The following is an 83,808-nucleotide window of genomic DNA, read 5'->3' as shown; positions in this document are numbered from 1 at the left end:
ATTATAGGGAGTAATCAGAATCTGACAAGCGTTAAATTCAAAAAAGTTTTTGTTCGCTCAATTTCCAGGCGATACGTCTATTTAACGCCCCTTTCGGTTGATAAACGCGCGATATCACCCGCAAAACTGGTGACTTGCTGCCAGTCGGTATACACCACTTCTTTAGACGTATCCGTTTCCCCGCCCGTCATCTTCATAATCAGACGGATCATCATCTTGTCGAGCCAGCCGTAGCGAGGATAACGCAGCGCGCCGGCAAACACCGCGCTGATATCAGGCCGCCAGGGGGACTGCATCAGAAACTTACGCGTGTAGTTATTGGTTTGCGGCGTACGCTTCTCGGCTTTACGCGCCACCAGATTAACGGAGAAGAACGCACTCGGCATCCCGTTCAGCGCCTGGAAGTGCTTTTTCACAAACGCGTTAAGCGACGAGTGAAAATGGCCGTAGCGAATAGATGCGCCAATCACCACCGCCGAATAGCTATCCCAGTGGATTTCCTCGGTGCGATGCAAATTAACCAGGTCGCTTACAATCCCCTGCTCTTTTAACTCTGAGCTAATAAAAGCGGCGATCTCACGAGTCTGCCCATCACGCGAAGAGAACAATATTAAGGTTTTCACGATACGCTCCTGTTATTCGCGCCAGAATGTTGGGGTAAAGAGCACCAGAAGGGTAAAGACCTCAAGACGCCCGAACAACATATTGGCGATCAAAATCCATTTGGCCACGGGGTTCATATTGGCAAAGTTATCTGCCACCACGCCAAGGCCTGGCCCAAGGTTATTCAGCGTAGCCACTACCGAGGCAAAGGCAGAGAAGTCATCCACGCCGGTGGCAATAATCGCCAGCATGCTGACAATAAACACCAGCGCATAGGCTGAGAAGAAACCCCATACGGCTTCAAGGATACGTTCGGGCAGCGCACGGTTGCCGAGCTTGATGCTATATACGGCATTAGGGTGAACCAGCCTCTTCAACTCGCGGTTGCCCTGCTTAAATAAGAGGAGAATACGGATGACCTTCAGCCCGCCGCCCGTCGACCCGGCACAGCCGCCGATAAACGCAGAGCACAGCAGCAGGACCGGCAAAAACAGCGGCCACTTGGCGATACTGTCGGTGGTAAAGCCCGCCGTGGTCGCCATCGACACCACCTGGAAAAACGCCTGGTTAAGCGTCGTCACCGCCGAACTGTAGATATCATGGAACCACAGCACCAGCGTACAAATCACCACCAGAGTAAACTGCACGCCGATAAACATCCGAAATTCCGGGTCGCGCCAGTACACCTTCAGGTTGCGTCCGCTCAGCAAGGAAAAGTGCAGGCCGTAGTTACAGCCAGAGATTAATAAGAAGATGGCGATGATGGTGTTAATGGTCGGGCTGTCGAAATAGCCGATGCTGGCGTCATGGGTAGAAAACCCGCCAATCGCGATAGTCGCAAAGCTATGGCCGATGGCGTCAAACGCCGGTATCCCGGCGAACCACAGCGCCAGCGCGCAGGCCACAGTCAGTAAGACATAAATCAGCCATAGCGTTTTTGCCGTTTCGGCAATACGCGGGCGCATTTTGTTGTCTTTCAGCGGGCCGGGCATTTCCGCGCGATACAACTGCATCCCCCCGACGCCGAGTATGGGCAGAATCGCCACGGCCAGCACGATGATCCCCATACCGCCGAACCATTGCAGCATCTGGCGATAAAACAGGATGGCATGGGGCAGCGAGTCCAGCCCCACCAGCGTGGTGGCCCCGGTGGTAGTCAATCCGGAGAAGGATTCAAAGAAGGCGTCCGTGACAGTCAGATTAGGCTGTTCCGAGAAGATAAACGGCAGTGCCCCGACGCTGCCCAGCACGGTCCAGAACAGCACCACAATCAAAAAACCTTCCCGGGATTTGAGCTCTTTTTTCTCGCGGCGGTTCGGCCACCACAACATGGAGCCAATCACCAGCGCGACAAAGAAGGTTTGAGTAAATGCGCGCCCGGCGCCGTCGCGGTAAATCAACGCCACCAACCCCGGCAGGATCATGGTCCCTGAAAACAGAATCACCAGCAGCCCTACGATTCGGGTAATCGCGCGAAGTTGCATTAGCCACTTCCTTAGAAGTCAAAAAAGAGGTGTGGATTATTATTCAATCGGTAACAAATGCAATGCGCCGCGACTAAAATCCGTCAGCTTTGCTGTAAATTCCGGCAGTTGCAGATGCGGTAACGCAATACGTAACTGTACGCTGGCCTGAAAATCGCTGTGCACAATCAGGCCGTCATACTGCTTAACCAACGCCTCAACCCCTGCCAGCTGCGCATAATCACACTGCAAAGTATATTCAGTCAGCGGCACTTTGCGCAGCGTGGAGAGTTGCGTCAGCGCCTGCTGAACACCGCCGCCATAGGCTTTTACCAGGCCGCCAGTACCAAGCTTTACGCCGCCGTAATAACGAATCACCACGGCGGTAATTTCGCCTACCCCATAGCCCATAAGCTGGGCCAGCATCGGCTTGCCAGCCGTGCCAGCCGGCTCGCCGTCATCCGAAAACCCCAACTGCTGCGAATCATCCGGCGCGCCCGCCACCCAGGCAAAACAGTGGTGACGCGCATCGGGATACTCCGCGCGCATCTGCGCTACAAAGGCTTTTGCCGCCTCCACGCCTGGCGTATGCGCCAGGCGGGTAATAAAGCGGCTTTTTTTAATCTCTTCCGTCAGGGTGACCGGCTGAGCCGGAATAAGCCAACTTTCCATCAGGCGAGTTTCAGGTCCCGCGTCATGTTCTCAATGCTGTTCTCATGGATCACGACGTTATCTTCAATGCGGATCCCGCCAAACGGCTTCAGCGCGTCGATTTTCTGCCAGTTGAAGTGTTTCGCATATTGCCCTTCGCGCCACGGGGCCAGCAGCGACTCAATAAAGTAAATGCCTGGCTCGATGGTCAGCACCATACCCGGCTCAAGCACGCGGGTGCAGCGCAGGTATGGGTATTTTTCCGGCGCAGGAAGATGAGTGCCGCCGTTATCCTGCATAAAGCCCGCCACGTCATGCACCTGCAGGCCCAACGGATGCCCAATCCCGTGCGGCATAAACGGCCCGGTGATGTCGGCTTCCACCATCGCTTCTTCACTAATATCAGTTACGAGCTGATGACGTTTCAGCAATTTGGCGATGCGTTGATGGAACTGGAGATGGTATTCGGTATAACGCACGCCCGCCTTCATGGTGGCGATCAGCGCCAGCTGTTCTTCATTAACGTCTTTAATCAGCTGCGCATAGTCGTTATCGCTATTCGCCGCCCAGGTGCGGGTCAAATCCGCGGCATAGCCGTTGTATTCTGCCCCGGCGTCCAGCAGGAAGCTGCGCATTTCAGAAGGCGCGCGGTGATCGAGTTTGGTGTAGTGCAGCACGGCGGCATGTTCGTTCAGCGCCACGATATTGCTGTAAGGCACATCGGTATCGCGATGACCGGTGGCAGTGAGATACGCCTGGTTGATATCAAATTCGCTCATCCCGGACAGAAACGCTTCGTGCGCCGCCTGATGCCCGTTTACCGCCGTTTTCTGCGCTTCGCGCATGCAGGCCAGTTCATAATCCGTTTTATAAGAGCGGTAGTAATGCAGATAGTCGATGACGCCTTTCGGGTTGATATTGGCGGCGGGGATTTCCAGCTGCAACGCCCGCTCCGGCACCGGCCCGATATACGCCATATTGCCGCGACCTGTTGGCAGTTGGCTGGCAATGCCGTCGGCTTTAGGCAGCGCGATAATGTCGATTTCCTCGGTCCAGAACGAGGTCGGTAGCGGCTCGACGTTATGCCAGTAATCCACCGGCAGATAGAACCACAGCTTCGGCTTATTCACGCCATCCACCAGCAGCCAGCAATTTGGCACCTGGGTGACGGGTACCCACGCCTTGAACTGCGGATTGACTTTGAACGGATACGGATGATCGTCAAGAAAGACGTTAAACAGCTCACCGGAGTGGATCAGCAGCGCATCAAGTTGAAAACGAGAGAGCACATCCCGCGTGCGTTCCTGTAGCGTCGCCAGGTGATTTTTATAAAGTGTTGCCAGCGAATCCATAATCTACCCTTCTTCTTGTTCAACAATAAATTCTCGCATCTTAGCATACCGATTCAGCACCGCAGCGATTTCGACCATCCGTGATCCCCTTTGCAAATTTTTAAAGTCTCATTTGCATTTCATTAACATCAATTCCACACTCCGAGTCATCTGGTACGACCAGATCCCCATGCTGGATTCAGGAGACTGACATGCTCTACAAAGGCGACACTCTGTACGTTAACTGGCTGGAAGATGGCATCGCCGAACTGGTATTCGATGCCCCCGGCTCAGTCAACAAACTCGATACCGCGACGGTTGCAAGCCTTGGCCACGCGCTGGATGTATTAGAAAAACAAAGCGAACTCAAAGGCCTGCTGCTGCGCTCAGAAAAAGCGGCATTTATTGTCGGCGCGGATATTACCGAATTCCTCTCGTTGTTCCTGGTTCCACAGGAGCAGCTTAGCCAGTGGCTGCACTTCGCCAACAGCGTCTTTAATCGTCTGGAAGATTTGCCGGTGCCGACGCTGTCCGCCATCAACGGCTACGCGCTGGGCGGCGGCTGTGAATGCGTATTAGCCACCGACTATCGCATCGCCACGCCGGATCTGCGTATCGGCCTGCCGGAAACTAAACTGGGGATCATGCCGGGGTTTGGCGGCTCGGTGCGTCTGCCGCGTCTGCTGGGTGCGGACAGCGCGCTGGAAATTATTGCCGCCGGTAAAGACGTGAGCGCGCAACAGGCGCTGAGCGTCGGTCTGGTGGACGCCGTTGTTAAACCGGAGAAACTGGTCGACGGCGCGTTAAGCATCTTACGTCAGGCCATTAACGGCGATCTGGACTGGAAAGCGAAGCGCGCGCCGAAACTGGAGCCGCTGCACTTAAGCAAAATCGAAGCCGCCATGAGCTTTACCATCGCGAAAGGCATGGCGATGCAAACCGCAGGCAAACACTATCCGGCCCCCATTACCGCAGTGAAAACCATCGAAGCTGCGGCCACGCTGGGCCGTGAAGAAGCCCTGAAGTTAGAAAACCAGAGCTTTGTTCCGCTGGCGCACACGCCGCAGGCGCGCGCGTTAGTGGGCATCTTCCTGAACGATCAGTATGTCAAAGGCCTGGCAAAGCAGCAGGCCAAATCGGTAGAGACGCCAAAACAGGCTGCGGTGCTGGGCGCGGGGATTATGGGCGGCGGCATCGCTTATCAGTCCGCGTGGAAAGGCGTGCCGGTGATCATGAAGGATATCAACGATAAATCGTTAATCCTGGGGATGACCGAAGCGGGCAAGCTGCTGAATAAGCAACTGGAGCGCGGCAAAATCGACGGTCTGAAACTGGCTGGCGTGATCTCCACCATTCACCCGACCCTGGACTACGCCGGATTCGAGCGCGTGGATGTGGTGGTTGAAGCGGTGGTTGAAAACCCAAAAGTCAAAAAAGCGGTGCTGGCGGAAACCGAAGATAAAATTCGTCCGGATACCGTACTGGCGTCTAACACCTCGACCATTCCGATTACTGAATTAGCCAGCGCGCTGAAGCGTCCGGAAAACTTCTGTGGGATGCACTTCTTTAACCCGGTGCACCGTATGCCGCTGGTAGAAGTGATCCGCGGCGAGAAAACCTCTGACGAGACCCTTGCCAAAGTGGTGGCGTGGGCCAGCAAAATGGGCAAAACCCCGATTGTGGTTAATGACTGCCCGGGTTTCTTCGTCAACCGCGTACTGTTTCCTTACTTTGCCGGTTTCAGCCAGTTGCTGCGTGACGGGGCCGATTTCCGCCAGATCGATAAGGTCATGGAAAAACAGTTCGGCTGGCCGATGGGCCCGGCTTACCTGCTCGACGTGGTCGGCATTGATACTGCGCACCACGCTCAGGCGGTCATGGCGGCGGGCTTCCCGCAGCGGATGGCGAAAGACTACCGCGATGCGATTGATGCCCTGTTCGACGCTGGTCGCTACGGTCAGAAAAACGGTCTTGGCTTCTGGCGTTACAAAGAAGACAGCAAAGGCAAACCGCGTAAAGAGCAGGACGAGGCTGTAGAAGGCCTGCTGGCAGAAGTCAGCCAGCCGAAGCGCGAGTTTAGCGATGAAGAAATTATCGCGCGCATGATGATCCCGATGGTCAACGAAGTGGTGCGTTGTCTGGAAGAAGGCATTATCGCCAGCCCGGCGGAAGCGGATATGGCGCTGGTCTACGGGCTTGGCTTCCCTCCGTTCCACGGCGGCGCGTTCCGCTGGCTGGATACCCTGGGCAGCGCCAAATACCTCGATATGGCTCAGCAATATCAACACCTCGGTCCGTTGTATGCGGTGCCGGACGGTTTGCGCGCCAAAGCGCGTCTTAACGAACCGTATTATCCCCCGGTTGAACCCGCACGCCCGGTTGGCGATTTGAAAACGGCTTAAGGAGCGAAAGATGGAAAAGGTGGTAATTGTTGACGCAATCCGCACCCCGATGGGCCGTTCCAAAGGCGGCGCGTTTCGTCAGGTGCGGGCGGAAGATCTGTCGGCGCATCTGATGCGCAGCCTGCTGTCGCGTAACCCGGCGCTGGAGCCTTCAGCGATTGATGATATCTATTGGGGCTGCGTACAGCAGACCCTGGAGCAGGGCTTCAACATTGCGCGTAACGCCGCGCTGCTGGCGGAAATCCCGCATCGCGTACCGGCGGTGACGGTTAACCGCCTGTGCGGCTCGTCCATGCAGGCGCTGCACGATGCGGCACGCATGATCATGACCGGCGATGCCCAGACCTGCCTGATCGGCGGCGTGGAGCATATGGGCCACGTGCCGATGAACCACGGCGTGGACTTTCACCCGGGCCTGAGCCGCAACGTGGCAAAAGCGGCGGGCATGATGGGCCTGACGGCGGAAATGCTGGCACGTATGCATGGGATCAGCCGTGAAATGCAGGACAGCTTTGCCGCCCGCTCGCACCAGCGCGCATGGGCGGCAACCCAGGCCGGTCATTTCAAAAATGAAATCGTCCCGGTCAACGGCCATGATGCCGACGGCGTGCTGAAGCGCTATGACTATGACGAAGTGATCCGCCCGGAAACCAACGTAGAAAGCCTGGCGACGCTGAAACCGGCATTCGACCCGGCCAACGGCACCGTTACCGCAGGCACCTCTTCCGCGTTGTCCGACGGCGCAGCGGCCATGCTGGTGATGAGCGAAAGCCGCGCCAGAGAACTGGGCCTGACGCCGCGTGCGCGTATCCGCTCGATGGCGGTGGTTGGTTGCGATCCGTCAATCATGGGTTACGGCCCGGTTCCATCCTCGAAGCTGGCGCTGAAAAAAGCGGGCCTGAGCGCAGCGGACATCGATCTGTTCGAGATGAATGAAGCCTTTGCCGCGCAGATCCTGCCGTGCATTAAAGATCTGGGCTTGATGGAGCAGATCGACGAGAAGATAAACCTCAATGGCGGCGCCATCGCGTTAGGCCATCCGCTCGGGTGCTCCGGGGCGCGCATCAGCACCACGCTGATTAATCTGATGGAACGCAAAGACGCGCAGTTCGGGCTTGCCACGATGTGTATTGGCCTGGGCCAGGGCATCGCGACGGTGTTTGAGCGGGTTTAAGTTATCGCATCATTCACGCCACACCGTAGCGGCAGAAAAACGCCGCTACGGTGGCAATGGCGAAGAGAGAAAGATCTCAAAGCCATTGGTGCCGTAGCAAGGCGGCAAGTAAGTGAATCCCGATGAGCTTACCTAAGTAAGTGATTCGGGTGAACGAACGCAGCCAACGCCGCTATGGTGACAATGGCGAAGAGAGAAAGTTTAGTTGCCGTTCTTCCCGCCTGTCAGGGGCGGGTTTTTTATGTTCAGAAGCCATCACATGAGCGATGACTCTTCCACGATCAAATAAACGAAAACGCGTCGCCAAACATCCGGTCTTCACGCGCGCCACGCTCGTTGCAGAACAGATCCCGGGCGATTTTCGCCATCTCAAAGCGTCCGGCAATATAAATGTCGTGCTCGCTCAGGGTCCCGAAATCCTGCATAACCGCCGTCAGCACCGTTCCGCTGCGGCCGCGCCACGCTTCTTCCGGCTGTTCCACTACCGGCACCACGCTGAGATTCGGGTGATTCACCGACAGCGCTTCCAGCTCGGCTAAATCATAGAGATGTTTCTCTTCCCGGCCGCCCCAGTAGATGGCGATTTCACGGGCAGGATTACGCGCCAGCGCGGTAAACAGAATTGAGCGTGCATAAGAAAACCCGGTGCCGCCCGCGATCAGGATCAGCGGACGATCGTCTTCGTCACGCAGCCACGCGTCGCCATGCGGAATATCAATGACGATCTCGCGATCTTTAAGAATGCGGTCCATCACCGCCATGGCGTAGAGATTGAGCTCCGATGCGCCGATATGCAGTTCAATGAACCCCTGTTCGTCCGGCGTTGAAGCCATAGAGAACGGGCGCTTATCGCGCTCGTCCATTACCACCATCAGGTACTGGCCGGCACGAAAGGAAAAAGGTGAGTCCGGTACTAAACGAACGCGGTACACGGTTTCTGTGATCGCGTCCACCGAGGTCACTTTACAGCTTAAGGTTGTCATGCGTTCCCTCTGTCGGGTCAATATTGCAAAACCGCAACGGTCGCGTCAGGCGCTTTTACCGTCATTAAAAATGGCCAGTTGATCCCAGATGGCGTCGATACGTTCGACCACCGCCGGATCCTTTTGAATCGGACGACCCCATTCACGCTGGGTTTCGCCGGGCCATTTGTTGGTGGCGTCCAGTCCCATTTTTGAACCCAAACCGGAAACCGGCGAGGCAAAATCCAGGTAATCGATCGGCGTATTCTCTACCAGAACGGTGTCGCGCGCCGGATCCATACGCGTGGTGATGGCCCAGATTACATCGTTCCAGTCACGCGCATTGACATCGTCATCACAGACAATGACAAACTTGGTATACATAAACTGCCGCAGGAATGACCACACCCCCATCATCACACGCCTGGCGTGCCCGGCGTACTGCTTCTTCATGGTGACGACGGCAAGGCGGTAAGAGCAGCCTTCCGGCGGCAGATAAAAATCGACAATTTCCGGGAATTGCTTCTGCAAAATCGGCACGAAGACTTCGTTCAACGCCACGCCCAGCACCGCAGGCTCATCTGGCGGGCGACCGGTGTAAGTGGAGTGATAAATGGCGTCTTCGCGCTGGGTAATGTGCGTCACCGTGAATACCGGGAAGTTATCCACTTCATTGTAGTAACCCGTATGGTCGCCGTACGGCCCTTCCGGCGCCATTTCACCCTGCTCGATATACCCTTCCAGCACGATTTCCGCGCTGGCAGGCACTTCCAGATCGTTGGACAGGCATTTGACCACTTCGGTTTTGGTGCCGCGCAGCAGTCCGGCAAAGGCGTATTCCGACAGGGTATCCGGCACGGGCGTTACCGCGCCGAGGATGGTGGCCGGATCGGCGCCTAACGCCACGGAGACCGGGAAACGTTCGCCGGGATGCGCCGCGCACCACTCCTGGAAATCTAACGCGCCGCCGCGATGGGATAGCCAGCGCATAATCAGTTTGTTTTTACCCATCAACTGCTGGCGATAGATCCCCAGATTCTGGCGCTCTTTGTGCGGGCCACGGGTCACGGTCAGCCCCCAGGTGATTAACGGTGCGGCATCATCTGGCCAGCACTGCATAATCGGAATACGGGTGAGATCCACCTGTTCGCCCTGCAGCACTTTTTGCTGGCATGGCGCGCCGCGCAGGCGTTTGGTCGGCATATTCAGGACTTGTTTAAACTGCGGCAATTTATCAAACAGATCGCGAAATCCGCGCGGCGGCTCAGGCTCTTTTAAAAAAGCGAGCAGTTTTCCTACTTCGCGCAGCGCCGTTACATCCTCCTGCCCCATCCCCATCGCCACGCGCTTCGGCGTGCCAAACAGGTTGCAGAGCACCGGCATGTCATACCCTTTCGGGTTTTCAAAAAGCAATGCCGGCCCACCGGCACGTAATGTGCGGTCAGCAATTTCGGTCATCTCAAGATGAGGATCAACAGCCAGCGAGATGCGTTTTAACTCGCCCTGCTGCTCAAGCAGCGTCAGGAAATCGCGCAGATCGTGATATTTCATGCAGTTTTTTATGCCTTTTCGTTTAGCGCTTCATTATACGGTGTTCGTCGCAGGCATGCTGTAATTTTGTTAAATTAGCGTGAACTGATACGAGAGCATCTTATCTGTTAGTTATAATGGTTTTAGCTATATAAAAGGAGTTTTGATATCCTTTTGCGCCTGGTTATTGAAGAAGAGTGTTTATGCAATCCTGGTATCTACTGTACTGCAAACGAGGTCAGCTTCAGCGTGCGCAAGAGCATCTGGAACGTCAGGCGGTGACCTGCCTCACGCCGATGATCACGCTGGAAAAAATCGTGCGTGGGAAACGTACAACAGTCAGTGAGCCGCTGTTCCCCAATTACCTGTTTATCGAATTCGACCCGGAAGTCATTCACACCACCACCATCAACGCCACACGCGGCGTCAGCCACTTTGTTCGCTTCGGCACCCAACCCGCCACCGTACCGGTTACCGTTATTGACCAGCTGGTTCAATACCAGTCTGAAGAGATAACCGATCCGGGCACGCCATATCCTGGCGATACCGTTGTGATTACTCACGGCGCGTTTAAAGGGCTGGATGCGATATTTACCGAGCCTGACGGCGAGGCGCGCTCCATGCTGTTGTTAAATCTGCTTAATCAACAGGTTCTGCAAAGCGTGCAGAACACCGAGTTCAAAAAACAGTAATCAGAAGCGAATGCCAAACAGCGAACGGACATTCTCGTCAGTTTGCTGAATCAGCTGTTGCGCATCTTCTCCACGCCACATCGCCGACTGGGTAATGATATGCGGCAAGTAGCCCGGCTCGTTACGGCGCGATGAGGGTTTGACCGGCAGATCGCGCGGCAACAGCCACGGGGCATCGGTTTCAAAAAACAGTTTATTGGCGGGGATCATCGGCAGCAATTCACGCAATTCAAGCCCGCGACGCTCATCGCATACCCAACCGGTAATGCCTAAATACACCCCCAGATCCAGACACGCCCGCGCCTCTTCGCGTGTGCCGGTAAAGCAGTGCAATACCGCGCCCGGCAGCTTATCGAGCCACGGCGTCAGCAGCGCGACAAACCGTTCATGGGCATCCCGGCAATGCATAAACACCGGCATTGATAACTCCGCCGCCAGCGCCAGTTGAGCGCTGAACGCCCGCTCCTGATCTTCCGGCGTGGAATAGTTGCGGTTGAAATCCAGCCCGCATTCACCAATGGCGACCACTTCGGGCGTGTTCGCCAGTTCACGCAGCGCATCGGTGGTCTCAGGCAGCCAGTGGCTGGCGTCATGGGGATGAACGCCGGCGGTGGACCAACAGTTGTCGTAGCGGCGGGCGAGCTGCTGCGCCTGCTGGCTCTCGTGCAAACTGGTGCCGGTTATCAACATGCCCGATACGCCTGCGGCGAAAGCCCGCGCCACCACATCATCCCGATCTTTATCAAACTGCCCGCTGGTGAGGTTAACGCCAATATCAAACATGCGATTTATCCTGTAAAAAACCGCCCGGTGGGCGGTTTCAGTTACTCTTTCGTGGCTTCCGTTTCGTCGTCTTCTTCAGACGGCATACGTCGCTTACCGACGTAGAAGCGCGCGAAGAATACGCCGACTTCAAACAGGAAATACATCGGAATAGCCAGTAAGGTCTGGGAGAAAACATCCGGCGGCGTCAGCAGCATACCCACGACAAACGCGCCCACTAACACATATGGCCGCTTTTTACGTAAGTCTTCCGGCGTGGTCACGCCCATCCAGCACAGCAGCACAATAGCGACCGGGACTTCAAACGACACGCCAAACGCCATAAACAGCGCCATGACGAAGCTCAGGTAGCTGGCGATATCGGTTGAAACTACCACGCCGACCGGCGCGGTATGCGTCAGGAAGCCAAACGCCAGCGGGAACACCACGAAATAAGCAAACGCCATACCGATATAGAACAGCAGCGTACTGGATACCAACAGCGGCACCACTAAACGGCGTTCATGTTTGTACAGCGCCGGGGCGATGAATGCCCACACCTGATAGAGGATCACCGGCGCGGACAGGATCACCGACACCATCATGGTCAGCTTGATTGGCGTGAAAAACGGCGATGCCACATCGGTGGCAATCATGGTTGCACCCTGCGGCATCTGGCTTATCAACGGCGCGGAGACCATTTGATAGATATCGTTGGCGAAATAAACCAGCGCCAGGAAGATTGCCAGGATCGCGACGACGCAGTTCAGCAGACGCTTACGCAGTTCAATCAGGTGACTGATTAGGGGTTGAGTATCTTCTACAGCCATGTTCAGGATTTTTCACTTGAGGACGACGGTGCGGCACCTGTCGGAGAAGACGTCGAAGCCGATGACGCTTTGGTCAGATCGACAGGCTGCTCAGCAGACGGGGCCGGAGCCGGTTTTTGCGCCGACGCGCTCACCTGGTTTTCCGCCGTGGCTGGCGTAACGCCTTCATGCGCCGCTTCGTTGTCTTTCACAATCGGATTATGAATGGTGTGGGCTTCGTCATGCGCCTTTTCCGGATCGTTGGCCGTATAAGTGCGTTTCATTGACTCTGCCGCTTCACGCAATTCATCCATGGAAGCCTTGAGCTCTGGGGTGAGATTACTGAGGCTCGCTTTCTCAACTTTCTTGAGACTGTCCTGGAATTCCTGGAGTTTTAACTCCTGAGTCAGCTCATTCTGCACAGTGGTGGCAAGGGAACGCAGCGCCCTCACCCACCCGGCAATGGTTTTGACCGCAACAGGCAAACGCTGCGGCCCCAACACAATGAGGCCGATGACAAAGACAAGAACCAGTTCACCGAAACCAATATCGAACACGGCTTACACCTGCTCTTTATCGTTGCTCTTCGCTTCGTCTTTCTTCACGTCGCTTTGCTTGTCAGAAAGGGATTTCGCCGTGAAATCAGCATCCTGAGTAGAGGTGTTTTTCGGCTCGTCATCGCCCATGGCTTTCTTGAAACCTTTAATGGAGGCACCCAGATCGGACCCCAAAGAACTGAGCTTTTTGGTACCGAAAAGCAGTACGACGATAACGACAATGATCAATAACTGCCAAATACTAATGCCACCCATATAAATCCTCAGCTACAGATGATGAAATTTGCAAACCGCATTATATACCGCTCATTATCCAGGCTGCATCAGTGTTGGTAAACATATCCACAACGGTCACAGAGTTTTTGTGTAAGTTGTGAAAATGTGGCCCGCTTTTTTACAGCCTGAACGCTGATAATTTCAACGCAGTCATTCCATGATGTTTTAAATCGAGCCAGTACGACGCCAGCCAATCAGCCATACGACGATACCGCCCGCCATAACCCATGCCGGGATTAAGTCCCATTCCGGGCGAGTCACCAGCATTAACGTTCCGCTTAACAACAGCGTGGCGCCAATACCAAACAGATAGCGTGATTGGCCTTGCCGCACGCGCTGTTCGTGTAACTCGCGGGCGATTTTATCAACGCTTTGTTGCAATTGTTTGCCCTGGCGCAAACTGTCGTACACCAGTTCAGGTATTTCTGGCATTTTTTCGATCCAGAACGGTGCTTTCTCTTTAAAAGAGCGCACCAGCGCCGGAAAACCCACCTGATCTTTGATCCAGGATTCCAGGAATGGTTTTGCCGTCTTCCACAAGTCCAGCTGTGGATAAAGTTGGCGGCCAACGCCTTCCACATACAGTAAGGTTTTTTGCAGCAGCACCAGTTGCGGCTGCACTTCCATGTTGAAGCGACGCGCGGTGTTGAACAAATTCAGCAGCACATGGCCAAAAGAGATTTCCGCCAGCGGCTTCTCAAAGATGGGTTCACATACGGTACGGATGGCGAACTCAAACTCTTCAACGTTGGTATCCGGCGGCACCCACCCGGAATCGACGTGCAGCTCGGCAACCTTACGGTAATCGCGGTTAAAGAAGGCGATAAAGTTCTCCGCCAGATAGCGTTTATCTTCTTTATTCAGCGAGCCGACGATGCCGCAGTCAATACCGATATATTTAGGATTCTCAGGATGTTCATAACTGACGAAAATATTGCCCGGATGCATATCGGCATGGAAGAAACTGTCGCGAAACACCTGGGTGAAGAACACCTGAACGCCGCGCTCCGCCAGCAGTTTCATATTGGTGCCGTTGCGCTCAAGGGTTTCCACGTCCGAGACCGGAATACCGTAGATGCGCTCCATCACCAGCATATTTTCACTGCAATAATCTGAGTAAACTTCAGGCACATACAGCATTGGGCTGTTTTCAAAATTGCGCCGCAACTGAATAGCGTTTGCCGCTTCGCGCAGCAGGTTAAGCTCATCAATCAGCGTTTTTTCATATTCCCGTACCACTTCCACCGGGCGTAAACGGCGGCCATCCGGCAATAAACGCGGCACCCAGCGCGCCAGACGGTAGATCAGCTTCATATCGGCGCGGATAATCGGCAGGATATCGGGGCGGATCACCTTGATCACGACTTCTTTGCCGTTCTCTTTCAGCTTCGCCGTATGCACCTGGGCGATAGATGCCGAGGCCAGAGGGTTGATATCGAAATCATCGAACCAGGTTTCTACCGGAATATCGCCCATCGACTTTTCGATTTGGCGTTTCGCCAGCACGCCGTCAAAAGGCGCGACGCGGTCCTGTAACATGGCAAGCTGATCGGCAATCTGGGGAGGAAACAGGTCACGGCGGGTAGACAGCATCTGACCAAACTTGATCCACACCGGGCCGAGTTCCTGAAGCGCCAGCCGCAGACGCTGGCCTAACTCTTTATCGCCGTGGCGGTTGGGCATCCAGAACAACGTACGCCGCCATAAGCGCAGCGGCAACGTGATGCGGATCCTCGGTATGAGCTCATCCAGCCCATAGCTTAAGAAAGTACGAATGATGAAGTACAGGCGCCGAATTTCACCTGGCGTCATTTGGCCTCCAGCGTTTCTAAACGACCAATAAGCGCGTCGAGCGATCGCGCAAGTGCATCAGTTTCTTCAGCAAACCAGGCGACTTCCAGCGGACCGGGGGCCATACGCCACTCTTCCGTTACCGCTTCAGCCAGATAACGCTGATTACGCTCAACGCCTTTTTTGACGATGCGCGCGCCGGTGCGAAAGATTTTGCCCAGCCCTTCGGCGGCGATGTCGCCGATGTACGGCGCAAGCAGTTCCGCAGGATCGAATTCCGCCAGATCCATCAGGGACACCAGGTTTTGCACCACCTGAATGTCGCCTTCGACTTCCAGATCGCCCCGGCGGATCAGCGCGGTCAGCTGCTGGCGATTGCGCAGTTCAGGCAATACCGACAGGCGCGTGGTCACCGAACAGTCGGTCTCGCCTTCCCACTGCCCCAGCACGTCAACCTGCTGTTCACTGAAGACCAACACCAGCGGGGTAGAGAACTCGCGGAGGGCAATACGCAACACCTTTCCCTGCAACCGCTGACGTGCAGATTTAAGCGCCCGATCCTGGTATAAGAAGGCGTTTAATGCCCCTTCAATACCGGCGGTAATTAGCGGTGTTATTGGCATCCGCGGTCTCCCTTAAAACTTATAACCACGATGAAGCGCGACGATACCCGCGGTCATATTGAAATATTCGACGTTATCGAACCCGGCATCCGCCATCATCGCTTTCAGCGTGTCCTGATTGGGATGCATACGGATGGATTCCGCCAGATAACGATAGCTTTCCGCGTCCTGCGCCACCAGCTCGCCGATACGCGGCAGCACGTGGAAGGAGTAGGCGTCATAGGCTTTGCTTAACGGGTCAATAACCGGTTTGGAGAACTCCAGCACCAGCAGACGACCGCCGGGCTTCAGCACGCGATACATCGAACGCAGCGCTTTGTCTTTGTCGGTCACGTTGCGCAGGCCAAACGAGATGGTGATGCAATCAAAGGTGTTGTCAGGGAACGGCAACGCTTCCGCGTTAGCCTGAACGTATTCAACGTTGCCCACTACGCCGATATTGCGCAGCTTCTCACGGCCCATTTTCAGCATTGAATCGTTGATGTCCGCCAGCACGACCGTGCCGGTTTCACCCACCAGACGGGAAAATTTCGCCGTCAAATCGCCGGTGCCCCCCGCCAGATCCAACACTTTTTGTCCACGGCGCACACCGCTGCAATCAATAGTAAAGCGCTTCCATAAACGATGGATCCCGAACGACATCAGGTCATTCATAACGTCATATTTCGCTGCAACAGAATGGAAAACCTGCGCCACCATATCCGCCTTTTGCGCTTTCGCTACGGTCTGAAAGCCAAAGTGCGTTGTGTCCTGTGAATCATCAACCATTTCGGAGCCTGCTATTGATAAAAAATGTTCGTGAAGTGTAACAGATTGGGCGCAATTGCCCTATGTTTCAAGCCGGTTTTAACAATCGCTACCGGTGCGCTGAACAGGCGGAATCGGCCCTGGCGCGTTGTTTTGCGAATAGTTTTCCGGTTCCTCGTCAATGCTGCGCAGACGAAACTCGTCGTCATCCAGACGCGCCTGTTCCACCATTTCCGGATTAATCTCGCGCTTCACTTCTACCCCCAGGGCACGAAACCCATCGGCCTGCGCCAGCAGGTTGCCGCGCCCGGAACTGAGCTTTTTCATCGCCTGGCGGTAGTTTTCCTGCGCTTTATCCAGCCCCTGCCCGACGGCGGACATATCATCAACAAACAGGCGCATTTTGTCGTACAGCTTTGCGGCGCGCTCGGCGATTTGCTGAGCGTTCTGGTTTTGATGCTCATAACGCCACAGGTTAGCAATGGTGCGTAATGCCACCAGCAAGGTGGTGGGGCTGACCAGCATGATATTGCTTTTCAGCGCTTCGCTGATTAGCTCCGGCTGCCGGTCGATAGCCAGTAAGAATGCCGGTTCAACGGGGATAAACATCAACACATAATCCAGCGATCGCAGGCCGGGCAGCTGCTGATAGTCTTTGCGGCTGAGTAAGCGGATATGACTGCGAATAGCCGCGATATGTTCGTTGAGCGCCAGCTCACGCTGGTATTCGTCTTCGGCGTTGAAGTAACGCTCGTAGGCCACCAACGTCATTTTGGCGTCAACCACCACGTCTTTGTCCTGGGGGAGACGGACAATCACATCCGGCTGCATACGGCTGCGATCGTCTAACTGAATGTTGACCTGGGTGTGATACTCATATCCTTCACGTAAACCCGATGCCTCCAGCACCCGCGTCAACACCACTTCACCCCAGTTGCCCTGGGTTTTATTGTCGCCTTTCAGCGCCCGGGTCAGGTTAATCGCCTCCTGGGCCATTTGGGCGTTGAGCTGCTGTAAGTTGCGGATTTCATGGGTCAGCGTATGGCGCTCACGCGCTTCCTGCCCGAAGCTGTCCTGCACCTGGCGACGGAAGCCGTCAAGCTGTTCACGCAACGGGGTTAACAGCCCGTTCAGGCTCTGGCGGTTTTGCTCTTCCACCTGGCGATGGCTGCGGTCAAAAATGCGGTTGGCGAGGTTTTCGAACTGTTCACTGAGGCGCTGCTCGCTGTTCATCATCTGGCGCAGTTTGTCGTCGTTATGCTGGCGCGTGGTTTCAAGCAGCGTGGTGACTTCGCGCAGATCGGCTTCCAGCGAGCTTTTAATCTCTCTCAGGGTGCGCAGTTCGCCGTTAAGCAATTCGCACTCTTCGCGCCAGTGCTCGTAAGCCTGTTTCGCCGCGCTTAACTCGCTGAATACATCGCGCTGTTCCGCCAGCAGATCTGCCTGACGCTGCGATGCCCGCAGGCTTGCGCCCAGCCAGCCGAGCAATATGCCCGCCAGCGCAACCGCCGCCATCAGTAACAGAGAGAATTCCATCATGCCTCCCGCATTAACCCCACCTGAGCAAAATGGAATTGTGCTGGATAAATGTCCAGTTTTAAAGGCATTTACTGCGAGACATCGCGCAAAAGATTAAAAACAGCGCACGTCAGGGAAGGTAAAACCGGGAGAAACGGGCCAGCCCTCCAGGGAAGCAGGGCTGGCGACGGGGTTTAAATCAGGCGACGCGCGGCCTCAACCACGATTTTCACCGCGTGGCTTTCGGTCTGCTTCATGGTTTGCGCGTTCGGGATTTCCTGCTGGGTACGGTTCACGATAACCCCGGCAACCATCCCTGCACGCAGCCCCTGGCTGGAGCACATGGTCAGCAGCGTGGCGGATTCCATTTCATAGTTCATCACGCCCATCTGTTGCCACTCCTCCATCGAGCCTTTGTAGCGGCTGACCACACGGCCAGAGAAGGTATCGTAACGCTCCTGCCCAGGGTAGAAGGTGTCGGAAGAGGCGGTGACGCCGATGTGGGTAGTGGCGCCCACGGCTTTCGCGGCTTCAACCAGCGCGGTGGTACAGGCGAAATCCGCAACCGCCGGGTATTCCATCGGCGCGAAATGCAGGCTTGCGCCATCGAGGCGAACGGATGCGGTCGTCACCAGCACATCGCCAACATTGATATGCGGCTGGATCGCGCCGGTGGTGCCTACGCGCAGAAAGGTGCGGATGCCCAGTTGCGCCAGCTCTTCAACGGCGATGGAAGTTGATGGGCCGCCGATACCGGTAGAGCAGACGATAACCGGCTTGCCGTCCAGCTCTGCGCGCCAGGAGGTGAATTCGCGGTGTGATGCCAGCTTGACCGGCTTATCCATCAGCGCGGCGATCTTTTCCACTCGTTCCGGGTCGCCAGGTACGATGGCAAGCGTTGCGCCCTGCAGGTCGCTTTTGGTAAGGCCGAGGTGAAAAACATCAGACGTAGACATAAATGACTCCTCTTTGGGTCGGTTTGTCAGAAGCTGCAAAAGGGTACTTTACAGAAGCTGCCCGGGTAATTTCGTGACTCAATTCACTTGTATGGAATTCGCTTGCATAACATTTCCATAAAATAGTGACATTAATCACAATAAAGGCCCATCCCGGTGACGATCACAGGAACGGGTTTTCCGTGTACGAATTTTCAGCTCGCAGGCTATAGTTAGGTTTGCGCTAAAAAAATGGTTACGGAGCCTGGCCATGACAAAACAAAACACAACAGACAACCCTTCAGGATTTGCTTCCGCCGCTTCACCTGTCGCTTCAACGGTAGTACATACCGCCGAAGATGGCATCCACTGTGGTGAAACGTCTATTGCGACCCAGGGCGAGAACATGCCGGCCTGGTATGCCCGCCCGGAAAATGCCGACCAGCCATTACCGGTGGTGATGGTGGTGCAGGAAATTTTCGGTGTACATGAGCATATCCGCGATATCTGCCGCCGTCTGGCCCATGAAGGCTATCTGGCCGTCGCGCCGGAACTCTATTTCCGTCAGGGCGATCCGGCGGATTATGACGATATCCCGTCGCTGTTCAGCGGCCTGGTGAGTAAGGTGCCCGACGCCCAGGTACTGGCGGATCTCGATCACGTGGCGAACTGGGCTTCCCGTCAGGGCGGCGATCCGCACCGTCTGATGGTCACCGGCTTCTGCTGGGGCGGGCGCATTACGTGGCTATACGCCGCGCACAATCCGCAGCTCAAAGCCGCCGTGGCGTGGTATGGAAAGCTGCTGGGGGATAAAACGCTTAACTCGCCGAAACATCCGGTAGATGTCGCCGTGGATCTTAACGCGCCGGTGCTGGGCTTGTATGGCGCTCAGGATACGGGCATTTCGCTGGAAAGCGTGGAAACTATGCGTCAGGCGCTGCGGGCCGCGAACGCCAAAGCGGAAATCGTGGTTTACCCCGACGCGGGCCACGCGTTCAACGCCGACTATCGTCCGAGCTATCACGCGGAATCCGCCGCGGACGGCTGGCAGAGAATGCTGGATTGGTTTGGCCGTTACGGCAATAAAAAGTAACGGCCCATCCTGAATCAAAAATATGCCCCCTCCCGTTCAGGAGGGGATTTTTTATTACGCGCTGCGCAGGTTTTGCGCCGCCTTAACCATATTCGCCAGCGCCTGGCGAGTTTCCGGCCAGCCGCGCGTTTTCAGGCCGCAATCCGGGTTCACCCATAAACGCTGCGCCGGAATACGCTGCGCCGCTTTTTGTAGTAAAGCCTCAATCCATTCCACGTCCGGTACGTTCGGCGAGTGGATGTCATACACGCCAGGGCCGATTTCATTCGGGTACTCGAACTCTTCAAAGGATTCCAGCAGCTCCATATCCGAACGCGAGGTTTCGATGGTGATCACATCCGCATCCAGCGCCGCAATGGAGTCCATAATGTCGTTGAACTCGCAGTAGCACATGTGGGTGTGGATCTGGGTATCGTCACGCACCACGGCGGCGTTCAGGCGGAACGCTTCCACGCCCCATTCCAGATAGGCCTGCCAGTCGGCACGACGCAGCGGCAACCCTTCGCGCAGTGCCGGTTCGTCAATCTGGATGATGCCAATCCCGGCGGCTTCCAGGTCAGCCACTTCATCACGCAGCGCCAGCGCAATCTGTTTCGCAATGGTTTCACGGCTGACGTCTTCACGTGGGAACGACCAGCAGAGAATGGTTACCGGGCCGGTCAACATGCCTTTAACCGGCTTGTCGGTCAGGGACTGCGCGTACTTCGCCCACTCCACGGTGATCGGCTCAGGACGGCTGATATCGCCAATCACCACCGGCGGCTTCACGCAGCGTGAACCGTAGCTCTGCACCCAACCGTTCTGGGTAAAGACAAAACCGTCCAGATGCTCGCCGAAATATTCCACCATGTCATTACGTTCCGCTTCGCCATGAACCAGCACATCCAGGCCGAGACGCTCCTGCTCAACAATCGCCTGCTTAATGTGTTCGGCAATGCCGGTGCGATAGTTGCTGGCGTCCAGGTTGCCTTTTTTAAAGTCCAGGCGCAGGCCGCGGATCTCAGTGGTTTGCGGGAACGAACCGATAGTGGTGGTCGGCCATGCCGGCAGGTTGAAGCGCGCACGCTGCGCTTCGGCACGGATCGGATAAGCGCTGGCGCGCTGGCTGTACCGGGTGGTAATCGTCGCCAGACGCTCGCCTACCGCCGGATTGTGTACGCGGGCAGAGTGGCGACGCGCCTGGATCGGCGCGCTCCACTCGGCGATTTTAGTGGTGTCGCCGAATTTTAGCGCGTCGCGCAGCAGCGCCAGCTCTTCACATTTTTGCAGGGCGAAGGCAAACCAGCTTTTTACCTCCGCATCGAGACGGGTTTCCACGCTCAGATCGATCGGGCTGTGCAACAGAGAGCAGGAGGATGCCACCCACACGGCACGTTTGCCGACGATATCCTTAATTTGCCCATATTTTTCTGTCAGATCGGCACGCCAGACATTACGACCATTGATCACCCCCGCAGACAGCAACCACTCGGACGGCAAACGCTGATGCAGCTCTGCTACGTCGTCTTTGCCGTGTACCAGATCAACATGCAGGCCCTGCACCGGCAGTGCGGTAATGGTATCCAGATTCGGCGTGACGCCTTCAAAGTAGGTGGTCAGCAGCAGTTTGCTGTTGCCCTGAAGCGCATCGTAAGCCGGTTTGTAGGCGTCCAGCCACGCCTGCGGAAGTTCCAGCACCAGCGCCGGTTCGTCAATCTGTACCCACTCGATACCGCGCTTCGCCAGCGCTGCCAGTACCTGCTGATAAACCGGCAGAATGTCATTGAGCAGCGACAGGCGATCAAACTGTTCGCCCTTCACTTTGCCCAGCCACAGGTAAGTAATCGGCCCCAGCAGTACCGGTTTGATGTGATGGCCCAGCGCCAGCGCTTCGTCCACTTCATCCAGCAACTGAGTCCAGGTCAGTTTAAACTGCTGGCCTTTAACGAACTCCGGCACCATGTAGTGATAGTTGGTGTTAAACCACTTGGTCATTTCCGCTGCCGCTGCCGGTTCACCGGCAGGCGCGCGGCCACGGCCAATACGGAACAGGGTGTCGATATCCACGGAGCCGTCTTTATTCTGGTGGCGCGCCGGCACGTTGCCCAGCAGCAGGCTGGTGGTGAGAACATGATCGTACCAGGCGAAGTCGCCCACCGGCAGCAGATCCACCCCTGCCGCTTTTTGCTGCTCCCAGTGACGGGCGCGCAGCTCGCGGCCCACCGCCAGTAATTCTTCACGCGTGCTGTTACCTGCCCAGTAACTTTCTTGCGCTTTTTTCAATTCGCGACGCAGGCCAACGCGAGGGAAACCGAGGATGTGATTGTAGATTGTCATTGTTTTGCCTCTTAAATTTGATTTTCAATCCGAAGGATTTCGGATTCAGGTAAGGCGGCGAGTTCGTGGATCCCCGGGAGCTTACTGAAGTCAGTGGCCAGGGTGAGCGAGCGCAGCCAACGTACCATAAATTCGAAATACAAAGGATTTAGCCATCCAGATGTTTACACATCCATAATCAGCAGTTACTGTATATTCCTCAAGCGCAAATTCCTCATGGCAAAGTGAAGGACTTTCATGATCGAAATTAAACACCTTAAGACCCTGCTGGCCCTGCAGAATTGCGGTTCACTCGCCGCCGCCGCGGCCACACTGCATCAGACGCAATCTGCTCTCTCTCATCAGTTCAGCGATCTGGAGCAGCGTCTCGGGTTTAAGCTATTCGTTCGTAAAAGTCAGCCGCTGCGCTTTACCCCGCAGGGGGAGATCCTGCTGCAACTGGCGACTCAGGTGCTGCCGCAAATCAGCCGGGCATTGCAGGAGTGCAATGAACCGCAGCAGTCCCAGCTGCGGATCGCGATTGAGTGCCACAGCTGTATTCAGTGGCTGGCCCCGGCGCTGGAGAATTTCCGCAAGCAGTGGCCGCAGGTAGAGATGGATTTCAAATCAGGCGTTACGTTCGACCCGCAACCCGCGCTTCAGCAGAGCGAACTGGACGTGGTGCTGACGTCCGATATTCTGCCGCGCAGCGGGCTGCACTATTCGCCGATGTTTGATTTTGAAGTACGTCTGGTGCTGGCGACCGATCATCCGCTGGCTCGCAAACCCCGCATCACGCCGGAAGACTTTTCCGGAGAAACGCTGCTGATTTACCCGGTGCAGCGCCAGCGCCTGGACGTGTGGCGTCATTTTCTGGAGCCGGCAGGCGTCAGCCCGTCATTGAAAAGCGTTGATAACACACTGCTGTTGATTCAGATGGTGTCAGCGCGAATGGGCATCGCCGCATTGCCGCACTGGGTAGTGGAGAGTTTTGAACGCCAGGGTCTGGTGGTAACCAAAACCCTGGGCGAGGGATTGTGGAGCCGACTGTACGCGGCGGTGCGCGATGGCGAGCAGCGCCAGCCGGTTATCGATGCGTTTATTCGCTCTGCGCGGAACCACGCATGCGATCATCTGCCGTTTGTGAAGAGCGCGGCGCGACCCAGCGTCGATGCACCCACAACGAAGCCATTATCACCGACCCACCGATAATAAAACTCGGCCAGTGGGGTTGCTCTTGCCAGATGGCGAGGTTAACCAGCAGCCCCGCCGGGACATGTACGTTGTTCATGATGCCCAGTGTGCCGGCATCGACCTGCGTTGCCCCATAGTTCCACATAAAATAGCCCAGCCCGGACGCCACAACGCCCAGCCAGACCAGTACGCTCCATTGCAGCGTGGTGCCAGGCAGTTTGTCGGGATTGCCTAACGCCAGCCAGGCGATGCCTGCGACCGCAAACGCCCCGAGATAAAACCACGAGAACGCGTTGTGTTGCGGCATCGGATGTACTTCCATCAGCCGCTTATAGCCGACCATGCCGATCGCGAAGCTGATATTCGCCAGTTGCACCAGTAACAGCCCGAACCAGAAGTGCTCGCTGAGCTGATCGTAACGAATAATCGCCGCGCCAAGCACTGCCAGCAGCGCGCTGAACGCATAGCCCCAGCGCAGCGGGCGGCGGCTCAGCAGATCGTAAATCAGCGTGATATACAGCGGCGTCAGGACGGTAAACAGCAAAAACTCGGAAACCGTCAGATAAAGATAAGCACGGAAGCTGAACAGGTACATCACGCCCAACTGGAGCGCGCCCACCAGCATATACAGCGCGATAACTTTCGGTTTCAGGCCCTTAAAACGCAGGAACGGCAAAAACACCAGCGCCGCCAGCCCAACGCGCATCAGCACGGAAAAGTAGCTGTCGACATGCCCGGCAAGGTATTCGCCAATCAGACTAAAGGAAAAGGCCCACAGAATAGTGGTGATAATGAGTAGCGGCACAATGTTTTCCCCGGGAAGTCCCGTTTCCAGCATAAAACCGCATTGTAGCGACAGTGAACGACGTGAGCTTGGGTATTTAGTTGACGAGTGGTTAAACATGAACCACTCGTCATCCGTATCGCTTACGCTTCGTGAAGGAATAAACGGCGCAGATAGTGCGGGACCGCATTTTCACTATTGGTGCCAATCACTTCCAGCGTCGGCAGCAGATCTTTCAGCCGCTGGTGCGCGTTGGCCATAATGCAGCCCTTACCCGCCATCGACAGCATTTCGGCGTCGTTCATCCCGTCACCAAAGGCGATGCACTCTTTCAGGGAGTAGCCCATGGCTTTGGATACCGCCTCCAGCGCATGACCTTTAGAAACGCCGCCCGCCATCACCTCCAGGCAGGTTAACGTTGAGAAGCTAACGTTAACCCGATCGCCCCAGCGCGCATTAATCGCCTGCTCCAGCGGCAGCAGTTTTTTATGGTCGTCACAGGTGAAGAACACTTTGCTGATGCCTTCCGGCTCCAGCACGCCTGGCTCAAACAGGGTGTATTTAAACACGGCCTCGCGAAAGTACTTCATCTCGTCCGGGCGATGGCGGTTCATAAACCAGTCATCGTTACGATACACGTTGGTCACGATGTCCGGGTTGGTGTGCACCACGCCAAACAGATCGGCGGCGATATCGCGATCCAGGTTGTGGCTGAACACCAGATTGCCATCGGTATCATGCACCCGCGCGCCGTTGGAGGTGATCATGTAGGCCTTGATTTCAAGGTTATCGCGGATTTGGGCCACGTCGACATGGTGACGCCCGGTCGCAAACACAAAGTTAATGCCGCGAGCCGTCAGCAGTTTCAGCGTCTCTTTCGCGAAAGGCGACAGGGTGTGGTCAGGAGATAAGAGTGTACCGTCTAAATCAGACGCAACGACCTGATACATAAAAATAATAACCTCTGGTTGGTAACAGGCGGCCTGACCGCCAGTAATTAATCATGCGCATCGAAAAAGTCGACGATGGCATTCAGCGCCTCGGCGCGCATAGCGTCCTTTTCAAACAGGATCTCATGGTACGCACCGTTGATGACGAAAGGTTTATCCCCCCAACAGGGATGGCCCGCCGCGGCCCGAATGTCACAGAAGCGATCGTGCATGCGGTTATCCACCACACGTTCTTCTTCTGCCTGGAGAAGCAATGTCGGCGTGGTCATCGCAGTGGCCCCTGCTAAAACCTGCTCTCCGGCAAGGATACCTTCCCTTACCCAATGGTATGTCGGCCCGCCTACGCGCAACGTGGGTTCATCGGCGTAGAAACGGAGATTGCGGCGATAGCGCTGCCGACTGTGGGTCAACACGTTAATCGCAAACGGCAACGCGCGCCAGCGGCCAGTGCCAATAGCATAACCTTCCCGGATACGCTGGTGACCTTCCGCCCAGTCAAGGATTTGGCGCACCATCCAGTCGGGCAGACGCAGCACAATACCAAACATCGGCGCGCAGAAGGCGATGGCGTCAAACGCGTCCGGCCGACGCTCTAAAAACAGCGCGGATATCGCGCCGCCCATGGAGTGCGCCAGCACGTAGCGCTTGCGCCACGGGCCGTCCCTGATTTCCTGTTCCCAGAACAGTTCCAGATCGTCCACATAGTCGCTAAAGCGCACCACGTGCCCGCGATGGGTATCGGACAACATCCGCCCGGAGCGCCCCTGACCGCGGTGATCGATAATTAATACATCATAGCCGCAATGGAACAGATCCCACGCCAGCTCGGCATATTTGACGTAGCTTTCGATACGGCCAGGACAAATCACCACTACCCGATCGTGGTTGGCCGCGCGAAACCGCACAAAGCGCACCGCCACGCCATCCACACCGGTAAATTCATCTTCTTCGCGCTGCTGCCAGAAAGCCGTGAGCGGGCCCATGGTAAAAGCGGCAAACGCTTTTTCCCGGGAATACCATCCATTTTTGTGCTCAATCATGGGATGCCCTGCCCTGACTTTACGGAGTGAATACCTGTGAAAAATGCGGCTTCTTGCTTTGTTTGCGCGGCCAGCGAGTCGGCTACTTGAAAGATAGAAGGTATAGCGTATTGTGACATAAAAGCGCTTATTCAGGGAGTTTCCCATGTCGTTCGAATGGTGGTGTACCTATCTGCTCACCACAATCATCCTCAGTCTTTCCCCCGGTTCCGGGGCCATCAACACCATGAGTACGGCGATGAGCCACGGCTACCGCGGCGCGGTTGCGTCCATCACTGGCCTACAGCTCGGCCTGGCGATCCACATTGTACTGGTGGGAGTGGGCCTCGGCGCGCTGTTTTCCCGCTCCCTGATGGCTTTTGAGATTTTAAAGTGGGCGGGCGCGGCCTATCTGATCTGGCTGGGCATTCAGCAGTGGCGGGCCGCTGGCGCAATTGATTTACACACTCTGGCGCAAAGCCAGCCGCGCCGCAAACTGTTCCGGCGCGCGGTGTTCGTGAATTTAACCAACCCGAAAAGCATCGTGTTTCTTGCCGCGCTGTTTCCGCAATTTATCGTGCCGCATCAGCCGCAGACCGTGCAGTACGCGATCCTCGGCGTAACCACTATTGTTGTCGATGTCATTGTGATGATTGGTTATGCCACCCTCGCCACCCGCATCGCGCTGTGGATCAAGGGACCGAGGCAGATGAAGGCGCTGAACCGGGTGTTTGGATCGCTGTTTATGCTGGTGGGCGCGCTACTGGCCAGCGCGCGCCCGGGTTAATTATCGAGAAATAATCAAATGCAGCCCGAAGCCGGCGAACAGCGCGCCGGCTACGCCGTCGATCCACTTCGCCATTCGCTGGTAGCCGCGACGCATCGCAGGTAAGGCGAACAGGCTGGCGACCAGGGTAAACCAGGCGAAGGTTTCCAGGGCGATCAGCAGGAAAATGCCCCAGCGTTCACCGCTACCGACATTATCGCCAACAAACAGTGAGAACACGCTACCGAAGTAGATAATCGCTTTCGGGTTTGCCAGATTCGTCAGCAGACCTTTCAGGAAGCTGCGTCCGCCGCGCGCCAGTTCAACTTTGGGTTCGTGGGCAGGGGCGTCACTTTTCTTCATCGCGCCGCGCAGCATCTGATAGCCCATCCAGCACAGATACAAACCACCGCCCACCATAATGATGTTATGCAGCCAGGCCATTTTTTCGAGAATGATGTGCAAACCCAGCAGCGCCACGCCGGACCAGACCATTACGCCTGCGGTAATGCCCAGTACGCCGAGCATGGCTTCTTTTCGCGAGCGGCTTACCGCCGTTTGAGAGACAAAGAAGAAATCCGGGCCGGGACTCATGAGCGCCACCAGATGAACCAGCGCCACCGTAAAGAAAAGCGTTAACATGATTGACTCGCAGACAAACAATAAAGAGAGAAACTATCCTGACATGTTTGTCTGGCCTTGACTACTCTTCATCGTCGCCATCCGCATGGCTGCGAATCAGCGCCATAAACTCTTTTCCGAAGCGCTCCAGTTTACGCATCCCCACGCCGTTGACGCTGAGCATCTCGCTGGGGCTGAGCGGCATTTGCTCGGCCATTTCAATCAGCGTGGCGTCGTTAAACACGACATAGGGCGGAATGTTTTCTTCATCGGCAATGGCTTTACGCAGCTTACGCAGTTTAGCGAACAGCTTGCGATCGTAATTACCGCCATAGGATTTTTGCGCCACGCGCGGTTTCAGGGCGATAACGCGCGGTACGGCCAGCTTCAGTTCAACTTCACCGCGCAACACAGGGCGTGCCGCTTCAGTAAGCTGTAACGCTGAATGCTGAGCGATGTTTTGGGTAGCGAATCCCATATGAATGAGCTGGCGAATAATGCTCACCCAGTGTTCATGGCTCTGATCTTTGCCGATGCCATAAACGGGCAATTTGTCATGACCCAAATCGCGGATCCGCTGGTTATTGGCGCCGCGCAGCACTTCAACCACATAGCCCATCCCGAAACGCTGGTTGACGCGTCCAATCGTCGAAAGCGCCTTACGCGCATCCAGCAAACCATCGTACTGCTTCGGCGGATCGAGGCAGATATCGCAGTTGCCGCACGGCTCCTGGCGTCCTTCACCAAAGTAATTCAGCAGCACCAGGCGGCGGCAGGTTTGCGCTTCGGCAAACGCGCCCATGGCGTTGAGTTTATGGCGCTCGATATCCTGAAGTTGCCCTGCGGGTTTTTCTTCAAGGCAGCGGCGCAGCCAGGCCATATCCGCCGGATCGTAGAACAGCATCGCTTCGGCGGGCAGCCCGTCACGCCCGGCGCGGCCTGTTTCCTGATAATAGGATTCGATATTGCGGGGGATGTCGAAGTGCACCACGAAGCGCACGTTCGGTTTGTTGATACCCATCCCGAACGCCACGGTCGCCACCACGATTTGTAAATCATCGCGCTGGAATTTCTCCTGCACCTCGGCACGTACGTTGTTTTCCAGCCCGGCGTGATAGGCCGCCGCGCTGATGCCCCGGCTTTGCAGACGCGCGGCGGTATCTTCGACCTTCGCCCGGCTGTTGCAGTAGATGATGCCCGATTTGCCGCGCTGGTCCTGCACATAGCGCATCAGTTGATCGAGCGGTTTGAACTTCTCCATCAGCATGTAGCGGATATTAGGTCGGTCAAAACTGCTGATTTGGATCAGGGGATCGTGCAGGCCAAGCAGATGCACGATATCGCGGCGCGTCGTCTCATCCGCCGTGGCGGTGAGCGCCATAAACGGCACATTGGGAAAGCGATCGCGCAACTGGCCTAATAAGGCGTACTCGCGACGGAAATCGTGCCCCCACTGCGAGATACAGTGCGCCTCGTCCACCGCCAACATCACCGGATTCCAGAAAGTAAGCTGGTCGAGGAAATTGTCGAGCATCAGGCGCTCAGGGGCGATATACAGCAAACGGATTTGCCCGGTACGGCAACCTGCCATCACGGCCTGCTGCTCTTCACGAGTTTGTGTGGAATTGAGACAGGCCGCCGCCACACCATTGGCCAGCAGTTGGTCAACCTGATCTTTCATCAGTGAAATCAGCGGCGAGACCACCACCGTCAAACCGTTTTTCACCAGCGCCGGGATCTGGTAACACAGCGATTTCCCGCCGCCGGTCGGCATCACCACCAGGCAATCGCGCCCGTCCAGCACGGTATTAATGATGGTTTCCTGGCCAGGGCGGAACTGCTGGTAGCCGAAGGTTTCCTGCAAAACCTGTTTCGCCAGCGACTCCTGATTCATTACTTCTGCCTGCGCCACGCTCACTCCATCACTTAAAATAAAACAGGCGCTATTTTCAGCGCCTGCGGGGGAAACTGCAATGCCCTTAGAACAGATCGTTAAGCATTACGCCCACGCCGAAGCGGGTTTGGTTAAAGTTGTAGTCGATAAGCGACTCGCCATAACCGCTGTACAGCTGAGTATAAAGGCGCACGTGCTTCGTTACCGGATAACTGAAGCCGAGCTCTGCGCCGCCGTAACCGGTATTCCAGTTGTACTGCCCTTTCGCACTCAGGATCGCCTCGCCCAGTTGATAACCGATTTTTAGCTGGTAATAACCCATATATTTGGTGATATCCGGGTTGTCATCGGTGTTACCCATCACGTACCAGGGCTTCACTTCCACCAGCCAGTTGTTGTTCTGCGCCATCAGGCGGGTATAGATTCGGTTCCAGCTACGTGAAGTCGGGTCTGAACGACCGTTGGACTGGTGATTGTAACCAAACTCAACGTCACGCAGCGTCCAGCCGGCAAAATGATAATCGGTGGCGAAGCCTAAGAATGCCTGCGGCTCATAGTTAGTTTCACGGAACGGCGAAGACTCGCCGCTGTTGGAAAGCTGCCACCATGAGCGCTGGGTATAAGAGCCGCCCAACACCGAGTTAGGCCCGAGGATACCGCGCCATAGTGGAAACGCCAGACTTAACTGAAACTTTACTTCATCTTTGCGAGCATTATCGGACCAATTGTAGGTTTCGATTGCTTCTTTATTCAGATCGTCCGTGACCGTGTAGATCAGGTAATTTGACTCATAGGGGTAAAGCGTAAACGGATTATCGTGCTCCTGAAGCATATTCGCGATAATGCTGCCGCGAACCGCGGGCGTATCGTGCACTTCCTGAACAACGGCTTCCTGCGCTAACGCCGCCCCCGGCAATAAACATACGCCCCCAACCCAACCCAGAAATTTGCCCATGTGGCCTGTTCTCCTGAACAAATCAAAAAACCGCTGAATTATTATCCGGATTACATTCTACCTTTTTATTTATCGACTGCTTAGTCCTGGTTTCTGAATCTGGAAAACAACAAAAAATAAGCATAAAATCAACAACAATTTAACAATAAATCCCAATGAGGAAGGAACCGATGTCCCCTACAATTTTGACTAACGAAGCTGCGCTCCAGTTGGTCGGCGAAATTTTTGTTTATCACATGCCGTTCAACCGCACGCTGGGCCTGGAGCTGATGCGCTACGAAAAAGACTATGCGGAGCTTTGCTTTAATAACCAGCCGATGATGGTCGGAAACTGGGCGCAAAGCATTCTGCACGGCGGGGTGATCGCGTCGGCGCTGGATGTCGCGGCCGGTCTGGTATGCGTGGGCAGCACCCTGGCCCGTCATGAAACCATTACCGAAGAAGAGCTGCGCCAGCGTTTATCGCGCATGGGAACCATTGATTTACGCGTCGATTATTTACGCCCAGGCCGCGGCACCCGCTTTACCGCCACCAGCAGCCTGCTGCGCGCCGGTAACAAAGTCGCCGTGGCACGAGTGGAACTGCATAACGAAGAGCAGGTGTATATCGCCAGCGCGACAGCAACCTATATGGTTGGTTAAATAGTATTAGCTGTTAAAATGCATTCACTTTTTGATAACGGGCGTGACTAATGGATGCAAAACAGACGCGGCAAGGGGTTCTTTTCGCCCTTGCCGCTTATTTTATTTGGGGAATAGCCCCGGCGTATTTCAAGCTGATCGACTTCGTTCCCGCCGATGAAATCCTGACTCACCGCGTCATCTGGTCGTTCTTCTTTATGGTGGCGCTGATTTCTGTTAGCCGCCAGTGGAGCGGCCTGAAGCGCCTGTTCGAGACGCCGAAGAAAGTGTTCGCACTGGCGTTAAGCGCCGTGCTGATCGGCGGTAACTGGCTGCTCTTTATCTGGGCAGTGAATAACCATCATCTGCTGGAAGCCAGCCTGGGTTACTTTATCAACCCGCTGGTGAATATCCTGCTGGGGATGATTTTCCTCGGCGAACGTTTTCGCCGTATGCAGTGGGTTGCCGTCGGCCTGGCCGCCTGCGGCGTGCTGGTGCAGCTCTGGACCTTTGGTTCCCTGCCGATCATCGCGCTGGCGCTGGCGTTCAGCTTCGCGCTTTACGGGCTGCTGCGTAAAAAGATTAGGGTGGATGCGCAAACCGGAATGCTGGTCGAAACGCTGTGGCTGTTGCCTGTCGCCGCGATTTACCTGTTTGGCATTGCCGACAGCCCAACCAGCCATATGGGCGCGAATTCCCTGACGCTGAATCTCGAGCTGATGGCGGCAGGTATTGTCACGACGATTCCCCTGCTGTGCTTTACCGCTGCCGCCACGCGTTTACGCCTCTCCACGCTGGGCTTTTTCCAGTACATCGGTCCGACGCTGATGTTTGTGCTGGCGGTGGTGTTTTACGACGAAGTGCCGGGCAAAGACAAAATGGTTACCTTTGCGTTTATCTGGGTCGCGCTGGCGATTTTCGTGATGGATGCGGTGTATACGCAGCGCAGAACGCGCATCGGCAATTAAGCTCCCCTGCCGCCAGGAGAGCCTGAGCGTCAAAGCCAGTTGCGGCGTTTGAAGTAAAGATACGGCGCCAGCCCTGCGAGCATCATGGCGATGATGGCCGCAGGGTAGCCGAAGCTCCAGTGCAGTTCCGGCATAAATTCAAAGTTCATCCCGTAGCTTGAAGCCACCAGGGTCGGCGGCAGGAACACCACGGATACCACCGAGAAGATTTTGATGATCCGGTTCTGCTCGATGTTGATAAAACCCATCGCCGCCTGCATTAAAAAGTTCACCTTCTGAAACAGCGATTCGTTATGCGGCAGCAGCGATTCGATATCGCGCAGGATCTCGCGTGCCTGTTCGAGCTGGCCCCCCGGCAAGCGGGTTTTACGCACCAGAAAATTCAGCGCGCGCTGGGTATCCATCAGGCACAGACGCACTTTCCAGCCCACGTCCTCGAGTTCTGCCAGCGTTGACAGCGCTTCATCATATTCATCGCCCTGATGCCCTTCCATAATGACGCGGCTGAGCTTTTCCAGGTCGCTGTAGATGTTCTCGATCTCATCCGCCAGTTGCTCGATTTTGGTTTCGAACAGGTCGAGCAACAGCTCGTAAGCGTTACCGTCGGTCATGGACTGCGCGCGGGCGCGCATACGGTAAAGCCGGAACGCGGGCAGTTCGCGCTCACGCAGGGTAAACAGGCGGCCATCGCGGATGGTGAACGCCACGGTGGAGTTACCGGCGTGATCGTCGGCATCTTCAAAGAAGAAAAAGGAGTGAATGTGCAGGCCATCTTCGTCTTCAAAAAAACGCGCGGATGCTTCGATGTCTTCCAGTTCAGGACGTGTCGCCAGGCTTTGCCCCAGCTCAGATTGCACCCGGAGACGCTCATCGTCATCCGGTTCGACCAAATCCACCCACACTGAGTTTGTTAAGGTTTGCGCCTCGTCGAGTTCCAGACGAGACAGACGATTGTTTTCCAGTTGAAATGCGCTCAGCATGACCGGGACTCCCAATACAAAAAATCCTGGACAGTTCGGTTGGCACACAGAAACAAAGGGGGTTTCAGACCATTAAACAGCCTGACTCAGCGCGACGGGAGAAATGCAGTCGCTGACAACCGCTAAGGCTATCAGCATACGAGGATAGCCTTAGGAGTTGTTCCTGTTGAACAGGACGGTGAGCCAGCATCTACTGGGTGTGTCCAAGGCGAATGTCCTCTTAGCATAATCGTGGGCGCATGTTACGCCAGCAAAAATTTAGCGTCAACACGCAACGGCGCGCCCACGGATAATAAACGCCCGTTATGCTTTAAGGTTAGTAAAGAATCAAAAATCGGGCGATTTATCTAAAAGTTACACGGTTTCCAGCTTCGCATACGCGGCCACCAGCCACTTGATGCCCTGCCCCTGAAACGCAATCTGCAAGCGGCTGTGCTCGCCGCTGCCTTCGAGGTTGACGATGGTGCCTTCGCCGAATTTGGCATGGCGCACCCGCTGGCCCAGCTTAAACCCGGAATCATTTTCCGCCATCGGCGTACCCATGCGCTGATGGCTCACCGGGCGGCTGATACTGGCGCGCAAACGCACCTCTTCAATACAGGCTTCCGGCAGTTCGCCGATAAACCGCGACGGACGATGATAGGTCTCTTTACCGTACAGACGACGCGACTCAGCATAGGTGATGGTCAGTTTCTGCATCGCGCGGGTTACGCCAACGTAGGCAAGACGGCGCTCTTCTTCCAGACGCCCGCCTTCATCCAGCGACATCTGGCTCGGGAACATGCCCTCTTCCATGCCGACAATAAACACCTGCGGGAACTCCAGCCCTTTGGCGGAGTGCAGGGTCATCAGCTGGACCGCGTCCTGCCAGGTATCCGCCTGCCCTTCGCCTGCTTCCAGCGCCGCATGGGACAAAAACGCCTGCAGCGGCATGAGATCTTCGTCTTCTTCGTTGTAGCTGAACTGACGCGTCGCCGTCACCAGTTCCTCTAAGTTTTCGATACGGGTCTGGCCTTTCTCGCCTTTCTCCTGCTCGTACATCATCCACAGGCCGGAATCTTTAATCACCCGGTCAGTTTGCACGTGGAGCGGCATGTCGGCGGTTTCATGCGCCAGCGCGTCGATCAGTTCATGGAAGCGCTGCAACGCACTGGCGGCGCGACCGGCCAGCGCTTTTTCCTGCAACAACTGGCGGCTGGCCTGCCACAGCGTAAGCTGATGATCGCGCGAAGTCTGGCGCACCACATCGAGAGTACGATCGCCGATGCCGCGCGTTGGCGTATTCACCACGCGTTCAAACGCCGCATCATCGTTGCGGTTAGCGATCAGCCGTAAATAAGAGAGCGCGTCTTTAATTTCCTGGCGTTCGAAGAATCGCATCCCTCCGTAAATACGGTACGGCATGCTGGCCTGCAACAGCGCCTCTTCCAGCACGCGCGACTGGGCGTTGCTGCGATAGAGGATGGCGCATTTTTCCAGCGCGCCGCCGCTTTCCTGCCAGGTTTTAATGCGGTTTACCACAAAACGCGCTTCATCCAGCTCGTTAAAGGCGCAGTAAAGAGAAATCGGCTCGCCGTCGCTGCCGTCGGTCCAGAGATTTTTGCCGAGACGCCCGGCATTATTGGAAATCAAGGCGTTGGCGGCGTTAAGGATATTGTTGGTAGAACGATAGTTCTGCTCCAGGCGGATGGTTTCCGCGCCGGGGAAGTCATTCAGGAAGCGCTGGATATTCTCGACCTGTGCCCCACGCCAGCCATAGATCGACTGGTCATCATCGCCCACGATCATCACTTTGCCGGTGTCGCCCGCCAGAATGCGGATCCACGCGTACTGAATGCTGTTGGTATCCTGGAACTCGTCCACCAGAATATTGGTAAAGCGTTCGCGATAGTGGTTAAGGATATGCGGCTTGTTGAGCCACAGCTCGTGAGCGCGCAGCAACAGTTCCGCGAAGTCCACCAGGCCGGCGCGATCGCACGCTTCCTGATAGGCCTGATACACTTTCTGCCAGGTCTGCTCGACCGGGTTGCCGTAGCTCTGGATATGGTGCGGGCGCAGCCCTTCGTCTTTTTTGCCGTTGATAAACCACATTGCCTGACGCGGCGGCCACTGCTTCTCGTCCAGATTCATCGCCTTGATCAGGCGCTTCAGCAGGCGCAACTGGTCCTCGCTGTCGAGGATCTGGAAATCCTGCGGCAAGCCGGCATCCATATGGTGCGCACGCAACAGACGGTGCGCCAGACCGTGGAACGTCCCTACCCACATGCCGCCCTGGCTGGAGCCCATAATCTGGCCGATACGGTGACGCATTTCCGCCGCCGCTTTGTTGGTAAAGGTCACCGCCATAATTGAATACGGCGACGCGTTTTCCACCATCATCAGCCAGGCGATACGGTGAACCAGCACACGCGTCTTACCGCTGCCCGCGCCCGCCAGCACCAGCATATTGGTGCGCGGCGCTGCGACGGCGTCGCGCTGTTTATCATTGAGGCCATCAAGCAGGTAAGAAACGTCCATGGGTACCGCCGGGAAAGAGGGGTGCAAACACCCCTGTGAATTTATACAGAGTGGATGAAATTATAACAGTGCCGTCAGGGATGCCAACCGTGAAATTTCTACATGGGGTAATAAGCGGCTGTCGGTGGCGCGCATCAGACTGGCATCGCGCAGATTTATCCAGCATGCCTGCACCCCGCTGCGGATAGCGCCCGCCACGTCGGTGGTGAGGTCATCGCCCACGTGCAGGATCTCGCCGGGGCGGATATTCAGCTTTTCCGCCGCCAGGTGATACATGTCGCTAAACGGTTTCGAGCGGCCATGCGGGCCGGCGCGCAGCACAAACTGGAAATAGCCACCCAAACCAAACAGCTGCGGATCGGCGTTGCCGTTGGTGATCGCCACCAGCGGCCATTTTTTGGCCAGCGCTTTCAGGGTGTCGTGCGTTTCCTGCGGCACGTCGATACGGCTGCGCCAGGAGGCGAAATTCTCCATCGCGGCATCCGCGCCCTTGCGCGCCTCTTGCTCGCTTAGCCCCGCGTCGAGCATGGCGCGCTCTACCGCACGGCGACGCCATTCTGTGACGTCATGATAAATCTCCGGCTCGGCATGGCGCAGCGCCTGGCGAACGCGGTGAAATTCATCGGCCTCCAGCGCGTTCAGCGATGGATGGAAATTACGCACAAATTCAAACGCTTTCTGTTCAGTGCGCGTGATGACCGGCACGTTGTCATACAGCGTGTCGTCCAGATCAAAGGTGAGCGCGGAAATCGTGCCCAGCGGGCGATAAAAATGCATTACGTCTTCCCTCGTTTGGCGCGTGGGTGCGCGGCATCATAGACCGAAGCCAGATGCTGGAAATCAAGGTGGGTATAGATTTGCGTGGTGGAGAGGTTAGCATGCCCTAACAACTCCTGTACGCCGCGCAGATCGCCGCTCGATTCCAGCATATGGGTAGCAAACGAGTGGCGCAGTTTATGCGGGTGGACATGGCTGTTCAGCCCCTGTTTGATACCCCACTCGGCGAAGCGTTTCTGAACGTTGCGCGCCGAGATACGCTTGCCGGTTTTCGCCAGGAAAAGCGCGTCATCTTCGGGGCCAAACAGTCCGCGCAAATCAAGCCAGTGTTCCGTCCACGCCAGCGCGCTTTTACCTGTCGGCAGGCGTCGTTCTTTGCTGCCTTTGCCCAATACCCAGACTTCGCCGGTGGATAAATCCAGGTGGCGGCAGTCCAGGTTAACCAGCTCCGACAAACGCAGGCCCGCGCCGTACATCACTTCAAGCATGGCGCGATCGCGCACTGCAAGCGGATCGTTAAGATCGATATCCAGCAGTTGGTTAACGTCATCGACGTCGATATTTTTGGGCAGATGGCGCGGCGGTTTCGGCGCGGAAATGCCTTTGGCCGGATTCGCGTTCAGTTCGCCCTGCCCTACCAGCCAGTTAAAGAAACTGCGTAACGCGGAGAGGCGCAACGCCAGGCTGGTGGCCTGCAAGCCGTCGCGACGGCTGCGCACCACGAGGCTGCGAACGATCGCGGCATCGCATTGCCGCCACTGGGTGAGTTTCATGGCGTCCAGCAGCGTAATAATCGCAGCCAGCTGGCGACCATAGTTCAAAATGGTCAGCGGGCTAAGCTGCCGCTCCACTTTCAGGTAGCGCAGAAAACGATCGACAGGGTCCTGTAACGGTGACGGCGTCATACGCGTTCAACCCAACGCTCCAGCAGTTCCGGCAACATCAGAGACAGCTCATGGAGCAGTTGAGTGCCCTGGCCAGGTTGATAGTGTTGCGGATCGCGGCTGGTGAACAGCACCACGCCCAGGGCTTCATCACCGCCCATTAACGACATCGCCACCGAACCAATCGCTTTAGCTTCCGGCAACACCACCAGCAGTTCCGGCCCGTTCAACGGGCCGAGATAGTGGCTTTCGTGGCCCAGGCGCTGAATGCGCAGCGGCTCAAACGCCTGCCGCGACAGCGCCAGATGGGTGAAGTCCGACGGCGCGCCGATGCGCCAGCTGTCGGCGAACAGGCGTACAGACGCGCCCGCCAGCCCCATTTCTCTGGCCCAGCGGTGCAGGCGATTGAGCATCTCCTGCAAACTGGGCGCAGACGCCAGCCGTCCCTGTAACTTTAACAGCCGGTAAAACAGCCCTTCATTGGCGCTGGCCTGCTCCATCAGCAGCGACATATTTTCTTCAAGCTGATTGATATGGTTTCTGGCGCGCGCCATATGCCATTCCACCAGCGATACCGTTCCACGTACCGGATGCGGCACCCGCATTTGCTCGGCAAGCGCGGCGTTACGGATAAAGAAGTCAGGGTTGCGCAGCAGATATTCGCAGACTGCGCTGTCGTCCATCTCGGCAAGGAGCGCTTGCGGTTCCCCGATATTATTCATAAATGTATAAATCCATCGTAAACATGAGCGGCCGGGCCCGTCATATACAGCGGATGCCCTGGCCCTTTCCAGGCGATATCCAGCAGGCCGCCAGGCAACTCGACACGCACCTGCTCGGCCAGTACCCCCTGGGTGATCCCCACCGCCACCGCGGCACACGCGCCGCTGCCGCAAGCCTGGGTTTCACCCGCGCCGCGTTCGAAAACGCGTAGCCGGATATGATTCGTCGTCACCACCTGCATAAAGCCAATATTCGCCCGCTCAGGAAAACGCTCATGATTTTCCAGAACCGGGCCGAGCGTTTCGACGGCGGCGGTATCAACGCTGTCGACCTGCAAAACGCAGTGCGGATTCCCCATGGAAACCACGCCGCACATTATGGTTTGCTCGGCGGCGCGCATGATATAGGTCTTTTCCGCCTTGTTGGCGCGAAACGGCACCTGGGACGGCTCAAAATTCGGCTCGCCCATGTTCACTCGCACTAAATCATCTTCGTTGACCGTCAGCACCATGCGCCCGTTAGCGGTGCTGACACGGATATCGCGCTTGTTAGTCAGCCCTTTCAGGCGCACAAACCGCGCGAAGCAGCGCGCGCCGTTTCCGCACTGGGAAACCTCGCTGCCGTCGGCATTAAAGATACGGTAATGAAAATCGAGATCGGGATCGTACGGCGGCTCCACCACCAGCAGTTGATCAAAACCCACCCCAAGATGGCGATCCGCCAGGCGACGGATGAGTTCAGGCGAAAAGAAAACGTTCTGTGTGACCGCGTCGACGACCATAAAGTCATTACCCAGGCCATGCATTTTGGAAAACTGCATTTTTCACTCCGTAAGCGCGGTGACAAATCGTTAGCGATCAGTAAATCACCTGAGTCGGCTGATTGTTCTGGCCGCGATCGTTACGGTCAGGGTTGGTGGATTGGGTATTATCCTGCACCGGACGCGTCGGCGGCGGAGCTTTTTTATCCGCTGGCGGAAAGTAAAGAGGCCCTTTCAGGCCGCATCCCGTAAGGCTTGCAAACGCCAGCACCACGGCCAGTGAGCAAAGAATTTTCTTCATTATGAATGCCTGTAGTTAATGCTTTGCTTTCTATCATCGCAGGAGAAGCCGCAAAAGCAAGAGTTTGCGGGAGTTCTTTGTCGTTTCCGAAACATGGGATGTTTGATGAAAACCCCAACGTTTTGCTACCGGTTTTGCACAATAATAACCGTCAGTAAACCCCTCATAAATTCCACAGGGTTAGCGCGTGATGCACAGAAGATATGCTTATCTGGTAAGTATGCTGATAATGTTCAGCACACTGGCATGGGGATGCCGTCCGACAGAAACAACGTTTAGCTTCCAGCAATATAAGCACGGTACTGTTTATCTCCAGCATGAAGATAATAAAGAAACATTTATCCGGGCACGTTTGCCTGAAGTATCCTTTAACCGTCTGCAACGCGTTACAGACACCTCCCCCAGGAATGATGAAAACCTCAATACCGACCACATCATTTCTACAGGCTTTCACACTATAAAACAGTTTTCTTATTATACAGACGGCCATTTTGTTATATGGGCAGGGCAGATTATTCGAAATCCCAAAGGTACGCCTGGTGTAGACATTGCTAGCTTTCGCGCTTTCGGTCACTTTGCTGCTGATAAATACAGTCTTTATTTTGAAGGAAAACGTACCGATGACAGCCCTGGCGTTAAGCGTCCCAACTTCAATCAACTCACTCAAACGCCTGTTGAGGGTATCGTAAAAGATTTGCGTAACCTTTATTTCCAGGGCAAGTGGCTGGGCAGTACGGAAGGTTTCGCTATCGTGGCGCAAAAATCATGGGATCAACGTGGTCCCCTTTATCTTCGAAACACGTGTGAAACCCTTTACGCCTACCCAACAGATACTATCGTTCGAACAATCCGTCAGGTTATCGTTAATGGGCACATAATCGGTGCTGATCCTGACTCTTTTGAAATCGTACGGTGGATACCCGGCGAATTACTGGTTTATAAAGATGTTAATGGCGTAAGTCGTTATACGCTGGATGGTTATAAATCCCACCTGTGTGACCTTGCATTTACTGCAATGGAAAAGAAAGTCATGTGGCGCAAACACATCAGTGAATGTCAGGTAGAAGAGATCGCTGATATCGATGATCCTGAAAGTTTTCACCAAATAAATAACGTGACAGCACAATATCGGGATCGCTTGTTTATTATTAAAAACGACGGTAACGATGCGCGACGACTGGAAACGCTCATTTTAGATGCGCCCGATTTACAGATTGATAAACGTATCAACGCTGGCAAAAGCCATGCTTACTTCATTGCCATTAATGGTGTTCAGGTGATGGAGACAGCAGGCCCGCTTGTGTTAATCGATAAACCAGACAAGCACGGTTATAACTTTTTCGCACACGACAACAAATATATTTATATTTTTGATTATAAAGATATTGTTCATCGATTCGTCACTGTCCAGCCGGATTTGGCACACCTTAAATATGAATACGCCTGGGAATCGCGGCCATTACTCATCACCCCAGAGGGTGGATACGACGTTAATGCCAAATTTACCCCTGCAAAATAACGCGCCTACATTCTGAAGCGGTGTCTCTCGCCTCTCAGATGATCTTATGGCGAGATTTACTGACGAAATATCTCTTATAATCATATGCAGCAAAATGCGATTGTTTAATGAGCAATATACAATCGTTTACCTGCATGTAGGGTACATGAGCATTTCAAAAACAGGAAAAACAATGAACGACAGTGAATTTCATCGCCTCGCCGATGGTCTGTGGCAGACCATTGAAGAACGTATCGACGATTATGACGGTGAAACCGATATCGACTGTGAAATCAACGGTGGCGTGCTGACCTTAAGCTTTGAAAACGGCAGCAAAATCATCATCAACCGTCAGGAGCCGCTGCATCAGGTATGGCTGGCGACCAAACAGGGCGGCTACCATTTTGATTTACGTGATGATGAGTGGGTGTGCGATCGTACCGGCGAAACATTCTGGACGCTGCTGGAAAATGCCTGCACTCACCAGGCGGGCGAAGCCGTCAGCTTTCGCTGATTACGACTGATACTGCTGCAACAACGGCGTGGCGTCGTCCTGACGGGGCGGCGCAACGTGAGTTATCGCCTGGCTGCGGTACGGGATCACCTGATTGCGGCCATCGATATTCACAATCTGGTAGAACTGCGGCAGGTTGAAGTTGATAAAGCTGGAGCCGTAGGTGAAGCGGTCGTGAGATGACGAGTAGAAGCGGCTGACGTCGCGCACCAGCTCTTCAATACTGCCTTCGCAGTGGTGGTAAACCTCAGCGCGGTTGCTCTCGTCGAGAATGTAGATGTTAAAGCCGCTGTCGTCTTTGGTGTTCTCAAAGAAGAACTGAATAATCCCTTCGCTGGCGTAGCCATCCACCACGGAAGGTAATTTCACCTGGTTGGTCTCAACCTGTACCGACAGGCCGTGCAGCTTGTTATGGGAAATCGCACCGTAGAATTCGATAGCGTTTTCCAGCTTCTGCACCGACACGTTTACGCGTTCAAAGAACAGACCCCAGGTCTGCCCGGCTACGCGCAAGGCTTTAAAGCGGCCCGGTTCGAGACGGGTGCTGGATAAGCGGAACTCAATACATTCAGACACTAATTGCTGTACGCGGGTGCGGATCAGGCCGCGCAGATGCTGGCTGTAGCAGAACACTTCAACGCTGTCCGGCGGTGCGGCATCCTGATGCATTTTGCCGAGAATGGTTTTCAGCGCCTCGATCATCGCCTGCTCGCCGTTGAAATGCAGCGTACGCACTTCGTTCCAGGAGTTACGGTACAGCAGGTCGATACTGCCGATCAGGCATTTTTGCTCTTCGCCGAAACTCAGCACATCCAGCTTTCTGAAATCGAAATGCACCACCTGATTGCGGAAGGCGGCAGTCGGGTCGTATTCGAGGTTGACGATAATCGCCAGGTGGCGGATTTCGCACGGGCTGTAGAGCGCTTTCGGCGTTGGCGCCGGCAAACGCAGTGGGAAATGGCTGGAAACATCCGCCACCATCTCCTGCAGTTTTGCCAGGTCACAAATACCGTTGCCCTTAATAAACAGGCGGGTGCGCGAGGTCAGCAGGCCGTTAAACCAGGCCCAGGCCACCAGCTTATTAAGATAACGGTTATATTCCAGCGGTTGATGGCTGATGATCGATTCCATGTTCGGCGCGCGGTTGTAGAGATACCAGCCGCTGCGGTTGGCGCGGCCCTGCGGAACATGAATAAAGGTCAGCGTCGGCTCGGAGAGATCCGGCGAAATCTGCGGGTTCACCAGCGTGACTTTACCCGGCAGCGCTTCAAAAGCCGCATACAGTTTGCGGGTCAGAACGCCAATATCCTGCGGGCTTGCCGAAACGCTCAGGTTGTTGCGGCGCGCAAAGCGGATCAGATTGCGGTAGCTCTGCATCATGGCGTCAAGCAATTCGTTATGCGCTTCGCGCACCTGGTCGATTTTCCAGTTAGCGCGGTTATCCAGCATGGTTAAACGCGCGTCGTCCCAGCCCCAGCTTTTCACCATCTGGCTGATAACTTCACGACGCCAGCCCACGCAGGCGCGCTCGCGCGAGAGTTTCTCGCACACTTTGAGATAGAAGCAGCGGCGCACCAGGTCCAGACGGGCGGTGTCTTCAATCTGCTCCAGATATTCCGTCACGCGCTCCAGCATCATGCAGTACGAGTCGAGACCGAACGAGACGATTTCACCGTCGTGCAGGCGCTGTTTGATGTCCTTCGCCAGCAGGCGCGGATTCGGGTATTCCCAGGAGTACGCTTCCAGCAACAGGGTTTTCAATACCGCTTTGTAGGGGGAGTCGATGCTTTTATACAGCTGCCACAGGCTGGCGCCGAAATACTCTTCCGCCGACAGCGAACTCAGGCCGCCGAGGTCAAGCCATTCGTTAGGCGTCAGTACGCCCTGGGCGTAAAGCGTCATCACATAATCGTCGTAATGCTCTTCTTCTTCGCACGGGACCATATTCCACAGGATGCGTTTCCCGGCCAGACGGACAGCGGTGCGATAGAACTCATCCAGTAACAGAATGTGCTGAGTCGAGCCGCAGTCTTCGCCGCCCAGGCTGCCGCTTTCGTTGTGGCGGAAACGGTTTTCGTCGATCAGGAAGAAACTCACCTCGACGCCCAGCGACGCGGCCCAGCTTTCCAGCAGGCTGCATTTACGTTGCAGCAGTTGACGCTCATCGTTATCGAGCCAGGACTGGTGGCAAACCCAAATATCGAGGTCGGATGAACAGCTCTGCCCGACGGATGATGTACTGCCCATGGTGTAGACGCCGGTGATCGGCAATTCGCCCTGAGGCATTTCACGTGGGATCAGGCCGCGCTTGAGCTCAAGCTCGTTCAGGTAGTGGCGTTGGGTTTCATCAGGCGTGTAAAGGCAGATGCCACGGGGAACGTTACCATCAAGGTAACCCGGCATCAGCGGGTGGTGATAGTGTAGCAATGTCGGCAGCAGACTGTAGACCTGTTGGAAAGCAGGCCCCATGGCAGCAAGAGCGCGATCCACGCGCAATTGATTGATGGCATCCAGTCTCTGTTTTAGGGTCTCAATATAGAGGTACAAGACATATCGCCTGATGATTGCACTATTTCGAAAAACTGCCGCGTTTGTCGCCTTTATCGTTTTACCCATACAGGCTGACATTCGGCTTAAAACGTGATCAATTTAACACCTTGCGGGTTGACCGTAAAGGAAGTTGCGCTACATATCTATTGTAGCATTGAAAGCCCGCTTCGGAGTCTTAGAACAAGACGCATATCCCTCTTTCCTGCTAAAACCCGTTAAAACTGACACTGTTCTGGTTACAATGTTAGGATGGTAAATGGACGAATTAACGGTAACAAGCATGTTAGACAATGTACTAAGAATTGCCACCCGCCAAAGCCCGCTCGCACTCTGGCAAGCACATTATGTCAAAAACCGTCTGGAGGCTTTTCATCCAGGATTGACGGTGGAACTGGTGCCGATGGTGACCAAAGGCGACATCATTCTTGATACCCCGCTGGCGAAAGTGGGCGGCAAGGGGCTGTTCGTTAAAGAGCTTGAGCTGGCGCTGCTTGAAGGCCGTGCTGATATCGCCGTGCATTCCATGAAAGACGTGCCGGTGGCGTTCCCGGAAGGACTGGGGCTGGTGACCATTTGCGAGCGCGAAGATCCGCGCGATGCGTTTGTCTCTAACCGTTTCGCCAGCCTCGACGATATGCCGGCAGGCAGCGTCGTCGGCACCTCCAGCCTGCGCCGTCAGTGTCAAATTGCCGAGCGCCGTCCTGATTTAGAAATCCGCTCGCTGCGCGGTAACGTCGGCACTCGTCTGAGCAAACTCGATAATGGCGATTACGACGCCATCATTCTCGCCGTTGCCGGGCTGAAGCGCCTGGATCTTGACGCGCGCATCGGTTACGCGATTCCTGCCGATATCTCCCTCCCTGCCGTCGGCCAGGGTGCGGTCGGTATTGAATGCCGTCTTGATGATGAGCGCACCCGCACGTTACTGGCACCGTTGAACCATACGGAAACCGCGATCCGCGTCAGCGCCGAACGCGCCATGAATACCCGTCTCGAAGGCGGCTGTCAGGTGCCTATCGGCAGCTATGCGGAGATCAACAATGGGGAAATCTGGCTGCGGGCGCTGGTCGGCGCGCCGGATGGATCCCAGGTGATCCGCGGCGAACGCCGTGGCCCGGCGCAGGACGCAGAAAAAATGGGCGTTTCGCTGGCGGAAGAGCTGCTGGAAAACGGCGCACGCGCCATTCTGGCGGAAGTCTATAACGGAGACGCACCGGCATGAATATCCTGGTGACCCGTCCCTCCCCTGCGGGAGAAGAGCTGGTAAGCCGCTTGCGCGCGCAGGGAAAGGTCGCCTGGAGTTTACCGCTGATCGAATTTTCTCCCGGACGCGAGCTGTCGGCTCTGCCGGATCTGCTGGCGTCCCTGTCGCCTGACGATCTCCTGTTCGCCCTTTCACAACACGCCGTATCGCATGCGGCGGCCACGCTGCGACAGCACTCTCTCGCCTGGCCGCAGGTTCAGGCTTTTGCCATTGGACGAACCACGGCGCTTGCGCTGCATACCGCCAGCGGCCTCACGGTTAATTATCCCCGTGACCGGGAAATCAGCGAAGTGTTGCTACAATTACCAGAATTACAAAACGTTGCGGGCAAGCGCGCTGTACTGTTGCGCGGCAACGGCGGGCGCGAGCTGATCGGCGAAACGCTGGCAAAACGCGGCGTCAGCGTGACGTTTTGTGAATGTTATCAACGTAATGACAAATACTATGATGGGACGGAAGAAGCACACCGCTGGCAACAGCGCGGCGTGGATACGCTGGTGGTAACCAGCGGAGAAATGCTCAGGCGCCTGTTTACGCTGATCCCGCCCTGGTATCAAACACACTGGTTACTTCGTTGCCGACTGATTGTCGTCAGCGAACGTTTGGCGACCCTCGCCCGGGAACTGGGCTGGCTGGACATTACCGTCGCCGATAATGCTGACAACGATGCGCTGCTGCGCGTGTTGCAATAACTCTCATAATGGGAAGCCATAATGACGGAACAACAAAACGCCTCAACTGTGCCTGAAGAAAACAGGGATACGGTGGAAATCACCTCCCCACCTCAACAACCCGAGAAAAAAGACCGCAAAATCAATACTGCGCTGGCGTTAAGCGCGGTGGCAATCGCCATTGCGCTGGCCGCTGGCGTGGGGCTGTATAGCTGGGGCAAACATCAGTCCGCCAATCAGGCGGCCACGCTTGACGCGCTGGAAGGCCAGCTGACGGCGCTGCAACAGCAGCAGCAAGCCCAGAAATCCGATCTGGAAAACACCATTAAACAGCAGGCGGGCGCGCTGGAAACGGCGAAGCGCGAGCAGGAAAACCTGACCCGCCAGTTGGATGAAGTACAGCAGAAAGTCGCCACCATCTCCGGGACCGACGCCAAAACCTGGCTGCTGGCACAGTCGGACTTTCTGGTGAAGCTGGCTGGCCGCAAGCTGTGGAGCGACCAGGATGTTACCACCGCCGCCGCGCTGCTGAAAAGCGCCGACGCCAGCCTCGCGGATATGAACGATCCGAGCCTGATTACCGCCCGTCGCGCCATTACTGATGATATCGCCACCCTGTCTGCGGTGTCTCAGGTGGATTATGACGGCATTATCCTGAAGCTGAATCAGCTGGCCAATCAGGTTGATAATCTGCGCCTGGCGGATAACGACAATGATTCCGCGCCGATGGATAGCGACGGCACTGAGCTTTCCAGCACCGTGACCGAATGGCGTCAAAACCTGGTGAAGAGCTGGCATAACTTTATGGACAGCTTCATCACTATCCGCCGCCGCGACGACACCGCCGTTCCGCTGCTGGCACCCAATCAGGATATCTACCTGCGTGAGAACATCCGTTCGCGGCTGTTAGTGGCTGCACAGGCGGTGCCGCGCCATCAGAATGAAACCTACAAGCAATCGCTGGATAACGTATCGACCTGGGTACGCGCCTATTACGACACCGACGACGCCACCACTAAAGGCTTCCTTGAGACGCTGGATGCGTTGAGCCAGCAAAACATCACCATGGATGTGCCGGAAACGCTGCAAAGCCAGCCGATTCTGGAAAAACTGATGCAGACCCGGGTACGCAACCTGCTGGCGCAGCCTGCCGCCGCCCCTGCGGAGGCCGCGCAGGCGCCTGCCGAAGCGCCTGCGACATCTGAACCGGCGCAGGGAGAACAGTAATGGTTAAAGTACTGTTGCTTTTCCTGCTGCTAATGGCAGGGATCGTTGTGGGGCCGATGATCGCCGGTCACCAGGGCTACGTATTGATCCAGACCGACAACTGGAACATCGAAACCAGCGTCACCGGGTTAGCGATCATCGTGATCCTGGCGCTGGTGGTGCTGTTTGCGATTGAGTGGATACTGCGTCGTCTGTTCCGCACCGGCGCGCGCACCCGCGGCTGGTTCCTGGGCCGCAAACGCAATCGCGCCCGCAAGCAAACCAGCCAGGCCTTGTTGAAACTGGCGGAAGGCGATTATCAGCAGGTTGAGAAGCTGATGTCGAAAAACGCCGATCATGCCGAACAGCCGGTGGTGAACTACTTGCTGGCGGCAGAAGCGGCCCAGCAGCGCGGCGACGAAATTCGCGCCAATCAGCATCTGGAGCGCGCGGCGGAACTGGCCGACGGCGATCAAATCCCGGTGGAGATCACCCGTGTGCGGTTGCAACTGGCGCGTAATGAAAACCACGCGGCGCGTCACGGCGTTGATAAGCTGCTGGAAGTGACTCCGCGTCATCCGGAAGTGCTGCGCCTGGCAGAGCAAGCTTACGTGCGCACCGGCGCGTGGAGCTCGCTGCTGGATATTCTGCCGTCAATGCAGAAAGCGCAGGTGGCGGACGATGCCCATCGCGACGCGCTACAGCAACAGGCATGGATCGGGCTAATGGATCAGGCGCGCGCCGAGCAGGGTAGCGACGGTCTGAAGGCCTGGTGGCAAAACCAAAGCCGCAAGACGCGCCAGCAACCTGCGCTTCAGGTGGCGATGGCGGAGCACCTTATCGAATGCGACGATCACGATACCGCCCAGACCATTATTCTGGATGGACTGAAACGCCAGTACGATGAGCGCCTGGTGATGCTGATGCCGCGTCTGAAAACCGGTAACCCGGAGCAGCTTGAAAAAGCGTTGCGCCAGCAGATTAAAACCCAGGGCGATCGCCCGTTATTGTGGAGTACGCTGGGCCAGTTGCTGATGAAGCATGGCGAATGGCAGGAAGCGAGCATCGCGTTTCGCGCGGCGTTAAAACAGCGCCCCGACGCCTTTGATTACGCCTGGCTCGCTGATGTGCTGGACAGGTTGCATCAGCCCGAAGAGGCCGCACAAATGCGCCGCGAAGGTCTGTTGCTGACGTTGCAAAACAATCCTCCGCAGTAACCCTCCTCTGTCGCCTTTTCAAACGGGAAGGCGATGTCTGTGCAGCATCGCTTTTATACACAGATAAAAAAACACCTGCCAGTTGGCAGGTGTTAAAGAGGTCTGTGACAACAAAGAGGTGCTTCACTCAACGTTATGTCCATGGTGTTTGATGAGGCGTTAGCGACATCTCTCGGTGGACGATAAGCACCGTTAAACGGCTCTGCATCATTCCTGGGTTTATGAAGCCTGCGGCGAACATAAGAGATGGAATGAGCATCTACATGGATATTATTGCACAAACTGTGCCAGGTAGGCACAAGAGAATGGTCCTAAAAGAGCTTTGATTATTCAGCGAGTTAGCGTTTTGAACCGGTTAAACCAACAGGAAGAATGTGATCAAAAGGAGGTTTATCTGTCGCCAACAAGAGACAACCCTGAGGGTATATCATCTTCTTTTTTAAATTCAGTGAATTAGATGTCTTATTTTAGCGACAACCCTGACACGCATCGTTGCTTTTCGGCGACAGTCCGGGAAACGTGTAATAAAGCGAGGAAAAAAACGCGTGAAGGAAGGCAGAAAAGAAAAAACCCCGCCGAAGCGGGGTTCTAAATTGGTCGGCGAGAGAGGATTCGAACCTCCGACCCACTGGTCCCAAACCAGTTGCGCTACCAAGCTGCGCTACTCGCCGAATTACTGCTTTTTTGAATTTTTAGTTCAATTCAGTTGTGGTGCGAAGAGAGGGACTTGAACCCTCACGTCCGTTAAGACACTAACACCTGAAGCTAGCGCGTCTACCAATTCCGCCACCTTCGCATCGCCACTAAATAATGGGGTGGCTAATGGGACTCGAACCCACGACAACTGGAATCACAATCCAGGGCTCTACCAACTGAGCTATAGCCACCACTGCAAATCTTTACGCGCTTTGTTCTACTTCACCGCTCAAGCGCCTCATTTAAATGGCGCGCCCGACAGGATTCGAACCTGAGACCTCTGCCTCCGGAGGGCAGCGCTCTATCCAGCTGAGCTACGGGCGCGTAGCGCCGTTGCGGAGGGGGATACTACGGGCTTCGCGCCCTGCTGTCTAGTGCTTTTTTTAAGAAAATGCGCGTTTGGTTATGCTTTGCGCACTTTGTCGCTTATCTCTCCACTTTAGGCAGTGAATTGTGTCGATTGAAGCCAAATAGCGTGTATGCCGCCGATACCAGCGCCAGGAATAGCGCCCCGACAATCAGGGACATGCGGGTATCTTCGTTGAATCCCATGCCGATAAGTACGCAAATCAGGAACGCCATCGTCAAATAGTTCGCCCATGGGAAAAGCATTGAGCGAAACGGATGGCTGACCAACGCCTGCCGGTGCACCTGGCGAAAGCGCAACTGGCTAATCAGGATCACAAACCACGGCACCATGCCCGGCAATACGCTGGCGCTATAGACGTAAACAAACACGCGTTGCGGATTGGGAATGATGTAGTTCAGGCAGGAGCCAATCAGCAGGATAACGATAGAAATCGCCACGCCAGCCACCGGAACGCCGTTTTTCGAGACTTTGCCTACCGCCGCCGGTAGCTGGCGGTTATTGGCCAGGGCATATAGCATACGTCCGCAGCTGTACATGCCGCTGTTGCAGCCCGAAAGTGCCGCCGTTAGCACCACAAAATTGATAATGCCCGCTGCGGCGGTAATACCGATTTTAGCGAAGGTCAGGACAAAGGGGCTGCCGTTGCTGCCAATCTGGTCCCACGGAAACAGCGTGACGATAACGAAAATCGCGCCCACGTAGAAAATCAAAATACGCCACAGCACTTTGCTGACGGCGCTGCGCAGAGTGACCTGGGGATTTTTTGCTTCACCCGCGGTAATGCCGATCAGCTCCACGCCCTGATATGACGCCACCACAATACACAGCGCGGTTAAAAAGCCCTTCCAGCCGCCGGCAAAGAAACCGCCGTGTTCCGTCAGGTTTGAGAAACCGACCGCCTGGCCGCCGTTGCCAAAGCCAAAGAAAATCACCCCCAGGCCAATCACGATCATCACGATAATGGTGGTGACTTTTATCATGGCAAACCAGAATTCGATTTCACCGTACAGCCGCACTGCCGCCATATTCGCCAGCGCCACCAGGCCCACTGCGATTAACGCCGGTATCCACTGGGCCATTTCCGGGAACCAAAACTGGACGTAAACCCCGATAGCGGTAATTTCCGATATCCCCACCGCCATCCACATAAACCAGTACGACCAGGCCGTCAGATAGCCAAAGAACGGGCTCATATAGCGGTGCGCGTAAACGGCGAATGAACCGGTCACTGGCTCCAGAAACAGCATTTCGCCCATAGAGCGCATGATAAAAAAGACAAACAGGCCAGCGATAATGTACGCCAGCAGGACCGAAGGGCCAGCCCATTTCAGGGTACTCGCCGCGCCCATAAACAGCCCAACGCCAATCGTGCCCCCAAGGGCGATGAGTTCGATATGTCGAGACTCCAGCCCACGCTGAAGCTCAGGTTTATTTTCTGCCATAAATCCTCTGTGTTGTGATGTTGTTGCTCCGGCTGCGCCGGTTATTGTTATGGGTTATGTCATAGGGGTAATCGTCGCCAAACATCACTGACGCGAATATCAGGCGCTAAAACCCGCGCATGGTTTCCTAAATTTTCCAAAATGGCAAACGGCAGATTAAAAAAATGTTGAGAAATAGAAAAAAATGCGGGGGTAACGATGCGGCGGAAGCGCGTTCCGCCGTGAGGAGATCAGAGCCTGCCGGTATAATGCCAGGCGAGATAGCGCAGTAAACGGAGCTGGCGGGTGATACGGCTGGGCTGAGAGAGCAGACGGTACAGCCACTCCAGCCCCAGACGCTGCCACGCTTTGGGCGCACGCTTAACATGGCCGGTGAAGACGTCATAGGTGCCGCCGACCCCCATATACAGGGCTTCCGGATAGATCTTACGGCAGTCGCGCATAAAAATTTCCTGGCGTGGCGAACCCATCGCGACCGTCACGATCTGCGCACCGCTATCACGGATCCGTTCAAACAACGCCTGGCGCGCTTCCGGAGGGAAATAGCCATCCTGCTCGCCCACCACGTTGACCTGCCAACGCTGTCGCAGTTGGCTAACCGTTTCGCTCAGCACCTGCGCTTTTCCGCCGATCAGAAACACCGGCGTACCCACCTGCCCGGCGCGCGCCATTAAGGCTTCCCAGAGATCTGCACCCGCAACGCGGGAGATTTGCGCCTGCGGATATTTCTTGCGTATTGAACGCACAACGCTGATGCCATCCGCGTATTTGTATTCCGCCGCGTCGATCAGCGCTCTGACCTCCGCATCGTCGTTGAGCGTGAGCATTTTTTCGGCATTGATGGCAACCAGTGTGCCTTGCTTCAACCGACCATCCGCAAAGAGATAGTTGAGGGCATGTCGCTTATCACGCCAGCCGAGCAAATTAAGCCCACGCAGGTTATAACGCGGCGCGCTATTGTCGTCAGTCATCTGTTTCCTTATCCGAGATTGTGACCGGGCGGAAAACGCCCTGATAGTGAACGGACCCTGCCACGAATCAACCCGGCACTTTCCAACATCCAGTACATCAATTTGGCGATCAGCAAACAGGCACCGAAAATCACCATAAAAAACACCACGCGTGAAACAAACGAATCGAGGCCCTCACGAGCCAGCACGATCATATTAAAGATGGCCCCAAAGCAGAAACTCTGCAAAATCGCAGACTTGTAGCGATTGGTTCCGTCAATACCGTGCTGGTAAAGCCAGTCAAACCACTTAATAATCAGCCCGACCACCACCGCCCCCAGCGGAATAAACCACACGCCGCCCATCACGACCAGCGAGCCGATCAGCGTTGGCGAAATCGCCAGCCCTGAATGGTTATTCAATACTTCCCAGGTAAAATAGTTCGCCGAGTTAAGTACGATGCCAGGCCGGTCTGGCCACAGCCATGTCGGAATAAACACGTAAAAATCACGCGCGACAGGCGCCAGCCCCTGAAATTCGATGTTTCCGTAATTCTGTAGCAACAGCGCCAGATTCTCCCACGGCGAGAAAGTATCGCGGGTCAGATAGAGGAACGTGTAAAAAGCTTCATCGCCGCGCACATCCAGTCCATAGCGTTTCAGGGCCAGCCAGAACATCCCGACGATGCCCATCGCTCCGGCCGCGGCCAGCATCCACAGAGAAATCCAGCCGCGAATAATGCCGATAAACAAAAAAATCGCGAAGGCGATAATGATATTGGCGCGTGTCCCGCCGACAATGGCATAGGTCAGCAAGCCGAACCCCACGGTCACCACCAGGAAAAACAGCCACGCCTGGACGCTCTGGCGCAGAAAATAGATCACCAGCATCGCCGGAATAAAGAAGTAGAAAAAGCGCTTCAGGGCAACGCCGGATACTTCGCTGGAAAATATCTGGCTATAGGAGTGCAGGCGAAACAGCAAAAAGCCGTTATGCATAAAGAAGATGCCCACGCTGACCAGTGCCACCGCCATTAGCAATATCCACGTCAGTTGTGCCTCAACGCGGTTTACCGAGAAAAGCTGTCGCGTATGCTCGCGGCCGCGCGGCCGCAACCGCGTTTTATACGTCACATAATAGATGCCATAGAAACAGGCGGCGGCGAGCTGCGCCTGCAGCAGCACTTCAGCAGGCACCACGGCGACGTCAAAGCGAAACACCAGTAGGGCGGTAAACGGAAAGCCGAAGAAAAAGGTCAGCAGGAACAGCAGCGAGAAGAATAGGTTGAAATTGAACCGCACCCGGCGGAATTCAAACCAGGTGGTGGTGGTGATAAACAATGTCGCCAGCAGCCAGACAATAAACAGCCCGCTAAATTGCAACAAGCTCATGATGCCTCTCCCGCCGCCACGCGTAACGCCTGATGCCAGCCGGTGATATAACCAGGCCGGAAAAAATCGATAGTTGATTTGTCTACCATGCCAAGCTGGCGCTGCGCTTCGCGAATGACCGTTTCATTAAGTATATCGTCGGTAAACAGCACCGGCAGATGCTGTTCCGTCATATCCTGCCAGAACGGGTTTTTTCGGCTCAGCACACAGGGAATACCCGCCTGAATCAACAGGCACAGCGTGCCGATACCCTGCTGGCGGGCAAAGATAAAATAGCCCAGATCGCAACGTCTCAGCATGGCGAGGTAATCATCAAACGCTATTTGATCGCGCAAAATATGAAGGTTATCAACGCTGAATAGCGCGCGCCCCGCCTGCTCGACTTCTGCAATATAAGCCTGGTTATTGGCCGGATAGCCCATTGGCACAATCACATCGACGCTATCGCCAAACTGTCGGTGAATCGCCTTAAGCGCTGCAATATGTTCATTACTCTTGTCACCGGAGTTTCCCACCAGGATGGTCAATTTGCCCGTCGCGGGCGCTTTTTCCAGAGTGTTCAACGCCGGGTCCATGCGGGTTGGGAAATAGAGCAGCGAGCCCGGCACCCCGGGGTTACGCTGATGAAAATAATTCAGATCGCCGCGCGTGGCAAACACGTGCCCAACGCGCTTCTGCGCCAACCGGCGCAGAAAATAAAACAGGCGAAACTTGAGGCTGCGCGACGCTTCATACAGATCGGCCCCCCAGATATGCCAGCTCACCTGGCAAGATTTTAGCCCGCCGGTCAGCAACGCTATCCACAGCGGCGCATTAAACTGCCCGTGGAAGAAAAAACGCTGCGCGCGGTCGCCGCGAGCCAGCGCAATAACCGCAGCGCTGAGCGCTTTTTTTGTGGGATAATGTTCAATGTTCAACGCAGGATACTGGCTTTGCAACGATGCATCCTGTGAGACCACCATAAAGCGTCGGGCTATTGCCCCCAGCGATGCGAGTTCGTCATTAAAATAACCCAGTACGGTGTGGTTATGGTGGGGAATATCCGACCCCAGAATATGTATTAACGGGTTCATGCTTTTCTGCGCCAGAGTAAAAATACGCCGCAACATAGGGTGAAATAGACGATATAAGTGGCCATGTAGGCCTGCGCCGCGCCCAGCGCGCCATGGTCGGGAATCAGCCAGTGGGAGAATCCGATCAACAGCGCAAACTGGCTAAGTTCCGCCAGGACATAAAAGCGCAGTGACGCTTTGGCAATCACCAGATAACCAAACACGTAAGCGCCGACTTTCAGCACATCGCCGACCAGTTGCCACGCAAACAGATCGCGCATCGCGGTAAATTTCGCCGAGAACAGCAGCCAGATAGCGACGTCGCGTAACAGCCAGACCGTTAAGCTCGCTGCGGCAACCGCCGGAAGCACAAACCTCAGCGAACGCAACACCTCACGGGTGATGTCCTGTTTGGCGGTTAAGCGCGACAGCGTAGGCAGCAGCCAGACGCTGAACGTGGCGGTAATAAATTGCAGGTAGGCATCGGAGATGGTACTCACCCCTTGCCAGATGCCGACTTCATCCCAGGAGTACCGGGCAGCCATCAGGTTTCGCATCATCACATACGCCACGGGCAGCGTAACCGACGTGATTAACGCCATCAGGGTAAACGTTGACAGTTGCCTGGCGAGGGGGCTGTTCCAGCGCGGCTTCAGGTAACCCAGGGGCACATGCTCACGCCGTTTAAGCAGCCACAACGCCGGGAAAACCACCAGCGCAGGCACCAGCGCCAGCCCTAACAATGCGCCTTCGTAGCCGCCGAGTCGATAACACAGATACCAGGCGGCGACGCCAATGATGCTGCCGATAATCAGCGAGAGCGCATTACCGCGCGCATCGCGAAAGCCTTTCAGAATCGCCAGCGTCAGGTTAGCCCAGGCAATACCCATCTGGATAAAAGCCACCAGCCGCACCACGTTCTGGTAGCGGTCGTGCCCAAACAGGCCAATGCTGACAGGCTGTGCAGCCAGCAAAAAAATGACCGCCAGCAGCGTGGAAAACCCTAATACCATCGCCGACGATGTGCCGGTAACCTGTCTTAGTTGTTCTGGATCGTCATGATGCTGGGCGACCAGCTTAGTCACGCCGTTAAAAATCCCGGCACCCGCCAGAACGCCTAATACGGTGATGAGCTGACGAAAGTTTCCTGCCTGCCCGACCCCTTCAGGGCCGAACGCCACCGCCAGCAGTTTGATCACCAGTAAACCGGCGGCAATCTTGATAAGTGTGGACGCTGCCGTCCACACTGAGGCTTTTGCAAGAGACATATCAGGCGAAGTAACTTAGCAGCGAATTAATAACCGTACGCTGGTTGAAAGGCGCCAGATTGTAGAACAGCGGCAACCGCAGCAGGCGTTCGCTTTCGCGGGTGGTGTAGCGGTCCTCGCCAAAGAATTCGCCAAATTTCTCGCCTGCCGGGCAGCTGTGTAGTGGGATGTAATGGAATACCGCCAGGATTTCCGCCTCTTTAAGCCAGGCGATCAGATTACTGCGATCGTCAATATCCCGCAGTTTGATATAAAACATATGCGCGTTATGGCTACAGAAATCCGGGATGGAGGGCAACTCAATACGTCCTGTGCGCGCCAGCGGCTCAAGGGCGTCATAATAGGTTTGCCACAGCGCCAGGCGCTGCTGGTTGATGCGATCCGCCGCCTCCAGTTGCGCCCACAAATAGGCAGCCTGGAGATCTGACATCAAATAGCTCGAGCCGATATCCCGCCAGGTATATTTATCAACCTGGCCCCGGAAGAACTGGCTGCGGTTGGTGCCTTTCTCGCGAATGATTTCCGCACGCTCAATCAGCTGCGGATCGTTAATCAGCGTCGCGCCGCCTTCGCCGCCCGCCGTGTAGTTCTTGGTTTCATGGAAACTAAAGCAGCCGATATGACCAATGGTCCCTAATGCCCGGCCTTTATAGGTGGACATCACGCCCTGCGCCGCGTCTTCCACCACGAACAGGTTATGCTTTTTCGCGATGGCCATAATGACGTCCATTTCACAGGCGACGCCCGCGTAATGCACCGGCACGATCGCGCGGGTTTTATCGGTTATCGCCGCTTCAATCAGCGTTTCGTCGATGTTCATGGTATCGGGCCGCACATCGACAAAGACGATATTCGCGCCACGCAGCACAAAGGCATTGGCGGTAGAAACGAAGGTATAGCTCGGCATGATCACTTCATCGCCGGGCTGAATATCCAACAGCAGTGCCGCCATTTCCAGCGATGCAGTGCAGGACGGCGTAAGCAATACTCTGACGCTGCCGAAGCGTTGCTCAAGCCACTGCTGGCAACGGCGGGTAAAGCCGCCATCACCACACAATTTTCCGCTGCCCATTGCAGACTGCATATAGTCAATTTCCGTTCCAACCACGGGCGGAGCATTAAATGGGATCATCTGTTCACCTGTATAGCCAGTACGCGGCGCTGTCCAGGGTAGCACCGCTTTGAATATAACGACGAATGGCGGCGCGATTACCCATTTGGGTCGCCACACGCAACACGTTTGATTGACGAATTTCACACCAGTGGCGCGCGGCATCCATCAGGATGCGCCCTGCGCCATAACCGCCCAGCAAGCCGATACGCGTCTCGCTGGCGTTGAGCTGGCGCAGCGTGACAAACCCACGGATAGCGCCGTCATCCTCGCGCAGTATCAGGCAAGTGTGATCGAAACTGCTATTGACGGCATTCTCTACCCACTGAGCGTAAAAACGCTCGCTGGCGTCAGGCTCGTACCAGGGGGCGCGAAAACGGCTCCTGGCAAACAGCGTGGCCGCCATCGTGCGCAGAGCGGGAATATCTTCTCCCCTCGCAGGCTGAAGACCGGGGTCGGTATGACCGACGCCAACATCCAGTACAAAATCGGCTTCGCCTTCTACAACCTGAAACTGCAACTGCTGCAGCGCATCCAACCAGTCTGTACGCTGCGCGGGCACTTTCGCCTGCAAGCGGGACCAGCCAGTTAACTGCGTCGCATCCAGCACCGGTGCGTCATCGCTCAGCCGGAGGAGTGCAGTATTGATGCCAAAGAATCGGCTTTCCCATTCCAGGGGATTAATACTGGCGCGGACGGGCACGAAGCAGCTCCAGTAAATAACGGCCATAGCCCGTTTTTGTCAGACGTTCTGCGGCGCGCTTCACGCCATCATCATCCAGCCAGCCGTTGCGCCAGGCGATCTCTTCCAGGCAGGCAATCTTAAACCCCTGACGCTTCTCGACAGTTTGCACGAAGGTACTGGCCTCGATCAGGCTGTCATGAGTTCCCGTATCCAGCCAGGCAAACCCACGGCCTAACAGCTCGACAGAGAGCGTGCCTTGCTCAAGATACATCTGATTAATAGAGGTTATTTCCAGTTCGCCACGCTCAGAAGGTTTGACCTTTTTTGCGTACTCGACCACTTTTTCATCATAAAAATAGAGGCCGGTTACTGCCCAGTTAGATTTAGGGTTTTTTGGCTTTTCCTCAATGGAGAGCGCACGGAAGTTGTCATCAAACTCGACTACGCCGAAGCGCTCAGGATCCATCACCTGATAACCAAACACCGTTGCCCCGCCAGTACGGGCCGAGACCTGACGTAATTTAGGGCTGAACCCTTGCCCGAAAAAGATATTGTCGCCTAATACCAGGCAGGAAGGCTGTCCGTCGAGAAATTTCTCACCAATAATAAACGCCTGAGCGAGCCCGTCGGGGCTTGGCTGCTCAGCATAGTGAAGGCTGACGCCAAAATCAGAACCGTCCCCCAGCAGTCGCTGGTAGCTGCTTAAATCCTCCGGCGTCGTGATCAATAAAATCTCACGAATCCCCGCCAGCATCAGCACGGAGAGCGGGTAGTAAATCATTGGCTTGTCATAGATGGGCAGAAGCTGCTTCGACACGCCGCGCGTGATGGGATGCAGGCGCGTCCCTGAACCACCCGCCAGAATGATCCCCTTCATATCGTCTCTCCTGATAATTAGCTCTGAAGACCCAGACGCTCGCCCTGATAACTTCCGTCCAGCACTTGTTGCCACCAGGATCGATTTTGCAAATACCAGAGCACCGTTTTACGAATACCGCTTTCAAACGATTCCTGCGGACGCCAGCCCAGTTCACGCTCGATTTTACTGGCGTCAATGGCATAACGCAGATCGTGGCCAGGGCGGTCTGCCACCCAGGTAATAAGATCCCGATATTGCACGACGCCTTGCGGTTTTTGAGGAGCCAGCTCTTCAAGCAGATCGCAAATCGTGGTGACGACATCGATGTTTTTACGTTCGTTATGACCGCCGATATTCCATGTTTCGCCAATCGCCCCCTGGGTAGCTGCCAGATAGAGCGCGCGAGCATGGTCTTCTACATAGAGCCAATCACGGATTTGCTGCCCGTCGCCATAAACCGGCAACGGCTTACCTGCCAATCCATTGAGTATCATCAGCGGGATCAGTTTTTCCGGGAAATGATAGGGGCCATAGTTATTTGAGCAATTTGTCACCAGAGTGGGCAAGCCGTAAGTGCGATGCCAGGCGCGGACCAGATGATCGCTACCGGCTTTCGACGCTGAATAAGGGCTACTGGGCGCATAGGCCGTCGTCTCGGTAAAAAAGTCTTCGCTGCTGTGAAGATCGCCGTACACCTCATCTGTCGAAATATGATGGAAACGAAAGCGCGCTTTGCCTGACGCATCCAGTGAACTCCACCAGGCGCGAGCGGCCTCAAGCAGCGTATACGTTCCCATAATATTCGTTTCGATAAAGGCCGCTGGCCCGTCAATAGAGCGATCGACATGGCTTTCCGCCGCCAGGTGCATAACGATATCTGGCCGCCAGGTCGTGAATACCCGATCAAGTTCAGCTCTGTCGACGATATCGACTTTTTCAAACGCGAAACGCGGGTTATCGGCAACCGGCGCAAGCGAAGCAAGGTTGCCGGCATAGGTCAGTTTATCCACGACAACCACGCTATCGGCGGTTTCGTTAATGATATGCCTGACGACGGCGGAGCCAATAAATCCCGCGCCGCCGGTAACCAGAATGCGTTTCATCGCCATACCCCTTTGGTATCGACGATCCACGTTTGCTGAACGTTACTGGCTTCGATCGCTTTAAACGGCGCATGATCGACCAGCATCACCAAAACGTCGGCCTGCGCCAGCGCCTCGTCAAGGTCGATCAGCTTACAGTGCGGCGCAAGGCTTGCCGGCAACTGGTGAATATTGGGTTCGACCACCAGCGTTTCGCCACTGTTCCACTGGGCGATTTGCTGGGCAATCTCCATGGCCGGGCTTTCGCGCAAATCATCAATATTGGGTTTAAACGCCAGCCCGAAGCAGGCGATTTTAAGCTCGCTGGCGCGCTTGCCGCTGGCTGTCAGGCAATCGGCCACGGTCGCTTTAACACGCTCAAGCACCCAATGGGGTTTGTAATCATTGACTTCACGGGCAGTGCGGATAAGGCGTGCCTGCTGCGGATTCTGCGCCACAATAAACCATGGATCGACCGCAATACAGTGCCCGCCAACGCCAGGGCCGGGCTGCAAAATATTGACGCGCGGGTGGCGGTTCGCCAGGCGAATCAGCTCCCACACGTTAATCTCCTGATCGGCGCAAATCAGCGACAGCTCATTGGCGAAAGCGATGTTCACATCGCGGAAGCTGTTTTCGGTCAGTTTGCACATTTCAGCGGTGCGGGCGTTCGTCACCACACACTCCCCTTCCAGGAAGATGTAATACAGTTCACTGGCGCGCGCGGAGCAGACTGCCGTCATCCCGCCGACGACGCGGTCGTTCTTAATCAATTCCACCATCACCTGGCCGGGCAGGACGCGTTCCGGACAATAAGCGATGTTGATATCCGCATCATCGCCAGCCTGTTGAGGAAAGGTGAGATCAGGGCGTAACGCCGCCAGCCACTGCGCCATTTGCTCGGTAGCGCCAACGGGCGAGGTAGACTCCAGGATCACCAGGTTGCCTTTACGCAGCACGGGGGCGATAGATTCCGCCGCAGCCTGCACGTATTTCATGTCTGGCTCATGCTCGCCTTTAAACGGCGTTGGCACGGCAATCAGAAAGGCGTCCGCTTCCTCGGGCTGGGTGGTCGCGCGTAAAAAGCCGCCCTCAACCGCCGCTTTTACTACGCTGCCTAATTCCGGTTCAACAATATGAATTTCACCCCGGTTGATGGTGTCAACCGCACGGGAGTTAATGTCGACCCCCACAACGTGCTTCTGACGCGATGCAAAGGCAGCGGCGGTTGGCAAACCAATGTATCCCAGCCCAATTACTGAAATAGTTGAAAAACTCATAGTGTTATCCGATTATTTTTTAATGCATGCAAAATGCGAGCACAGGCTTTTCCATCGCCATAGGGGTTATGGGCCTTGCTCATAATTTGGTATTCCCTCTCGTCATGCAGAAGGCGAGACACTTCCGCAACAATACGCGTGCTGTCCGTACCCACCAGACGTACCGTGCCTGCTTTAATGGCTTCCGGGCGTTCAGTGGTTTCTCGCATAACTAAGACGGGTTTACCCAGCGAGGGAGCTTCTTCCTGAATACCGCCTGAATCCGTCAGGATTAGCCAGGCACGATCCATTAACCAGACAAACGGCAAATAATCCTGCGGTTCGATCAACGTCACGTTGTCTACCTGTCCAAGAATACGGTTCACCGGCTCGCTAACATTGGGATTCAGATGCACCGGATAGACAATCTGTACATCCTGATTCTGACGGGCGATCTCCACTAACGCCTCGCAGATGTGCTCAAATCCCTGACCGAAACTTTCACGGCGGTGGCCCGTCACCAGGATCAATTTCTTATCGTCACGCAAAAAGGGATAGCGGGACGCCAGTTCGCGCTGGCGAGACGCATCCGCAAGGATAGAGTCTCGCACCGAAATCAGGGCATCGATCACCGTGTTGCCGGTGACGAAAATACGTTTATCCGCCACGTTTTCGCGCAGCAGATTGGCACGCGAGTTTTCGGTTGGCGCGAAGTGATACGACGCCAGATGGCCTGTTAACGTGCGGTTCGCCTCTTCAGGCCAGGGTGACCAGAGATCCCCGGTACGTAATCCCGCTTCAACGTGCCCAACCGGAATACGTTGATAAAACGCCGCCAGGCTGGTCGCCACGGTGGTGGTGGTATCCCCATGGACCAGCACCACATCGGGTTCAAAATCTTCGAGAACCGGTTTTAATCCCTCCAGTATCCGACAGGTTATTTCCGTTAATCCCTGCCCCGGTTTCATAATGTTGAGATCGTAATCCGGTACGATTGAAAACAAATGCAGTACCTGATCCAGCATCTCCCGGTGCTGTGCGGTTACACAGACCCTGGCATCGAAATACGGGTCTTTTGCCAGCGCATGTACCAGAGGCGCCATCTTGATGGCTTCCGGACGCGTGCCAAAAACGGTTAATACTTTCACAACGCTTCTCTTCCATTAAATCCGCGCGCAGCACTCTGCGCGCATTACAAAATGCTTATGCCGGACGACGACGGGCCAGGGCAACGCCTGCGCCAATGAGTGCACCCACTGCGCCCCACATAATCATCAGGAATGCTCTGCGCGGACTGTCGCGCTTCACCGGTTCTTCAGGCGTTCTCAGATACCGATAGGTTTGAAAACGGGGATCGAGCGAGGGGCCAACATTAAGCGTTGTAAGCATCGCCCTGTTTTGATCGTAGCTGATATCAAAGGAAGGCCCGACCGCCTGAAGATTTTCAAGGCGCGCCTGCAGTTTTGGGCGGCCCAGCATAAATAACTCAGAATCCGGTAGTTCCTCTGCAGGCACCTGGGTTTCGCTGGTAGAAATATTATGCTGCTGAGCGATTTTTAACGCTTCCTGCACGCTTTGCACTTTGCGGGTATAGATAGCTTTGGCTACGGCTTCCTGACGCTTAACTTGTGCCTTCATCTGGATAGTACGCGCAGCCCAGGCGCCTTTCAGTTCGTCATTTAAATGGCTGGCAGCACGTTCGCTGGCAAACGCCACGTACTGGCGCAGCAGGTTATTGGCATCCGGCGCGGTTTCAGCGATCAGCTTAACGCTGTCATTCAGATTGCGGGTGAAATCGCCCGGCGTGAACTGAATATTGCCGATCAGTTCATCCAACAACGCCGCATCAACTTTGCTGTTTCCGGCTTTACGCTGCTGGTAATAATCAGTCTGCAGCCAGAAATCACGGCGGGTATCCCAGGCAGCAAGCTGCATGATGAATTCTTTATATGCATCATCCATAACCGAAGGCTGCTCGACCCCGTTAGGATTCACTTTCGCATCCAGGTTACGCAGAAACTGTTGCTGCGAGTAGTAGCTACCCAACATATTTACGGTGGGCCGATCGGTGATTGCCGTCGCGCTCCACTCCTGGCGCGCGAAAATGGTGTACACCAGCGCGCCGATGATAAACAGCGCGGCAAACCCAACGATCCAGATTTTTCCCGCCCAGAACGTGCGGAACAGACCGCGCACGTCCAGTTCATTTTCAACCATCCCCTGTTGCGTGCCTGGCAATTGCTCTTTCATCACTTCCCCAGCTTCATTTGGTTAATGTCGGGTTATTGTCATTATTTCTACGCATGCGGCGCTTGATGCGTTTAATCAGACGTGCGACTTTCCACGCCCGTTTAATGCAGTACCCGTAGAGGAAAAATGCCAGCAAAAACAATGCCAACATTACCCACTCAGGAATAAAATGCGCGTATTCAGACGCGACACCAATGCCCGCCAGCAATGCAGCAGCAAGCGTAATCAGCACAAAAGCCTGTCGGGAAGTAAAACCAGCGCGCATGATCAAATGATGAATATGCTGGCGGTCAGGCGAGAAAGGGCTCATGCCGCGGCGTAAACGGCGATACATGATCGCGACCATATCCATTAACGGGATGGCGATAATCCATAGTGCCGTAACCGGGCTAATCGGATGGGTCACACCCTGAGTGGTTTCCAGCAGGATCCAGATGACGGTAAAGCCAATGAGCGTACTGCCCGCATCGCCCATGAAAACTTTATAACGGCGACCCAGTACGCCCAGATTCAACAAAATATAAGGAAGAATGGCGGCGATCATGGCGAAACACCACATCGCGAGGCTCAGTTGCCCGTCGAACCACAAAATCAGCCCCATAGCGGCAAACGACACGCAAGAAAGCCCGCCGAGCAGGCCGTCGATGCCATCAACCATATTGAAGGCGTTTATGGCAGCCCAGACCGCAAAGAGCGTAAGGAAATAACCGAACGGACCGAGCACCATTTCCCAGGAGCCGAAAATATAGCCCAGGCTGCTCATATACAGCCCGCCGAACCACATCATGACGACAGCGATAATGGCCTGAATCAGCGCACGAATTTTTACACTGATATCAAAACGATCGTCCAGCGCGCCCACCAGCACCAGAACGCCAGCGCACGACAGATACAGCGCGGCGTGGGGGATATAGTAGTCAGCGATTGCAAAAGTAAAGCAGATGCCTGCAAAGACAGAGATCCCGCCCACTAAGGGGATGAGTCCCTGGTGACGCTTGCGGAAATTGGGCTTATCCACCAATCCAATTTTTTTAGCCGCCTTGCGGGCGAAAAAAAGAAAAATGGTTGTGAATAAAAAGATACCGATTAACTCGGCACCCGAGGTAATTAAATTCACAGTGTGCGCTCTCTGCAAAAGATAAGTCCGTTGGAAGTATAACCGCGAAGTCATTGCTTCAGAAGGGCGGTTATGCGTCATCCTTGAAAGGGACTATTTATTATTCAGCAAGATAAAGATAGCCAACTCACAGAAGTCACGCGACCTTGGCAGGTAAAAAACCCTGCATCAAGAGGAAAATTCCGTATCCCAGAAACTATAATGAAAAACGCCACGACAAAGCGTGGCGTTCCCCGAGTTTTTACAACTTATGAGCGCTTCATCATGTCGAAGAAATCATCGTTTGTTTTCGTCATGGCCAGCTTGTTAATGAGGAATTCCATTGCGTCGATTTCGCCCATCGGGTGAATGATCTTACGCAGGATCCACATTTTCTGGAGCTCTTCCTGAGTGGTAAGCAGTTCTTCTTTACGGGTACCGGAGCGGTTGTAATCAATCGCCGGGAACACGCGTTTTTCAGCAATCTTACGCGACAGGTGCAGTTCCATGTTGCCTGTACCTTTAAATTCTTCGTAGATAACTTCGTCCATTTTGGAACCGGTATCGATCAGCGCAGTCGCGATGATCGTCAGGCTACCGCCCTCTTCCACGTTACGCGCAGCACCGAAGAAACGCTTCGGACGATGCAGGGCGTTGGCGTCCACACCACCGGTCAACACTTTACCGGAAGCCGGCACCACGGTGTTGTAGGCGCGCGCCAGACGGGTAATGGAGTCGAGCAGAATGATCACGTCTTTCTTGTGTTCAACCAGGCGCTTGGCCTTCTCGATAACCATCTCCGCAACCTGAACGTGGCGAGATGCCGGTTCGTCGAAGGTCGACGCAACCACTTCACCTTTCACCAGACGCTGCATTTCGGTCACTTCTTCCGGACGTTCGTCGATCAGCAAGACCATCAGCACACAGTCTGGATGGTTGTAAGCGATGCTCTGCGCGATATTCTGCAGCAGCATGGTTTTACCGGCTTTCGGCGGTGCCACGATCAGACCACGCTGGCCACGGCCAATCGGCGATGCAAGGTCCAGTACGCGCGCGGTTAAATCCTCGGTAGAACCATTGCCGCGTTCCATACGCAAACGGGAGTTCGCGTGCAACGGGGTAAGGTTTTCAAACAGGATTTTATTACGGGCGTTTTCAGGTTTGTCGTAGTTGACTTCGTTAACTTTCAGCAGCGCAAAGTAACGCTCGCCTTCTTTCGGCGGACGAATCTTACCGGAGATAGTATCCCCTGTGCGGAGGTTGAAACGGCGGATTTGGCTGGGAGAAACGTAGATGTCATCGGGACCGGCAAGGTAGGAGCTGTCTGCGGAACGGAGGAAACCAAATCCGTCCTGCAATATCTCCAGCACACCGTCGCCAAAGATATCTTCGCCACTCTTTGCGTGTTGCTTCAGGATGGCAAAAATAATGTCCTGTTTGCGCATACGGGCCAGGTTTTCCAGCCCCATATTTTCGCCGAGAGTAATCAGCTCAGAAACCGGCGTATTCTTTAATTCGGTAAGATTCATAATGGTGGGTTCTTAAACTCGGGGTAAATCTCGAACTTAATGTTGTGAATGGTATGGCAGGAACATCCATGCCTGTTAACGGCCTTCATCTCATGTCTGTTCGTGGCCTGGTTGCAGGAAAGAACGCAGAACTGAAACGACAAGACGGAATGAATGATGAGCCCGGATAATAATCACTTCACGCGGGCTTAAAGGCGGTCTGTCTTTTAGCACCGGGAAGTATTGGGTATTACAAGATTTAAACTATAAGGCAAGTTCAAACAGCAGTTGATAAACAACTTAGCACGACTATCGCCGGGCGTCCAGCGGTCCGAAATTTTTCGGACCCTGCACGCGCCGGCTAAGAGGCGATTACGCCAGGTTAGCGTCCAGAAACTCTTTCAGCTGACCTTTAGACAACGCACCCACTTTGGTCGCTGCCACTTCGCCGTTTTTGAACAGCAGCAGCGTAGGGATACCGCGGATACCGTATTTCGGCGCCGTGCCCGGGTTTTGGTCAATGTTCAGCTTGGCAATGGTCAATTTGCCCTGATATTCATCAGCGATTTCATCCAGAATCGGCGCAATCATTTTACAAGGGCCGCACCACTCTGCCCAGAAATCAACAAGAATCAACCCGTCCGCTTTTAGTACATCCGTGTCAAAACTGTCATCGGTCAGGTGAATAATTTTATCGCTCATGTTTTACTCCACAAGATTAAGTCTGGCATGTTGGTGTAGCATTAACCAACTTAGGTTGACTTTATTTCACCCGGTTTATTTGAACGGATGTGCTTTCGTAAAGCAATAGTAAACTGATATTCTACCACACTATGAGCAAAACACATTTGACAGAACAGAAGTTTGCCGACTTCGCCCTGCACCCCGCGGTGATTGAAGCCCTTGAAAAGAAAGGGTTTCATAATTGCACCCCGATTCAGGCACTTGCACTTCCCCTGACGCTGGCGGGACGTGATGTTGCAGGACAGGCGCAAACAGGTACCGGCAAAACGATGGCGTTTTTAACGTCAACGTTTCATTACCTCCTTTCTAACCCGGCGATCGAAAACCGCCAGGTGAATCAGCCGCGCGCGATTATTATGGCGCCGACGCGTGAACTCGCCGTCCAGATTCACTCTGATGCAGAACCGCTTGCCCAGGCCACCGGCCTGAAAATTGGCCTGGCCTACGGCGGCGACGGTTACGATAAACAGCTTAAAGTGCTGGAAAGCGGCGTTGATATTCTGATCGGCACCACCGGTCGCTTAATCGACTACGCCAAGCAGAACCACATTAATCTGGGTGCTATCCAGGTTGTGGTGCTTGATGAAGCGGATCGCATGTACGATCTCGGCTTTATTAAGGACATTCGTTGGTTGTTCCGTCGCATGCCGCCGGTGACCCAGCGTCTGAATATGCTGTTTTCTGCCACCCTGTCTTATCGCGTGCGTGAACTGGCTTTCGAGCAGATGAACAACGCGGAATATGTGGAAGTCGAACCGGAACAGAAAACCGGCCACCGCATAAAAGAAGAACTTTTCTATCCGTCCAACGAAGAAAAGATGCGTCTGCTACAGACCCTTATTGAAGAAGAGTGGCCGGATCGCGCCATTATTTTCGCCAATACCAAACATCGCTGTGAAGATATTTGGGGTCATCTGGCCGCTGATGGTCATCGCGTCGGGCTATTAACCGGCGACGTGGCGCAGAAAAAACGTCTGCGTATTCTTGAAGAATTCACCCGTGGCGATCTGGATATTCTGGTCGCAACCGACGTTGCGGCGCGTGGCTTACACATCCCTGCGGTAACCCATGTGTTCAACTACGACCTGCCGGACGACTGCGAAGATTACGTTCACCGTATTGGCCGTACCGGACGCGCAGGCGCCAGCGGGCACTCCATCAGCCTGGCTTGTGAAGAGTATGCGTTGAACCTTCCGGCCATCGAAAGCTACATCGGCCATTCGATTCCGGTGAGCAAATACAACCCTGATGCGCTGTTGAGCCAACTGCCGCCGCCGAAGCGCCTGACCCGCGTTCGCTCCGGCAATGGCCCACGTCGCACCGGCGGCGCACCCCGAAACCGTCGCCGCACAGGTTAAGTCAGATGCCATCCGCCGCCTCGCTGTATGCAGCTATAGATCTCGGTTCGAATAGTTTTCATATGCTGGTAGTGCGTGAGGTGGCGGGCAGTATCCAGACCCTCACGCGCATCAAACGCAAAGTCCGTCTCGCGGCGGGCTTAAACAGTGACAACTCCCTTTCGCATGATGCCATGGAACGCGGCTGGCAATGCCTGCGGCTGTTCGCCGAACGTTTACAGGATATTCCTTCCATTCAGGTACGCGCCGTTGCCACCGCCACGCTGCGTCTCGCGGTTAACTCCGCCGAATTCATCGAGAAAGCGCAGCAAATTTTAGGCTGTCCGGTCCAGGTGATCAGCGGCGAAGAAGAAGCGCGGCTGATTTACCAGGGCGTGGCGCATACCACGGGCGGGGCGGATCGTAGGCTGGTGGTGGATATTGGCGGCGCCAGCACCGAACTAGTCACCGGCACCGGCGCGCAGGCAACATCGCTGTTCAGCCTGTCGATGGGTTGCGTCACCTGGCTTGAGCGGTTTTTCACCGATCGCAGCCTGACTAAAGAGAATTTCGAAGCTGCCCAGCAGGCCGCCAGCGCCGTGTTACAGCCGGTTATCGGCGAGTTGCGAAAACACGGCTGGCAAACGTGTGTTGGGGCCTCCGGCACCGTTCAGGCATTGCAGGAAATCATGATGGCGCAGGGCATGGACGAGCGCATCACGCTTGCCAAGCTCGAACAGCTGAAACAGCGCGCCATCCACTGTGGGCGTCTGGAAGAGCTGGAAATCGAAGGGCTAACGCTTGAGCGCGCGCTGGTATTTCCCAGCGGCCTCGCCATTCTGATCGCCATCTTTAAAGAGCTGAATATTGAGTGCATGACGCTGGCGGGCGGTGCGCTACGCGAAGGGCTGGTCTACGGCATGCTGCATCTGTCGGTGGATCAGGATATTCGCAGCCGCACGCTGCGTAATATTCAGCGCCGGTTTCTGGTGGATACCGAACAGGCACAGCGCGTGTCCCATCTGGCGGAAAAATTCGTCGCTCAGACGGCGAATGCCTGGCAACTGGATGAACGCAGCAAAGCGATGCTGCATGCCGCCGCGCAACTGCATGAAATTGGCCTGAGCGTTGATTTTAAACAGGCGCCGCTGCATGCCGCATGGCTGGTGAGCAACCTTGATTTGCCCGGCTTCACCCCGGCGCAGAAAAAGCTGTTGTCCACGCTGCTGTTGAATCAAACCAGCCCGGTGGATCTGTCGTCGTTGCACCAGCAAAATGCCGTGCCGCCGCGCGTGGCTGAGCAGCTGTGCCGCCTGCTGCGGCTGTCGATTATGTTCGCCAGCCGCCGCCGCGACGATACACTGCCGACGGTGGATCTGGCCGCGCAGGGCGATACACTCACCCTGACCCTGCCGGAAAACTGGCTAGCCAGCCATCCGCTTGCCGCCGAATCGCTGGAGCAGGAACAGCTCTGGCAGAGTTACGTTCACTGGCCGTTAGAAATCAATTAATCGTCAGCGCCCTTAATCGGGCGCTTACGCGTTTTTCTCGCCGCGCGCTTTCGCCATCATCGCTTTCAGATTCGCCAGATGACCTTGCCCTTTCTGCATCCGCTCCTGAGGTGAGACCACTTTACGCTCCTGCTCCCACAGCACATCGTCCTGCGGCAGCTCCAGCAGAAAACGGCTCGGTTCCGGGCGTACCAGCTCGCCGTACTGGCGACGCTCTTTGCACAGGGTAAACGTCAGTTCTTTCTGGGCACGGGTGATGCCGACATAAGCAAGACGGCGCTCCTCATCGACGTTATCTTCATCAATACTGCTCTGATGCGGCAACAGCCCCTCTTCCATGCCCACTAAAAAGACATACGGGAATTCCAGACCTTTTGAGGCATGCAGGGTCATCAGCTGGACCTGATCGAGATCCTCTTCGCTTTCGCCGCGTTCCATCATGTCGCGCAGAGTGAAACGGGTGACTACCTGAGTCAGCGTCATCGGCTCCTCAAGCTCCGAACCCTCCAGCATTTCCGTCATCCAGCTAAACAGCTGGTTAACGTTCTTCATCCGCATTTCGGCGGCTTTCTGGCTCGGCGAGGTTTCGTAAAGCCAGGATTCATAATCAATCCCGTGGATCAGATCGCGCACCGCCGCCACCGGCTCGCGTTCCGCCAGACGCGCCACCTCGCCCAGCCAGTGGGTGAAGCGGGTTAAGGATTCATAACCGCGCCCGGTAAGGGTCTGGCTCAGTCCCATATCGAAGCTGGCGGTGAAAAGACTTTTGTTGCGCTGATTGGCCCATTCGCCCAGCTTTTGCAGTGTGGCAGGGCCGATTTCCCGGCGTGGCGTATTCACAATGCGCATAAACGCGCTGTCGTCGTCCGGGTTAGTGAGTACCCGCAAATAGGCTAGCAAGTCCTTAATTTCCGGACGAGAGAAGAACGAGGTACCGCCGGAAATGCGATACGGAATGCGGTTTTGCATCAGCAATTTTTCGAACACCCGGGACTGGTGGTTGCCACGGTACAGGATGGCGTAATCCTTATACTGGGTTTTATTAATAAAATGATGGGCGATAAGCTCCCCCGCCACCCGTTCCGCTTCATGCTCTTCGTGATTTGCAGAAAGCACTTTTAATTCAGCCCCGTAGCCCAACTCAGAGAACAGTTTTTTCTCAAACACGTGCGGGTTATTCGCGATCAGGATATTCGCCGCTTTCAGGATGCGCCCGGATGAGCGGTAGTTTTGTTCCAGCTTAATCACCTGTAGCGCCGGGAAATCTTTGCTGAGCAGCACCAGGTTCTGCGGACGCGCGCCGCGCCAGGAGTAGATGGACTGATCGTCATCACCTACCACGGTAAACCGCGCCCGCGCGCCTACCAGCAGCTTCACCATTTCATACTGACTGGTGTTGGTATCCTGGTATTCATCCACCAGCAAATAGCGGATGCGGTTCTGCCAGCGCTCGCGCACTTCTTCATTACGCTGTAAAAGCAGAGTCGGCAGCAGGATCAGATCGTCAAAATCGAGCACGTTACAGGCTTTGAGATGGGCATCATACAAGCTATAGCAATGAGCAAAAATGCGGTCACGTTCGCCTTTGGCCTGCGCCGCTGCCTGGGCCGGGTTAAGCAGGTCGTTTTTCCAGTTCGAAATGGTGGACAACAACTGCTGGTACAGCGCTTTATCGTTCTCCACCAGCCCGTCGGTGAGTTCCTTGATCAGCGCCAGCTGGTCGGTATCGTCGAACAACGAGAAGTTGGCCTTCATGCCCAGGGCTTTGTATTCACGTTTAATAATTTCCAGCCCCAGGGTATGGAAAGTGGAGATCATCAGTCCGCGCGCCTCTTTGCGCCCCAGGGTTTGCGCCACGCGCTCTTTCATTTCGCGCGCCGCTTTGTTGGTAAAGGTCACTGCCGCGATATGTTTGGCCTGATAACCGCAGCCGCGGATCAGGTGGGCGATCTTATTGGTGATCACGCGTGTCTTTCCGGAGCCAGCGCCCGCCAGCACCAGGCAGGGGCCGGTGACGAATTCGACAGCGTGTTGTTGACCGGGGTTTAAACGCATGATAGTTGCTCAATCTTCGAACGGGGGAGGGATTGTAGCAAAAGCGGAACGAGGAATTAACGGCAATCCAGTCAGGGAATAGTAAAGTGAAGACAAGCGAATGACTTCCCGGAGATTAATTATGGCAAGAACCGCAGCGGCGCTGCATATCCTCGTCAGGACCGAAAAGCTGGCGCTGGAGATCATGCAAAAACTCGAGCGCGGCGTCAGTTTTGATACCCTGGCGAAACGCTACTCCAGCTGTCCCTCCGGGCGCAACGGCGGCAATCTGGGCGAGTTCAGTAAAGGCGCGATGGTTGCCCCCTTTGACCAGGCGGTGTTCAGCTGCCCGCTGTTGAAACCGTTCGGGCCGGTGAAAACAAAATTCGGCTATCACATCATTAAGGTGTTGTATCGCCATTAAGGATCGCTACTATAGCCGCCGTAATCCCTATGACTTAAGGCACCCACATGGCTAAAACAGCAGCAGCACTGCACATTCTGGTTAAAGAAGAAAAACTGGCTCTGGATCTGCTGGAGCAGATTAAAAACGGCGGCGATTTTGAAAAGCTGGCGAAGAAGCACTCCATTTGCCCGTCAGGCAAAAAAGGCGGCCATTTAGGCGAGTTCCGCCAGGGCCAGATGGTCCCGGCATTCGATAAAGTGGTGTTCTCCTGCCCGGTGCTGGAGCCGACCGGCCCGCTGCACACGCAGTTCGGTTATCACATCATCAAGGTGCTGTACCGTAACTAATAAAAAAGCCCGGTGGAAATTTCACCGGGCTTTTTTATATGGAAAGATTCCTCTGTGGATTTCAACTTGCCAGCAAGCGGCAAGTTGAAAGACGACGAGGAATTAGCCTGCAACGGCGATGCGTTTCATATCCGTCATATACCCGCGCAGTTTCTGGCCTACCGCTTCAATCGCATGGCTGCGGATCGCGTCATTCACGTCACGCAGTTGCGCGTTATCCACCGCGCTGCCTTCTACCGCTTTGCCCAGATCACCCGGCTGCAGCGTGGTCATAAATTCTTTCAGCAACGGCACGCAGGCGTAAGAGAACAGGTAGTTACCGTACTCAGCGGTATCGGAGATGACGACGTTCATTTCATACAGACGCTTACGGGCGATGGTATTCGCGATCAGCGGCAACTCGTGCAGTGATTCATAGTATGCAGACTCTTCGATAATGCCGGAATCCACCATGGTTTCAAACGCCAGCTCAACACCCGCTTTCACCATCGCGATCATCAGCACGCCTTTATCGAAGTACTCCTGCTCGCTGATTTTGCCTTCGTACTGCGGCGCGGTTTCGAAGGCAGTTTTGCCGGTCTCTTCACGCCAGGTCAGCAGATTCTTATCGTCGTTGGCCCAGTCCGCCATCATGCCGGAGGAGAACTCGCCGGAGATGATGTCGTCCATGTGTTTCTGAAACAGCGGCGCCATAATTTCTTTCAGCTGTTCAGACAGCGCATAAGCGCGCAGTTTCGCCGGGTTAGACAGGCGATCCATCATCAGGGTGATACCGCCCTGCTTCAGCGCTTCGGTGATGGTTTCCCAGCCGAACTGAATCAGTTTTTCAGCGTATGCCGGGTCGGTGCCTTCTTCCACCAGCTTGTCAAAGCACAGCAGAGAGCCAGCCTGCAGCATACCGCACAGAATGGTCTGCTCGCCCATCAGGTCAGATTTCACTTCCGCTACGAAGGAGGATTCCAGCACGCCCGCGCGGTGACCGCCGGTGGCCGCAGCCCAGGCTTTAGCAATTGCCATGCCTTCGCCTTTCGGATCGTTTTCCGGGTGAACCGCGATAAGCGTCGGTACGCCGAAACCCCGTTTGTACTCTTCACGGACTTCGGTGCCCGGGCACTTCGGCGCAACCATCACCACGGTGATGTCTTTACGGATCTGCTCGCCCACTTCAACGATGTTGAAACCGTGAGAGTAGCCCAGCGCCGCGCCGTCTTTCATCAGCGGCTGAACGGAACGCACTACGTCGGAGTGTTGTTTGTCCGGCGTCAGGTTAACGACCAGGTCCGCCTGCGGGATCAGCTCTTCATAAGTGCCTACCGCAAAACCGTTTTCAGTGGCTTTACGCCATGAAGCGCGTTTTTCCGCGATAGCTTCTTTACGCAGGGCGTAGGCGATATTCAGACCGGAGTCGCGCATGTTCAGGCCCTGGTTGAGACCCTGCGCGCCACAACCGACGATGACCACTTTTTTACCCTGAAGATAGCTTGCGCCATCGGCAAATTCGTCGCGGCCCATAAAGCGACATTTACCCAGTTGCGCCAGCTGCTGGCGCAGGTTCAGTGTGTTGAAATAGTTAGCCATGATGAAACCTCGTGATGTTGTGGTGCTTATTGTTCGGTTCGCTATCGAGCGAGAATGTACCCACATTACAACAGGAAATTTATTGCGGAAATTGATATATTCACAACGTCACATTGCAATTTCTGCAACGTCAAACCGGGAGTGCCGCCTGTGGATTTACGCGATCTTAAAACCTTCCTGCATCTGGCGGAAAACCGCCATTTTGGACGCAGCGCGCGGGCGATGCACGTCAGCCCTTCCACGCTCTCCCGGCAGATCCAGCGGCTGGAAGAGGATCTCGGCCAGGCGCTGTTTGTGCGCGATAACCGTACGGTGACGTTAACCGAAGCCGGAGAATCGCTGCGCGTCTTCGCCCAGCAGACGCTGCTGCAGTACCAGCAACTGCGCCACACTATCGATCAGCAAGGTCCGTCGCTCTCCGGCGAGCTGCATATTTTCTGCTCGGTCACCGCCGCGTATAGCCATCTGCCGCCGATCCTGGACCTCTTTCGCGCCGAACATCCTTCTGTGGAAATTAAGCTCACCACCGGCGATGCCGCCGACGCGATGGAAAAAGTGGTCACGGGCGAAGCAGATTTAGCGATTGCCGGCAAGCCGGAAACCTTGCCCGCCGCGGTGGCGTTCTCCATGCTGGAAAATCTGGCAGTGGTGCTGATCGCTCCGGCGCTGCCCTGCCCGGTGCGCAACCAGGTGTCGGTAGATGATCCCGACTGGTCGACGGTGCCGTTTATTATGGCCGATCAGGGGCCGGTGCGCCGCCGCATCGAACTCTGGTTCCGCCGTCAGAAAATCAGCAATCCGTCGATTTATGCCACCGTCGGCGGGCATGAAGCGATGGTGTCAATGGTGGCGCTCGGCTGCGGCGTGGCGCTGCTCCCGGAAGTGGTTTTAGAAAACAGCCCGGAACCGGTGCGTAACCGCGTGATGATTCTGGAACGTAGCGACGAGAAAACGCCGTTTGAGCTTGGCGTCTGCGCACAAAAAAAGCGGCTGCATGAGCCGCTTATTGATGCATTCTGGACGCTATTGCCGAATCACTAACCCGCCAGGAAGAAACGGAAAGCCGGGTTATTTGATTCATCGTGGCAGTCATAGCCCAGTTCATTGAGCCGGGTTTCGAAATCCGGCTCGTGATCGCCCAGCTCAAACGCGGCCAGCACGCGGCCATAGTCGGTGCCGTGGCTGCGGTAGTGAAACAGCGAAATATTCCAGTGGGTGCCGAGGGTTTGTAAGAACTTCAGCAACGCGCCCGGCGATTCCGGGAATTCAAAACTGTATAGCCGCTCATGAAGCGGGCGCGATGGCCGTCCGCCGACCATGTAGCGCACGTGCAGTTTCGCCATTTCATCATCAGAGAGATCCACGACGGCATAGCCGCCGTCAGCCAGCATAGCGAGGATCTCTTTGCGCTCTTCCAGGCCGCGATTCAGGCGCACGCCCACGAAAATGCAGGCGTCTCTGGCATCCGCGAAACGGTAGTTAAACTCCGTAACCGAACGGCCACCCAGCAGTTGGCAGAATTTCAGGAAGCTGCCCTTCTCTTCCGGAATCGTCACCGCCAGCAGGGCTTCGCGCTGTTCGCCCAGCTCACAGCGTTCGGAAACGTAGCGCAAGCCGTGGAAGTTGACGTTCGCGCCAGACAGCACGTGCGCCAGACGCTCGCCGTGAATGTTGTGCTGCTGGATATACTTTTTCATGCCCGCCAGCGCCAGCGCGCCAGACGGCTCCGCCACAGCGCGCACGTCCTCAAACAGGTCTTTCATCGCCGCGCAGATCGCGTCGCTGTCTACCGTCACGATGTCATCCAGATACGCCTGGCAGACCCGGAAGGTTTCATCGCCGATGCGCTTCACCGCCACGCCTTCGGCGAACAGCCCAACCCGCGGCAAATCGACCGGCTTACCGGCATCCAGCGCAGCTTTCAGGCAGGCGGAGTCTTCCGCTTCCACCGCGATCACTTTGATCTGCGGCATCAGTTGTTTGATCAACACCGCCACGCCCGCCGCCAGGCCGCCGCCGCCCACCGGAACAAATACCCGGTCAATATGCGCGTCCTGCTGGAGCAGCTCCAGCGCCAGCGTGCCCTGCCCGGCGATGACTGCCGGATGGTCGAACGGCGGCACATAGGTGAATCCCTGCTGGGTAGACAACTCAATCGCTTTGGCTTTGGCTTCGTCGAAATTCGCGCCGTGCAGCAGCACTTCACCGCCGAAACCGCGCACCGCGTCCACTTTAATATCCGCAGTGCTCACCGGCATCACAATCAGCGACTTTAGCCCCAGACGTGACGAGGAGAGCGCGACGCCCTGGGCATGGTTGCCAGCAGATGCCGTGACCACGCCGCGAGATTTCTGCTCGTCGGTAAGATTCGCCATCATGGCGTACGCGCCGCGCAGCTTAAAGCTGTGAACCGGCTGGCGGTCTTCCCGCTTCACCAGAATCACGTTGCCCAGCCGGGATGACAGTTTTTCCATCTTTTGCAACGGGGTAACCTGCGCCACTTCATAAACCGGCGAACGTAGCACCGCGCGTAGATACTCCGCCCCGCAGGGGGCGGCAGGTAGGGGTTGGACGTCAGCCATGATTAGCCCCCGAGTTTTGATTTATCGCGCACCGCGCCTTTATCCGCGCTGGTGGCCAGGCTTGCGTAGGCACGCAGGGCGAAGGAAACCTGACGTTCGCGGTTACGCGGCGTCCAGGCCTGCTCGCCGCGCGCTTCCTGGGCTTCACGGCGGGCAGCCAGATCGCGGTCGCTGACCTGCAACTGGATATCGCGGTTCGGGATGTCGATGGCAATCAGATCGCCGTCTTCAATCAGGCCGATCGCACCGCCGCTGGCCGCTTCCGGGGAAACGTGGCCGATAGACAGCCCGGACGTCCCACCCGAAAAACGCCCATCGGTGATCAGCGCACAGGCTTTGCCGAGACCCATGGATTTCAGGAAGGTGGTCGGATAGAGCATCTCCTGCATACCCGGCCCGCCTTTCGGCCCTTCGTAGCGGATAACGACCACGTCGCCCGCCACCACTTTGCCGCCGAGGATCGCTTCTACCGCGTCATCCTGGCTTTCATAAACTTTTGCCGGGCCGGTGAATTTGAGGATGCTGTCGTCCACGCCTGCGGTTTTCACGATGCAGCCGTTTTCAGCAAAGTTGCCGTACAGCACCGCCAGACCGCCGTCCTGGCTATAGGCGTGCTCCAGCGACCGGATGCAGCCGTCCTGACGGTCGGTATCCAGTGAATCCCAACGGCAGGACTGGGAGAACGCCTGGGTGGTGCGGATGCCCGCCGGACCTGCGGAGAACATGCTTTTTACCGCATCGTCTTTGGTCAGCATGATGTCGTAGCGATCGAGGGTTTCCGGCAGGGTCAGCCCCAGTACGTTAAAGACGTCGCGATTCAACAGGCCGGCGCGGTCGAGTTCACCCAGGATCCCCAGCACGCCACCCGCACGGTGTACGTCTTCCATATGGTATTTCTGTGTACTCGGCGCGACCTTACACAGCTGCGGCACTTTGCGCGACAGCTTATCGATATCGCTCATGGTGAAGTCAATTTCGGCTTCCTGCGCCGCCGCCAGCAGGTGCAGTACCGTGTTAGTGGAGCCGCCCATGGCGATATCCAGCGTCATGGCGTTTTCAAATGCGGCTTTGTTGGCGATGTTGCGCGGCAGCGCGCGGGCATCGTCCTGCTCGTAATAGCGTTTGGTTAATTCAACGATGCGTTTACCGGCGCTCAGGAACAGCTCTTTGCGATCGGAGTGGGTCGCCAGCAGCGAGCCGTTGCCCGGTTGCGACAGGCCCAGCGCCTCGGTCAGGCAGTTCATGGAGTTAGCGGTGAACATACCGGAACAGGAGCCGCAGGTCGGGCACGCCGAGCGCTCAACCTGCTCGCTCTGTTCGTTGCTGACTTTCGGGTCTGCGCCCTGGATCATGGCGTCGACCAGATCCAGCTTGATGATTTTGTCGGAGAGCTTGGTTTTACCCGCTTCCATCGGCCCGCCGGAAACGAAGATCACCGGGATATTCAGGCGCAGCGAGGCCATCAGCATCCCCGGGGTGATTTTATCGCAGTTGGAAATGCACACCATCGCATCGGCACAGTGAGCATTCACCATGTACTCCACCGAGTCGGCAATCAGTTCGCGGGACGGCAGTGAATAAAGCATGCCGCCGTGGCCCATGGCGATGCCATCATCCACGGCAATGGTATTAAACTCTTTTGCTACGCCGCCTGCGGCTTCGATTTGCTCGGCAACCAGTTTGCCTAAATCGCGCAGGTGCACGTGGCCCGGCACGAACTGGGTAAACGAGTTCACCACCGCGATAATCGGCTTACCGAAGTCAGCGTCGGTCATGCCGGTGGCGCGCCATAATGCGCGGGCACCCGCCATATTGCGGCCATGGGTGGTGGTGGCGGAACGGTACTTAGGCATGCTTTAGTTACTCCCATCTGTGTCTGTTAAATGGGACGGTGCAAGCCGTCCCATTTTTTTATGAATTTACCTGATCCAACCAGCCCCATTTATCTTCGGTTTCACCGGTGAAGAGGCCAAAGAATGCTTGCTGAATACGTTTGGTCACCGGGCCGCAGCGGCCTTCGCCGACCTGGATGCCGTCCACGCTGCGTACCGGCGTGATTTCGGCAGCGGTGCCGGACATGAAGACTTCATCGGCCAGGTATAGCGATTCGCGGGATAGCACCTGCTCGCGCACTTCGATACCCAGATCTTGCGCCAGCTTGATGATCGCATCACGGGTGATGCCCGGCAGCGCAGAAGAGGTGAACGGCGGAGTAAACAGAATGCCGTCTTTTACTTCAAACAGGTTTTCGCCTGCGCCTTCGGAGATATATCCATTCACATCCAGCGCGATACCTTCCTGATAACCGTGGCGACGCGCTTCGCTGCCGACCAGCAGAGAGGAAAGATAGTTGCCGCCCGCTTTCGCGGCGGTCGGGATGGTGTTCGGCGCAACGCGGTTCCAGGAAGAGACCATCGCGTCGATACCCTGCTCCAGGGCTTCAGCGCCCAGATACGCGCCCCACGGGAACGCGGCGATAATTACGTCGGTGGTGTAGCCCGGAGGCGGGTTCACCCCCATACCCACATCGCCAACAAACACCAGCGGACGAATGTAAGCACTGACCAGATTGTTTTTGCGGATCACCTGGCGGCACGCTTCCATCAGCTCGTCCACGCTCTGCGTGACCGGAAAGCGATAGATTTTTGCCGAGTCACGCAGACGCTGCATGTGCTCGCGATGACGAAAAACTACCGGGCCTTTATGGGAGTCGTAGCAACGGATGCCTTCAAAGACTGACGTACCATAGTGCAGCGCGTGAGACATTACGTGAACCTTCGCCTCGCCCCACGGAACCATCTCACCGTTGAACCAGATATAATCAGCTTTCTTCGTCGTCATTTTTGTTCCTTTGCGCTTATGCGCGAATTTGTTGTGATAATGAGTGATGTGTTTCTTGTTGGATCTCGACGTAAGCGACATCGACCAGCTTACTAAGCTGACTAAACAGTAATTCGACTGGGCGAAGGCTGGCAACGGTCAATTCAATATTTATATTTTCGGCGTTGCCTGCCGTCGCCATGTTCATTGCGCAGATCTCGAAACCGCGATGGCGAACCACGCGGATCACGCGCTCCAGCGTCTCTGGACGAAAACGCGCCTGTACCGCCAGTTGATGTTGCATCATGATAATTTCTCCAGCATTTGTGAGTTACTGGCACCCGGCGGTACCAGCGGCCAGACGTTTTCCAGTTCATCGATTGAGACGTGAAGCAGATACGGCCCTTCGCTGGTCAACATTTCGTTAAGCGCGGCCTCTACCTGGTCTTTGCGGGTGATATGCTGGCCAGCAATGCCGAAGGCACGGGCCAACATCAAAAAATCGGGATTATCGGTCAGGGTGGTTTCACTGTAACGCTCGGCGAAGAACAACTGCTGCCACTGGCGAACCATGCCTAAACGCTGGTTATCCAGTAACACGATTTTCAACGGCAGCTGCTTTCGCTTCACTGTGCCCAGCTCCTGAACGTTCATCATGAACGATCCGTCACCCGATACGCAGATCACCATATCGTCAGGACGCGCCACCTGCGCGCCGACTGCAGCCGGCAAGCCGAATCCCATCGTGCCCAGACCACTTGAAGTGATGAAATTTTCCGGGCGGCTAAAGGACATATGCTGCGCGGCCCACATCTGGTGCTGACCGACGTCGGTGGTGACTACGCAGTCATGTGGTTTGCGCTCGGAGAGTTGTTTTAACAGCAGCGGCGCGTAGATGGCCTCGCCGGGATGATCGTAACGCCAGGCATGCTCCGCGCACAGCGCACTGACCTCTTCACGCCAGGCATCAATAGCTAACGGTTTTTGCAAAGCAGGCAGTAAGTGATTCAGCGAGCCCTGCAAAGCGACATGCGCCTGGCGCAGTTTGTTCATTTCCGCCGGGTCGATATCCATATGGATGACCTTCGCGTGCGGCGCAAAGGTGTTCAGTTTGCCGGTCACGCGATCATCGAAACGCGCACCTATGGCGATCAGCAGGTCACACTCCTGCACGGCAAGATTGGCCGCTTTAGTGCCGTGCATGCCCAGCATGCCTACATAGCCCGGATAATCGGCAGGCACCGCGCCGAGGCCTTTCAGCGTGACGGTGGCAGGCATTGCGGTGACAGCTAAAAATTCGCGTAACGCGGGAACGGCCTGCGCCATCCCGACCCCACCGCCCACATAAACCATCGGCTTTTTCGCCTGGTGCAACATGGCGCGCGCCTGTTCCAGTTCGGCATAAGGCAATTCAAAGGTGTCTTCAACCGTTGCCAGGTAGGGCTCGAGATCGCCGCTTGCGATTTGAATGTCTTTAGGGATATCAACCAGAACCGGGCCCGGGCGGCCTGAATTCGCGATTTCAAAGGCTTCAGCGATGACGTGAGGCAACGCTTCTAAGGATTCAACAAGGAAGCTGTGCTTGGTGCATGCCAGTGAAAGACCCAGCACATCTACCTCCTGAAACGCGTCGGTGCCAATCAGCGGGGAAGCGACCTGCCCGGTGATGGCCACAACGGGTACGGAATCCAGTAACGCATCCGCTAAACCGGTGATTAAGTTAGTCGCGCCAGGGCCAGAGGTGGCGATGCAAACGCCTGTTTTACCGGTTGAACGCGCATAGCCGATAGCGGCCATGGCGGCACCCTGCTCGTGGCGGCACAGTAAATGCTCGACGCCTCCGTCATATAACGCATCGTACACGGGCATTATCGCGCCACCGGGGTAGCCGAAAACCGTATCCACTCCCTGAGCCCGCAAAGCATGTACCACCCACTGAGCACCGTTCATAGTTATTCTTCCGTCGCAGAATGAGGCAAACAGGATTTTATGCTAGAACACATCATTTACCCCTCATCACTTTTCGTTAGCTAATAAAAAACCCCCGGACCTTTCGGTGCGGGGGTTCTCGTTGATTCAGGCTTGATTTTTAAGCCTTTCTTTCTCCAAGTGCAGCCCCGCACGGTGGGATAATAATCACCACCACGCTAATCACGACCAGGCTAATCACTCGTAGAAGGGCTGTCATTTTGGTTATTTCTTACATCGTAATCGAAGGAATACCTAAAGAGTTACCATAGAGCGGGCTCAACATACAACAAATTTTTACAGTCCTTTTTTTTACTTTTGCCTGGCATTATCAATAAGTATTTGTTTTTGATTATTAATATCCCAGATGAATTTTTTTCAGTAATGGCACATTCCGCACAGTATTTCGTCGGTTTTTGATTCTGCGGCTTCTCTTCCGCATTCAATGTCAAATATGAAAACTGCATAGAAATCCTGGAATGGCGCGCGTAAATTCAACCATCACGATTTTTACTCTTCCAGGCTGACTGACAAAATCTTCTCAATGGAGGGGTTATGTCGTTATCAGTTATCTATACACGTGCAGCATTAGGCGTCACCGCCCCGCTGGTGACGGTTGAAGTTCATATCAGCCAGGGATTGCCTGGACTCACCATTGTTGGGCTGCCGGAAACCACCGTGAAAGAGGCCAGAGATCGCGTGCGTAGCGCCTTGATCAACAGTGGTTACACTTTTCCGGCACGTAAGATCACTATCAACCTGGCCCCGGCAGATTTACCCAAGCAAGGGGGGCGATATGATTTACCTATTGCTATCGCGCTGTTGGCGGCGTCTGAGCAGCTTAACGCCCAAAACCTGACATGTTACGAGTTTGTTGGTGAACTCGCGCTTACAGGCGCGCTGAGAGGCGTTCCCGGCGCGATCTGTGCCGCAATGGAAGCGTTAAGCGCTGGCAGGAAGATTATTGTCTCACAGGATAATGCTGAGGAAGTCGGTCTGATTCAGGAAGAAGGCTGTTTGCTCGCTCAACATTTACAACAGGTATGTGCTTTTCTGGAGGGCAAGACTGAACTGGAGCCTCCTCATACAGTAGCCGTCGCTGCGCCATTGATAACAGATGATCTTAGTGAAGTCGTCGGTCAGCAGCAGGGTAAACGCGCATTAGAGATCACTGCTGCTGGCGGGCATAACTTACTATTTATCGGCCCTCCCGGCACAGGTAAAACCATGCTGGCCAGCCGACTTAATGGCTTACTGCCGATATTAAGCGATCGGGAGGCGCTGGAGAGCGCGGCCATCCATAGTCTGGTCAACCCGTTGACGATCCACCAACAGTGGCGTCAGCGTCCATTCCGGGCTCCTCATCACAGCGCATCGTTAACGGCGATGGTGGGTGGCGGCGCGATCCCATTACCTGGAGAAATTTCGCTGGCCCATAACGGAGTGCTTTTTCTTGATGAGTTGCCCGAATTTGAACGTCGCGTGCTGGACGCGCTCAGAGAACCGATTGAGTCCGGCATGATTCATATTTCACGGACGCGCGCTAAAGTCAGCTATCCAGCCCGGTTTCAGCTTATCGCTGCCATGAACCCCAGCCCAACGGGGCATTACCAGGGCAATCATAACCGCTGTACGCCGGAACAAACCTTACGCTATCTGGGGAGGCTATCAGGGCCATTTCTTGATCGGTTTGATATTTCGCTGGAAATTCCTCTGCCGCCGCCGGGTATGTTGAGTCAACGAAACTTATCATCAGAAAGCAGTTCCGTTGTACGAGCCCGGGTGCAACGCGTTCAGGAGCGGCAATATCAACGTCAGGGGAAGTTGAATGCGCAGTTGGATAACCATGGCATCAATGCCCATTGCGAACTATCCACGGAAGATGCCGCCTGGATGGAGGATATCCTAACCACGCTGGGTCTTTCGACACGCGCCTGGTTCAGACTGCTACGGGTTGCCAGGACAATCGCAGATATGTCTGCATCGCAGGATATTCTCCGCGAACATATTCTTGAAGCGTTGTCCTATCGCGCAATTGACAGGATGCTGGTGCATCTACAAAAGATGCTGGCGTAAAAAAGGGGCTTATCGCCCCTGTTTTTTAATCATCGCTCTCAGTGTAGTCTTCCACGCCTTCCATCTGCGGCTTGCCGCCTGACAGGGTATGGAAACGTTTTGGGCGTTTGATACGCGTCATGTACTTACTCCAAACACGCTCAGCTTCTGTTGCAGGCTCACGCTCGCCGCGGCAAACGGCGACGAATTGCTTCTCTTCGTCGGTCGCGGGTTCGCGTTTACCTAAATCCAGTTCGTTGAACGCATAACCACAACGCTCCAGCAGCTGCGCTTCTTTGATCGTGAAATCACCATGGCGAGAGAACCCGCGCGGATAATATTTATTGTCGAAAAATCGATTAGTCGTCGTAAAGCTTTCCGCCATCCTACACGCTCCTAATTCTCTTGGCCGAGCTATTTATGGCGCGGAGTATTAGTTACGCTTGACAGAGCGTCAAACAAAACATTTAAATCATAACGACAAAAAATTTTGCGGAGAGAGATGTGGATACTGACTTACTTAAAACCTTCCTCGAAGTCAGCCGAACTCGCCATTTTGGCCGCGCTGCGGAAGCGCTTTACCTGACACAATCGGCAGTGAGCTTTCGTATCCGCCAATTAGAAAATCAGTTAGGTGTGAATCTTTTTACCCGCCATCGGAACAATATCAGGCTGACCACCGCAGGGGAAAAATTACTGCCCTATGCCGAGAATTTGATGAGTACCTGGCAGGCGGCGAAAAAAGAAGTGGCATATACCACCCGGCATAATGAGTTATCGATTGGTGCCAGCGCGTCGTTATGGGAATGCATGCTGACCGACTGGCTGACGCGCCTGTACGGCACATACAGCAATCTCCAGTTCGAGGCCCGCATCGCGCAGCGTCAATCGCTGGTTAAGCAGTTGCATGAACGTCAGTTGGATCTACTCATTACTACAGAAGCGCCGAAAATGGATGAGTTTTCCAGCCAGTTGCTCGGCCATTTCTCACTGGCACTTTTTGCTTCTTCACCCGACAAAAAGCGCGCTGAATTAAGTTATCTACGATTGGAGTGGGGGCCTGATTTTCATCAGCACGAGGCAGGTCTGATTACGCAGGATGAGATCCCGTTTCTGACGACCAGTTCCGCTGAGATCACCCGCAAAATGCTACCGCAACTCAACGGTTGCACCTGGTTGCCTGTGACCTGGGCTGCGGATAAAAAAGATCTTTTTACGGTGGTAGATTCCACCACACTTTCTCGCCCGCTGTATGCTATCTGGTTGCAGAATAGCGATAAACAACAATGGATTAAAGAGTTGCTGAAATCGCCAGTCATTATCTGATTGGCCGAAAGGTTAATGATAATGGAGAGGAAAAAAAGCAAAAAAAAATCCTTAGCCGAAGCTAAGGATTATTACTGGCAGGGGCGGAGAGACTCGAACTCGCGACACCCGGTTTTGGAGACCGGTGCTCTACCAACTGAGCTACGCCCCTATATTTTTTATCACTAAGCCTGCTAAGTTAGCAGGCTTAATTTTTTTAATAAGTGGCGGAACGGACGGGACTCGAACCCGCGA

76 protein-coding genes and 5 tRNA genes are annotated in these 83,808 nt (G+C 55.3%); 21 read left to right on the top strand and 60 right to left on the bottom strand.

Annotation, left to right across the window (positions count from 1 at the left end; all coding sequences use genetic code 11):
* Nucleotides 1-77: 77 nt before the first annotated feature.
* Genes hemG through pepQ form a run of 4 tightly spaced genes read right to left on the bottom strand, consistent with a single transcriptional unit; the run spans nucleotide 78 to nucleotide 4,069 of the window.
* Nucleotides 78-623, bottom strand: coding sequence for a menaquinone-dependent protoporphyrinogen IX dehydrogenase (gene hemG / locus GV764_RS03640; RefSeq protein ID WP_161659021.1), 546 nt, complete (start codon nucleotides 621-623; stop codon nucleotides 78-80).
* Between the two features lie 12 nt (nucleotides 624-635).
* Nucleotides 636-2,087, bottom strand: coding sequence for a Trk system potassium transporter TrkH (gene trkH / locus GV764_RS03635; RefSeq protein ID WP_161659020.1), 1,452 nt, complete (start codon nucleotides 2,085-2,087; stop codon nucleotides 636-638).
* 39 nt (nucleotides 2,088-2,126) lie between these two features.
* A complete protein-coding gene (locus GV764_RS03630; RefSeq protein ID WP_161659019.1) occupies nucleotides 2,127-2,738 on the bottom strand; it encodes an IMPACT family protein in 612 nt (203 codons plus the stop codon).
* On the bottom strand, nucleotides 2,738-4,069 hold the full coding sequence (pepQ, locus tag GV764_RS03625; protein ID WP_161659018.1) for a Xaa-Pro dipeptidase: 1,332 nt from the start codon (nucleotides 4,067-4,069) through the stop codon (nucleotides 2,738-2,740). Before pepQ ends, GV764_RS03630 begins: the two co-directional genes overlap by 1 nt.
* 191 nt (nucleotides 4,070-4,260) lie before the next feature.
* Between pepQ and fadB the strand changes: the two genes are divergently transcribed.
* Both fadB and fadA read left to right on the top strand, forming a co-directional pair.
* A complete protein-coding gene (fadB, locus tag GV764_RS03620; RefSeq protein WP_161659017.1) occupies nucleotides 4,261-6,450 on the top strand; it encodes a fatty acid oxidation complex subunit alpha FadB in 2,190 nt (729 codons plus the stop codon).
* A gap of 10 nt (nucleotides 6,451-6,460) precedes the next feature.
* Nucleotides 6,461-7,624 (top strand): acetyl-CoA C-acyltransferase FadA, encoded by a 1,164-nt coding sequence (gene fadA / locus GV764_RS03615; RefSeq protein WP_161659016.1) that lies wholly within the window; start codon nucleotides 6,461-6,463, stop codon nucleotides 7,622-7,624.
* Nucleotides 7,625-7,905: 281 nt separating this feature from the next.
* On the opposite strand, the gene fre is transcribed toward fadA, so the two are convergent.
* Nucleotides 7,906-8,607, bottom strand: a complete 702-nt coding sequence (gene fre, locus GV764_RS03610) for an NAD(P)H-flavin reductase (RefSeq protein ID WP_161659015.1) — start codon at nucleotides 8,605-8,607, stop codon at nucleotides 7,906-7,908.
* A 45-nt stretch (nucleotides 8,608-8,652) separates the two neighbouring features.
* Nucleotides 8,653-10,149 (bottom strand): 4-hydroxy-3-polyprenylbenzoate decarboxylase, encoded by a 1,497-nt coding sequence (gene ubiD / locus GV764_RS03605; protein WP_161659024.1) that lies wholly within the window; start codon nucleotides 10,147-10,149, stop codon nucleotides 8,653-8,655.
* A 170-nt stretch (nucleotides 10,150-10,319) separates the two neighbouring features.
* On the opposite strand from ubiD, the gene rfaH reads away from it, so the two are divergent.
* Entirely contained in the window at nucleotides 10,320-10,808 is a 489-nt protein-coding gene (gene rfaH, locus GV764_RS03600; RefSeq protein ID WP_161659014.1) for a transcription/translation regulatory transformer protein RfaH, read from the top strand.
* On the opposite strand, the gene tatD is transcribed toward rfaH, so the two are convergent.
* The 9 genes from tatD to udp form a co-directional block, all read right to left on the bottom strand.
* Nucleotides 10,809-11,591, bottom strand: a complete 783-nt coding sequence (tatD, locus tag GV764_RS03595; protein ID WP_161659013.1) for a 3'-5' ssDNA/RNA exonuclease TatD — start codon at nucleotides 11,589-11,591, stop codon at nucleotides 10,809-10,811. It lies immediately after the preceding gene.
* A 41-nt stretch (nucleotides 11,592-11,632) separates the two neighbouring features.
* Entirely contained in the window at nucleotides 11,633-12,400 is a 768-nt protein-coding gene (gene tatC / locus GV764_RS03590; RefSeq protein ID WP_161659012.1) for a Sec-independent protein translocase subunit TatC, read from the bottom strand.
* A 2-nt stretch (nucleotides 12,401-12,402) separates the two neighbouring features.
* Nucleotides 12,403-12,936, bottom strand: a complete 534-nt coding sequence (gene tatB / locus GV764_RS03585; protein ID WP_161659011.1) for a Sec-independent protein translocase protein TatB — start codon at nucleotides 12,934-12,936, stop codon at nucleotides 12,403-12,405.
* A gap of 3 nt (nucleotides 12,937-12,939) precedes the next feature.
* On the bottom strand, nucleotides 12,940-13,191 hold the full coding sequence (tatA, locus tag GV764_RS03580) for a Sec-independent protein translocase subunit TatA (RefSeq protein ID WP_125295483.1): 252 nt from the start codon (nucleotides 13,189-13,191) through the stop codon (nucleotides 12,940-12,942).
* Nucleotides 13,192-13,377: 186 nt separating this feature from the next.
* A complete protein-coding gene (ubiB, locus tag GV764_RS03575) occupies nucleotides 13,378-15,024 on the bottom strand; it encodes a ubiquinone biosynthesis regulatory protein kinase UbiB (RefSeq protein WP_161659010.1) in 1,647 nt (548 codons plus the stop codon).
* A complete protein-coding gene (gene ubiJ, locus GV764_RS03570) occupies nucleotides 15,021-15,626 on the bottom strand; it encodes a ubiquinone biosynthesis protein UbiJ (RefSeq protein WP_125295481.1) in 606 nt (201 codons plus the stop codon). Before ubiJ ends, ubiB begins: the two co-directional genes overlap by 4 nt.
* A gap of 12 nt (nucleotides 15,627-15,638) precedes the next feature.
* Nucleotides 15,639-16,394, bottom strand: a complete 756-nt coding sequence (gene ubiE / locus GV764_RS03565; RefSeq protein ID WP_125295480.1) for a bifunctional demethylmenaquinone methyltransferase/2-methoxy-6-polyprenyl-1,4-benzoquinol methylase UbiE — start codon at nucleotides 16,392-16,394, stop codon at nucleotides 15,639-15,641.
* A gap of 78 nt (nucleotides 16,395-16,472) precedes the next feature.
* Nucleotides 16,473-17,909 (bottom strand): DNA recombination protein RmuC, encoded by a 1,437-nt coding sequence (rmuC, locus tag GV764_RS03560; protein WP_161659023.1) that lies wholly within the window; start codon nucleotides 17,907-17,909, stop codon nucleotides 16,473-16,475.
* A 176-nt stretch (nucleotides 17,910-18,085) separates the two neighbouring features.
* A complete protein-coding gene (gene udp / locus GV764_RS03555; protein ID WP_125295478.1) occupies nucleotides 18,086-18,847 on the bottom strand; it encodes a uridine phosphorylase in 762 nt (253 codons plus the stop codon).
* Between the two features lie 250 nt (nucleotides 18,848-19,097).
* Between udp and GV764_RS03550 the strand changes: the two genes are divergently transcribed.
* Nucleotides 19,098-19,919: a dienelactone hydrolase family protein gene (locus tag GV764_RS03550; protein ID WP_161659009.1), complete on the top strand. Its 822-nt coding sequence runs from the start codon at nucleotides 19,098-19,100 to the stop codon at nucleotides 19,917-19,919.
* Nucleotides 19,920-19,973: 54 nt separating this feature from the next.
* On the opposite strand, the gene metE is transcribed toward GV764_RS03550, so the two are convergent.
* Nucleotides 19,974-22,235: a 5-methyltetrahydropteroyltriglutamate--homocysteine S-methyltransferase gene (gene metE, locus GV764_RS03545; RefSeq protein ID WP_161659008.1), complete on the bottom strand. Its 2,262-nt coding sequence runs from the start codon at nucleotides 22,233-22,235 to the stop codon at nucleotides 19,974-19,976.
* Nucleotides 22,236-22,472: 237 nt separating this feature from the next.
* On the opposite strand from metE, the gene metR reads away from it, so the two are divergent.
* The gene (metR, locus tag GV764_RS03540; protein WP_161659007.1) at nucleotides 22,473-23,426 is read left to right on the top strand and encodes an HTH-type transcriptional regulator MetR; all 954 of its coding nucleotides are present in this window, start codon (nucleotides 22,473-22,475) and stop codon (nucleotides 23,424-23,426) included.
* Here the strand turns inward: metR and GV764_RS03535 are convergent.
* The 3 genes from GV764_RS03535 to pldB form a co-directional block, all read right to left on the bottom strand.
* Complete coding sequence (locus tag GV764_RS03535) at nucleotides 23,314-24,213, bottom strand: carboxylate/amino acid/amine transporter (protein ID WP_161659022.1); 900 nt, start codon at nucleotides 24,211-24,213, stop codon at nucleotides 23,314-23,316. The two genes, metR and GV764_RS03535, sit on opposite strands and share 113 nt — an antisense overlap.
* A 122-nt stretch (nucleotides 24,214-24,335) precedes the next feature.
* Nucleotides 24,336-25,142 (bottom strand): sugar/pyridoxal phosphate phosphatase YigL, encoded by an 807-nt coding sequence (gene yigL / locus GV764_RS03530; protein ID WP_161659006.1) that lies wholly within the window; start codon nucleotides 25,140-25,142, stop codon nucleotides 24,336-24,338.
* Between the two features lie 47 nt (nucleotides 25,143-25,189).
* On the bottom strand, nucleotides 25,190-26,182 hold the full coding sequence (gene pldB, locus GV764_RS03525) for a lysophospholipase L2 (protein WP_161659005.1): 993 nt from the start codon (nucleotides 26,180-26,182) through the stop codon (nucleotides 25,190-25,192).
* Nucleotides 26,183-26,327: 145 nt separating this feature from the next.
* Between pldB and rhtB the strand changes: the two genes are divergently transcribed.
* Nucleotides 26,328-26,948: a homoserine/homoserine lactone efflux protein gene (rhtB, locus tag GV764_RS03520; RefSeq protein WP_161659004.1), complete on the top strand. Its 621-nt coding sequence runs from the start codon at nucleotides 26,328-26,330 to the stop codon at nucleotides 26,946-26,948.
* Here the strand turns inward: rhtB and rhtC are convergent, their stop codons facing one another.
* The 3 genes from rhtC to pldA form a co-directional block, all read right to left on the bottom strand.
* Nucleotides 26,949-27,569, bottom strand: coding sequence for a threonine export protein RhtC (rhtC, locus tag GV764_RS03515; RefSeq protein ID WP_161659003.1), 621 nt, complete (start codon nucleotides 27,567-27,569; stop codon nucleotides 26,949-26,951).
* Between the two features lie 61 nt (nucleotides 27,570-27,630).
* On the bottom strand, nucleotides 27,631-29,460 hold the full coding sequence (gene recQ, locus GV764_RS03510) for an ATP-dependent DNA helicase RecQ (RefSeq protein WP_161659002.1): 1,830 nt from the start codon (nucleotides 29,458-29,460) through the stop codon (nucleotides 27,631-27,633).
* A gap of 67 nt (nucleotides 29,461-29,527) precedes the next feature.
* Nucleotides 29,528-30,397: a phospholipase A gene (gene pldA / locus GV764_RS03505; RefSeq protein WP_161659001.1), complete on the bottom strand. Its 870-nt coding sequence runs from the start codon at nucleotides 30,395-30,397 to the stop codon at nucleotides 29,528-29,530.
* Between the two features lie 170 nt (nucleotides 30,398-30,567).
* Between pldA and yigI the strand changes: the two genes are divergently transcribed.
* Together yigI and rarD are read left to right on the top strand one after the other, a co-directional pair.
* Nucleotides 30,568-31,038, top strand: a complete 471-nt coding sequence (gene yigI, locus GV764_RS03500; RefSeq protein WP_125295468.1) for an acyl-CoA thioesterase YigI — start codon at nucleotides 30,568-30,570, stop codon at nucleotides 31,036-31,038.
* 50 nt (nucleotides 31,039-31,088) lie between these two features.
* Nucleotides 31,089-31,985, top strand: coding sequence for an EamA family transporter RarD (gene rarD / locus GV764_RS03495; RefSeq protein ID WP_161659000.1), 897 nt, complete (start codon nucleotides 31,089-31,091; stop codon nucleotides 31,983-31,985).
* A gap of 29 nt (nucleotides 31,986-32,014) precedes the next feature.
* Here rarD and corA read toward each other — a convergent pair whose 3' ends face one another.
* The 8 genes from corA to lptM form a co-directional block, all read right to left on the bottom strand.
* Entirely contained in the window at nucleotides 32,015-32,965 is a 951-nt protein-coding gene (corA, locus tag GV764_RS03490) for a magnesium/cobalt transporter CorA (RefSeq protein WP_043866157.1), read from the bottom strand.
* Nucleotides 32,966-33,115: 150 nt separating this feature from the next.
* A complete protein-coding gene (gene ysgD, locus GV764_RS22350; RefSeq protein ID WP_350029113.1) occupies nucleotides 33,116-33,172 on the bottom strand; it encodes a YsgD/CorL family protein in 57 nt (18 codons plus the stop codon).
* A 147-nt stretch (nucleotides 33,173-33,319) separates the two neighbouring features.
* On the bottom strand, nucleotides 33,320-35,482 hold the full coding sequence (gene uvrD, locus GV764_RS03485; RefSeq protein ID WP_161658999.1) for a DNA helicase II: 2,163 nt from the start codon (nucleotides 35,480-35,482) through the stop codon (nucleotides 33,320-33,322).
* Nucleotides 35,483-35,542: 60 nt separating this feature from the next.
* Entirely contained in the window at nucleotides 35,543-36,259 is a 717-nt protein-coding gene (gene yigB, locus GV764_RS03480) for a 5-amino-6-(5-phospho-D-ribitylamino)uracil phosphatase YigB (protein ID WP_161658998.1), read from the bottom strand.
* Nucleotides 36,259-37,164: a tyrosine recombinase XerC gene (xerC, locus tag GV764_RS03475; protein ID WP_161658997.1), complete on the bottom strand. Its 906-nt coding sequence runs from the start codon at nucleotides 37,162-37,164 to the stop codon at nucleotides 36,259-36,261. Before xerC ends, yigB begins: the two co-directional genes overlap by 1 nt.
* Nucleotides 37,161-37,865, bottom strand: a complete 705-nt coding sequence (locus GV764_RS03470; protein ID WP_161658996.1) for a DUF484 domain-containing protein — start codon at nucleotides 37,863-37,865, stop codon at nucleotides 37,161-37,163. Before GV764_RS03470 ends, xerC begins: the two co-directional genes overlap by 4 nt.
* Complete coding sequence (gene dapF / locus GV764_RS03465; protein WP_161658995.1) at nucleotides 37,862-38,686, bottom strand: diaminopimelate epimerase; 825 nt, start codon at nucleotides 38,684-38,686, stop codon at nucleotides 37,862-37,864. The genes GV764_RS03470 and dapF overlap by 4 nt, the downstream gene beginning before the upstream one ends.
* Nucleotides 38,687-38,723: 37 nt before the next feature.
* A complete protein-coding gene (gene lptM, locus GV764_RS03460; RefSeq protein ID WP_161658994.1) occupies nucleotides 38,724-38,927 on the bottom strand; it encodes an LPS translocon maturation chaperone LptM in 204 nt (67 codons plus the stop codon).
* Nucleotides 38,928-39,114: 187 nt separating this feature from the next.
* Between lptM and GV764_RS03455 the strand changes: the two genes are divergently transcribed.
* Together GV764_RS03455 and cyaY are read left to right on the top strand one after the other, a co-directional pair.
* Entirely contained in the window at nucleotides 39,115-40,446 is a 1,332-nt protein-coding gene (locus tag GV764_RS03455) for a hypothetical protein (RefSeq protein WP_161658993.1), read from the top strand.
* 172 nt (nucleotides 40,447-40,618) lie between these two features.
* The gene (gene cyaY / locus GV764_RS03450) at nucleotides 40,619-40,939 is read left to right on the top strand and encodes an iron donor protein CyaY (RefSeq protein ID WP_161658992.1); all 321 of its coding nucleotides are present in this window, start codon (nucleotides 40,619-40,621) and stop codon (nucleotides 40,937-40,939) included.
* Here the strand turns inward: cyaY and cyaA are convergent, their stop codons facing one another.
* On the bottom strand, nucleotides 40,940-43,486 hold the full coding sequence (gene cyaA / locus GV764_RS03445) for a class I adenylate cyclase (protein WP_161658991.1): 2,547 nt from the start codon (nucleotides 43,484-43,486) through the stop codon (nucleotides 40,940-40,942).
* Nucleotides 43,487-43,769: 283 nt separating this feature from the next.
* On the opposite strand from cyaA, the gene hemC reads away from it, so the two are divergent.
* From hemC to hemY, 4 genes are read left to right on the top strand one after another with little or no spacing between them, the layout of a single operon-like run.
* A complete protein-coding gene (hemC, locus tag GV764_RS03440) occupies nucleotides 43,770-44,711 on the top strand; it encodes a hydroxymethylbilane synthase (protein WP_161658990.1) in 942 nt (313 codons plus the stop codon).
* Nucleotides 44,708-45,445, top strand: coding sequence for a uroporphyrinogen-III synthase (gene hemD / locus GV764_RS03435; protein WP_161658989.1), 738 nt, complete (start codon nucleotides 44,708-44,710; stop codon nucleotides 45,443-45,445). The genes hemC and hemD overlap by 4 nt, the downstream gene beginning before the upstream one ends.
* Before the next feature lie 21 nt (nucleotides 45,446-45,466).
* Nucleotides 45,467-46,651 (top strand): uroporphyrinogen-III C-methyltransferase, encoded by a 1,185-nt coding sequence (hemX, locus tag GV764_RS03430; protein WP_161658988.1) that lies wholly within the window; start codon nucleotides 45,467-45,469, stop codon nucleotides 46,649-46,651.
* Nucleotides 46,651-47,847 (top strand): protoheme IX biogenesis protein HemY, encoded by a 1,197-nt coding sequence (gene hemY / locus GV764_RS03425; protein WP_161658987.1) that lies wholly within the window; start codon nucleotides 46,651-46,653, stop codon nucleotides 47,845-47,847. Before hemX ends, hemY begins: the two co-directional genes overlap by 1 nt.
* A gap of 594 nt (nucleotides 47,848-48,441) precedes the next feature.
* On the opposite strand, the gene GV764_RS03420 is transcribed toward hemY, so the two are convergent.
* From GV764_RS03420 to trxA, 19 genes are all read right to left on the bottom strand, one after another.
* A tRNA-Pro gene (locus GV764_RS03420) sits at nucleotides 48,442-48,518 on the bottom strand.
* Nucleotides 48,519-48,556: 38 nt separating this feature from the next.
* Nucleotides 48,557-48,643: transfer RNA gene (locus tag GV764_RS03415), tRNA-Leu, on the bottom strand.
* 15 nt (nucleotides 48,644-48,658) lie between these two features.
* Nucleotides 48,659-48,734, bottom strand: a tRNA-His gene (locus tag GV764_RS03410).
* A gap of 56 nt (nucleotides 48,735-48,790) precedes the next feature.
* Nucleotides 48,791-48,867, bottom strand: a tRNA-Arg gene (locus GV764_RS03405).
* A 102-nt stretch (nucleotides 48,868-48,969) separates the two neighbouring features.
* Nucleotides 48,970-50,355: a bifunctional threonine/serine APC transporter ThrP gene (thrP, locus tag GV764_RS03400; protein ID WP_161658986.1), complete on the bottom strand. Its 1,386-nt coding sequence runs from the start codon at nucleotides 50,353-50,355 to the stop codon at nucleotides 48,970-48,972.
* Nucleotides 50,356-50,585: 230 nt separating this feature from the next.
* Nucleotides 50,586-51,326 carry a lipopolysaccharide N-acetylmannosaminouronosyltransferase gene (gene wecG, locus GV764_RS03395; RefSeq protein WP_161658985.1) on the bottom strand — a complete coding sequence of 247 codons (741 nt, stop codon included), beginning with the start codon at nucleotides 51,324-51,326 and terminating at the stop codon, nucleotides 50,586-50,588.
* Nucleotides 51,327-51,334: 8 nt separating this feature from the next.
* Nucleotides 51,335-52,696 carry an ECA oligosaccharide polymerase gene (wzyE, locus tag GV764_RS03390; RefSeq protein ID WP_161658984.1) on the bottom strand — a complete coding sequence of 454 codons (1,362 nt, stop codon included), beginning with the start codon at nucleotides 52,694-52,696 and terminating at the stop codon, nucleotides 51,335-51,337.
* Nucleotides 52,693-53,769, bottom strand: a complete 1,077-nt coding sequence (locus GV764_RS03385) for a TDP-N-acetylfucosamine:lipid II N-acetylfucosaminyltransferase (protein WP_161658983.1) — start codon at nucleotides 53,767-53,769, stop codon at nucleotides 52,693-52,695. The genes wzyE and GV764_RS03385 overlap by 4 nt, the downstream gene beginning before the upstream one ends.
* A complete protein-coding gene (gene wzxE, locus GV764_RS03380; RefSeq protein WP_161658982.1) occupies nucleotides 53,766-55,016 on the bottom strand; it encodes a lipid III flippase WzxE in 1,251 nt (416 codons plus the stop codon). The genes GV764_RS03385 and wzxE overlap by 4 nt, the downstream gene beginning before the upstream one ends.
* 1 nt (nucleotide 55,017) lies before the next feature.
* Nucleotides 55,018-56,148 (bottom strand): dTDP-4-amino-4,6-dideoxygalactose transaminase, encoded by a 1,131-nt coding sequence (gene rffA / locus GV764_RS03375; protein ID WP_161658981.1) that lies wholly within the window; start codon nucleotides 56,146-56,148, stop codon nucleotides 55,018-55,020.
* Nucleotides 56,149-56,152: 4 nt separating this feature from the next.
* Nucleotides 56,153-56,830 (bottom strand): dTDP-4-amino-4,6-dideoxy-D-galactose acyltransferase, encoded by a 678-nt coding sequence (rffC, locus tag GV764_RS03370; RefSeq protein WP_161658980.1) that lies wholly within the window; start codon nucleotides 56,828-56,830, stop codon nucleotides 56,153-56,155.
* Nucleotides 56,808-57,689, bottom strand: coding sequence for a glucose-1-phosphate thymidylyltransferase RfbA (gene rfbA, locus GV764_RS03365; protein ID WP_161658979.1), 882 nt, complete (start codon nucleotides 57,687-57,689; stop codon nucleotides 56,808-56,810). Before rfbA ends, rffC begins: the two co-directional genes overlap by 23 nt.
* Nucleotides 57,690-57,706: 17 nt before the next feature.
* Nucleotides 57,707-58,774, bottom strand: a complete 1,068-nt coding sequence (gene rffG, locus GV764_RS03360; RefSeq protein ID WP_161658978.1) for a dTDP-glucose 4,6-dehydratase — start codon at nucleotides 58,772-58,774, stop codon at nucleotides 57,707-57,709.
* The gene (gene wecC / locus GV764_RS03355) at nucleotides 58,771-60,033 is read right to left on the bottom strand and encodes a UDP-N-acetyl-D-mannosamine dehydrogenase (RefSeq protein WP_161658977.1); all 1,263 of its coding nucleotides are present in this window, start codon (nucleotides 60,031-60,033) and stop codon (nucleotides 58,771-58,773) included. Before wecC ends, rffG begins: the two co-directional genes overlap by 4 nt.
* Nucleotides 60,030-61,160 (bottom strand): non-hydrolyzing UDP-N-acetylglucosamine 2-epimerase, encoded by a 1,131-nt coding sequence (wecB, locus tag GV764_RS03350; protein WP_161658976.1) that lies wholly within the window; start codon nucleotides 61,158-61,160, stop codon nucleotides 60,030-60,032. Before wecB ends, wecC begins: the two co-directional genes overlap by 4 nt.
* 55 nt (nucleotides 61,161-61,215) lie before the next feature.
* Nucleotides 61,216-62,262 carry an ECA polysaccharide chain length modulation protein gene (wzzE, locus tag GV764_RS03345; protein ID WP_161658975.1) on the bottom strand — a complete coding sequence of 349 codons (1,047 nt, stop codon included), beginning with the start codon at nucleotides 62,260-62,262 and terminating at the stop codon, nucleotides 61,216-61,218.
* Between the two features lie 13 nt (nucleotides 62,263-62,275).
* Complete coding sequence (wecA, locus tag GV764_RS03340; protein ID WP_125295438.1) at nucleotides 62,276-63,379, bottom strand: UDP-N-acetylglucosamine--undecaprenyl-phosphate N-acetylglucosaminephosphotransferase; 1,104 nt, start codon at nucleotides 63,377-63,379, stop codon at nucleotides 62,276-62,278.
* Between the two features lie 248 nt (nucleotides 63,380-63,627).
* Nucleotides 63,628-64,887, bottom strand: coding sequence for a transcription termination factor Rho (gene rho / locus GV764_RS03335; protein ID WP_002437993.1), 1,260 nt, complete (start codon nucleotides 64,885-64,887; stop codon nucleotides 63,628-63,630).
* Nucleotides 64,888-65,238: 351 nt separating this feature from the next.
* Entirely contained in the window at nucleotides 65,239-65,568 is a 330-nt protein-coding gene (gene trxA / locus GV764_RS03330; RefSeq protein WP_002437994.1) for a thioredoxin TrxA, read from the bottom strand.
* A gap of 131 nt (nucleotides 65,569-65,699) precedes the next feature.
* Here trxA and rhlB point away from each other — a divergent pair, with 131 nt between their 5' ends.
* Together rhlB and gppA are read left to right on the top strand one after the other, a co-directional pair.
* The gene (gene rhlB, locus GV764_RS03325; RefSeq protein ID WP_161658974.1) at nucleotides 65,700-66,968 is read left to right on the top strand and encodes an ATP-dependent RNA helicase RhlB; all 1,269 of its coding nucleotides are present in this window, start codon (nucleotides 65,700-65,702) and stop codon (nucleotides 66,966-66,968) included.
* 5 nt (nucleotides 66,969-66,973) lie between these two features.
* Entirely contained in the window at nucleotides 66,974-68,458 is a 1,485-nt protein-coding gene (gene gppA / locus GV764_RS03320; protein WP_161658973.1) for a guanosine-5'-triphosphate,3'-diphosphate diphosphatase, read from the top strand.
* A 24-nt stretch (nucleotides 68,459-68,482) separates the two neighbouring features.
* Here the strand turns inward: gppA and rep are convergent, their stop codons facing one another.
* A complete protein-coding gene (rep, locus tag GV764_RS03315) occupies nucleotides 68,483-70,513 on the bottom strand; it encodes a DNA helicase Rep (protein ID WP_161658972.1) in 2,031 nt (676 codons plus the stop codon).
* A gap of 121 nt (nucleotides 70,514-70,634) precedes the next feature.
* Here rep and ppiC (GV764_RS03310) point away from each other — a divergent pair, with 121 nt between their 5' ends.
* The gene (ppiC, locus tag GV764_RS03310) at nucleotides 70,635-70,916 is read left to right on the top strand and encodes a peptidylprolyl isomerase PpiC (RefSeq protein WP_144133092.1); all 282 of its coding nucleotides are present in this window, start codon (nucleotides 70,635-70,637) and stop codon (nucleotides 70,914-70,916) included.
* 47 nt (nucleotides 70,917-70,963) lie between these two features.
* Nucleotides 70,964-71,245: a peptidylprolyl isomerase PpiC gene (gene ppiC / locus GV764_RS03305; protein WP_001140255.1), complete on the top strand. Its 282-nt coding sequence runs from the start codon at nucleotides 70,964-70,966 to the stop codon at nucleotides 71,243-71,245.
* A 102-nt stretch (nucleotides 71,246-71,347) separates the two neighbouring features.
* Here ppiC (GV764_RS03305) and ilvC read toward each other — a convergent pair whose 3' ends face one another.
* On the bottom strand, nucleotides 71,348-72,823 hold the full coding sequence (gene ilvC / locus GV764_RS03300) for a ketol-acid reductoisomerase (protein ID WP_161658971.1): 1,476 nt from the start codon (nucleotides 72,821-72,823) through the stop codon (nucleotides 71,348-71,350).
* 150 nt (nucleotides 72,824-72,973) lie between these two features.
* Here ilvC and ilvY point away from each other — a divergent pair, with 150 nt between their 5' ends.
* Nucleotides 72,974-73,864: an HTH-type transcriptional activator IlvY gene (gene ilvY / locus GV764_RS03295; protein WP_161658970.1), complete on the top strand. Its 891-nt coding sequence runs from the start codon at nucleotides 72,974-72,976 to the stop codon at nucleotides 73,862-73,864.
* Here the strand turns inward: ilvY and ilvA are convergent.
* From ilvA to ilvL, 6 genes are all read right to left on the bottom strand, one after another.
* Nucleotides 73,861-75,405 carry a threonine ammonia-lyase, biosynthetic gene (gene ilvA, locus GV764_RS03290; RefSeq protein ID WP_161658969.1) on the bottom strand — a complete coding sequence of 515 codons (1,545 nt, stop codon included), beginning with the start codon at nucleotides 75,403-75,405 and terminating at the stop codon, nucleotides 73,861-73,863. The two genes, ilvY and ilvA, sit on opposite strands and share 4 nt — an antisense overlap.
* A 2-nt stretch (nucleotides 75,406-75,407) precedes the next feature.
* Nucleotides 75,408-77,258, bottom strand: coding sequence for a dihydroxy-acid dehydratase (gene ilvD, locus GV764_RS03285; protein WP_161658968.1), 1,851 nt, complete (start codon nucleotides 77,256-77,258; stop codon nucleotides 75,408-75,410).
* A gap of 58 nt (nucleotides 77,259-77,316) precedes the next feature.
* Nucleotides 77,317-78,246, bottom strand: coding sequence for a branched-chain amino acid transaminase (locus GV764_RS03280; RefSeq protein WP_125295429.1), 930 nt, complete (start codon nucleotides 78,244-78,246; stop codon nucleotides 77,317-77,319).
* Between the two features lie 16 nt (nucleotides 78,247-78,262).
* The gene (gene ilvM / locus GV764_RS03275) at nucleotides 78,263-78,532 is read right to left on the bottom strand and encodes an acetolactate synthase 2 small subunit (RefSeq protein ID WP_161658967.1); all 270 of its coding nucleotides are present in this window, start codon (nucleotides 78,530-78,532) and stop codon (nucleotides 78,263-78,265) included.
* On the bottom strand, nucleotides 78,529-80,175 hold the full coding sequence (ilvG, locus tag GV764_RS03270; RefSeq protein WP_161658966.1) for an acetolactate synthase 2 catalytic subunit: 1,647 nt from the start codon (nucleotides 80,173-80,175) through the stop codon (nucleotides 78,529-78,531). Before ilvG ends, ilvM begins: the two co-directional genes overlap by 4 nt.
* 139 nt (nucleotides 80,176-80,314) lie before the next feature.
* Nucleotides 80,315-80,413 carry an ilv operon leader peptide gene (gene ilvL, locus GV764_RS03265; RefSeq protein WP_071530467.1) on the bottom strand — a complete coding sequence of 33 codons (99 nt, stop codon included), beginning with the start codon at nucleotides 80,411-80,413 and terminating at the stop codon, nucleotides 80,315-80,317.
* A gap of 335 nt (nucleotides 80,414-80,748) precedes the next feature.
* Here ilvL and GV764_RS03260 point away from each other — a divergent pair, with 335 nt between their 5' ends.
* Nucleotides 80,749-82,269 carry a YifB family Mg chelatase-like AAA ATPase gene (locus tag GV764_RS03260; RefSeq protein WP_161658965.1) on the top strand — a complete coding sequence of 507 codons (1,521 nt, stop codon included), beginning with the start codon at nucleotides 80,749-80,751 and terminating at the stop codon, nucleotides 82,267-82,269.
* Between the two features lie 25 nt (nucleotides 82,270-82,294).
* On the opposite strand, the gene GV764_RS03255 is transcribed toward GV764_RS03260, so the two are convergent.
* Nucleotides 82,295-82,633: a MaoP family protein gene (locus GV764_RS03255; protein WP_125295425.1), complete on the bottom strand. Its 339-nt coding sequence runs from the start codon at nucleotides 82,631-82,633 to the stop codon at nucleotides 82,295-82,297.
* 89 nt (nucleotides 82,634-82,722) lie between these two features.
* Here GV764_RS03255 and hdfR point away from each other — a divergent pair, with 89 nt between their 5' ends.
* Complete coding sequence (hdfR, locus tag GV764_RS03250; RefSeq protein WP_476561208.1) at nucleotides 82,723-83,574, top strand: HTH-type transcriptional regulator HdfR; 852 nt, start codon at nucleotides 82,723-82,725, stop codon at nucleotides 83,572-83,574.
* Between the two features lie 75 nt (nucleotides 83,575-83,649).
* Here the strand turns inward: hdfR and GV764_RS03245 are convergent.
* Nucleotides 83,650-83,725: transfer RNA gene (locus GV764_RS03245), tRNA-Trp, on the bottom strand.
* Nucleotides 83,726-83,808: the final 83 nt, after the last annotated feature.

The organism is Atlantibacter hermannii, assembly GCF_009907385.1.
GTDB lineage: Bacteria > Pseudomonadota > Gammaproteobacteria > Enterobacterales > Enterobacteriaceae > Atlantibacter > Atlantibacter hermannii_A.
This window is presented reverse-complemented; position numbering and strand designations above follow the sequence as displayed.

Bases quoted from the DNA above. Each gene is read 5' to 3' on its own strand.
- yigL (WP_161659006.1), bottom strand. From the start codon at position 25,142: ATGTATCAGGTCGTTGCGTCTGATTTAGACGGTACACTCTTATCTCCT.
- cyaY (WP_161658992.1), top strand. From the start codon at position 40,619: ATGAACGACAGTGAATTTCATCGCCTCGCCGATGGTCTGTGGCAGACC.
- rmuC (WP_161659023.1), bottom strand. From the start codon at position 17,909: ATGGAATTCTCTCTGTTACTGATGGCGGCGGTTGCGCTGGCGGGCATA.
- ubiB (WP_161659010.1), bottom strand. From the start codon at position 15,024: ATGACGCCAGGTGAAATTCGGCGCCTGTACTTCATCATTCGTACTTTC.
- rffG (WP_161658978.1), bottom strand. From the start codon at position 58,774: ATGAAACGCATTCTGGTTACCGGCGGCGCGGGATTTATTGGCTCCGCC.
- wzzE (WP_161658975.1), bottom strand. From the start codon at position 62,262: ATGAAAGAGCAATTGCCAGGCACGCAACAGGGGATGGTTGAAAATGAA.
- wzyE (WP_161658984.1), bottom strand. From the start codon at position 52,696: ATGAGCTTGTTGCAATTTAGCGGGCTGTTTATTGTCTGGCTGCTGGCG.
- hemY (WP_161658987.1), top strand. From the start codon at position 46,651: ATGGTTAAAGTACTGTTGCTTTTCCTGCTGCTAATGGCAGGGATCGTT.
- wzxE (WP_161658982.1), bottom strand. From the start codon at position 55,016: ATGTCTCTTGCAAAAGCCTCAGTGTGGACGGCAGCGTCCACACTTATC.
- metR (WP_161659007.1), top strand. From the start codon at position 22,473: ATGATCGAAATTAAACACCTTAAGACCCTGCTGGCCCTGCAGAATTGC.
- pldB (WP_161659005.1), bottom strand. From the start codon at position 26,182: ATGATTGAGCACAAAAATGGATGGTATTCCCGGGAAAAAGCGTTTGCC.
- lptM (WP_161658994.1), bottom strand. From the start codon at position 38,927: ATGAAGAAAATTCTTTGCTCACTGGCCGTGGTGCTGGCGTTTGCAAGC.
- rhlB (WP_161658974.1), top strand. From the start codon at position 65,700: ATGAGCAAAACACATTTGACAGAACAGAAGTTTGCCGACTTCGCCCTG.
- dapF (WP_161658995.1), bottom strand. From the start codon at position 38,686: ATGCAGTTTTCCAAAATGCATGGCCTGGGTAATGACTTTATGGTCGTC.
- tatA (WP_125295483.1), bottom strand. From the start codon at position 13,191: ATGGGTGGCATTAGTATTTGGCAGTTATTGATCATTGTCGTTATCGTC.
- xerC (WP_161658997.1), bottom strand. From the start codon at position 37,164: ATGACGCCGTCACCGTTACAGGACCCTGTCGATCGTTTTCTGCGCTAC.
- ilvC (WP_161658971.1), bottom strand. From the start codon at position 72,823: ATGGCTAACTATTTCAACACACTGAACCTGCGCCAGCAGCTGGCGCAA.
- hemX (WP_161658988.1), top strand. From the start codon at position 45,467: ATGACGGAACAACAAAACGCCTCAACTGTGCCTGAAGAAAACAGGGAT.
- trkH (WP_161659020.1), bottom strand. From the start codon at position 2,087: ATGCAACTTCGCGCGATTACCCGAATCGTAGGGCTGCTGGTGATTCTG.
- ilvD (WP_161658968.1), bottom strand. From the start codon at position 77,258: ATGCCTAAGTACCGTTCCGCCACCACCACCCATGGCCGCAATATGGCG.
- tatD (WP_161659013.1), bottom strand. From the start codon at position 11,591: ATGTTTGATATTGGCGTTAACCTCACCAGCGGGCAGTTTGATAAAGAT.
- rarD (WP_161659000.1), top strand. From the start codon at position 31,089: ATGGATGCAAAACAGACGCGGCAAGGGGTTCTTTTCGCCCTTGCCGCT.
- rfaH (WP_161659014.1), top strand. From the start codon at position 10,320: ATGCAATCCTGGTATCTACTGTACTGCAAACGAGGTCAGCTTCAGCGT.
- rfbA (WP_161658979.1), bottom strand. From the start codon at position 57,689: ATGAAGGGGATCATTCTGGCGGGTGGTTCAGGGACGCGCCTGCATCCC.
- rhtB (WP_161659004.1), top strand. From the start codon at position 26,328: ATGTCGTTCGAATGGTGGTGTACCTATCTGCTCACCACAATCATCCTC.
- pepQ (WP_161659018.1), bottom strand. From the start codon at position 4,069: ATGGATTCGCTGGCAACACTTTATAAAAATCACCTGGCGACGCTACAG.
- ilvL (WP_071530467.1), bottom strand. From the start codon at position 80,413: ATGACAGCCCTTCTACGAGTGATTAGCCTGGTCGTGATTAGCGTGGTG.
- GV764_RS03550 (WP_161659009.1), top strand. From the start codon at position 19,098: ATGACAAAACAAAACACAACAGACAACCCTTCAGGATTTGCTTCCGCC.
- hemD (WP_161658989.1), top strand. From the start codon at position 44,708: ATGAATATCCTGGTGACCCGTCCCTCCCCTGCGGGAGAAGAGCTGGTA.
- GV764_RS03385 (WP_161658983.1), bottom strand. From the start codon at position 53,769: ATGAACCCGTTAATACATATTCTGGGGTCGGATATTCCCCACCATAAC.
- trxA (WP_002437994.1), bottom strand. From the start codon at position 65,568: ATGAGCGATAAAATTATTCACCTGACCGATGACAGTTTTGACACGGAT.
- rho (WP_002437993.1), bottom strand. From the start codon at position 64,887: ATGAATCTTACCGAATTAAAGAATACGCCGGTTTCTGAGCTGATTACT.
- GV764_RS03280 (WP_125295429.1), bottom strand. From the start codon at position 78,246: ATGACGACGAAGAAAGCTGATTATATCTGGTTCAACGGTGAGATGGTT.
- uvrD (WP_161658999.1), bottom strand. From the start codon at position 35,482: ATGGACGTTTCTTACCTGCTTGATGGCCTCAATGATAAACAGCGCGAC.
- GV764_RS03260 (WP_161658965.1), top strand. From the start codon at position 80,749: ATGTCGTTATCAGTTATCTATACACGTGCAGCATTAGGCGTCACCGCC.
- rep (WP_161658972.1), bottom strand. From the start codon at position 70,513: ATGCGTTTAAACCCCGGTCAACAACACGCTGTCGAATTCGTCACCGGC.
- GV764_RS03630 (WP_161659019.1), bottom strand. From the start codon at position 2,738: ATGGAAAGTTGGCTTATTCCGGCTCAGCCGGTCACCCTGACGGAAGAG.
- GV764_RS03255 (WP_125295425.1), bottom strand. From the start codon at position 82,633: ATGGCGGAAAGCTTTACGACGACTAATCGATTTTTCGACAATAAATAT.
- tatC (WP_161659012.1), bottom strand. From the start codon at position 12,400: ATGGCTGTAGAAGATACTCAACCCCTAATCAGTCACCTGATTGAACTG.
- GV764_RS03470 (WP_161658996.1), bottom strand. From the start codon at position 37,865: ATGAATAATATCGGGGAACCGCAAGCGCTCCTTGCCGAGATGGACGAC.
- ppiC (WP_144133092.1), top strand. From the start codon at position 70,635: ATGGCAAGAACCGCAGCGGCGCTGCATATCCTCGTCAGGACCGAAAAG.
- ubiE (WP_125295480.1), bottom strand. From the start codon at position 16,394: ATGGTTGATGATTCACAGGACACAACGCACTTTGGCTTTCAGACCGTA.
- fadB (WP_161659017.1), top strand. From the start codon at position 4,261: ATGCTCTACAAAGGCGACACTCTGTACGTTAACTGGCTGGAAGATGGC.
- thrP (WP_161658986.1), bottom strand. From the start codon at position 50,355: ATGGCAGAAAATAAACCTGAGCTTCAGCGTGGGCTGGAGTCTCGACAT.
- yigI (WP_125295468.1), top strand. From the start codon at position 30,568: ATGTCCCCTACAATTTTGACTAACGAAGCTGCGCTCCAGTTGGTCGGC.
- fadA (WP_161659016.1), top strand. From the start codon at position 6,461: ATGGAAAAGGTGGTAATTGTTGACGCAATCCGCACCCCGATGGGCCGT.
- ppiC (WP_001140255.1), top strand. From the start codon at position 70,964: ATGGCTAAAACAGCAGCAGCACTGCACATTCTGGTTAAAGAAGAAAAA.
- fre (WP_161659015.1), bottom strand. From the start codon at position 8,607: ATGACAACCTTAAGCTGTAAAGTGACCTCGGTGGACGCGATCACAGAA.
- wecC (WP_161658977.1), bottom strand. From the start codon at position 60,033: ATGAGTTTTTCAACTATTTCAGTAATTGGGCTGGGATACATTGGTTTG.
- corA (WP_043866157.1), bottom strand. From the start codon at position 32,965: ATGCTGAGCGCATTTCAACTGGAAAACAATCGTCTGTCTCGTCTGGAA.
- metE (WP_161659008.1), bottom strand. From the start codon at position 22,235: ATGACAATCTACAATCACATCCTCGGTTTCCCTCGCGTTGGCCTGCGT.
- hemC (WP_161658990.1), top strand. From the start codon at position 43,770: ATGTTAGACAATGTACTAAGAATTGCCACCCGCCAAAGCCCGCTCGCA.
- ubiJ (WP_125295481.1), bottom strand. From the start codon at position 15,626: ATGCCAATAACACCGCTAATTACCGCCGGTATTGAAGGGGCATTAAAC.
- ilvA (WP_161658969.1), bottom strand. From the start codon at position 75,405: ATGGCTGACGTCCAACCCCTACCTGCCGCCCCCTGCGGGGCGGAGTAT.
- yigB (WP_161658998.1), bottom strand. From the start codon at position 36,259: ATGCATTTTTATCGCCCGCTGGGCACGATTTCCGCGCTCACCTTTGAT.
- ilvM (WP_161658967.1), bottom strand. From the start codon at position 78,532: ATGATGCAACATCAACTGGCGGTACAGGCGCGTTTTCGTCCAGAGACG.
- pldA (WP_161659001.1), bottom strand. From the start codon at position 30,397: ATGGGCAAATTTCTGGGTTGGGTTGGGGGCGTATGTTTATTGCCGGGG.
- gppA (WP_161658973.1), top strand. From the start codon at position 66,974: ATGCCATCCGCCGCCTCGCTGTATGCAGCTATAGATCTCGGTTCGAAT.
- udp (WP_125295478.1), bottom strand. From the start codon at position 18,847: ATGTCTACGTCTGATGTTTTTCACCTCGGCCTTACCAAAAGCGACCTG.
- rffA (WP_161658981.1), bottom strand. From the start codon at position 56,148: ATGATCCCATTTAATGCTCCGCCCGTGGTTGGAACGGAAATTGACTAT.
- ilvG (WP_161658966.1), bottom strand. From the start codon at position 80,175: ATGAACGGTGCTCAGTGGGTGGTACATGCTTTGCGGGCTCAGGGAGTG.
- rhtC (WP_161659003.1), bottom strand. From the start codon at position 27,569: ATGTTAACGCTTTTCTTTACGGTGGCGCTGGTTCATCTGGTGGCGCTC.
- wecG (WP_161658985.1), bottom strand. From the start codon at position 51,326: ATGACTGACGACAATAGCGCGCCGCGTTATAACCTGCGTGGGCTTAAT.